The 115,343-nt window shown below is 68.5% G+C and carries 92 protein-coding genes (1 of these 92 running past the window's edge); 49 read left to right on the top strand and 43 right to left on the bottom strand.

What is annotated here, in order from left to right; genetic code table 11:
• Both E8A74_RS08005 and E8A74_RS08000 read left to right on the top strand, forming a co-directional pair.
• A protein-coding gene (locus E8A74_RS08005) for a flotillin family protein (protein WP_136928344.1) crosses the window boundary here: on the top strand, positions 1-194 show its end. Its footprint begins 1,129 nt before the window's first position; the window shows 194 of its 1,323 coding nt (coding positions 1,130-1,323); its start codon lies off the left edge, out of view; its stop codon occupies positions 192-194.
• A 416-nt stretch (positions 195-610) separates the two neighbouring features.
• Entirely contained in the window at positions 611-1,117 is a 507-nt protein-coding gene (locus E8A74_RS08000) for a hypothetical protein (protein ID WP_136928343.1), read from the top strand.
• Here the strand turns inward: E8A74_RS08000 and E8A74_RS07995 are convergent, their stop codons facing one another.
• Positions 1,118-2,053, bottom strand: coding sequence for a hypothetical protein (locus E8A74_RS07995; RefSeq protein WP_136928342.1), 936 nt, complete (start codon positions 2,051-2,053; stop codon positions 1,118-1,120).
• Positions 2,054-2,055: 2 nt separating this feature from the next.
• Complete coding sequence (locus E8A74_RS07990; protein ID WP_170228951.1) at positions 2,056-3,729, bottom strand: hypothetical protein; 1,674 nt, start codon at positions 3,727-3,729, stop codon at positions 2,056-2,058.
• A gap of 271 nt (positions 3,730-4,000) precedes the next feature.
• On the opposite strand from E8A74_RS07990, the gene E8A74_RS07985 reads away from it, so the two are divergent.
• From E8A74_RS07985 to E8A74_RS07975, 3 genes are read left to right on the top strand one after another with little or no spacing between them, the layout of a single operon-like run.
• On the top strand, positions 4,001-5,110 hold the full coding sequence (locus tag E8A74_RS07985) for a DUF444 family protein (RefSeq protein WP_136928340.1): 1,110 nt from the start codon (positions 4,001-4,003) through the stop codon (positions 5,108-5,110).
• A 19-nt stretch (positions 5,111-5,129) separates the two neighbouring features.
• A complete protein-coding gene (locus tag E8A74_RS07980; protein WP_136928339.1) occupies positions 5,130-6,692 on the top strand; it encodes a SpoVR family protein in 1,563 nt (520 codons plus the stop codon).
• Entirely contained in the window at positions 6,692-7,912 is a 1,221-nt protein-coding gene (locus E8A74_RS07975; protein ID WP_136928338.1) for a tetratricopeptide repeat protein, read from the top strand. The genes E8A74_RS07980 and E8A74_RS07975 overlap by 1 nt, the downstream gene beginning before the upstream one ends.
• Positions 7,913-7,918: 6 nt before the next feature.
• On the opposite strand, the gene E8A74_RS07970 is transcribed toward E8A74_RS07975, so the two are convergent.
• Positions 7,919-8,368 (bottom strand): SRPBCC family protein, encoded by a 450-nt coding sequence (locus E8A74_RS07970; RefSeq protein ID WP_136928337.1) that lies wholly within the window; start codon positions 8,366-8,368, stop codon positions 7,919-7,921.
• 93 nt (positions 8,369-8,461) lie between these two features.
• On the opposite strand from E8A74_RS07970, the gene aat reads away from it, so the two are divergent.
• The 8 genes from aat to E8A74_RS07930 all read left to right on the top strand — a co-directional run bounded on the left by aat (position 8,462) and on the right by E8A74_RS07930 (position 19,109).
• Positions 8,462-9,097, top strand: coding sequence for a leucyl/phenylalanyl-tRNA--protein transferase (aat, locus tag E8A74_RS07965; RefSeq protein ID WP_136928336.1), 636 nt, complete (start codon positions 8,462-8,464; stop codon positions 9,095-9,097).
• Positions 9,098-9,164: 67 nt separating this feature from the next.
• Positions 9,165-9,680, top strand: coding sequence for a MarR family winged helix-turn-helix transcriptional regulator (locus E8A74_RS07960; protein WP_136928335.1), 516 nt, complete (start codon positions 9,165-9,167; stop codon positions 9,678-9,680).
• Positions 9,677-10,576, top strand: a complete 900-nt coding sequence (locus E8A74_RS07955) for a beta-keto acid cleavage family enzyme (protein WP_136928334.1) — start codon at positions 9,677-9,679, stop codon at positions 10,574-10,576. The genes E8A74_RS07960 and E8A74_RS07955 overlap by 4 nt, the downstream gene beginning before the upstream one ends.
• Positions 10,573-11,361 carry an enoyl-CoA hydratase/isomerase family protein gene (locus E8A74_RS07950; RefSeq protein WP_136928333.1) on the top strand — a complete coding sequence of 263 codons (789 nt, stop codon included), beginning with the start codon at positions 10,573-10,575 and terminating at the stop codon, positions 11,359-11,361. Before E8A74_RS07955 ends, E8A74_RS07950 begins: the two co-directional genes overlap by 4 nt.
• Before the next feature lie 9 nt (positions 11,362-11,370).
• Positions 11,371-12,930, top strand: coding sequence for an acyl-CoA carboxylase subunit beta (locus tag E8A74_RS07945; RefSeq protein ID WP_232379431.1), 1,560 nt, complete (start codon positions 11,371-11,373; stop codon positions 12,928-12,930).
• A gap of 270 nt (positions 12,931-13,200) precedes the next feature.
• Positions 13,201-13,851: a globin family protein gene (locus tag E8A74_RS07940; RefSeq protein WP_136928331.1), complete on the top strand. Its 651-nt coding sequence runs from the start codon at positions 13,201-13,203 to the stop codon at positions 13,849-13,851.
• A gap of 50 nt (positions 13,852-13,901) precedes the next feature.
• Positions 13,902-14,855: a YdcF family protein gene (locus tag E8A74_RS07935; RefSeq protein ID WP_170228950.1), complete on the top strand. Its 954-nt coding sequence runs from the start codon at positions 13,902-13,904 to the stop codon at positions 14,853-14,855.
• A gap of 117 nt (positions 14,856-14,972) precedes the next feature.
• Positions 14,973-19,109 carry a serine/threonine-protein kinase gene (locus tag E8A74_RS07930; RefSeq protein ID WP_338089476.1) on the top strand — a complete coding sequence of 1,379 codons (4,137 nt, stop codon included), beginning with the start codon at positions 14,973-14,975 and terminating at the stop codon, positions 19,107-19,109.
• 50 nt (positions 19,110-19,159) lie between these two features.
• On the opposite strand, the gene E8A74_RS07925 is transcribed toward E8A74_RS07930, so the two are convergent.
• From E8A74_RS07925 to E8A74_RS07915, 3 genes are all read right to left on the bottom strand, one after another.
• Positions 19,160-20,629, bottom strand: coding sequence for a right-handed parallel beta-helix repeat-containing protein (locus tag E8A74_RS07925; protein ID WP_136928328.1), 1,470 nt, complete (start codon positions 20,627-20,629; stop codon positions 19,160-19,162).
• Between the two features lie 14 nt (positions 20,630-20,643).
• On the bottom strand, positions 20,644-20,823 hold the full coding sequence (locus tag E8A74_RS07920; RefSeq protein ID WP_136928327.1) for a hypothetical protein: 180 nt from the start codon (positions 20,821-20,823) through the stop codon (positions 20,644-20,646).
• 101 nt (positions 20,824-20,924) lie between these two features.
• Complete coding sequence (locus E8A74_RS07915) at positions 20,925-23,273, bottom strand: helicase-related protein (protein ID WP_136928326.1); 2,349 nt, start codon at positions 23,271-23,273, stop codon at positions 20,925-20,927.
• Positions 23,274-23,699: 426 nt separating this feature from the next.
• Between E8A74_RS07915 and E8A74_RS07910 the strand changes: the two genes are divergently transcribed.
• Together E8A74_RS07910 and E8A74_RS07905 are read left to right on the top strand one after the other, a co-directional pair.
• The gene (locus E8A74_RS07910; RefSeq protein ID WP_136928325.1) at positions 23,700-24,509 is read left to right on the top strand and encodes a hypothetical protein; all 810 of its coding nucleotides are present in this window, start codon (positions 23,700-23,702) and stop codon (positions 24,507-24,509) included.
• A gap of 45 nt (positions 24,510-24,554) precedes the next feature.
• On the top strand, positions 24,555-25,400 hold the full coding sequence (locus E8A74_RS07905) for a hypothetical protein (protein WP_136928324.1): 846 nt from the start codon (positions 24,555-24,557) through the stop codon (positions 25,398-25,400).
• Between the two features lie 79 nt (positions 25,401-25,479).
• Here E8A74_RS07905 and E8A74_RS07900 read toward each other — a convergent pair whose 3' ends face one another.
• From E8A74_RS07900 to E8A74_RS07875, 6 genes are all read right to left on the bottom strand, one after another.
• Positions 25,480-26,289 carry a hypothetical protein gene (locus E8A74_RS07900; protein ID WP_136928323.1) on the bottom strand — a complete coding sequence of 270 codons (810 nt, stop codon included), beginning with the start codon at positions 26,287-26,289 and terminating at the stop codon, positions 25,480-25,482.
• A gap of 120 nt (positions 26,290-26,409) precedes the next feature.
• Positions 26,410-27,735, bottom strand: a complete 1,326-nt coding sequence (locus tag E8A74_RS07895) for a hypothetical protein (RefSeq protein ID WP_136928322.1) — start codon at positions 27,733-27,735, stop codon at positions 26,410-26,412.
• A gap of 603 nt (positions 27,736-28,338) precedes the next feature.
• Positions 28,339-29,889, bottom strand: a complete 1,551-nt coding sequence (locus E8A74_RS07890) for a restriction endonuclease subunit S (protein WP_136928321.1) — start codon at positions 29,887-29,889, stop codon at positions 28,339-28,341.
• Positions 29,886-31,307: a class I SAM-dependent DNA methyltransferase gene (locus tag E8A74_RS07885; RefSeq protein WP_136928320.1), complete on the bottom strand. Its 1,422-nt coding sequence runs from the start codon at positions 31,305-31,307 to the stop codon at positions 29,886-29,888. Before E8A74_RS07885 ends, E8A74_RS07890 begins: the two co-directional genes overlap by 4 nt.
• An 87-nt stretch (positions 31,308-31,394) precedes the next feature.
• The gene (gene hsdR, locus E8A74_RS07880) at positions 31,395-34,808 is read right to left on the bottom strand and encodes a type I restriction-modification system endonuclease (protein WP_136928319.1); all 3,414 of its coding nucleotides are present in this window, start codon (positions 34,806-34,808) and stop codon (positions 31,395-31,397) included.
• A 117-nt stretch (positions 34,809-34,925) separates the two neighbouring features.
• Positions 34,926-35,732, bottom strand: a complete 807-nt coding sequence (locus E8A74_RS07875; protein WP_136928318.1) for a Nif3-like dinuclear metal center hexameric protein — start codon at positions 35,730-35,732, stop codon at positions 34,926-34,928.
• A gap of 60 nt (positions 35,733-35,792) precedes the next feature.
• On the opposite strand from E8A74_RS07875, the gene E8A74_RS07870 reads away from it, so the two are divergent.
• The 7 genes from E8A74_RS07870 (at position 35,793) to E8A74_RS52010 (ending at position 44,024) form a co-directional block, all read left to right on the top strand.
• A complete protein-coding gene (locus E8A74_RS07870; protein ID WP_136928317.1) occupies positions 35,793-36,893 on the top strand; it encodes a glycosyltransferase family protein in 1,101 nt (366 codons plus the stop codon).
• Between the two features lie 81 nt (positions 36,894-36,974).
• Positions 36,975-37,346, top strand: a complete 372-nt coding sequence (locus E8A74_RS07865) for an NlpC/P60 family protein (protein WP_136928316.1) — start codon at positions 36,975-36,977, stop codon at positions 37,344-37,346.
• 7 nt (positions 37,347-37,353) lie between these two features.
• The gene (locus tag E8A74_RS07860) at positions 37,354-38,043 is read left to right on the top strand and encodes an O-methyltransferase (RefSeq protein WP_136928315.1); all 690 of its coding nucleotides are present in this window, start codon (positions 37,354-37,356) and stop codon (positions 38,041-38,043) included.
• Positions 38,044-38,085: 42 nt separating this feature from the next.
• Positions 38,086-39,576, top strand: a complete 1,491-nt coding sequence (locus E8A74_RS07855) for a sensor histidine kinase (protein ID WP_136928314.1) — start codon at positions 38,086-38,088, stop codon at positions 39,574-39,576.
• Entirely contained in the window at positions 39,558-40,919 is a 1,362-nt protein-coding gene (locus E8A74_RS07850; protein ID WP_136928475.1) for a sigma-54-dependent transcriptional regulator, read from the top strand. Before E8A74_RS07855 ends, E8A74_RS07850 begins: the two co-directional genes overlap by 19 nt.
• Positions 40,920-41,045: 126 nt before the next feature.
• A complete protein-coding gene (locus E8A74_RS07845; protein WP_136928313.1) occupies positions 41,046-41,525 on the top strand; it encodes a response regulator in 480 nt (159 codons plus the stop codon).
• Positions 41,526-41,690: 165 nt separating this feature from the next.
• Entirely contained in the window at positions 41,691-44,024 is a 2,334-nt protein-coding gene (locus E8A74_RS52010; protein ID WP_170228949.1) for a lamin tail domain-containing protein, read from the top strand.
• Between the two features lie 33 nt (positions 44,025-44,057).
• Here the strand turns inward: E8A74_RS52010 and E8A74_RS07835 are convergent, their stop codons facing one another.
• The 3 genes from E8A74_RS07835 to E8A74_RS07825 all read right to left on the bottom strand — a co-directional run bounded on the left by E8A74_RS07835 (position 44,058) and on the right by E8A74_RS07825 (position 46,302).
• Positions 44,058-44,864, bottom strand: a complete 807-nt coding sequence (locus tag E8A74_RS07835) for a PAS domain-containing protein (RefSeq protein WP_170228948.1) — start codon at positions 44,862-44,864, stop codon at positions 44,058-44,060.
• A gap of 258 nt (positions 44,865-45,122) precedes the next feature.
• The gene (locus E8A74_RS07830) at positions 45,123-45,677 is read right to left on the bottom strand and encodes a sugar O-acetyltransferase (protein WP_136928311.1); all 555 of its coding nucleotides are present in this window, start codon (positions 45,675-45,677) and stop codon (positions 45,123-45,125) included.
• 124 nt (positions 45,678-45,801) lie between these two features.
• Positions 45,802-46,302 (bottom strand): VOC family protein, encoded by a 501-nt coding sequence (locus E8A74_RS07825; protein ID WP_136928310.1) that lies wholly within the window; start codon positions 46,300-46,302, stop codon positions 45,802-45,804.
• A gap of 155 nt (positions 46,303-46,457) precedes the next feature.
• On the opposite strand from E8A74_RS07825, the gene rpmG reads away from it, so the two are divergent.
• The 5 genes from rpmG to E8A74_RS52005 all read left to right on the top strand — a co-directional run bounded on the left by rpmG (position 46,458) and on the right by E8A74_RS52005 (position 51,270).
• On the top strand, positions 46,458-46,628 hold the full coding sequence (gene rpmG / locus E8A74_RS07820) for a 50S ribosomal protein L33 (RefSeq protein ID WP_136928309.1): 171 nt from the start codon (positions 46,458-46,460) through the stop codon (positions 46,626-46,628).
• Complete coding sequence (gene zigA / locus E8A74_RS07815; protein ID WP_136928308.1) at positions 46,625-47,908, top strand: zinc metallochaperone GTPase ZigA; 1,284 nt, start codon at positions 46,625-46,627, stop codon at positions 47,906-47,908. The genes rpmG and zigA overlap by 4 nt, the downstream gene beginning before the upstream one ends.
• A 269-nt stretch (positions 47,909-48,177) precedes the next feature.
• Entirely contained in the window at positions 48,178-49,197 is a 1,020-nt protein-coding gene (locus E8A74_RS07810; RefSeq protein ID WP_136928307.1) for a deoxyhypusine synthase family protein, read from the top strand.
• Between the two features lie 13 nt (positions 49,198-49,210).
• Positions 49,211-50,533 carry an FAD-binding oxidoreductase gene (locus E8A74_RS07805; protein ID WP_136928306.1) on the top strand — a complete coding sequence of 441 codons (1,323 nt, stop codon included), beginning with the start codon at positions 49,211-49,213 and terminating at the stop codon, positions 50,531-50,533.
• Positions 50,530-51,270 carry an SDR family NAD(P)-dependent oxidoreductase gene (locus tag E8A74_RS52005; protein ID WP_170228947.1) on the top strand — a complete coding sequence of 247 codons (741 nt, stop codon included), beginning with the start codon at positions 50,530-50,532 and terminating at the stop codon, positions 51,268-51,270. Before E8A74_RS07805 ends, E8A74_RS52005 begins: the two co-directional genes overlap by 4 nt.
• Before the next feature lie 9 nt (positions 51,271-51,279).
• Here the strand turns inward: E8A74_RS52005 and E8A74_RS07795 are convergent, their stop codons facing one another.
• From E8A74_RS07795 to E8A74_RS07780, 4 genes are all read right to left on the bottom strand, one after another.
• Positions 51,280-52,020: an SDR family NAD(P)-dependent oxidoreductase gene (locus tag E8A74_RS07795; RefSeq protein WP_136928304.1), complete on the bottom strand. Its 741-nt coding sequence runs from the start codon at positions 52,018-52,020 to the stop codon at positions 51,280-51,282.
• A 62-nt stretch (positions 52,021-52,082) separates the two neighbouring features.
• Positions 52,083-53,267, bottom strand: coding sequence for a methanobactin export MATE transporter MbnM (locus E8A74_RS07790; RefSeq protein WP_211365315.1), 1,185 nt, complete (start codon positions 53,265-53,267; stop codon positions 52,083-52,085).
• A complete protein-coding gene (locus E8A74_RS07785) occupies positions 53,264-54,235 on the bottom strand; it encodes an MbnP family protein (protein ID WP_170228946.1) in 972 nt (323 codons plus the stop codon). The genes E8A74_RS07790 and E8A74_RS07785 overlap by 4 nt, the downstream gene beginning before the upstream one ends.
• 20 nt (positions 54,236-54,255) lie before the next feature.
• Positions 54,256-54,990, bottom strand: coding sequence for a HoxN/HupN/NixA family nickel/cobalt transporter (locus E8A74_RS07780; protein ID WP_232379429.1), 735 nt, complete (start codon positions 54,988-54,990; stop codon positions 54,256-54,258).
• Between the two features lie 524 nt (positions 54,991-55,514).
• Between E8A74_RS07780 and E8A74_RS07775 the strand changes: the two genes are divergently transcribed.
• The 12 genes from E8A74_RS07775 to E8A74_RS07720 all read left to right on the top strand — a co-directional run bounded on the left by E8A74_RS07775 (position 55,515) and on the right by E8A74_RS07720 (position 69,337).
• The gene (locus E8A74_RS07775; protein ID WP_136928302.1) at positions 55,515-55,982 is read left to right on the top strand and encodes a hypothetical protein; all 468 of its coding nucleotides are present in this window, start codon (positions 55,515-55,517) and stop codon (positions 55,980-55,982) included.
• A 119-nt stretch (positions 55,983-56,101) separates the two neighbouring features.
• Positions 56,102-56,443 (top strand): hypothetical protein, encoded by a 342-nt coding sequence (locus tag E8A74_RS07770; protein WP_211365314.1) that lies wholly within the window; start codon positions 56,102-56,104, stop codon positions 56,441-56,443.
• Between the two features lies 1 nt (position 56,444).
• On the top strand, positions 56,445-57,836 hold the full coding sequence (locus tag E8A74_RS07765; RefSeq protein WP_136928301.1) for an efflux RND transporter periplasmic adaptor subunit: 1,392 nt from the start codon (positions 56,445-56,447) through the stop codon (positions 57,834-57,836).
• A 5-nt stretch (positions 57,837-57,841) separates the two neighbouring features.
• Positions 57,842-60,928, top strand: coding sequence for an efflux RND transporter permease subunit (locus E8A74_RS07760; RefSeq protein WP_136928300.1), 3,087 nt, complete (start codon positions 57,842-57,844; stop codon positions 60,926-60,928).
• Positions 60,929-60,995: 67 nt separating this feature from the next.
• Entirely contained in the window at positions 60,996-61,310 is a 315-nt protein-coding gene (locus E8A74_RS07755) for an ArsR/SmtB family transcription factor (RefSeq protein ID WP_136928299.1), read from the top strand.
• 49 nt (positions 61,311-61,359) lie between these two features.
• On the top strand, positions 61,360-61,866 hold the full coding sequence (locus E8A74_RS07750) for an ArsI/CadI family heavy metal resistance metalloenzyme (protein ID WP_136928298.1): 507 nt from the start codon (positions 61,360-61,362) through the stop codon (positions 61,864-61,866).
• Positions 61,856-62,569 (top strand): MIP/aquaporin family protein, encoded by a 714-nt coding sequence (locus E8A74_RS07745; RefSeq protein WP_136928297.1) that lies wholly within the window; start codon positions 61,856-61,858, stop codon positions 62,567-62,569. Before E8A74_RS07750 ends, E8A74_RS07745 begins: the two co-directional genes overlap by 11 nt.
• The gene (locus E8A74_RS07740) at positions 62,566-63,009 is read left to right on the top strand and encodes an arsenate reductase/protein-tyrosine-phosphatase family protein (RefSeq protein ID WP_136928296.1); all 444 of its coding nucleotides are present in this window, start codon (positions 62,566-62,568) and stop codon (positions 63,007-63,009) included. Before E8A74_RS07745 ends, E8A74_RS07740 begins: the two co-directional genes overlap by 4 nt.
• A 229-nt stretch (positions 63,010-63,238) precedes the next feature.
• Positions 63,239-63,586 carry a hypothetical protein gene (locus E8A74_RS07735; RefSeq protein WP_136928295.1) on the top strand — a complete coding sequence of 116 codons (348 nt, stop codon included), beginning with the start codon at positions 63,239-63,241 and terminating at the stop codon, positions 63,584-63,586.
• Positions 63,587-63,711: 125 nt separating this feature from the next.
• On the top strand, positions 63,712-64,998 hold the full coding sequence (locus E8A74_RS07730) for a TolC family protein (RefSeq protein ID WP_136928294.1): 1,287 nt from the start codon (positions 63,712-63,714) through the stop codon (positions 64,996-64,998).
• On the top strand, positions 64,995-66,239 hold the full coding sequence (locus E8A74_RS07725; protein ID WP_136928293.1) for an efflux RND transporter periplasmic adaptor subunit: 1,245 nt from the start codon (positions 64,995-64,997) through the stop codon (positions 66,237-66,239). The genes E8A74_RS07730 and E8A74_RS07725 overlap by 4 nt, the downstream gene beginning before the upstream one ends.
• A complete protein-coding gene (locus tag E8A74_RS07720) occupies positions 66,239-69,337 on the top strand; it encodes an efflux RND transporter permease subunit (protein WP_136928292.1) in 3,099 nt (1,032 codons plus the stop codon). The genes E8A74_RS07725 and E8A74_RS07720 overlap by 1 nt, the downstream gene beginning before the upstream one ends.
• A 19-nt stretch (positions 69,338-69,356) precedes the next feature.
• On the opposite strand, the gene E8A74_RS07715 is transcribed toward E8A74_RS07720, so the two are convergent.
• The 4 genes from E8A74_RS07715 to E8A74_RS07705 form a co-directional block, all read right to left on the bottom strand.
• Complete coding sequence (locus E8A74_RS07715; RefSeq protein WP_136928291.1) at positions 69,357-69,968, bottom strand: methyltransferase family protein; 612 nt, start codon at positions 69,966-69,968, stop codon at positions 69,357-69,359.
• Positions 69,969-70,082: 114 nt separating this feature from the next.
• Positions 70,083-70,226: a hypothetical protein gene (locus tag E8A74_RS52000; protein ID WP_170228945.1), complete on the bottom strand. Its 144-nt coding sequence runs from the start codon at positions 70,224-70,226 to the stop codon at positions 70,083-70,085.
• A 29-nt stretch (positions 70,227-70,255) separates the two neighbouring features.
• Complete coding sequence (locus tag E8A74_RS07710; RefSeq protein ID WP_136928290.1) at positions 70,256-71,125, bottom strand: hypothetical protein; 870 nt, start codon at positions 71,123-71,125, stop codon at positions 70,256-70,258.
• Between the two features lie 22 nt (positions 71,126-71,147).
• A complete protein-coding gene (locus E8A74_RS07705) occupies positions 71,148-74,234 on the bottom strand; it encodes a TonB-dependent receptor (protein WP_170228944.1) in 3,087 nt (1,028 codons plus the stop codon).
• Between the two features lie 1,112 nt (positions 74,235-75,346).
• On the opposite strand from E8A74_RS07705, the gene E8A74_RS07700 reads away from it, so the two are divergent.
• Both E8A74_RS07700 and E8A74_RS07695 read left to right on the top strand, forming a co-directional pair.
• Positions 75,347-76,138: an ABC transporter ATP-binding protein gene (locus E8A74_RS07700; protein ID WP_136928288.1), complete on the top strand. Its 792-nt coding sequence runs from the start codon at positions 75,347-75,349 to the stop codon at positions 76,136-76,138.
• Entirely contained in the window at positions 76,135-78,285 is a 2,151-nt protein-coding gene (locus tag E8A74_RS07695) for an ABC transporter permease subunit/CPBP intramembrane protease (RefSeq protein WP_136928287.1), read from the top strand. The genes E8A74_RS07700 and E8A74_RS07695 overlap by 4 nt, the downstream gene beginning before the upstream one ends.
• Position 78,286: 1 nt before the next feature.
• Here the strand turns inward: E8A74_RS07695 and E8A74_RS07690 are convergent, their stop codons facing one another.
• The gene (locus E8A74_RS07690; protein WP_136928286.1) at positions 78,287-79,195 is read right to left on the bottom strand and encodes a bile acid:sodium symporter family protein; all 909 of its coding nucleotides are present in this window, start codon (positions 79,193-79,195) and stop codon (positions 78,287-78,289) included.
• Between the two features lie 115 nt (positions 79,196-79,310).
• Here E8A74_RS07690 and E8A74_RS07685 point away from each other — a divergent pair, with 115 nt between their 5' ends.
• The gene (locus E8A74_RS07685) at positions 79,311-80,276 is read left to right on the top strand and encodes a PAS domain-containing protein (RefSeq protein WP_170228943.1); all 966 of its coding nucleotides are present in this window, start codon (positions 79,311-79,313) and stop codon (positions 80,274-80,276) included.
• A gap of 131 nt (positions 80,277-80,407) precedes the next feature.
• Entirely contained in the window at positions 80,408-82,288 is a 1,881-nt protein-coding gene (locus E8A74_RS07680; RefSeq protein WP_136928284.1) for a sensor histidine kinase, read from the top strand.
• A 23-nt stretch (positions 82,289-82,311) separates the two neighbouring features.
• Here E8A74_RS07680 and E8A74_RS07675 read toward each other — a convergent pair whose 3' ends face one another.
• A complete protein-coding gene (locus E8A74_RS07675) occupies positions 82,312-83,517 on the bottom strand; it encodes a cytochrome P450 family protein (RefSeq protein ID WP_136928283.1) in 1,206 nt (401 codons plus the stop codon).
• Positions 83,518-83,711: 194 nt separating this feature from the next.
• Here E8A74_RS07675 and E8A74_RS07670 point away from each other — a divergent pair, with 194 nt between their 5' ends.
• A complete protein-coding gene (locus tag E8A74_RS07670; RefSeq protein ID WP_136928282.1) occupies positions 83,712-84,842 on the top strand; it encodes a sterol desaturase family protein in 1,131 nt (376 codons plus the stop codon).
• Here the strand turns inward: E8A74_RS07670 and E8A74_RS07665 are convergent.
• The 4 genes from E8A74_RS07665 to E8A74_RS07650 form a co-directional block, all read right to left on the bottom strand.
• Positions 84,823-85,842 carry a radical SAM/SPASM domain-containing protein gene (locus E8A74_RS07665; RefSeq protein ID WP_170228942.1) on the bottom strand — a complete coding sequence of 340 codons (1,020 nt, stop codon included), beginning with the start codon at positions 85,840-85,842 and terminating at the stop codon, positions 84,823-84,825. The genes E8A74_RS07670 and E8A74_RS07665 overlap by 20 nt on opposite strands.
• Entirely contained in the window at positions 85,839-87,215 is a 1,377-nt protein-coding gene (locus E8A74_RS07660; protein WP_136928280.1) for an aspartate aminotransferase family protein, read from the bottom strand. The genes E8A74_RS07665 and E8A74_RS07660 overlap by 4 nt, the downstream gene beginning before the upstream one ends.
• 46 nt (positions 87,216-87,261) lie before the next feature.
• Complete coding sequence (locus E8A74_RS07655) at positions 87,262-88,209, bottom strand: bestrophin family protein (RefSeq protein WP_211365313.1); 948 nt, start codon at positions 88,207-88,209, stop codon at positions 87,262-87,264.
• Between the two features lie 62 nt (positions 88,210-88,271).
• Positions 88,272-88,610, bottom strand: coding sequence for a hypothetical protein (locus E8A74_RS07650; RefSeq protein WP_136928279.1), 339 nt, complete (start codon positions 88,608-88,610; stop codon positions 88,272-88,274).
• Between the two features lie 107 nt (positions 88,611-88,717).
• Between E8A74_RS07650 and E8A74_RS07645 the strand changes: the two genes are divergently transcribed.
• The gene (locus E8A74_RS07645; RefSeq protein WP_136928278.1) at positions 88,718-89,500 is read left to right on the top strand and encodes a YkgJ family cysteine cluster protein; all 783 of its coding nucleotides are present in this window, start codon (positions 88,718-88,720) and stop codon (positions 89,498-89,500) included.
• On the opposite strand, the gene E8A74_RS07640 is transcribed toward E8A74_RS07645, so the two are convergent.
• Complete coding sequence (locus E8A74_RS07640) at positions 89,480-90,550, bottom strand: alpha/beta hydrolase (protein WP_136928277.1); 1,071 nt, start codon at positions 90,548-90,550, stop codon at positions 89,480-89,482. The genes E8A74_RS07645 and E8A74_RS07640 overlap by 21 nt on opposite strands.
• Positions 90,551-90,649: 99 nt before the next feature.
• Here E8A74_RS07640 and E8A74_RS07635 point away from each other — a divergent pair, with 99 nt between their 5' ends.
• Complete coding sequence (locus tag E8A74_RS07635) at positions 90,650-92,248, top strand: thioredoxin family protein (protein WP_136928276.1); 1,599 nt, start codon at positions 90,650-90,652, stop codon at positions 92,246-92,248.
• A 19-nt stretch (positions 92,249-92,267) separates the two neighbouring features.
• Here the strand turns inward: E8A74_RS07635 and E8A74_RS07630 are convergent, their stop codons facing one another.
• The 3 genes from E8A74_RS07630 to E8A74_RS07620 form a co-directional block, all read right to left on the bottom strand.
• Complete coding sequence (locus E8A74_RS07630) at positions 92,268-93,422, bottom strand: DUF4215 domain-containing protein (protein WP_136928275.1); 1,155 nt, start codon at positions 93,420-93,422, stop codon at positions 92,268-92,270.
• Entirely contained in the window at positions 93,419-96,736 is a 3,318-nt protein-coding gene (locus E8A74_RS07625; RefSeq protein WP_170228941.1) for a vWA domain-containing protein, read from the bottom strand. Before E8A74_RS07625 ends, E8A74_RS07630 begins: the two co-directional genes overlap by 4 nt.
• Positions 96,737-96,919: 183 nt before the next feature.
• Entirely contained in the window at positions 96,920-97,786 is an 867-nt protein-coding gene (locus E8A74_RS07620) for an NAD-dependent protein deacetylase (RefSeq protein ID WP_136928273.1), read from the bottom strand.
• 71 nt (positions 97,787-97,857) lie between these two features.
• Between E8A74_RS07620 and E8A74_RS07615 the strand changes: the two genes are divergently transcribed.
• Positions 97,858-98,190 carry an ATP-dependent Clp protease adaptor ClpS gene (locus E8A74_RS07615; RefSeq protein ID WP_136928272.1) on the top strand — a complete coding sequence of 111 codons (333 nt, stop codon included), beginning with the start codon at positions 97,858-97,860 and terminating at the stop codon, positions 98,188-98,190.
• A 9-nt stretch (positions 98,191-98,199) separates the two neighbouring features.
• On the opposite strand, the gene E8A74_RS07610 is transcribed toward E8A74_RS07615, so the two are convergent.
• The 5 genes from E8A74_RS07610 to E8A74_RS07590 all read right to left on the bottom strand — a co-directional run bounded on the left by E8A74_RS07610 (position 98,200) and on the right by E8A74_RS07590 (position 105,128).
• Positions 98,200-98,991: an alpha/beta hydrolase gene (locus tag E8A74_RS07610; protein ID WP_136928271.1), complete on the bottom strand. Its 792-nt coding sequence runs from the start codon at positions 98,989-98,991 to the stop codon at positions 98,200-98,202.
• A 71-nt stretch (positions 98,992-99,062) separates the two neighbouring features.
• Positions 99,063-100,139, bottom strand: a complete 1,077-nt coding sequence (locus tag E8A74_RS07605) for a PAAR domain-containing protein (protein ID WP_136928270.1) — start codon at positions 100,137-100,139, stop codon at positions 99,063-99,065.
• Positions 100,140-100,149: 10 nt separating this feature from the next.
• Entirely contained in the window at positions 100,150-100,596 is a 447-nt protein-coding gene (locus E8A74_RS07600; RefSeq protein WP_136928269.1) for a DcrB-related protein, read from the bottom strand.
• Between the two features lie 10 nt (positions 100,597-100,606).
• On the bottom strand, positions 100,607-104,485 hold the full coding sequence (locus E8A74_RS07595) for a type VI secretion system Vgr family protein (RefSeq protein ID WP_136928268.1): 3,879 nt from the start codon (positions 104,483-104,485) through the stop codon (positions 100,607-100,609).
• Between the two features lie 187 nt (positions 104,486-104,672).
• Positions 104,673-105,128, bottom strand: a complete 456-nt coding sequence (locus E8A74_RS07590; RefSeq protein ID WP_136928267.1) for a hypothetical protein — start codon at positions 105,126-105,128, stop codon at positions 104,673-104,675.
• Between E8A74_RS07590 and E8A74_RS07585 the strand changes: the two genes are divergently transcribed.
• The gene (locus E8A74_RS07585; RefSeq protein WP_136928266.1) at positions 105,128-105,655 is read left to right on the top strand and encodes a hypothetical protein; all 528 of its coding nucleotides are present in this window, start codon (positions 105,128-105,130) and stop codon (positions 105,653-105,655) included. The two genes, E8A74_RS07590 and E8A74_RS07585, sit on opposite strands and share 1 nt — an antisense overlap.
• Before the next feature lie 401 nt (positions 105,656-106,056).
• Here E8A74_RS07585 and E8A74_RS07580 read toward each other — a convergent pair whose 3' ends face one another.
• From E8A74_RS07580 to E8A74_RS07560, 5 genes are all read right to left on the bottom strand, one after another.
• Positions 106,057-106,950 (bottom strand): hypothetical protein, encoded by an 894-nt coding sequence (locus E8A74_RS07580; RefSeq protein WP_136928265.1) that lies wholly within the window; start codon positions 106,948-106,950, stop codon positions 106,057-106,059.
• Between the two features lie 24 nt (positions 106,951-106,974).
• Positions 106,975-108,321 (bottom strand): hypothetical protein, encoded by a 1,347-nt coding sequence (locus E8A74_RS07575; protein WP_136928264.1) that lies wholly within the window; start codon positions 108,319-108,321, stop codon positions 106,975-106,977.
• Positions 108,322-108,838: 517 nt separating this feature from the next.
• Entirely contained in the window at positions 108,839-109,552 is a 714-nt protein-coding gene (locus E8A74_RS07570) for a hypothetical protein (protein WP_136928263.1), read from the bottom strand.
• Between the two features lie 136 nt (positions 109,553-109,688).
• Positions 109,689-110,390 carry a Fic family protein gene (locus tag E8A74_RS07565; RefSeq protein WP_269749865.1) on the bottom strand — a complete coding sequence of 234 codons (702 nt, stop codon included), beginning with the start codon at positions 110,388-110,390 and terminating at the stop codon, positions 109,689-109,691.
• A gap of 134 nt (positions 110,391-110,524) precedes the next feature.
• On the bottom strand, positions 110,525-113,590 hold the full coding sequence (locus E8A74_RS07560; RefSeq protein ID WP_170228938.1) for an eCIS core domain-containing protein: 3,066 nt from the start codon (positions 113,588-113,590) through the stop codon (positions 110,525-110,527).
• Positions 113,591-114,269: 679 nt separating this feature from the next.
• On the opposite strand from E8A74_RS07560, the gene E8A74_RS07550 reads away from it, so the two are divergent.
• A partial coding sequence (locus E8A74_RS07550) for a DUF2169 family type VI secretion system accessory protein (RefSeq protein WP_136928260.1) occupies positions 114,270-115,343 on the top strand: 1,074 nt, incomplete at its 3' end.

Here is a 115,343-nt window from a genome sequence, read left to right as displayed (position 1 = left end):
ACGACGCCTCGCTTGCACGCAAGGCGATCGCCGTGACCGAGCAAATCCGCGCAGCCACGGGGCTCGATCTCACGGACGTCGCGCGCCGCCTTGGCACAAGCGCGCCTGCACCCGCACTCGCGGCCCCGTCCGCGCAGCCGCCCCAGCAGGTCCCCTCGCGAAGCACACCTCCGCCCCGCCCGCCGCGCGCCTGACCTTTCGCAGCCGTTGCGCCGGGGCGCTGCCCCGGACCCCGCGGGGGGCTGTCCGCCCCCTCGACCCCGGACCAGGCACGGCCTGGACCGGGGATGGAAGAACTGCGCATCGCGCAGTTCTTCCAACGGGCCGGTGGCAAGACCATCGAGGTGGGTTCCAAGCTGGCAACGGGTACGTTGCTGGTTGAACCAGCAGCGCTGCGGTCTCTGCTGACAAGGTCGTCGCTGGTCTTGACCCTGGCTGTTCGACGAACTGCGCATCGCGCAGTTCATCGACCTGGGTCCAGCGCCTCGCTGGTCCGGGTCCCGGGGCGGACAGCCCCGGGTGGGGCCTGGGGCAAAGCCCCAGCGCAACGCCTCCACGAAGAGACCCTTCCGCGTTGCTGCGCGTTCCGAAACCATGCAACCTGCGGCGCATGCAGGCAGTGGAGCCCGGTCGCGTCGTCTCGAAGGTTCGGTCGCTCGACGAGCTCGTCGGCGCGCATCCCGAGTCGCTCCGCCGCATCTATGCGGCCGGGAGCGCCCTCGATCCCTCGTCCATCGGGGAAGGCCGCGGCCGCGTGCTCGCGCTCGTCGCGGCGCCCGGCGCGTTCCTCGCGGTTCGGAGCCTCGTTCGGCTCCTCGCGACGGATCTCTTGCCGTGGGAGGGCAAGGCCATCGAGAGCGAGATCGGGTGGAACCTCCTCAAGGGGGGCCGCCGCGTCGCGCCGTTCCGCGTCGAGCGCGCCGAGTCGTCGCTCGATGGCGGGCCGACGCTCGTGTTCCGGTATGACGATCCTGCGCAGGGGCATGCGTGGCCCGTGCGAGCGCTCCGCGACGAACTGCGCTCCATCACGCCCGGCCTCGGCATCGGCCCCGTGATCTTCGATCAGGGCGGCGCGCCGCGCGTGATCGCGTGGTGGGGCCTCTCGTTCTCCCGGTAGCTAAAAGTCCCAGTCGAAGCCCAAGCGTCCGCCGCCTTTGATTACGGTGACCGTCCCGCGCACGTCGTTCGCCGGGTAAAGCTCGGCGGAGAGGTGCAGGCCGGCCCACGGCATGATGCGGCGGATGCGCAACGTCGAGACGCCGATCGACACGCCCACGCGGCCGCCGGCGCTTGGCCTTAGATCCGACTGCGTGAGGAACGCGACGGGGGCGAGCTCCAGGTCGAACTGCCACGTCTCGCGCACGTGGCGCACGATGAGCGGCACGGCCCCGATGAACTCGAGCGGGATGTTCGTCGCCTCTTCGCTCTGCTCGATGATGGCCCAGCCGCCGAACTCCAGGCCGAAGAGCATCGACCATTGGTGGGAGAAGCCGCGCCCGAGGAGCAGCCGCCCGCCGGCGCCTGCGCCGGGGAGGAACGTGCCTTCCGTTCGTCGCAGCAGAAAGATCCCGTCGGTTTCGAGGTTCAGCGTGAAGCGATAGGCGTCCGTCTGCACGCCGCGGAACGCGGGGCTCGGCGTGATCCAGAACGGGCACTCGGCGGGCGCGCGCTGGAGCGCCTCGGTGAGCAGCGCGTGCACCCGTGTGGCCGCGAGTAGATCCGAGAGCCCGCTGAGCTTCCCGCCGTTCTTTCGATACGCCTCGGTGATCGGCCCGCCGAGGGACTCCACCGTGCGCGCCTGCCTCGCGAGCGCGGCGAGCCGCACCTTTTCCGGCGCGCCGCAGACGCTCTCCAGCGCGTCCGGCATCATCGTCTCGAACTCGTATCGATCGATCTTCCAGCCCGCGTTGGCCTTCGACTCGACGATCTTCACGAGGTCGTGGAGGAGCGCGGACTCCGCGCGGGAAGGCGGCTCGGCCGCGGCGTTTCCCGCGTGGAGAAGCGAGACGAAGAGGGAAAACGCCGCGGCGATGCGGGCAGGCAGGGCCGGCACCACTAGAAGCAGGTGCCCTGGCCGCAGTTCGAGCCGAGGCAGACGAGGAGCTGCACGGCTTGCGGGCTGTTCACGCACTGGAAGAAGCACGGGCCCGGGCTCGATCCGCCGGCCACGCACGTGAGGAAGCACTGCACGTTGTTCTGGCAGGTGGGGTTGTTGATGCAGTTCTGGAGCTGGTTGCAGCAGCTCTGGGCCACGCAGTTGCCGCACACGCTGCCGTCCGACGGGCAGGCCGGCGCGCCGCAGACGCCGTTCGTGCACTGCCCGGAGCAGCACGCGGCGCCGTTCATGCACATGCTGCCGTCGGGCTGGCACTGCGGCGGGCCGCAAACGCCGTCCGAGCAGAGGCCCGAGCAGCAATCGCTCGGCACGTTGCAGGGAACGCCGTCCATCTGGCAGACGGGTTTGCCGCAGACGCCGTTCGTGCAGACGCCCGTGCAGCAGTCGCCGGCCGTCATGCAGGCGTTGCCGTCGGGCTGGCACTTGGGCGGGCCGCAGACGCCGTCCGAGCAGAGGCCCGTGCAGCACTCGCCGGCGCCCGCGCACATCTGGCCATCGGGCTTGCAGACCGGCGGGCCGCAGACGCCGTTCGAGCACTGGTTCGTGCAGCACTCGCCGGCGATCATGCAGGGCACGCCGTCCGGCTTGCAGGCCGGCGGACCACAGACGCCGCTCGAGCATTGCCCGGAGCAGCACTCGCCGCCGGTCTGGCAGAGCTTGCCGTCGGGCGCGCAGACGAGCGGGCCGCAGGTCCCGTTCGCGTTGCAGACCTGCGAGCAGCACGAATCGCCCGACATGCACGGCAGGCCATCCTCCGTGCACTCGCCGCATTTCAGCCCGCAGACCGAGTCCACGGCGTTCACGCAGAGCCCGTCCCAGATCCCGTTGCAGCAGAACGGGTCGAGCTGGCAGATCGACGCGGCGCACGGCCCGCAGCCGGGATCGAGCGCGGTTCCGACCACGCAGACGTCGTGCGTGCAGGGCTTGCCGAGGCAAACGCCGTTCGAGCAGAGGCCGGAGCAGCACTCGTCGGGCGAGCTGCACATGAGGCCGTTGCCCGTGCACTGCCCGATGCCGCAGACCCCGTTGCTGCACGAGCCGTTGCAGCAATCGAAGCTCGACATGCAGCCCCCGCCGTCGGGCACGCACTGGTTGAACCCGCACACGCCGCCGTTGCAGACGGCGCTGCAACACTGGACGTTGTCGAAGCAGGACGAGCCGTCGGGCAGGCATGTGTCGCTGCAGAGGCCCTCGAAGCAGCCGCCGCTGCAGCACTGGCTGCCTTCGATGCAGCTCGCGTTGTTCGGCAAACACGGGCCGAACCCGCAGGCGCCGTTTTGACAGATGCCGCTGCAGCATTCGAGCCCCGAGACGCAGCCGAAGCCGTCGGGGGAACACGTGGTGAAGCCGCAGCGCTCGTTCGCGCAGATGCCGGCGCAGCACTCGCTCGGGTCCATGCAAGGCGCCTGGTCGGGCAGGCAGGTCGACGGGCCGCAAACGCCGTTCTGGCAGGTGCCGCTGCAACAGGGGCTCCCGTCCTGGCAGGGGACCCCGTCTTCGAGGCAGGGAATGCCTCCGCCCTGGCCGCCCTGGCCGCCCTGGCCGTCCTCGCCTTGTCCTGGCCCGAGCAGCTCCGCCCGCCCCCCGCATCCGAGGGCCACGAGCGACAGCACGAACCAAAGCATCCTTATGGAATAAGTGCCCCGCGACATCGCCCGAGAGCGTATCACAGGCGCTGTCCTGGACGCCCAATTCGCCGCTGGATCGCGCCGTTTACGGAGTGCTTGCATCGAGCGCGCGTGAGCGACCCGACGATCGAGCGTGCGGGCGGAGCGACGCGGGCATGCTTGGACCAGGCTGGACGTGCGGGGAACGTGCTTGGCGGCCGCGCAGTTCGTCGGGCAGAAAGAGCCTCCCTTGGATCGGATCTGCTACACTTCCGAGGTGTCGCTGAAGATCGACCAGGACCACGGCCGTTTTCGCCAGATCGTCCGCGGGAGGATCCGGCAGAACCTGCGCAAGTACATCTCGCAAGGCGAGCTCGTCGGGCGCAAGGGCAAGGATCTCGTATCGATCCCGATCCCGCATATCGACATCCCGCGGTTCCGGTACGGGGACAAGCAGCGGGGGGGCGTGGGGCAGGGGGATGGCAATCCCGGCGACCCGATCCACGGCGGGGACGAGAAGCAGCCCGGGCAAGGGCAAGCTGGCAGCGACGCGGGGGATCACATCCTCGAGGTCGACGTCACGCTCGACGAGCTGGCGGCCATCCTGGGCGAAGAGCTCGAGCTCCCGGACATCCAGGACAAGGGCAAGAACAAGATCTCGAATGCGCACGATCGGTATTCGGGGATCCGGCGCGTCGGCCCCGAGTCCTTGCGCCATTTCAAGCGCACGTACCGCGAGGCGCTGAAGCGCATGATCGCGAGCGGCACATTTCAGCACGACAAACCCGTCGTGGTGCCCGTCCCGGACGACAAACGATATCGATCGTGGAAGACGGTCACCGAGCCCGTCGCGAACGCGGTCATCATTTACATGATGGACGTCTCGGGCTCGATGGGCGACGAGCAGAAGGAGATCGTGCGTATCGAGTCGTTCTGGATCGACGCGTGGCTGACGAAGCAATACAAAGGGCTCGAATCGCGGTTCATCATTCACGACGCGGTCGCGCGCGAGGTCGATCGGGATACGTTTTTCCACACGCGCGAGTCGGGCGGCACGATGATCTCGAGCGCGTACAAGCTCTGCTCGCAGATCATCGACGCCGATTATCCGCCGGACGAGTGGAACATCTATCCGTTCCATTTCTCGGACGGGGACAACTGGTCGATGGATGACACGCTCGCGTGCGTAGACGTCCTGAAGAACAAGGTTTTGCCGCGCGCGAACATGTTCGCGTACGGCCAGGTGGAGAGCCCGTACGGCTCGGGCCAGTTCATCAAGGATCTGCGCGAGCATTTCGGGCGGGACGAGCGCGTCGTCACGAGCGAGATCCGGGACAAGGACGGGATCGTGGGGAGCATCAAGGATTTCCTGGGCAAGGGGAAGTGAGAGGGGGCGTAGAGGCGAGATGAGCAAGTTTGCGCTGAACACCGCGCTCCCCCGCTACCTGCGGGCCGAGCAGGAGCGCGTCGAGGCCGTTGCGCGCGAGTATGGCCTCGACTTCTTCCCCGTGATTTTCGAGATCCTGACGTACGACCAGATGAACGAGATCGCCGCGTACGGCGGTTTCCCGAGCCGGTATCCGCACTGGCGGTACGGCATGGAGTACGAGCAGCTTTCGAAGAGCTACGAATATGGCCTCTCGAAGATCTACGAGATGGTCATCAACAACAACCCCTCGTACGCCTATTTGCTCGAAGGGAACTCGCTCACGGATCAGAAGCTCGTGATGGCCCACGTGTACGCGCACGTGGACTTCTTCAAGAACAACTTCTGCTTCCGCTCGACCGACCTCGATCAAAAGGGAAACATCATCGATCCGGTGCGCAAGACGAGCCCCTACGATCCTGATCGGCGCTGGATCGACAAGATGGCGAACCACGGCTCGCGCGTCGCGCGGCACATCGAGCGGCACGGCATCAACAAGGTCGAGGATTTCATCGATCGATGCCTCTCGCTGGAGAACCTCATCGACCCGTGGCAGCCGTTTTCGGGCCGCGGCACGACGAAGAAGGGCGACGAGGAGGAGGACGAGAAGCCGATCGAGGTGCCGCGGCTCCGGGCGAAGGAATACATGGAATCCTTCATCAACCCGGAGGAGTACATCGAGGCCAAGAAGAAGCAGCTCGCGAGGGACAAACCCGAGCGCAAGGTCCCCGAGCGGCCGGAGCGGGACGTGCTCGGCTTTTTGCTCGATCACGCGCCTCTGGAGCGCTGGGAGCGCGACGTTCTGGAGGTCATCCGGGACGAGGCCCTTTATTTCGTGCCGCAGCGCCAGACCAAGATCATGAACGAGGGGTGGGCGGCGTACTGGCATTCGAAGATCCTCACGGAGAAGATCCTCGATGCCTCGGAGATCATCGATTACGCCGACAACAACGCGGGCGTGATGGCCACGGCGCCGGGCCGGCTGAACCCGTACAAGGTCGGGGTCGAGCTGTTCCGGTACATCGAGGAGCGCTGGAACAAGGGGCGTTTCGGCCGCGAGTGGGAGGAGTGCAACGACCTCGACGCGAAGCGGAGCTGGGACATGCGCCTCGGCCTCGGCCGCCAGAAGATCTTCCAGGTCCGCGCGCTCTACAACGACGTCACGTTCATCGACGAGTTCTTGACCCCCGATTTCGTGCTGGAGCAGAAGCTCTACACGTTCGGTTTTTCAGGGCGAAACGATCGGTTCGAGATCGAGAGCCGTCAGTTCCGCGACGTGAAGGAGAAGCTCCTCTTTTCGCTCACGAACTTCGGCGATCCCTACATCCGCGTGATCGACGCGAACCACCAGAACCGCGGCGAGCTGCTCCTTGAGCACCAGCACGGCGGCGTGGACCTCCGGGCCGATTACGCGCGCGAGACGCTCGTCTCGCTCGTCCGCTGCTGGAAGCGGCCCGTGTCCGTGGCGACGCGGCTCGACAACAAGCCCGTGCTCCTGCGTTACGACGGCAAAGAGCATTCGATGACCCCGTACAAGTTGTGATGAAGACCCGAAGATGCCGCGGCGGCGTGATCACGCTCGTGATCGTCGCCGCCTGCGGCCCCGCCACGCCGCCCCCTCTGCCGCCTCGCGAGCCGTTGCCGCCTGCCACTTACGGAAGTGCTTCCGGAGTCGCTTCCGTACCCACGTCCGCACCCACGCCCGCGCCTGCACCCACGCCCGCGCCCGCGGCGCCGCCTCCGGGCTCCGGCGTCCCGCTCGACGCGCCCATTTCCAGCGAGGAGGCCCCGCAGCCGCCGCCGGCGAAGCTCGCGCGCGGGACGGGGACGCCCGCGGACAAGGCGCTCGCCGAGGGCGACGAGGCGCACGCGCGGGGGGATTTTTCAGCGGCGGAGAAGGCGTACAAGAAGGCGAAGGCGCTCGCGCCCAAGGATCCCGCGCCGATCGTCGGCCTCGTCCGCACGCGCCTCTCCGCCGAGGACGCGCCCGTCGATTACGGCGCCGCGCCCACGCACCCCGGATTGATCCAGGCGGTGAAGGACCTCGAAGGCATCCTTCAAAAAGAGCCCTCCTACGCGCCCGCGCACCTCGAGCTCGGCCGCGCGCTCCTCGTCCTCGGCCGCGCGGAGGCCGCGCTCGCCGCCTTGCGCAAGGCCACCGAGCTTTCGCCGAACGACGCCGAGGCGCACTCCGCGCTCGGGGTCGGGCTCGTCGCCATGGGGCAACTCGACCCGGCGGTCCGCGAGCTCGAACGCGCCGCCGAAATCGAGCCCGGCGTGGCCGAACGACAGACGAACCTCGGCACCGCGCTGCTCGCGCTCGGCCGGCGGGAGCAGGCCGTCCGCGCGTACGAGCGCGCCGCGCGCCTCGCGCCGAACGACGCCCGCGTGCAGAACGACCTCGGCACCGCGCTGCTCACCCTGAACGACACGGATCGCGCGATCCGGTGTTTGGAGACGGCCGTCGCGCGGGATCCGCGCCGCGCGACGTACCGTTCGAACCTCGGGTATGCGACGGCGCAGAAGGGCGACCTCGAACGCGCGAAGGTCATCTACCGCGAGGCCCTCGCGCTCGATCCAGCGCTCGTGAGCGCGTGGGTGAACCTCGGCAATGCCCTCGCCAAGCAACGCAAGCTCGCGGAGGCGCGCGCGGCGTACGAAAAAGCCCAGGCCCTCGATCCCGAGGATCCGCGCGTCAAGGCCGTGCTCCTCGAGCTCTCGGCGATCGAAAGAGGCAGCGCCGGTTCGCCGGACAAACGCTGACGTCCCTCAACCCTCGCAGGCTTTTTTCGTCACGGCGTGGCGGTACTCGAACATCTTTTCGAGCTTCCGCCGCGCGAACGCGCCGCCGAACAGGGCGCCGAGCGGGCCGAGCGGCAGCGCGTACTCGATATGGTCGATGAGGAACGTCCCGCCTTCTCCGTCCGGCTCCATCGTGTGCGTGTGAACCCACCGGGCGAACGGTCCTTCGATCACCGTATCCTGGAACATCCGCCCTGGTTCGAATGCCGTGTGAACGGCCACGAGGCGCTGCTTCACGGGCCCGATGTACGTCTCGATCACGGTCCGTGCGCCCTTCTCCAGGCCTCCGGTCCGTTCGAGGACGCGGGCATGTTCCCACGGTGGCAGGAGGAGGTTCAGCGCGTCCGGGCGCTCGTGGAAGGCGAAGACCACCTCGGGCGGGGCTTGGATCCGGGTACGTTTCTCGAAGACGGGCACGATGCTGGCCTATAAGCTGGATTTGGCCGGTGGCAAAGGCTTGACCCGCGGGGGGTTTGGCGCTTGGATGGCCCGCGTCCTGGAAGACCGAGCATGAGCATCGACGCCGACGACATCGTGGCCGTGGGCGGCAGCTTGGAGCCGCGTGTGCTCGTCGAGGCGTACCGGCGCGGGGTTTTTCCCTGGCCGATCGACGGGCTCGAGGTCCTGCCCTGGTTTTGCCCGAAAGAACGGGCGGTCCTCGATTTCTCCTTCCTCCACCTCTCGCGCAGCCTCCGCCGCGAACTCCGGAAGACCCCGCTCCGCTGCACGGTGAACCGGGGATTCGACGCGGTCATCGAGCGCTGCGCCGAGGTCCCGCGGCCTGGGCAGGATGGCACGTGGATCACGGAGGAGCTCATGGACGCCTACAAGGAGATGCACCGGCTCGGCTTCGCGCACAGCGTCGAGGTATGGGACGCGGAGGACGTGCTCGTGGGGGGCATTTATGGCGTCTGCGTCGAGGGGTATTTCTCCGCGGAGAGCATGTTTCACCTCACGCCGAATGCGTCGAAGATCGCGCTTTTGTATCTCGTGGATCACCTCCGCGAGGCGGGCTGCGATTGGATCGACATCCAGGTGATGACGCCGCACATGAAGGCGCTCGGCGCCATCGTCCTCACCCGCAAGCAGTTCCTCGATCGGCTCGCCCGGACGCGGGCGCGGGGGCTCCGGCCGTTCGGGGCGTGAGCGCGCTTGCTAAAACTCCACCCTTGACAAGTGGCCGCTCCGCGAATATTTCGTACACGAAACATCCGTGGCGGCCTCCCTCCCTCCCGACACCAAGCCCGAGGTGGATGCGATCGTCGAGACGATCATCTACCTCTATACCGAGTCGCGCCGCCTGACGAAGGGCCTGGCGGCGCAGTTCGGGCTCACAGGCCCGCAGCTCACCGTCATCAAGCTCTTGCAGGAGCTCGGGGACCTGTCCTTGTCGTCCCTGTCCGAGCGCATCCGCGCGCAGAACAGCACGGTGACGGGGATCATCGACCGCATGGAGCGCGAGGGGCTCGTCAAGCGCGAGCGCTCGACCACGGATCGGCGCGTCGTTTACATCCGGCTGAGCGAAAAGGGCCAGAAGCTCGCGCGTGAGATTCAGGTCGAGCCCATGGAGATCTTCCGGAGCGCGCTGACGGATCTGTCACAGAGCGATCTCGAGCATTTGCTCCGGGTCCTGACCAAGCTGCAAAAGCGCGTCGTCTCGCACGTCGAGGGCCGCGTATCCGAGGCGCAAGGCGCTCCCCGCGCGGGAGAGGAGGAGGACAAGCCATGAAATCGTTCACAGGCGAGACCAAGAAGCCCGGCGTGCGTGATCCCGACATCTGTGTCGTCACCTGCGCCGTCACGGGCGTCCTCGCCAATCGCAGGCAAAACCCGGGCATCCCGTACACGCCGGCGGAGATCGCGGACGAATGCAAGCGCGCCTATGACGCGGGCGCCTCGGTCGTGCACATCCACGCCCGCAACGACGACGGCGGCCCGACGTTCTCCCCGGCCGTCTTCGCCCGCATCAAAGAGGAAGTTCGCGCCCGCTGTCCGATCATCCTCAATTTCTCGACGGGCACGATCCTCGACGACGTGACCGATCAATGCACGTACGTGCGCGAGAGCAAGCCCGAGATCGCTGCCCTCAACATGGGCACGATGAACTACGCGAAATATTCGCCCAAGCGCAAGCAATTCGATTTCGACATGGTGTTTCCGAACACCTATTCGAAGATCATCAAGCTCTTGGAGGTGATGAACGAGGTCGGCGTGAAGCCCGAGCTCGAGTGCTTCGACACGGGGCACACGAACGGGATCGCGCCGCTGCTCGACATGGGCGTGCTCCGGCCGCCGCTCCAGTTCTCGTTCATCATGAACGTGCTCGGCGGCATTCCGGGGCACGTCGAGTCGCTCCAGCTCCAGACGAAGATCATGCCCGCCGGATCGGAGTGGGAGGTCATCGGGATCAGCCACGGCGCCTGGCGTATGATCGCCGCGGCGCTCGTGCTCGGCGGCAACATCCGCTGCGGGCTCGAAGATCATCTTTATCTGCCGAACGGCGAGATGGCGACCTCGAACGGCCCGCTCGTCGAGACCGCGGTGCGCCTCGTGCGCGACGTGGGCCGGCGGCCGGCGACGGTCGAGGAGGCTCGGGAGATCCTCTCGCTCGGAGCACCCCGATGACGACGCGCGCGTATGGATTCCTGGAGGTCGCGCCGAAGGAAAACGGCGCCCTCTGGATCTCCCTGAAAAACCCGCCCAAGAAAAACGCCATTGGCCCGGCCATGGTGAACGAGCTGCTCTGGGCGCTCGAAGACGCGGCGAACGACGATTCGGTGCGCTCGATCGTCCTGACCGGCGCGGGCGACGCGTTCTGCGCGGGCGGTGATTTCACGCAGATGAGCTCGTCCGGTCCCTCGGCGGAGTTGCCGCCGAAGGGGGATTATGCCGATCTCCTGCTCGCGCTCACGCGTTCGCCGAAGCCGCTCGTCGCGCGGGTGAACGGGGTCGCGATGGGCGGCGGCGTCGGGCTCGTGGCGGCTTGCCATTTCGCGGTCGCCGCGCGCGGGGTCAAGCTCGGCACGCCCGAGATCAACCGGGGCCTCTTCCCGATGATGATCATGGCCGTGCTCGCGCGTGTCGTGCCGCAGCGGCGCCTGCTCGAAATGATGCTCTTCGGCGACAAACTCGACGCCGACGAGGCGGCGGCGATCGGCCTCGTCGGAAAGGCCGTCGACGCGGACGGGCTCGACGCCGAGGTCGCGCGGATCACGGGGCAGATCGCGCAGAAGAGCCCGATCACCGTGAAGCTCGGGCTCGAAGCGTTCGCGGCGCAGGCCGATCTCTCGCTCGAACAAGCCTTGCCGTTTCTGCGCGAGCGGCTCGGCGCCGTGCTCTCGACGGACGACGCGCGGGAAGGCCTGATGGCGTTCCTGGAAAAACGCACCCCCAAATGGACGGGTAAATGACCCATGGACATGCGTGAGCTCTTGAAGGACCTCGAGGCCCGGCGCGCCGAGGTGCGCAAGATGGGCGGCGAGGACAAGGTCGGAAAGCAACATTCGCGCGGCAAGCTGACCGCCCGCGAGAGGCTCGCCGCGTTCTTCGACGACGGCGTCCATTTCGAGGTCGGCATGCACGGCACGCAGATGGGCCTCTCTGCCGGCGACGGCAAGGATCGGCCGGCTGCCGACGCCGTCGTCTGCGCCTTCGGCAAGGTCGACGGCCGCATGGTCTGCGCCGCCGCCTACGATTTCACGGTCAAAGGCGGCAGCATCGGGCATACCGGCGAGGAGAAGGTCACGCGCCTCCGCCAGATGGCTCTGCGCGGCCGCTGGCCCATCGTGTGGTTCATCGATTCGGCCGGCGCGCGTATCGACCCGGGAGCGAGCCACCCGGACTCGATTTCGCTCTTTGCGGGCAGCGGCCACCTCTTCCGCGAGCAGGTCATCATGAGCGGCGTCGTCCCGCAGGTCGCGGCCATGGTCGGCCCCGGCGCCGCGGGCACGGCCTACATCCCGGGTCTCGCTGATTTCGTGCCGATGGTGAAGGACATCGGCTCGATGGCCCTCGGCGGCCCGCCGCTCGTCAAGGCCATGACCGGCGAGGACATCTCCGAGCAGGAGCTCGGCGGCTCGAAGGTCCATTCGACGAAGAGCGGCGTCGGCGACGGCGAATACAAGAACGACGCCGACTGCATCGCGGCCATCAAACGATACCTCTCGTTCTTCCCGTCCCATTGCGAGGAAGAGCCGCCGCGCATCGCCGCCACGGATCCCACGGATCGGCGCGAGGAATCGCTGCTCGACCTGCTCCCCGAGAACCCGCGCAAGGCGTACGATATGTACAAGCTCATCGCGGCGATCGTGGACCACGGCGAGTATTTCGACATCAAGCCCCGCTTCGCGCGGCAGATCATCACCTGCCTCGCGCGTATCGGCGGCCAGAGCGTCGGCATCGTGGCGAACCAGCCCAATCACATGGGCGGCGTGCTCGACGTCGACTCCTCGGACAAGGCCGCGCGGTTCATGCAGATCTGCGACGCCTTCAACATCCCGCTCGTGTTCCTCCAGGACGTACCCGGCTTCATGATCGGGTCGAAGGTCGAGCACGAGGGCATCATCCGGCACGGCGCGAAGATGCTGCACGTGATGAGCGCCGCGACCGTCCCCAAGGTCACGGTCGTCGTGCGCAAGGCGTATGGCGCCGGTTATTACGTGATGTGCGGTCGCGCCTACGAGCCGGATCTCATTGTCGGATGGCCGACCGGCGAGATCAGCGTGATGGGCCCCGAGGGCATGCTCGGCATCGCCGCGCGCAAGCTCTTCGGCGACGCGCCGCCGCCGCCGGAGCTCAAGCAGCAGATGGTCGACATGCTCCAGAAGAACATCGACATCATGAAGGTCGCTGGCTGGGGCCTCATCGACGACGTCATCGATCCTCGGGACACGCGGCGCGCCGTCGCGTGGGGCCTCGAGCTCGCGCGGCACAAGCGCATCGAGCGGCCCTTCAAGAAGCGCGGCATCATCCCTGTCTGAACCCCCGCGCCCCCTCGATCCTGCGCCGCGTTTCCGTCCTCGGACCGACATCCATGTCGTTCGGGTGCAAACGTTGCGGGCTTCTCGTCGGGGCGCTGCCGATGCATCACGGACACCACGCGCTTGGCGTCCCCGCAACAAATCCTGTCGGTACGCGCCCGACCCATGCTAGGGTGAAACGTCGGCGCAGATCTTGGATAGAGGTCTTCGCTGCTGGTGGTCGCCGAAGCATCTCTCCGCCCGGATAACAGGGCTGGCCGTGAGGAAACGATGAACAACGAGCAGAAGCTTCTGGTCCAGAAGACCTTCGAGATGGTCGCTCCGATCGCGGACGTGGCCGCCGGACTGTTTTATGGTCGGCTCTTCGAGGTCGATCCGTCACTCAAGCCCCTCTTCCGGGGCGACATGAAGGACCAGGGCAAGAAGCTCATGTCCACGCTGAAGGTCGCGGTTCAGGCGCTCGATCGTCTCGATGCGCTGATCCCGACCGTCCAGGCGCTCGGTCGCCGCCACCTCGCGTACGGTGTTCGCGACGATCACTACGACACGGTCGGCGCGGCGCTCCTGTGGACGCTGGAAAAGGGCCTCGGCGAGGCGTTCACGCCCGAGGTCAAGGAAGCGTGGGCCACGGTCTACGGCATCCTCGCGAAGGTCATGAAAGACGCGGCGAACGAGGTCGCGCCGCTCTCGCTCCGCACGCCGCTCTCGCGTCGCGGCAGCGCGCACCGCCTGCCCGCGGTCAAGCGCCCCTCGTACCGCCCGCCGATGGGCCGCCCGTCCATGCCGCCCGGCTCGCGCATGCCGGCCTCGATTCAGGCGCTCTACGGCGGCGCGAGCTCGCAGTCGGCGCCCTCCTCGAAGAGCGGCGCGTCGCCGAGCACCCGTCTGCCCCGCATCTCGAACCCGCCCACGATCTCCTGAGTTCGCGCGCGTCTCGTCTCCGCGCCCATGCCGCCTTTGCCTTGCGCGGCGTGGGCCTCGCCGTCGGCCTTCTCGCCCTCATGAACCTCGCGGGCGAGGCCGTGCGGCCTCCCTTCGATTCCACACACACCTGGCTCGGCGACGCGGATCTTCCGCGGCCGATCTTCCGCGCCCTGGAGCTTGTCTCGGCCGTCACGCTCCTCTGGCATGCGGCGCGGCCGATCCGCCTGGCGTGGGCGCGCCTTGGCGGGGCGATCGTCCTCGGGATCGGGGCCTTGCTCGCCGCGCTCGACGTCGCCACGTTTTACGGCGTCCTCGCGCGCGGCGCGATCCACGGCCCGGCGTTTGTCCCGGCTTCCCTGGTCGTCCTGGTTTGTCTCGGCGCGCTCGCGGCGAACGTCGCGACGGATCGCACAGAGCGTCCTCGATGGACGCTCGGGCGCGCGGCCGTGTGTGCGGCCGTGACGGCGGCGAGCTTCGTGGCCATGCCGCTCCTGCTCATGGTCACCCTAGGGCCGACGCGGTACGAGCGCCGTGCGGACTGCGCGATCGTGCTCGGGGCGCGTGTGTGGGACGACGGCACGCCTTCGCTCGCGCTCTCGGATCGTGTGGACGAGGCGATCTGGTTGCACCAGCAGGGCCTCGTGCGGGCGATCGTGATGAGCGGCGCCATCGACGAGCACAATGGGATTTCGGAGCCCGCGGTGATGCGCGCGCGTGCTGTCGCGGCGGGCGTGCCGGAGGCCTCCGTGATCCTCGACGAAGAGGGCGTCACGTCCTCGTGGACGGCGCGGAACGGGGCGCTCTTGATGCGCCGCCACGGGTTTTCGCGGGCGATCGCGGTGACGCATTATTATCACGAGCCGCGCGTGAAGATGCTCTTCGAGCGCGCGGGCGTGGCGGTGTACACGGTGCCCGCGCGCATGAGCCGGCGCCTCTTGAAAGAGCCGTGGTTCATCGTCCGCGAGGTCCTCGCGTACTGGCATTCGTTTCTCTTTCAGTGAGCCGCTCGCCCTCGCGCGAAAGGACCCGCGTGACGCCGCGCGCACCGGTATGGTACGACGAGCGGCAACAGCCCACGGGGATCGGGGGATGGTCTCGCGGGGCTCGCGAGGGGCGTCATCGACACGGCAAAACTCACCCCCGGCACGGTCCTCGGGCAGAAGTACCAGATCATCAAGCGCCTCGGCGCCGGTGGGATGGGGGAGGTCCTGCTCGCGAGTGATCTCGCCCTCGACCGGTTCGTCGCGATCAAGATCCTGCGCCCCGAGCTCTCCACGCTCCTCGAGACCGACGCGCGCTTCCGCCGCGAAGCGCGCCTGCTCGCCCGCCTGAGCCACCCGAACGTCGTCGTCGTCCACGCCTTCGGCAGCGCCTCGGCCGAGCTCCACTACATCGTCATGGAGTACGTGCGCGGCGAGTCGCTCGACGAGCGTCTGCGCCGCGTGGGACGCCTCGAACCCTCGCTCGTCGGCCACGTGATGGCCCAGGTCGGCAGCGCCGTCGCCGAGGCCCACCGCAGCGGGATCGTCCATCGGGATCTCAAGCCTGGCAACGTCCTGCTCACGACCCTCGCGGGCGACGCGTGTTTCGTGAAGGTCGTCGACTTCGGCGTGGCCAAGGCGTTTGGCCTCGAGGGCGGCCCGGAGCTCGCGGTCGACGGCCAGGTGAGCGGCACGCCCGCGTACATGGCGCCCGAGCAGATCGAGGCGAACGACATCGACGGGCGCGCCGACATCTATGCGCTCGGCATCATGGCTTGCGAGCTGCTCACGGGCGCGCGGCCCTTCGACGAGTCCGGCGGCCTCGCCCGCCTCTTCGCCGTGCGCCTCGAAGGCACTCTCTCCTTGCCTTCGCGCCTCCGCCCCGACCTCGGCCTCTCCGCGGGCATCGACGCCGTCATCGGCCGTGCGCTCCGGAATCACCCCGGCGAGCGTTACCAGACCGTCGAGCATTTCACGCACGAGCTCCTCCGCGAGCTCCGAGCCTTCGGCGCGGGCGCGGCGACCCTCGCCGATCGCGCCCCGAGCGCGCCGTCGCCTGCGCCGATCGAGCTCTCCGAGACGATCGTCGTCGGCGCCGACGGGACCCTCGGGCCCCTGCCGGGCGTGACCTCGCTCCTCTCTGACGCGTCGCGGCCGTTCCCCACGGCCGTAGGCTCGGGCGCGTGGGCGCCTCGCGAGGCCAAGGACGCGCGCTCGGTCCGCAGCGCCACGGTCCTCTACGTCGACCTCTCGCTCGGCGCGCTCGACGCCTCGGTTGATCTGGAAGAGCACCTCGATTGCCTCGCCGTCGTCGGCGCGCGCCTCGAACAGGTCCTCGCGCGTCACGGCGGCGAGCCCATCGGCCCTTTTACCGATCGCGCGCTTTGCCTCTTCGGGCCCGAGGGCGCCGCCGAGAACGACGCCGAGCGCGCCCTCGACGCTGCCCTCTCGCTGCGCGCGGCCCTCGGCGCGCTCTCCTCCGACCCCACGTTCCCGCCCTCGTTTCGTCTCGGCGTGCGCCTCGGCATCGACGCCGGCCGTGTCGTCTCCACGCAGCCGCGTGGCAGCGGCGTGCCCTTCGTCTCGGGCGCGCCCGTCTTCGAAGCGCGTAGCCTCGCGCGCGCGGCATCATCCGGCGAGATTGTCGCGACGCACGCCGTCTTGCGCCGCGTCCGTGGCCTCTACGAAACCACGAGCGCGGGCGCCGAGGTCCCCGGCCGTCGCGTCGTGTCGAAGAAATCAACCGCGTACCTCGGCACGAACGAGATCCACGGCGTCCGCATCTCGCTCATCGGGCGCGACGAAGAGCTCTCCGTCTTGCGCGCCGTCCTCGCGCGGGCCCGCATGGAGCGGCAGCCCGAGGTCCTCGTCGTCACGGGGCCCGCGGGCGTCGGCAAGAGCCGGCTCTGCATGGCCCTCGTCGAAGAGCTCGAAGAGCGCGAGGGCGAGACGTACTACTTCGAGATGGGCCGCTCGACCCCGGCGGGGCAAGGCGTCCCGTACGAGCCGTTTCTCCAGGCCATCCGCCACCGCGCGCGTGTCGTCGACGACGACGGCCCCGAGCAGGTCCGCGCCAAGCTCGACCATTACCTCCGCCGCTACTGCGCTGTCGATCCCACGACGCTCGGCGAGGCCGAGATCGAGCTCGGCCGCAGGCTCGGCGAGCTCCTCGGCGTGGGCGGCGGCGGCGACGCGAGCGCCGAGCGGGACGCCGTCGCCGGCGACGAGGCCCAGAAAAAAGTCCTCTTCGACGCCGTCGCCGAGGCCTACCGCAGGCTCGCGACGCGCACGCCGCTGCTCTTCTTGCTCGAAGATTTCGAGTGGGCCACGGCCACCACGAAGGCGCTCCTCGGCCACGTCATCGAGCGCCTCGCGGGCGCGCCCGCGCTCTTCATTCTCGTGAGCCGCGCCGAGGGCGCCGCCGCGCCGGATCTCTCGTTTTTGCGGGATGCCTCGGGTGTCGTCACGATCCCCGTCGAGCCGCTCGAACACGAGGCGTGCGAGGCCCTCCTCCGGCACGTCCTCCGCGCGCTCATCGACGTGCCTGCGGGGCTCGTGCGGCAGATCGCGGCGCTCGCGGGCGGCGTGCCGCTGATCGTCGAGGAGACCGTGCACCAGCTCGTCGACGAGGGCGTGCTCGTCGTCGGCGAGGGCACGTGGCGGCTCTCCTCGTCGCGGGCGGCGAGCGTGCGCCTGCCCGAGACGCTCGAACAGCTCCTCCTCGGCCGCCTCGATCGGCTCGAACCGCGGCTCAGCGAGGCCGTCGAGGCCGCGGCCGTCGCGGGCCGGAGGTTCTGGCCCTCCCTCCTCGGCGAGCTGCTCGAAGGGCGCTTCGAGCCGCGCGCGCTCGCCGATCTCGTGCGCCGCGGCATCTTCGCACAGCGACGCGACGCGATGCTGGCCGGCGAGCTCGATTATGCGTTCACGCAGGCGGCCTTGCAGGAGGTCGCGCAGCGGCGTGTGCCCAAGGCGCGGCGCCGCGCGCTCCACCGGGCCGCGGCGCTCTGGCTCGAACGCGCCACGGGCGGCTCCCCCGGCCCGCACGACGACCTCATCGGCCACCATTTTCGCGAGGCCGGCGAGCTCGCCCTCGCCCTGCCGTACAAGCGTCGCGCCGCCGAGCGCGCCATGCGCACCCACGCGATCGAGGAGGCCGTGCGGATGCTCGAAGCGTCCCGCGAGATCCTCCTCGAAATGCCCGCCTCGGCCATGGACGCGCCCGCGCGGCTCGGCGAGCTGCTCTCCCTCGCGGGTTGCCTTGCGCACGAGCTCGTGCTCGCGGGCAGCCTCGCGCGCGCCATCGAGGTCGCCGACGACGCGCTCGCCCGCGCCGGAGGCCTCGGCGACTGCGCCGACGAAAAGGCCCGCGTCGCCATCGAAAAGGGCTGGGCGCTCCAGCACCTCAGCCGGTATGCCGACGCGCGGGAATCGTTTGTCCTCGCCGAACAATGGCTCGGCGAGGACGAGAGCTTGCTCGCGCTCCGCGCGCTCACGGGCGCGATGGGGGCGAGCGTCCACCTCGGTGATCATCGTGATTGCGCCGAGCGCCTCCGCCGCGTGCTCGAATCCCACGAAAAAGGCGACGCCGCCGCGCGCACGCAGGAATGGGAGCGCGCCCTCTCCTCGGCCTACCGCGTCCTCGGCAACGGATATCTGCACACGGGCCGGTATGACGAGGGCGAACCGACCTACCAGCGGGCCATCGATCGCGCCATCGCGGCGAACGCGCCCGTCGAGGCCGTCGACGCCTACAATGGGCTCGCGGCGCTCCATTACTTCCGCGGCCGCCTCGACCTGGCCGAGTCCACCTGGCGGGAGGCGCTCGAACAAACCGAGCGCTGGGACCTCGTCCAGCACCGCTCGATCCTCCTGAGCAACGTCGGCGAGCTCGAGCTCGCGCGCGGCGACGCCCGCGCGGCCATTCGCACGCTCTCGCGGGCCGAGGTGCTGCACGAGCGCCTCGGCTCCTTGCGCGGCCTCGCCGAGGCACACCGCGGGCTCGCCGAATGCCACCTCGTCACGGGCGAGCTCGACGCGGCGAAGGGGCACGCCGAGCGCTGCATCGAGCTCGCCGACCGCGTCAGCTCGCCTTACATGCGGGGAACGGCGCGCCGCACGATGGCGCGTGTGCTCCACGCGCGCGCGAAGGGCGACGAAGCCGCGCGCGCCGAGGCGAGCCGCTTCCTCGACGAGAGCATTTCGATTTTCGAATCGGCGAACATGAACAAGCTCGCCGAGGAGACGCGGGCGCTCGCCACGTCGTTATCGGGTTGATCGCGAGGGGAGGCGGGCGCGCGTCGTCGACGGCGCCCGCCGGGGTGGGCTCAAAGCTCGGAGGGGTCGCTGAGGATGGGGGCCACCGGAGGGTCGACCGAAATATCGCCCTTGTTGTCCCCGTAATCGAACGCCCCGTTCACGTTCTGCACGATGATGGCGCCGGCGGTGTTCTTCTCGAACGTGTTGTTCGTCAAGACGCAGGTCGACGCGGACCCGTCGAAGAGCGCGCCCACGCGCGCGTTGCCCGCGAACGTGTTGAGGTCGACGTGCGCGCTCGCGCCGGCGTACACGCCGAGCCCGTCGCCGATCTTGACGGGGAGCCCGTTCACCTTGATGTCCCCCGCGATCGTCCCGTTGATGCTCTGGTTCTGCACGATGATCGCGCGGGCCCCGGACGTCACGCCAATCCCGAGGAAATGGTTCGCCTCGATCCGGTTCTGCTCGATCCGGATGCCCACGCTCTGGTCGTCGTTCGGCGCGGTGCCGGCCTTCGATTGCACCCAGATCCCCGCGCCGCGCGTGGTGTCGTCGGCATTGCCGATCACCTCGTTTTGCACGATGATCCCGCGCGCGCGCTCGCCCGAGAACACGATCCCGGCCCGGTCGTTGCCCTCGATCATGTTCGTGCTCTCGGGAAGGTCGCCGCCGATCTCCACGTAGGATTCGCCCATCACGCCGTCGCCGAGCACCCGGATGCCGTCCGCCACCCCGCCGGGGGCGCGGCTCTTCGTGTGTTTCACCTGGTTCTGCACGATGATGGCGCGCGAGCCGAGGATCGAGATGCCCGCCGAGACATTCTCGCGGATCTCGTTTCCGACGAGCGACACCTCGTCGAGCGCGTTTTGCACCCAGATCCCCGCGAGGGCGCCGCTCTGCACGATGATGCTGCGCTCGACCTGCGCCGACGCCGCATTGACGTGTACACCCGCGCCCTCGGATTGCACGATGATCGTCCGCTGGACGATGATGCTGGCGTTGTCCGACGCCATCACCCCGTGGCCGTCCTCGTTCACCGCGATCGCGCCCTCGATGCGGGATCCCTCGATCACGGCTCTGCCGCTCTTCTGCACCCGGATCCCCGCGCCCTCGGGCTTCTGCACGATGATCCCGCGCAGGAGCACGTCCGACGCGCCCTCCACCGTGATCGCGTACGCCGACGGCGCCTGCACGATGATGCTCGCGTTGTTCGGGTCGCCGGCCTTGTCCGCGCCGAGGACCTGCACCGGCTTCGTGATGCTCAGGTTCTCGGCATACGTCCCGGCGTCGACGAGCACCGCGCCGCCCCCGACCGAGGCGTCGATGCCTTGCTGAATCGACGCGAAGGGCCGCTCGACCGAGCCGTCCCCGTCCCGCGCGCCGCAGGACGCGGACACGTACACCACGCCGGACGCCTTCTCGGGCGCCTCGGCGTACGTGCCGCAGTCCGGCGTGGCCAGCGCGTCCGAACCCCCGCAGCCCGCGATCGGCAGCGCGGCGAGCAAGGCAGCCAGAGATGCGAAATGCAATCGATTCGTCATGGTCGTTCTCCCTTTCACGGCGTATCGAAGGTCTCGTGGGGCACGGGGTGACCGGCCTGGCCGCCGCCGGAGCCGCCCACGTCGACGAACGTGGTATCGCCCGTGGCCGTGGCGCGGTCCTCCTGGGAGCAGCCCACGGCCATCCCCACGACGCCGCACCAAAGCAAATCCGTACGCATCCACGCGTCACGCATGCGCCGAACCTCAACGAAGGAAATAAGCAGGCACCGGACTATAAATGCGAACGCCCCGTACCACAAGGCGGCTTCCCGGTCCTCGGCACGTTTTCGATGAATTACACTTTCGCCGCATCCGCGGGCGCCGGGGCCGCCTGCGGCTCGCCGCGCGTGTCGCCCAGGATCGCCGCGCCCACCTTCGCCGCTTCTTTCGCCGGGCACCCGAGCCATCCCGCGAGCTTTCCCGCCGGCGGAAGGCCCCCCTCCGCCTCGATCGCCGCGAGCACCTTTTCGACCACGTCTGCCCGCACCGCGCGAGGCCCGAAGACCGGATATCCCAGGGCCGTATGGAGCGGCGCGTCCGCGGGGCGCGTGACCGGCACCGACACCACGCTCGGCCCCGGCGCTCGTGGCGCCTTCGCCCCTGCGAATGCCGAAACGAGCGCGCTGCGCCGCAAAAGTGCCCCGCCCTTGAGCATCGCCGGCACATAGAGCACCCGCGCGCCCACCACGATGCCCGCCGCCGCGAGTTTGTCTCGGTCCTCCAGCGCGAGCTCGGCGATCTGCGCCGCTGCGTCCTCGGCCCGCGCCGTCCCGAGCCCCTGTTCGAGCTGATAAAGGATCCCGCGCGCCGCGGCCCCGAGCCCGCGCGGCGCGTGCGCCCGCAGCGGCGCACAGAGCTCCTCCACGAGGTCGCGCGCGAACGCCACGAGCCGCCGCGTGATGCGCGTCTGCGCCCCCGCGCCGAACTCCAGCACGGGCGCGAGCTTCACGTCCGGCAAAAGCAAGCTTGATCCCCGTACGAGCCGCCCGAGCTCGCGCCCGTCCTCGAACGTGATGCGCCCCGACGCATCCACCTCCATCGACACGTGCCGCGCCGCGACGACCGCCTCCACCCAGCGCGCCTCGTCCGAGGACGCCCCGCCCGCCTCGCGCGCCTGCGGCGCCTTCAATGCCGCGAGTTTTCCAAATGGATTCGCCTTATCCATCGCGCGAAGCTCCGCCCGTGTCGGCGCCGCTTTGCGCGAATTTCCTTGCGGCCGCGCCTTGCTCCCGCCGCCGCTCTTTTCGACGAACCGCTGCACCAATCGCTCGTGCAGCGCGTCGCTCAGCCGATCCTCGATCGCCGCGGTCCGCTCCTGCCACGCCGCCGGATCCTTCACCCAGCGGCCTTGGTGCGACACGTACGTCCACGTCCGGATGGCCGAGATACGCGCGATGAGCGTATCGATGTCCCCGGCCGGCTCGTCGATCTCCCGCACGCGCTCATCCATCCACGCCTCGTCGAGCCACGCCCGTGGCCCCGCGAGGTGGGCAAAAATCTCCGCGAGCAGCGCGACGTGGGATTCGAAGAGCAGCTTGCGGTAATCGGGGATCCGACAGACCTCCCAGAGCAACTCGACCGCCTCCCGCCCCTGCGCCCGCGCCCGGATCGCCGGGTCCTGTGCCATTCGCGCGAGCGCCGCCGCGTCCTCGGCGCTCTCCTGGAGCAAGAGCGAGCGCCGCCCCGGCGAGCGCCGAAGCGAAGCGAGCAGGCCTTCGATCGAGCCCGTATCGAGATCGGCGTTCCGCCAGACGAGCCGCCGCACCGCGGGGAACCGATGCCCCTCCACGGCGTTCGCGAGGCCCTGCGGCAGCGTGAGGGGCGCGAGGGTGCCGAACGATCCATCACTCGTATAGCGCCCGGCGCGCCCGGCGATTTGCCCGATCTCCGCCGCTTCGAGGTCCCGCACGTCGCGGCCGTCGAACTTGCGCAGCGCGGCGAACGCCACGTGTTTCACGTCGAGGTTCAGCCCCATCCCGATGGCGTCGGTCGCGACGATGTACTCGACCTCGCCCGACTGAAACATGGCCACCTGCGCATTGCGCGTGCGCGGCGAGAGCGCCCCGAGCACCACGGCCGCGCCGCCGCGCGTGGCCCGCAGCCGCTCGGCCACCTCGTACACCTCCTGCATGGAAAACGCGACGATCGCGCTCCTCTGCGGCAGCCGCGCGAGCTTCTCGGCCCCCGCGAACGCGAGCCGGCTGAGCCGCGGGAACGTTTGAATGCGCGCCGCGGGCAGGAGCTCGGCGATCAGGGGCTGCATCGACGCGGCCCCCATGAACCAGGTCTCCTTCGTGCCGCGGGCATCGAGCAGGCGCTCGGTGAACACGTGCCCGCGCTGCGGATGCGCGGCGATCTGGATCTCGTCGACCGCGACGAACTCGACGTCGAGGTTCCGCGGCATGGCCTCGACCGTGCAGACCCAGTATTGCGCGCCGCGCGGGATGCGCTTCTCCTCGCCCGTCACGAGCGCGACGCGCTGCTCGCCGAGGCGCGCGGTGATGCGGTCGTAGACCTCGCGCGCGAGGAGCCGGAGCGGCAGGCCGATCATCCCGGACGCATGCTCCAGCATGCGCTCGACGGCCCGGTGCGTTTTGCCGGTGTTCGTCGGGCCGAGCACGGCTGTGACCGCGGAGCCGATCATGGCGGGAGCGAGCGTAGCGCGGACGGCGGAAGGCGCACGCGAGGGAGCGGAGGCGGAGGCGGGAGCGGGAGCGGCAAGCGGAAGCGACAAGAGAGATCTGATTGTGTACCGCTCCCGCGGCTCCCGCCGGATCCCGCCGACCCGGTTACCATCATGGGACGCCCGGTTCACGGGCGCATCGTGAGCCCCTGGCTGGTTTTCCGTTGCCCCCCAGCCGATGGCCCTGCGATTCACTACACCATGCAAGCAAGGACGAGACTCCGCTCGGCTATGCTGGGCGTCCTGGTGTCGGGCTTCGGTGGGGCAGCGATGACGGGCGCGTGCGGGCCGCCTCTCGATCCGGGGCCTCTCAAGTCATGCCCGGCTCTACCCGACACCTCGACTGACACGAAGGCCGAATGTACGGCGACGATGCCCGATCCGTGCATGCGTTACCGCATCCCGCTCGATGGAAACCCGACCATGGACCTCGAGCTGCGCAAGAAGTACATCGGAGCGTTCCGCGACGCTTGTTACATGTCCGACACAACCCCGAGTACGTTCAACTGCCTCTACAAGACGTGGGAGAAAGCGTGTGAAGATGCGGCGAAGATCGGCGAGGTATCGGGGAATGCGCCGTACGCCCAGGGGTACGAGTGCCAGCCCGTCGGCAACGGTGACTACACGCTGCAGATCGGCTCGGATCCCGCAAACAAGCTCTTCGTCACGTTCGAGCCAGCGCCCAGGCAGACGCCGCTCGTCGAGGTCGACGGGGTGCTGGTGGAGGTGAGCGGGCCGTATCGCGACTTGCCCGAGCCGCCAACGGTCGGGCCGGGGCATAAGTTCAACAACTGCTTCAGCGGCGTGTTCGCCGCCGACGGCACGCCGCTCTACCAGCACAAGTATATCCTCCAGGTCAACCGCAAAGCGCATGGCGGCCAGATCCACTCCGATCTCGCGGGCTTCAAGTGGCCTTGCGATGTGTACAACGCGAACTGCGAAAAAGTGCCCGCAGAGTGCGAGGAGCCGCTCGTGCTCTACGAGCAGGAGATCGACCCCCCGCCCTTCGACCCTGGTCAGTTCGCGGAGGTGAACCACGTCGTGCCCATGAAGGACCAGCGCAGTTGCGACTGGGGCACGAACTCGAACAAGAACGCCGCCGTTATTTCGAACCAGCTCAACCGGTATCTCTCGAACACCAACCCGCCGGTCGAGGAAGTAAAACGGGTCAACGCCGCGAAATCCTACGCGCCGTGACGCGCCCACGTTGACGCTCGGACAAACGTGGTCTAGGCGAGGCCCATGGTCCTGCGCAACCATCCCCGCGGACGCCTCGCCTTCGACCGTGATGCCATCGTGCGCGCCGCGCTGCGCGCCTACGTGGAAGCCCGCGTGGCAAGAATGGGGAGCGGTCTGTGGTTGCCCGTCTGCGACTACTCGACCTGGACGGGAGACGTGCATCGAGGAGCCTTGCGGACCGACAGCGGATGTGGCGACTACGAGGTCGTGGCCTGGACCGAGGCGGGCGTCGTCGGTCTCGCGTACGAGCTCGGGTGGGGTCCGGTCGAGCAGTTCAAGCTGCCACTCGACGCGATAACCCATGGCCCTGACGACGTGCGCGGGGCCGTGCCGGGCCTTCCCGCCGAGCTGGAGCCCGCGCTCGTGATAGCCACCAGCGTGCTCAGCGATGGAAACCATTTGGAGAAGATAGCGAGCGTCGGCTTTTGGCTGCACGGCGATCGTGTCGGGGGCACGCTCTTCGACGACCCGAAAGGCCCCGGCGTCAAGCGACTCATCCCCTGGGGCATGCTCCAAAACGGTCGACTCCCCTTCTCCTTACTGGGGGAGCTTGCCGCCATGGGAGCCGAGCGCGCCCGAACGAAAGACGCACCGATCCACGCCATCATCGACGCCGTGGTCGATCGGCGGTTGCAGGGCCCCACCGAATTCACGCCCGACGAGCTCGCGACGCTCCTCGCCAAGCCGCCCGAGCCGAAGCAACTGCTCGCCATTCAACGGCGCCTGCAACATGTGGGCATCACCTGGCCCGGCTCGCCCGAGCTTCCCCCCGAGCCGCCGCTGCCGGATCCGCTCATCAACCCCTTCACGGGAACACCCATGCCGAAGCCGAAGCGTCCCGATAAGTGACGGCGCAAGCTCCGCGGATCAACAACCCTCGACGCACGGAAGCGGAAGCGGAAGCGGAAGCGCCCGACATTCGGCCGCGTCAGTCCTCGACGACGCGGATGGGCAGCCACTGGAACCCGGTCACGCCTGCGTCCTTGAAGATGCGCCAGACCTTGGGGGTGACGACGAAGTACGGTTGCCACAAGACGGCCGTCTTCAGGTCACCGTTCCATCGAACGTACCCGAAATGCTCCCACATCCGGTTCACGTCCTTTGCCCCTTCGAGGTCCCGGGCGCGGTAGACGAAACGCTCGGGGCTCGTCGTGTCGATCTTGCCGCGCTTGCAGGTCTTGCACGCGCTCTCGAAGTCGATCCCGGTCGAGCGCGGCGACAATGGGGGCAGGGTGTGCGACGCCCACATCTGCTTCCAGATCAGCTCGATCAGCGCCTCGTTCGGCTGGTACGCGTGCACGCTCCGGAGGGAGAGCCCGGTGAGATGGGCGCGCGCGAGCGCCTCGGCGAGCGGCGGATCGACGATGATCTCGCTGTAGCTGGACACGGCGCGATACTGGCCGAGCCCCACCATGCTTGGACCTGCGCCGTCGAGCATGTACACACCGGTCTGCCGCATCCCCGCGCCGCACGCCGGGCAGGCATTGGAGAGATCATACTCGGTGTAGAAGCGGGGGCCTCCGATGACGTGGTTGTCCGCAAGCGCCTGCATGACGATCAAGGGCGCGGCATCATATTCCTCGTCCGTGTATTCGTCCCAGCGCTGATCCAGCCAGTCGACTTTGTACGCGACGAGGAGCTTCTGCAAGAGGGCCAGGCGAGGGTCCTCGACGTCGAGGGTGACAAATACAGTCACCGAGCGCTTGCCGTTCAAATGAAAGTCGCTGACGACAGCCACATCGGCATCACAGCGTGCTGCTGAAAGAATGGGCTGCTCTCGACCCGGAATACCGTGCGCGTTGAATATGATTTTGCTTTTGGTTCGCATCGTGGTCCTGCTGGCGCAACGAACAACCACTCATTCCCCGAAATAGTGAGCAATCGCCTTGAGCCATTCGGGGTTCAGCTCGTAGACTTTCTTGTATGCTTCCCAGAGTTCCTTCGGCCTTGTACCAGGGATTTTACCCGTAGCCTCGCGCAGCCTGTTCGTCATCACCGTGTGCGCCTCCTCCGAAAGGATCACCGCCGGCCCATCCAGCGCATCGAGGCCGATCTCCATCATCTTCTTGACCTCGTAGACATGGTGCGCTTGCCACTTCCGCTCATGCCCCAGCGTGAACTTCTGCATCACCCGAAACGGCCCGATCACCCCCGCCTCCGCGAGCGCCTGCGTCAGCTCCTCTCCATACTCCTTCGCCAGGTACTCCGCCGCCTCCTCCGACAGCTCACGCACGTCCTTGAGAACAAGCTTCTCCCCCGCCTTGCTCGCCTCGGCGGCCGCCTTCATGAACTTGTTCCCCAGCGCCATCGCCACCGGCGAGAACATCACGGCCGCGGCCGCCGCCTGAAGCCGCGGGTCGTTTGGCCCGCCTTCATTCATCCCGCCGACGATCCCGTATTCCTTGCCGTCGGCCCGATGGAGATCCTCGTTCATTTGCAGGTTGAAGATCGCCCCCGCGATCACCACCTGCTCCAGGATCGCCCCCGCCCGCGTCTTCTTCGGCCGCGCCGGGCAACCTTCCTCCGTCTGCTCGCACGACGTGACGCTGAGCGGCTTCCGGTCCGCCGTGTCCACGAGCTGCGGGAGCGCGCCGCCTCGATCGACGAGCCCGTGCTCCTTGTCCGCCCATTTCGCCTCTCGCTGCGGGAGGATCGGCTCGCTCGATAAGACGCCTTCCCGCGGCAAGACCGGATCCTTCTGCTTGGCCGGGGCCGAAGCACGCGGCGGCGGCGGGCCCTCCTTTGGCTGCGGAACGCGATGCTCCTCGACGCGCTTCTCGACGCTGTCCTCGTCCCCGCCGCGCTCGCCAGGCGTTTTGCTCGCGCTCCCGTCGTCCGCTTTTTTCTCCTTCGGCGGCTCCTTCGCCGGCGCCGGCTTCGGTCGCGGCGGCGGCGGCGGGCATTTCAGCAAGTTGTACGGGATCGGTAGGACACGGACGCTCTCTGGCGGCGCATGAGGGTCGTAAAGATAGGTGGCGCGCCCCTCGACCTTGCGCGTGAACTCCACCCGGCTGCGCGTCGTCCACACCTGTGCCGACCCATTCTCATAGGCCCACACCGTCATGCCGGGCGGGACGTCCGGCGGCTTGACGCAGACACGGAACTCCAGCGCGTGCGCGGGCGAGGCGCAGAAGAGGAGAAGGGGCAGCGGTAGCAGGAACGAGGTGAAGACACCACGGCGCATGGGAACTCCCGCGCGGAGGGTATCGGCCCCTCCGGCCTGACGGGAAGCTTCCTCCTACGAATGCCGAGGAATGCCCCGATCCGCTCGCCAGGGGATGTCTGCCCTCTCCGTCGCCTGAATTCTCCCATCTGCGGTGGACGAGCAGGTTTCGGGCGTGCGAGGGTGCCCGAACGTTCGAAGGGTCGCGGGAGAGCGTGACGCGAGGGTGTTCGAACGTCCGAACAAGGCACGCGTCACCGTGACGCGAGGGTGTTCGAACGTGGGGAGACCCGCTGGAGACGGTGACGCGAGGGGGATCGGTCGTTCCAACGGGCGCAGGGAAACGTGACGCGTGGGTGTTCGAAGCTTCGGAGACCCGGGAGGAGAGCGTGACGCGAGGGTGTTCGAAGACGCGAACGGGCACGCGTCACGGTGACGCGCGGCGGTCGGGACGTTCGGAGACGCGAGAGCAACGGTGGAGGCGGGGGGCGGAGGCGAATCGGGAGCGGCGAGCGGCAGCGGGCGCAGCCGGCGGCGGGTCGTGAGGTGGACCGGTGGAATCTTGCCTCCGGCCGCGCGCAGTGGGTGTCCTGGCGCGCATGCCTCGCCGTGGGCACGCGGGTGTCAATCGGACACGCGCGCCGCCGTGCCCTTGCGCCCCTCGGCGCCGCGCCGTTTGCCGCCCTTGGGCTTCTTGCCGGTCGGATCGGTGGCTTCGGCGCGGAGGCGTTCGAGGAGGGCCGAGGCGGGTTCGTCGGTGGGGTCTTGGGGGACGAGCTCGCCGCGGAAGGCTTTGGAGAGGATGGCGCGGTCGACGGATGCTGCCGCGCGGAGGATTTCGGACATGTGATCCCGCAGTGCTCGCTCACGCGATTTGAACTTCAGCAGCACGGCAGCCAGCACTTCCTGTTCAGCAAGTGGAATTACCGGTACTGGCAGACGGCGCACATCGCGCAAGTTCAGTCCTGGCATGTCAATACCACGGTACATCGCGTGCAGTGACTCTTGCGCAAGTGGACTCTCAAGCCATCCGGCCAGAACTTCCGTCAATATCCCGGCTGCAGGCCGGAACCGGGCAGTACCCTGTGTGATATTCGCTCCGTCCAACGTGGGGGGAACGATGGCAACCTTTGTCGCACGAATGATCCCAAGAAGAACATCTCCACCTCGTAGCGCCGCGCGGTCATAACGAGCCGCTATCTCAGGAGCTGTGCGTAGGAGCTGATGCTCGAGTATTACGCCATCTTCGATATCCATCCCCCTTACGTAGGGGATACCATCTTCCACTACAGGGCCAGGCTGGACTATGCCATAAACGATATCGGCGTCACCGGCGACAATCGCAGCAGCTGGCGCCCAACACCACCCCTCCGGCAACTCCGGCAGCTCACTCGCATCGACCGGCTCCGGCTCCTCGTACTTCGCCTTCCACCGATCATCCCCCGGCACCTTCCCCTTCGCCCGCATCTTCGCGAACTCCGCCTCCTCCCACCGCCGCCGCCGCTCGGCGCGGATGCGCTGGAGGAGCACCTCGGCCGGCTCCACGTCGGGGTTCTTCTCGCGCCACGCGGCGGTCAGATCCCCGCGGAACGCGGCGGCGAGCACGGACTGGCGGAACTGTTCGAGGAGATCGGGGACGGCGTCGAGCGCTTCCTTGGCGCGGCGGCTCCGGGTGGTGAGGGATTCGATTTTGGAGACGATGCGGCGTTGTTCGGCTACGGGCGCAAGTGGGACGTCCAGTTCCCCAAGAAGGGAGGCATTGGCGCCTGGTTGCGCCGTACCCTTGCTGACCGTCGTAATCTGCTCCCAATACGCGGGGGTTCTCATAAACCAGCCAAGGTATTCCGGTTGCACGGCGCGCCCTGGCTGTATGCGGATGAGATACGAAGCAAAAATGGCCTGCTCAGGTAGGGTCTTGATCAGGAAGCTTTTTCCTGTCGTCGCCCCCGTCCTCGCCACGACGATGTCACCCGAAGCGAGCTGGTACTTCTCGACGTCGTCACAGCCACAGAACGGAACGGTTGCCCATTCAACATGGTCGTCCTGGATATCCGTAATTCTTAGGAAGCGTGGACCTATCCTCTGTTCCGTGGCCGATGCGGTATGGCCATAAGTAATGCTCGGAGCGACATCCCGCAGTTTGACTGCACTCCAGCCAGACGGAAGTTCACTCATGCCCCAACCTCCAACTCCGCCCGCAACCCCTCAATCTCCGCCACCGCCACCCGCAACCTCTCCAAAATCTCGTCCGCAATCTCCTCCGGCTCCGGCAGATCATCCGCGCCCCGGACACTCTCATCCTTCAGCCACGCAATATCGAGGTTGTCCCCCCGCCCCCGAATCTCCTCCCGCGTGAACTTCCGGAACCGCCCCGCCTCCCCCTGATCCTTCCGCTTGCTCTTCCCCAGCGGATCCTTCCCGAACGCCGCCTCGAACTCGGCAAAATGATCCCGCCCGAGCGGCGTCCGCTTCCCGAACGAAGGCATGTTCGCCCGCATGTCGAACACCCACACCGCCTTCGTGTGGCCCTTGTCCGTCGCCCCGCGCGTGAAGAACAGGACGTTCGTCTTCACCCCCTGCGCATAAAAAATCCCCGTCGGCAGCCGCAGGATCGTGTGCAGATCACACTTCTCCATCAGGTCCCGCCGGATCTCCGTCCCCGTATTCTCCTCGAACAACACGTTGTCCGGCAGCACCACCGCCGCCCGACCACCCGGCCGCAGCCCTCGATAGATGTGCTGCAAAAACGCGAGCTGCTTGTTCGACGTCGGAAAGGTAAAATCGTCCCGCGTCGGCAGCCCGCCGCCCTTCTTCGTGCCGAAGGGCGGGTTCGTCAGGATCACGTCCGCCTTGTCGAGCTGCGTGCCGAGCGACGAGAGCGTATCCCCGAGCGAAAGCTCGCCCTCGATGTCGTGCAGCATCAGGTTCATCAGCGCGAGCCGATGCGCGTCCGGCACGAGCTCCACGCCGTAAAACGCCTTCTTCTTCTGGAACGCCTGCTCCTTCGCGTCGAGCGTGAAGAGCTGGTCCGTCTCGCCCTTGATGTACCGGTCGGCCGCGATCAAAAACCCCGCCGTCCCCGCCGCCGGGTCCTGCACCTTCTCCCCCGGCTGCGGCTTCACGAGGTGCACCATCGAATCGATGAGCGGCCGCGGCGTGAAGTATTGCCCCGCCCCCGACTTCTTCTCCGCCGCGTTCTTTTCGAGCAGCCCCTCGTAAAGATCCCCGAGCCCCTCGGTCCGCGCCGAATACCAGTCGAGCCCGTCGATCGCGTCCACGAGCTTCTTCAGGTTCCGCGGCACCTTGAGCGACGTCGTCGCATTCGCGAAGATGGCCTGCACCCGCCCCGAGCCCTCCGTGCCGAGGTGCAGCAGCAGCGCCCGATAGAAATGGAGCTGCTCGATGCCGTCCTTCGTTTCGAGATCCCCCCACCGATAGCCCTTTGGCAGGTGTTTCTCCTGGTCCGTCTCCTTCATCATCTTGAGAAAGAGAAGGTAGGTCAGCTCGGTGACGTACTGGTGGTAAGTGATGCCGTCGTCGCGCAGGACGTGGCAGAGGTTCCAGAGCTTCTGGACGATGTCGGTGGTGGACATGGCGGGGGGGTTCCGGCGGAAGAACTACGCGAGTCCGGCGCGGAGGTAAAGGGCGCTTGCAGCGCACGCCCGTCGTCGGGTTCCCCTTCACCCCGCGTCCTTCCAGACCTCTTCCCGCAGATCCCCGAGGATCGCGTCGAGCTTGCCGGAGAACACCTTGTCGAGGTGCTTGAACCCGCCGTTCGACTTGAATGCCTCGCTCTCGTCGATCGTGGCGGGATCCACGACCCGCTCCCGTTCGAGCTGCTTGCCGATCCGCTGGAGCCATTGCCGCTGGATCGACGTCCAGCCCGGCCGCGCGAGGATCTTGTTCACAGCCCGCGCCACCCGCTCCTCGTACGGGACGAGCGGATCGCCGAGCGCGGCCTTGCGGATGTAGCCGATGATCGACGCCGCGATGTCCGCGTTCGACGCCTGCCGCCACGCCGCCTGCAAGGCCGCCTCGGTGTACCCCTTCGCGTCGAGCGCGAGGAGCAGCTCGCGCAGCGCCGCGCGCGTGAGGTCCCGCGGGCGCTGCGTGATCACCACGAGCGCCGGGATTTTGTTCATGTTCTCCCGCAGGAACGCGGAAAAACTGTCGAGATAATCCTCCGGGCGTGTCCCCTTGCCATAACCGACCTCGACGGCCACGACCCGATCGGCGTGGTCGGAGACGAGCAGCGGCCGCGTCTCGCCGAACCGCCCGTCGAGCACCGGCACGAGATACCCATGCTGCCCGAACCACGCCGCGGCCTCCTCGGGGCTCTGCCGGCGGAGCATCGCGGCGAGCGAAGGCGGGGACATCGAGGCAATGCCCTCGAAGCGCGAGAGGTCTTCGCCCTTCAGGGCCGGTGCCCTGCGCCGGAGCTTGGCGACGAGCTGGTCGAGCGCGAGCTTGCGCGCCTCGGGGTCCGCGTGCCCGAGCTCCGCGACGAGCTGCGCGAAGGTGACCGTCGGCGAGGGCGCGACGGGCTTCATCTCCGTGTATTGCGAAAGAGCGTCGTAGAGCTCCACGGCGTCGAAGACGCGGAAGACGGTCTTTCCGATCTCGGGGCATAACCGCGTCGCGCGGCCGAGCATCTGCTCGTAAAGAATGCGGCTCTTGACGCGGCGGAGGAAGACGAGGTTCGAGATACGCGGGACGTCGATGCCCGTCGTGAGCAGGTCGACCGTGATCGCCACATTCGGCAGGCGTTCGTTCTTGTACTCGCGGATGCGCTGGAGTGGCTTGTCGCTGCTGCCCGTGATCTTTTTGACCGCGTCGTTGTCGAGCGCGCCGTATTTCGTGGTGAACGCTTCACGGAGCAGGCGCTCGACGAGCTGGGCGTGGTCGTCGTTCACCGCGAACACCAGCGTCTTCGCGTCGCCCATCGGGTCGATGTGGTTCGCGAGCTCCTCGCAGACGGCGCGGTTGAAGTTCTCCGTGATGACGGCGCGGTTGAAGCCCTCGATCTCGATCTTCACCTCGTCTGCGAGGTGAATCAGGTCGAGCTGCGCCTTGCCCGGATCGTAGACCTTGACGTCCTCGCCCTTGGCCCACTGGATCCCCTTCTGCGCGAGCTCCGTCACGATGCGGATCGGCGGCTCGTGGTCGACGAGCATCCCGTCGATCACGGCCTCGCGGTACGAGTAACGGAACGCAGGCGCGCCGAAGATCTCGGTCGTATGCAGCGCGGGCGTGGCCGTGAGGCCGATCTTCACCGCGTCGAAATGGTCGAGGACACGCCGATACTTGGAGATGTAGTCGTCGAAGTCACGGAAGCCGAGCTCGGTCTCCGAGAGCTCCCGATCGAGCGTGTAGCCGCGGTGGCATTCGTCGACGACGAGGCAGTCGTATTGATCGACCGGCGGGACGTCGGCGGGATCCGTGGCATTGAGGACCCGCTTCACGAGGCTCTGCACCGTGGCGATGTGGAGCTTCGTGTCTCCCTCGGGCTTGATGTCCCCGAGCTCCTTCATGTCGAAGATCTGATGAAACGCTTGCAGGTTCTCGAGCTTCGTCTCTTTGAACGCATCACGCGTCTGCTCGCCGAGCGCGCTTCGATCGACGAGGAAAAGCACGCGGCGGAAGCGCTTGGCCTTGATGAGCCGATACACGAGCCCGATGGCGGTCTTCGTCTTGCCGGTGCCCGTGGCCATCGCGACGAGGCAGCTCGGGTTTCCTGCCTCGATCGAGGCCTCGACGGCCTGGATCGCACGGATCTGATACGCGCGTAGGCCGAGGTAGCCCGTCGGCTCGTGGCGGAGCTTGTCGTGCGCCGCGCCGATGTCCTGCTTCAGCAGGGCTTCGAGGCCCTCCGGCGAATACCAGCCCTGGAGCGGCTTGCCCGCATGTTCGTCCCGGCGCGCGTCGCGGAACCAGATGCCGCTCTTTTCCCGGAGCTGTTCGAGGTAGGGCCGGCCGTTCGTGGCGAAGTGGAACGGCACCCGGTGTTTCCCTTTCCCCCACGGCCCGCCGGCAAACGCCACGCCGTCCTTCGCGAGAATGCCGACGCTGTACCGCGCCGATTGATCGAGCTTGCCGGCGACGTCCTTGTGGAACCGCTTCGCCTCGACGACACCGAGGGCCACGGTGCCGACGAAGAGCACGTAATCGGCCCGGCCATTCTCCGTGGGCCACTCGGCGATCGCGCGATTCTTCCCCTTCTCGGGCCGCGCGCCACGCTTGTACGAGAGCCGCTCGGAGTCGACCTCCCACCCGACGGCGCGGAGCTGCTCGTCGATGAGCCGGCGCGTCGCGGCCTCGTCGAGGTAGACATCGCGCGACGCCTCGGCCGCGCGCGTGAGGAACTGCATCGTCTCGGCCGGAGCAGCGGCGGCCTTGGCCTGGAGCGCAGCCAGCTCCGTCTCGATCGCGGCCTTCTGCTTCGCGACGGCCTCCACGTCCTTCGCGCGCCGCTCGGCCTCCTCGGTGGCGAGCGCCTCCCAGAGGGCCCGCTCGTCGGCCTCCTTCTGCGCGATCTGCTCCGCCGTGAGCCGCTTGCGCGCCTCCGCCTCGGCCGCGGCGCGCATGGCCTCGACGTCGACCTTGCTCTTCGCGAGCTCCTCGCGGAGCGCGGCGAGCTCCTTCGCGAGCTCGGCGTCATCATTCGGCCCCGGAGGCGGGACGAAGGGGCCCGGGTCGAACTTGCGATGGTTGCCGAACGAGCGCTGGAACCAGACGCCGAGCTCGCGGGCCATCTTGAGCTGGTGCAGCGCCTCGTGGTGCGAGCCCTGGACCTCGTGCGCGGCCTTGTTCCCGAGGAGGCGCAGATCGTGGAAGAGCTGCTTCGTGCGGACGTCGAGCGCGCCGCGATCGTGGAGCCGGTTGATCAGGATGGCCTGCGTGTCCTCGGCCGGTGACGTGTAGAGCCCGAGGCGCGCGGCCGCGTGCTTCGCGAGGCGCTCGCCGAACTGCCGGAGCTTGATGAGACAGGTATTCGGATCGTCAGCGAAGTACCGCTCGGCCTGGGTGCCGAGGATGCCGAGGAGCGGGTCGTGGTGCGCGAGGTAGGCGAAGTTCGGCGATAGGGTAGGGGGCACGGGCGAGCCTCGGCAGACAGAAGTGATGTCGTTCGTTTATGGAACAACACACCTTGGCGACGAGGGGAAGCCACTTGGAGCCCTCCGTACGAAAAGAAAAGCCGGCGGCTTTCCTCGTCACCGCACGACGAACGGATCCCGATCCGCCCCGCTCACGAACACCGAGAGCCCCGGCAGCGCGCCGGCGATCCGCTCCCGGATCCGCGGCAGCACGGCCCGCTCGCTGTTCGAATGCAGCGCGCACACGACCGTCATGCCGAGCTTCGCGGCCCGCAGCGCGTCGTGGTGCCGCATCTCGCCCGTCAGGTAAAGCTCCGCCCCCTGGGAGAGCGCGTCCTCGACCATGGCGCCCGCGGCGCCTGCGCTCGCCGCCACCGTGCGCACCTTCCCCGTCGTCGGCCCTGCCACGAGCAGCGCCTCGATTCCGAGGCCCCGCTTGATGCGCTCCAAAAGCTCGTCGCGCGGCACCTCCGCTTCGAGCTCGCCGATACGCCCGAGCCCGAGCGATTCGCCCTCCGGCGCCGGCCCGCTTTTCGCGCCCGGCGCGCGCATCGGGCGGCGCGCGGGCAGGCTGCGGCCGAGGCCGAGGAGGTCGGCCAGGAAATCGTTCGTCCCGCCCTCGGCGACGTCGAGCGCCGTGTGCGGCGAATAAATGGCGATCCCGTCGCGGATCGCCTCGAAGATCGGCCCCGGCGAGACCACCCGCTTCATCGCCTCGAAGATCGGCGGGTGGTACGAATACACGAACTCGACGCCCTTCTCCCGCGCCTCGGCCGCCACGCCGGGCGTGTAATCGATGCAGAGCAGCGCCGCGCGGACCTCCGCGGCCGGATCCCCGACGAGCAAGCCCACGTTGTCCCAGCCCTCGGCGAACCGGAGAGGGGCGATCGATTCCAGCACGGGGAGGACGTCGGAGAGGCGCATGAGGTCTGCTCTTATCACAAAGCCCGTCCCCGCCGCGCCGATTTGCGCTACCAGAGGGCCATGCCCGCGGCGCCTCCCGCTCGTATCGTCGTCTACGCCTCCGATCATGGCTTCGGTCATGCCGCCCGCATGCTCGCGCTCGCGTCGCGCCTCGCCGAGGACGGCGCCTCCGTCACGCTCTGCGTCGGCGCCGCGGCGCCCATGATCCGCGCCGCCTTGCCCTTGCTCCCGGCGCCCGTCGACGTCGTGGTCGCCTCGCTCGATCCCGGCCTCGCGCCGCGCGCCGGCGCCCTCGACTTCGACCTCGACCGCTCCCGCGAGGCCCTCGCCGCGTGGCGCGCGGATCTGCCCCGCCTCGTCGCGATCGAGGCCGAGCGCCTCGTGTCCCTCGGCGCCGCGCTCGTCGTCGCCGACGTCCCTGCCGCCGCGATCCTCGCGGCCGAGCGCGTGGGCGTGCCCGCCGTCGTTTGCTCGAACTTCACCTGGCTCGACATGTACGCCGGTCGATTCGGCAGCGAGCTCGACGAGATTCTCGCGGACGCCTATGCCCGCGCGCGCGTCGGGTATCGCCTTCGCCTCGGCGCAATGCCGCTCGCCGGCCTTTCGACCCTGCACGACATCGACGGCGTCCTCGCGCGCCGTCCGCGCCGGGATCGCGCGATGGTTCGCCGCGAGCTCGGCGTCGCCGAAGGGGACCTTCTCCTCGGCTTCGGCCTCGGCGGCAGCCTCGACGCCGTCCTTTACGACGTCCTCTCCGCCGCCGCGCCTGCCTCGGGCGTTCGGCTCCTCGCTCCCTCCCACGCCGATTCGCCGCCGCGTGGCCCGCTCGTCCATTTCCCTGCCATCACGCCCGACCCGCAGAGTTATTTCGGTGCTTGTGATCTCGTCCTCGCGAAGGCCGGGTATTCGACGCTCGCCGAGGCCGCGCTCGCCGGCGTGCCGCTCGCCGTCTTTCCGCTGCACGAGAGCCCCGAGTCGGTGCGCCTCGCCCTCGACGTCGAGGCGCTCGGCCTCGGCGTTCGGCTCGCGGACGAGGCGGACGCGCGCGCCGCGTTATCGCGCCCCGAGGCCCTCTTCGACGCCGCGCGTCGTGCGTGCCGCGGGCCCTTGCCCGACGCGGCCCCGGGCCTTGCCGCGCTGCTCCGTGCGCGTTTGCCCTGAGAATTCACCAAAAGGGGGTTTTCATCTCGGCGAGGCGCGTGTAAACTCCCGCCATTCTTCGCGAAGCGGGAGGACTCTTCCATGGGATACGACATTGCGCAGGTGGCCCGGAACTACGAGCAGATGCAAGGCCGGGAGATTTCCTACTCCGAGATGAAGTGCAACCAGTTCGTCGTCGCGGTGCTGCGGGCTTCGGTGAACCCGAAGTTCCCTTACATGCTGGCGAACGACTTCGGCAGTTCGCCCTACTTCCAGAAGGTGACCGAGCCCCAGGCCGGTGATCTCGTCCACTGGCCGGGGCACATCGGTATCGTGCTCGACCCGGATCAGGGCACGTTCATCGGCTCGCAGACCTCGACGGGTGTGGCCGAGGCGAACTACAAGAAGGGCTACTGGAACGGCTCGTACGGCGGCAAGAAGCCGGACGCGTTCCTGCGGTATACCGGCTTCTGACCCTCGCATGACGCGCCCCCGACTCGACGCCGATCTCCACAAGATGGTAGGCGATGTCCGCGCGGGGCACCCCGTCTCCGATCGCGCCTTCGATCAGCTCTTCCCCGAGCCCATCCGGCGCGTCTCGTCGCGCTTCTGGACCCCCCTCGTCGTCGCGCGCAAGGTGAGCCGCCTCCTCGCCGAGGCAGGCGGCCCCGTGCTCGACGTCGGCGCGGGCGTGGGCAAGCTCTGCATTGCGGGCGCGCTCACGACCGACGCGGTGTTCCATGGAATCGAGCACCGCGCGGCCCTCGTCGAGACCGCGAGGGAGGTGATCGACGCGCTCGGGCTCGCAGGCCGCGCCGAGGTGCGGCCGGGCACGCTCGCCGATATCGATTGGGATGCGTATCGGGCGTACTATTTCTGCAACCCCTTCGAGGAAAACATCTTCCCCGAGGCGAGGCGGCTCGACGACGCGATTCCGCTGACCGAGGCGCGCTTTCGCGAGGACACGGCGCGGGTGGAGGCGGCGCTCGACGTTTTGCCGGTGGGCACGCGGATCGTGACGTTCCACGGGCTCGGGGCGCGGGTGCCGGCGACGTACCGGAAATACCCCGAAAGGACGGCGGGGACGGCGTTCCTCAATCTGTGGATCAAGGTCGACGCAGGGAGCGCGGGCGGGGAGGGGACGTTCGACGGCTGGATCGCGGGGCGGTGAGAGGGACGCGGGCGCGGGGCCACGCCATGGTACGATCCCGCGGTGAAGCTCGCCCGCAAGCTCGCCATCGCCCTCATCCTGGGCGTCTTCGCGGTCGTCGCCGTGCACGCCTACACCCGCGTGCGGCGGCTCGTCGCGCTCTTCGAGACGGACATTCGCCACGACTCGCACGTCTATGGCCGTGTCCTCGCCGCGGCCGTCGCCGAGATGGTTCACGCCGACGGGCGCGAGCGCGCTCGGGCCGTCGTGCAGCTCGCCAACCAGCGCGAGAACCATGTCCGCATTCGCTGGGTCTCGCTCGACGTGCCCGCGGACAGCGCCGACGCCCCCGCCGCGCCCCGTGCCGAGCTCGACCCCGTCGCGCGGGGCGAGGAGGTCGTGCTCAGGCTCCCGCGCCTCGACGACGTGCACGAGGAGCACCTCGTCACGTTCGTGCCCGTGGTCGCGGAGGGTGGAGGATCCCTCGGCGCCATCGAGCTCGCGGAGTCGCTCGCGGGCGAGAAGCAATACGTGCGGACGGCGCTGTTCAACACGTTCCTCGCGAACCTCGCGGTCGCGCTCGTGTGCGGGCTCATCGCCACGGGGCTCGGCGTATGGTTCGTCGGCCGGCCGATGCAGAGCCTCATCGCGCAGGCGCGCCGCGTCGGCGCGGGTGACCTCTCCGCGCGCCTCGCGCTCTCCCAGCGCGACGAGATTGGCCAGCTCGCGCACGAGATGAACCTCATGTGCGACCGCCTCGCGGAGGCCAACGCGCGCGCGGCGCGGGAGACGGACGCGCGGATCAGCGCGCTCGAGCAGCTCCGCCACGCCGATCGCCTCGCGACGGTGGGCAAGCTCGGCGCGGGCATCGCGCACGAGCTCGGGGCGCCGCTCCAGGTCATTTCGGGCCGCGCGCGTATGCTCTGCGAGGACGGGACGAGCCCCGAGGAGGTCGAGAGGAACGCGCGCACCATCGCCGAGCAAGCCGATCGCATCATCCGCATCGTGCGCCAGCTCCTCGATTTCGCGCGCCGGCGAGGCGCCGAGAAGTCGCGCCTCGACCTCCGCGCCATCACGCGGCGCACCGTGTCCCTCCTCAAGCCGCTCGCCGACAAGCGGACGGTGTCGATCGAGATCGAGACCGGCGAAGCGCCCATCGAGGCGGACGCCGACGCCGAGCAGATCCAGCAGGCGCTGACGAACCTGGTGGTCAACGGCATCCAGGCCATGAAAGCGGGCGGGCGGCTCTGCGTGAAGGTCCATGAAGAATGCGCGGCGCCCCCCGGCGACATCGGCGGGGACGAGGCCACGTACGCTTGTATCGAGGTCGTCGACGAGGGCGAGGGGATGCCGCCCGACGTCGTGGCCCATATTTTCGAGCCCTTTTTCACGACCAAGGACGTGGGCGAGGGGACCGGGCTCGGGCTCTCGGTCTCCTATGGCATCGTGCGGGAGCACGAGGGGTTTATCCGCGTCGACAGCGAGGCGGGCCAAGGCAGCCGGTTTCGCGTATACCTGCCCTTGTGCCGCCGAGCATCCCCGGGCGTGTCCTGATCATCGACGACGAGCCCGACGTCTGCGATCTGCTGGACGCAGGGCTCAAGAAGCGCGGGTTTTCCACGTCGTACCGGACGAGCGGCGAGGAGGGGCTCGACCTGCTCGCGACCGAGGATTTCGACGTGGTCGTGGCCGACCTGCAAATGAAGGGAATGACCGGCCTCACCTTGTGCGAGCGGATCGTCGGGACGCGGCCCGACGTGCCCGTCATCGTGATCACCGCGTTCGGCAGCCTCGACACGGCGATCGCGGCCATCCGCGCGGGCGCGTACGATTTCCTCCCCAAACCCTTCGAGCTCGAAGTGCTGCGCATCGCGGTGGAGCGGGCGGTGCGGCACCGGGCGCTGCGCGACGAGGTGAGGCGGCTCAGGCGCGCGGCGGCGGAGGCGCGCGAGTTCGAGGAGATGGTCGGGGCGAGCGCGGCGATGAAGCGGGCGACCGATCTGCTGGATCGGGTGGCCGATCTCGATACCTCGGTGCTGATCACGGGCGAGAGTGGTACGGGCAAGGAGCTCGCGGCGCGCGCCCTGCATCGGCGCAGCGCGCGGCGCAGCGGGCCGTTCGTCGCGATCAACTGCGCGGCGATGCCCGAGGCGTTGCTCGAAAGTGAGCTCTTTGGCCACGTCCGCGGCGCCTTCACCGACGCGCGCGCGGCGCGCACGGGCCTCTTTCAAAAGGCACACGGGGGGACCCTCTTCCTCGACGAGATCGGCGACATGCCGATCGGCCTGCAGCCGAAGCTCCTGCGGGCCCTGCAGGAGCGGACCGTGCGTCCCATCGGCGGCGATGACGAGGTGGCCGTGGACGTGCGCATCGTGTCGGCCACGAACCGGGATCTCGAAGCCGCCGTGGAGGAGCGCCGATTCCGGGAGGACCTCTATTATCGGATCCACGTCGTCCAGGTGGAGATGCCGCCGCTGCGCTCGCGCGGCACGGACATCTTGCTGCTCGCGCAGCGGTTCGTGGAGAAGTTCGCCGCGACGACCGGGCGCCCCGTCACGGGGCTGTCCCCCGCGGCGGCCGACAAGCTCATGGGGTATGCGTGGCCGGGCAACGTCCGGGAGCTCTCCAATTGCATCGAGCGCGCCGTCGCCCTCGCCACGTACGAGCAGATCGGCGCGGAGGATCTGCCCGAGAAGATCCGCGCCCACGAGGCCAAGCACGTGGTGGTGGCCACGGACGATCCCGCCGAGCTTTTGCCGCTCGAAGACGTGGAGCGCCGGTACATCCTGCGGGTCCTCGAAGCGGTGCGCGGCAACAAGACGCGGGCGGCGGAGCTCCTGAAGCTCGATCGCGCCACGTTGTACCGCAAGCTGGCGCGGTACGGCACGAGCGACTGAGGCGCCTCCGTCGCAGAATGCAACAGCGCCGCGAAACACGGCGCACGTGGGCGCGCGGTCGGCCCCCGATCCCGGTCGATTTCGGCGCGGATCCGCCTGGCGCGCCCCTTGCAATTCCCGGGCGCAATGGCGCGACGTACATCGAGCGCGGCGTGGGACCTCGCGGCTGGCGGAGACGATCCGCGACGTCGAGAGCCCTTGCGCGTGGTCCTCGCCGAGGACGACCTGGAGGTGCGCTTCTTCCTCGCGCAGGCCCTGCGCAAGGACGGGCATACGGTGATCGAGATCGAGAATGGGACGCAGCTCCTCGATTTTTTGCGCGCGGTCGCGCAGGGCGCGCCCGACGAGAGCCCGCCCGACGTGATCGTCTCGGATATCCGCATGCCCGGCAAGAGCGGGCTCGACGTGCTCGCATCCTTGCGCGAGGTCGGGTGGCGCACGCCTTTCGTGCTGACGACGGCGTTCGGCGACGCGGCGACGCACGCGCGCGCGCGGGCCGCGGGTGCCTTCGCGGTGTTCGACAAACCTTTTGATGTCGACGACCTGCGCACGGTCGTGCTCAACGCCGGCCGGCGTCCGGGCGCGGTCGGCTCGACATCCGGATGAATTCCTGCCCCAGGAGGTATGCTCATGCGAGATCTTCTTGTCGTTTCGATCGCGGCGGCGCCAGCACCGGATCTCGACGCTCGTCGGCGATTCGTTGCGATGGGAGTCGCTGCCACCCGGGCGAGCGATCGAGGTCGACGCGAAGGTTCCATGAAAGACGAGGGTATGAAGAAGAGGATTGTCAGGGCGATGGTCTTGGGAGCGCTCGCCGCCTTCGGCAGCGCGTGCGCGGAGGGTTCGCCTCCCGACGGCGACGGGGGAGCGGGCCAAGGCGGCCAGGGCGGCAGCGCGTCCTGCCGGAAGGCCGACGATTGCTCGCCCCCGGCGAACCCGTGCGAGACGGCGATCTGCGAGGACGGCGCGTGCGCAGCCGCGCCCGTACCGGCCGGCGCGCCCACGCCCGAGCAGAAGGCGGGCGATTGCGTGGTCCAGCAATGCGACGGGGCAGGGGAGGTGATCCCGGTCGCCGAGAACAGCGATGTGCCGGTCGACGGCAACCCGTGTACGAGTGACGTCTGCACCAGCGGCATCGGCTCGAACCCGCCCGTCGCGACGGGTACGGCCTGCGGCGACGCCGGATCGATCTGCGATGGCAACGGCGCTTGCGTCGAGTGCCTCACCGCGGCCGATTGCCCGGGGTCGGACACCACGTGCCAGTCCCGCACCTGCGTGATGGGGGTGTGCGGCGTCGACAATGCGGCCGCGGGGACGCCCCTTCCCTCGCAGATGCCCGGCGATTGCACGCAGACGGTCTGCGACGGCTCCGGCGGCACCTCGCCCGAGGTCGACGACAGCGACGTGCCCGTCGACGGGAATGCATGCACGGCCGACGTCTGCGCCGCCGGCGCGCCTTCCAACCCGCCGCTCGCCCTCGACGCGGCGTGCAACCAGAGCGGCGGCAAGGTCTGCAACGGCGCTGGCCTGTGCGTCCAGTGCAATGCCGGCGCGCAATGCCCGAGCGGCGTTTGCGCGGCCGGGGTCTGCAAGGCCGCGAGCTGCGCCGACGGCGTCGAGAACGGGTCCGAGACGGACGTCGATTGCGGCGGCGCCGGGTGTCCGCCCTGCGGGGTGGGCGAGAGCTGCCTCGTGCCGGCCGATTGCCACAGCGGCCTCTGCACCGCCGGCCTCTGCCAGCCGCCCGCCGTGGTGGCAACGTCGCCCGCCGACGCGACGACCGGCGCGCCGGTGACCTCCACGGTGGCGGTCACGTTCAGCGGGGCCATGGATCCGGCCACGCTCGCCGCGCAGACCACGGTCGGACCCTGCACCGGCGCGGTCCAGGTCTCGACCGATGGATTCGCCACCTGCCTCGGCTTCGCCGCGGCGCTGCCCGTGATGTCCGGCAATGGCGCCGTGGCCACGTGGACCCCGTCTCCGGCGCTCTCCTATGGCACGACCTACCGCGTTCGTGTCGCCGCGACGGCCAAGGGGACCGACGGAACGGCGCTCGCGATGGCGTATACCTCGAGCGTCGGCTTCGGCACCGCCACGCCGCCGACCTCCGCTCCCTGCGCGAGTTCGGTGGTGATAAGCCAGATCTATGGCGGCGGCGGCAACTCCGGCGCCACGTACAAGAATGATTTCATCGAGCTGCACAACCGCGGCGGCACCGCGGTGAACCTCGCCGGTTGGTCGGTGCAATATGCGAGCGCGACAGGGACGACGTGGCTCGTGACGAACCTGAGCGGCACCCTCGCGCCGGGCGGTTATTTCCTGGTGCAGCAGGCCGGCGGGTCGAGCGGCATGGCCTTGCCGGCGTCCGACGCGACGGGCACCACGAACATGAGCGCCTCGGCGGGCAAGATTGCCCTCGTCAACGCCACCGCCGCGCTCAGCGGCGGCTGCCCCAGCGGCGCGAAGATCCTGGATTTCGTGGGGTATGGGACCACGGCGACCTGCTTCAAAGGGAGCGGCGTGGCGCCGGGGGCGTCGAGCGCCGCGCAGTCGACCCAGCGCCTCGCCGCCGCGTGCACCGACACCGGCGACAACAAGGCCGACTTCGCGACGGCCTCGGTCGCGCCGCGAAATTCGGCGACCATGGCGAGCGCCTGCGCCTGCGCGGGCGACATCACGGGCAATGAATCGGACCAGCCGTACGAGCTCGATTTCTGCAACGTACAGAGCCCGGTCTCGTTGACGGTCTCCGCATCGGCGATGACGCCCGTGATCTACGGTCGGGCATACGAGGCGGGCGTGACCGAGGCCGCCGACGCGAGCGTGACGTTGAAGGTCGAGGTGGGCTTCGGCCCGGCCAACATCAACCCCACCACGCAGAGCGGCTGGCAGTTCTTCCCGGCCACCTACAATGCGCAGATGGGGAACGACGACGAATACAAGGGCTCGTTCCTCGCGCCCGCCCTTCCAGGCGCGTACCGGTATGCCTACCGCATGACCCTCGACGGGACGCGGTGGACCTATTGTGATCTGAACGGCGCAGGCTCGGGCGCGGGGCTCTCCTTCGAGGTCACCCAACTGCCGGCGCTGACCGTCGTGCCGTGACGCGGCTCGGCCGGCGGAGATCGCCGGCCAACCTCATCCGCGCCGCGCGAGCGCCCACGCGACACCTGCCTGCATCGTCGACAGCGTCACGATTCCTTCCAGGCGGGCATCCATTTCGATCATGGCCTGCGCCATCGCCGCTTTCACGCCGGTGAGCACCACACGCGCGCCGAGCAGCCGCACGGCCCCGGCGGCGTCGACGAGCAGGCGCACCACGTCGTCGTCGATGGCGGTGACACCCGTCACGTCGAGCAGCACCACGGCGGCCTGGCGCTCGGAGACGCCATGGAGCAACGAATCGAGCGCTTGTGCGGCGCGGGCTCCGTCGATGCGGCCGATGAGGGGCATCGCGAGGACCCGCTCGGCGAGCGGGAGGAGCGGCGCGCCGAGCTCGCGTAATGTCGCGGCTTGGGCTTGTCGTTCCTCCTCCAGGCGTTCGGCGCGGCGCACGCCGGTGACGTCCCAGTAGATGCCCATCGAGCCGGTGACCGCGCCCTCCGCGTCCCGCACGGCGACCTTTTTGACCTCCACATAACGCGATCCCTCGGAGGTAGGCGCCTTGTGCTCCTCGACGTCCTTGAGGGTCACGCCCGTTTCGACCACACGCCGGTCGTCGGCGTCGTATTTCTCCGCGAGCGCGCGCGGGTAATAATCGAATACCGTCTTGCCGAGCGCCTCGTCGAGCCCGGATCCGACGCTCGCGAGCAGGGCCGCGTTGGCCCATACGCAACGCCCTTCACGGTCCTTGTGGTAAAGGCTGAGCGGCAGCTCGTCGGCGAGCGTGCGGAAAAAACGCAGCTCCGCCTCGAGCGCCCGCACCTTCTCTTCGAGCGTCCGCACCAGCGCGCGGTCCTCTTCCGATCCCCCTCCAGGTCCTCCGGCCGCGTCAACCATCTCTTCAGAACCACTCATAGAACTGCCACCCGTAGCCCCTGTCGCACGCATCCGTCCGGATTGGAAGAGGAAACGACGGGGCGTGCGCGGTCCGAGGCGCGCGTCGCGCAGGGTTTTCCCGGGTTGGGGCAAAGAGGGAGACGGCTCGACGCGGGCGTCCGTCTCGCCGGAGGGGATGTTCGGCTTGCTCCGCGTGCGGAATCGTTACTCGGTGCGCTTGACGAGCCGGGCCGGGTTTCCCGCCACGACCCAGCCCGGCGGCACGTCTTTCGTGACGACGCTGCCCGCGCCGACCACGACCCTGTCGCCGAGGGTCACGCCCGGCAGGACAATGGCGCCGCCGCCGAGCCAGACGTCGTCGCCGATCCGCACGGGCCGCGCGAGCTCGCGCCCCGACGATCGCAGCGCCGCGTCGAGCGGGTGCGTCGCGGCATAGATGTGCACGCCCGGCCCGAAGAGGACGCGGTGGCCGATGTCGATGCGGTTGCAATCGAGCAGCACGCAGCCGAAGTTCATGTAGAGCCCGTCGCCGGCGTGGATATGCGCGCCGTAATCGCAGCGGAAGGGCGGCTCGAGGAACGCGCCGCCGCCGAGCGTGCCGAAGAGCGCCTCCAGGATCTCGCGCCTGCGCGCGGGCTCGTCCTCGGGCACCTCGTCGTAGGCGCGGCAGAGGCGGCGCGCGCGGGTGCGGGCGCTCGTGAGTTCGGGGTCGTCGGGTCGGTAGAGCTCCCCGGCCAGCATTCGGTCGCGCTCGGACATGGGGGGATTCCTTGGCGCCGCGCTCGAAAGCCGTCAAGCGGCGGCGTCGCCACGCGAGGGCAGGGTTTTTTCGGCCCGTCCGGCCTCCTTATCGAAATCGAATCGAAGGGGGCGGGGCGCGCGCTCAGCCCGCCGCGGCTTTTTGCAGCGCGGCGATGTCGAGCTTCTTCATGCCGAGCATGGCCATCGTGGCGCGGCGCGCTCGGTTCGGATCGGGATCGGCGAGCAGCTCGACGAGCTGCGTGGGCACCACCTGCCAGGACACGCCGAAGCGGTCCCGAAGCCAGCCGCATTGCTGGGCCTTCGGATCGCCGCCCTCGCCGAGGTGATTCCAGTAATGGTCCACCTCCTCCTGCGTCTGGCAATGGATGACGAACGAAATCGCCCCGCTGAACGTGAACTGCGGGCCGCCGTTGATGGCGGTGAAATCCTGCCCGTCGAGCTGGAAGGCCATCGTCATGACCGACCCTTCCGCCCGGCCGGAGACCTGCGCGCTTTCCTTGTTGTAGCGGGTGGTCGTCACGATCCGGGAGTTCGGGAAGATCGAGGTGTAAACCGCGACGGCCTCCTCGGCCTGCGTGTCGAACCAGAGAAACGGCGTGATGCGCTGAAACCTGTTCTGCATGGTCCTTAGACCCGAGGCCGAGCACAAACTCATCGGTCCCTCGCGTCGAAATTGTGCGGCATGAAGCTGTTGCCCAGAGCACGGTCGAGGCTGCCGGAGCGGATAAAGATGCAACACTGTTGCATCTGATAAGTTGGTGATGTAGGAAGTGCGCCATGCGCGACACGATCAAGCTCGTCTCGTCGGCGGGCACCGGGTATTGCTACTACACGACGAAGAACAAGCGGACGACGACCGAGAAGCTCCAGATCAAGAAGTACGATCCGATCGCCCGCAAGCACGTCGTGTTCGTCGAGGGGAAGATCTCCAAGGGCGGCGCGAAATGAATGGCGTTGCCCCGTTGGGATCCGATCGCCGTCTCCCCGTCACGGTGCTCTCCGGCTTCCTCGGCGCCGGAAAGACGACGCTCCTCAATCACGTGCTCGAGAACCGCGAAGGCAAGCGGGTCGCGGTGATCGTGAACGACATGAGCGAGGTCAACATCGACGCCGAGCTCGTGCGGGGCGGCAGCGCCGCGCTCAGCCGCACCGAAGAGCGCCTCGTCGAGATGACAAACGGTTGCATCTGCTGCACGCTGCGCGAGGACCTCCTGATCGAAGTGCAGAAGCTCGCGCGCGAGGGCCGCTTCGAGTACCTGCTCATCGAGTCGACGGGGATCAGCGAGCCCTTGCCCGTGGCCGAGACGTTTGGCTTCGAGGACGACACCGGCGCGCGCCTCGCGGACGTGGCGCGGCTCGACACGATGGTGACTGTGGTCGACGCTTACAATTTCTCGAAGGATTTCGCCGCGGCCGAGGACCTCGTGGACCGGGGCGTCGCGGCGTCCGCGGAGGACGATCGCAGCGTCGTCGACCTGCTCGTGGATCAGGTGGAGTTCTGCGATGTGATCGTGCTGAACAAGGCGGATCTCGTCGCCGAAGTGGAGCTCGGGAAGCTCGAAGCCACGCTGCACCGATTGAACCCGCGGGCGCGAATCGTGCGGGCGAGGTTCGGGGACGTGCCGATCGATACGATCATGGGCACGGGCCTGTTCGACCTCGAAAAGGCGAGGGAGGCCCCGGGCTGGATGGCGGAGCTGCGCGGCGAGCACATCCCGGAGACGGAGGAATATGGGCTCGGCAGCTTCGTGTTTCGCGCGCGGCGCCCCTTGCATCCGGCGCGGTTTTTCAAGCTCCTCCACGAGGTGTGGCCGGGCGTGATCCGATCGAAGGGGTTTTTCTGGCTCGCGTCGCGGCCCGATTGGGTGGCGGAGTGGTCCCAAGCGGGAGGCGCGTGCCGGTTCGGCGTCGTGGGGAAATGGTGGGCCGCGCAAGCGAAGGAGGAATGGCCGGAGGAGGACGACGCGCGGCAAAGGATCGAGGCGGATTGGGATCCTGCGTTCGGCGATCGCCGGCAGGAGATCGTGATCATCGGGACCGAGGAGCGCGAGGGAATGCGGGCGCGGCTCGAAGCGTGCCTGCTCTCGGACGAGGAAATGGCGCTCGGCCCCGAGGGCGTTTTGCGATGCGAGGACCCGTTCCCGCCCTGGGATCTGACCGAGGGCGACGAGGACGAGGACACGCCACCCGGTGATCCGCGCGTCGCGTCGATGTGGACACGCCATTGACCTCGCGCCCCGTCCTTTGCCCTCACGACGCGGAGACCGCGAACCTCATGCTCGTCTCCTGCGACCGCCCGTCGGGCCCGTGACCGTCCGACCCGCCGCGAGCAGCGCGCTCGGGGGTGAGGTGGGCCACGTCTTGGCCCTCCGGAACGGGTGACGGACCGTCAGCGGGATGTGGCAGGTCATGGCCAGCGCGTGCTACGCCTCGGGCGGCACGCAGCCGACCTCGATGGCCCGGCCCTCACGCGACCGACGGAACGGAAAGACTTCTCATGACGCCCCCCACGCTGCCGATTTTCGAGTTCATCCTGAAGAACTACAAGAACTTCAATGCGCGCGCGACGCGTGACGCGTTGATCGCCTACGTTCGGCACATCGAGAGCGGCGGGAGGATGTTCTGGGCCCTCGCGGGGGCCATGTCGTCGGCGCAGCTCGGCATCACGCTCGCGCCTGCCATCCGCGCGGGGCTCATCCACGGCTTGTCCGTGACGGGGGCGAACCTCGAAGAGTCGCTCTTCCGGCTCGTCGCGCACGCGAGCTACAAGGATTTCCCGGACTACCGCTACTTCACGAAAGAGGACGACACGAAGATCCTCGAAGACCGCATGCGCCGGGTCACCGACACGAGCATCCCCGAGGACGAGGCGTTCCGCGCCGTCGAGAAGTACCTCGTGCCCATGTGGAAAAACGCGAGCACGGCCGGCGAGCGGCGCTTCTGGCACGAATACTTCTACGACCTCATCCAGCGCATCGACCCGTCGCTCCACGAAGGCGACCCGGACGCGTGCTGGCTGCTCGCCGCCGCGAAACACAAGCTCCCGATCGTGGTCCCGGGCTACGAGGATTCGACGTTCGGCAACATCTTCGCCTCCCACGTCAAGTTCGGCGAGTGCAACGCGAGCATCGTCAAATCCGGCATCGAGTACATGGCCGCGTTCTACGACCAGTATCGTGAGCTCTCGGCCGGGGCAGGCGTGGGCTTCTTCCAGATCGGCGGCGGCATCGCCGGGGACTTCCCCATCTGCGTCGTGCCGTCGATCAAGTACGACCTCGAAGAGCCCGTGAAGCCCTGGGCGTACTTCTGCCAGATCTCGGATTCGACGACGTCGTACGGCTCGTACTCGGGGGCGACGCCGAACGAGAAGATCACCTGGGACAAGCTCACGAAGGAGACGCCCATGTTCGTGATCGAGTCGGACGCGACGATCGTGGCGCCGCTGCTCCTCAGCGCGCTCCTCGAATACAAGCAGCACCCGGAGGCGGCGAACGCGCTCCTGTCGAAGCTCTCGTAGGAGACAGCGCGCCATGTCCGAAGCGACCCTCTCGGCGTGGGGGCGACTTGCCCTGCCGGGCGTCGAGCTCCTCGGGGAAGACCTCGAATCCCTCTCGCGCGGCACCACGCTTTCCAGGGGCATGGGTCGCTCGTACGGCGACTCGTCGCTGCCTGCCCTTGGCACCGACAGGGTCGTGTCCACGCGGCTCGCGAACCGGATTCTTGCCTTCGACGCGCAGACGGGCGTCGTGCGCGCGGAGGCGGGGCTCAGCCTCGTCGAGCTCAATCGATTGTTCATGCCGCGCGGCTTTTTCCCGCCCGTCACGCCGGGCACCAAATTCGTCACGCTCGGCGGGATGGTCGCGAGCGACGTGCACGGCAAGAACCATCATTGCGAAGGCTGCTTCGGCGCGCATGTTCGCTCCTTGCGCATGCGCCTCGCCGACGACAGCATCGTCACGTGCTCGCGCACGGAGCTGCCTGATCTCTTCCACGCGACCGTCGGCGGCATGGGCTTGCTCGGGCATATCCTCGAGGTCGAGTTCACGCTGCACCGCATTGCGAGTCCGTGGATCTTCATGGAAAGCGAGCGCGTGCGCGACATCGACGAGTTCCTCGCCGCCCTCGGCCGCGCCGCGCCCCGGTGGCCCATGACCATGGGCTGGATCGATTGCCTCCAGCGAGGGCGATCGATGGGCCGTGGCATCCTCATGGCCGGCCGCTGGGCCGAGCCACACGAGGCCCCCAAGGAGCCGCCGCGCGCGGGCCCCGAGCTGACGTTCCCGGTCGAGCTGCCCAACTGGGCGCTCAACCCGACGACGGCGAGCCTCTTCAACATGGCTTATTATTGGCGACACACGCAGCAACGCGTGGAGACGCTCGTCGCGCCGGAGCCGTTTTTCTACCCGCTCGACGCGATCCTGCAATGGAACCTCGCGTATGGCCCGCGGGGGTTTACGCAGTATCAATGCGTCCTGCCGCGCGCGGGCGGGCCGGCGGCCGTGCGTGCGTTCATGGAGCTCTTGACGCGGCTCGGCGGCGCGTCGCCGCTTTGCGTGATCAAGGACTGCGGGCCCGAAGGCGAGGGGCTGCTCTCGTTCCCGCTCGAAGGGACGTCGATCGCCGTGGACATGGCGGTCTCGCCGGACATCCAGCGGATCGTCGATCAACTGAACGAGTTCGTCATCGAGGTGGGCGGGCGGATCTACCTGACGAAGGATCGTTTCACGCGGCCGGAGCATTTTCGCGCGATGGAGCCGCGGCTCGAACGTTTCCTCGCGGCGCGCGAGAAATGGGATCCGCACAGGCGCCTGCGGAGCGCGCAGTCCGTGCGGCTATTTGGAGATCGGGCATGAAGGCGGTCGTTCTCGGTGGCACGGCAGGCATGGGGCGCGCGGTCGCGCGCAGGCTCGTGGAGCGGGGGGACGAGGTCTTCCTGATGGGGCGCGACGCGGGCGACCTCGCCCGGAGCGCGGCCGATCTCGAAGCGCGGCAATCGAAGAGCGCCCGCGTGGGGTACGCCTTGTGCGACCTGGAAAAACCCGAAGGCTTCGCGGCGGCGCTCGACGAGGCCGACCGGGCCCTCGGCGGGTTCGATACGGTCGTGGTCACGGCAGGCATGTTCGCGACCCAGGATGCGCTGGAGGCGGACGTCGAGCTCACGCGCCGCGTCCTCACGGTCAACTACACGAATACCGTCGTCTTCTGCGAGCACGCGCGCAAACGGCTCCTCGCACGGGGCGGCGGCCAGCTCACCGTGTTCTCGTCCGTGGCGGGGGATCGGGGACGCAAGCCGGTCGCGCTCTATGGATCGAGCAAGGCCGGCCTCTCGCATTACCTCGAATCGCTCGATCACAAGTTTCACGCGAAGGGGCTCTCCGTCCTTTGCGTCAAACCCGGATTCGTCAAGACCGGCATGACGGCGGGGCTCAAGCCGCCGCCGTTCGCCGGGGAGCCGGACGCGGTCGCGAAGCACGTCGTGGGCGCGATGGTCGCGCGCAAGCCGCTCGTGTACGCGCCCTCGATATGGGCGCTCGTGATGCTCGTGATTCGCTTTTTGCCGCGCTTCGTGATGCGCAAGATCGGCTTCTGAGCCGCGTCCTCAGCGCCCGGAGAGGAACGGGAGCTTCTGGAACAGGGCCTCGGGCGTGCGCCGCACGAGGGGCATGATGAGCCCCCAGCGCGCGGGGATGTACGCCTCGGCCGTCCCGTCGTCCATCACGCGCACGATGTCCTTCGCCACGGCGGCGGGTTTGCTGAAGAGAAGCGTCTTTTCGTGGTCCCGCGTCATCGGCGTGTCGACCGGGCCGAGCTTCAGCGTCGTCACGGTCACGCCGGAAGCATAAAGCCGCGTGCGGAGCCCTTGCAGGTACACGTGGAGCGCTCCTTTGGCCGCGCCATAGGTGTAGTTGCGGGGGCGCCCGCGGTCGCCGGCGACCGAGGTGATGACGCCGATCCGCCCCTTCCGGCCGGCCTCCATGTGATTCGCCAGCGGGATGAGCAGCGAGACGACGCTCGTGAAGTTCGTCCGGAGGATGGCCTCTGCTTCGTCGAAGGAGCGCTCGCTGGCGAGCTGATCGCCGAGGTCGCCGTGCGCGATGAGCGCGACATCCACCTGGCCGAGCGTCGTGATCGCCTCCGTGAGGACACGCTCGTTCGCGCCGAGCACCCCGAAATCGGCGGTCGCCGTGGAGACGGTCGCGCCCGCGCATCGCGCCGCCACCGCGGCGAGTTTTTCGGGGTTGCGCCCCACGAGATGAAGACGATCGCCGCGGCTCGCGTGAATCTGCGCGACCTCCGCGGCGACCGCGGACGTGGCACCGAGGATCAAGACACGTGTCATGGGGCTTCTCTCTAGAGCATCCACCGGCTCGATGCTCGGAAGATCGCGCAGCGCGGTTCCCCTCATTCCCCGAAATGCGGGTCTTCCGGGTGCGGGTTCGAGAAACGCGCGTCGACGAGAAACGCCTCGTCCGTGAGCGCGCCGAGGAACGCGAGGACATCCTGCCGCTGCTCGGCGCTCAAGGGGGTCCCACTCAGCCCCGCTGATTTGTGCGGATTTTTGCGACCATCCCCCGCGTAGGGTCCCGCCTCGATCACGCGCCCTCCCTCCACGTACACGGTGAGCACGTCCTCCAGCGTCGCGACGCTGCCGTCGTGCATGTACGGGCCGGTCACGGCGATGTTGCGGAGCGTGGGCGTGCGGAACTTCCCGCGGTCCGAGAGGTTTTTCGTGTGCTCGTAGAGGCCCTGGTTGCCCTCGGGATACGCGCCCGTGCCCCCCACGTTGTAGAGGCCGATGTTCACGAACACGACCTCGTCGAAGGGCGCGTCCACGTGCTTGACGGGGCCGGACAGGTTGAAACCATCGTGGCAATGGTGGCAAAGGGCGCCGCCGACGTGATCCCGCGTGATGTACATGCCCCGGCGCTCCGCCGGGCCGAGCGCGGCGTCGTCGCCTGCGCGATAGCGGTCCCACGCGGACATGCCCGAGACGAGCGTGCGCTCGAAGCTCGCGAGGGCCTTCCCGACATGCACGAACGTGTACGTCGCCGTGTCCGGGAAGGCCCGCGCGAAGGCCTCGCGATACCGCGCGTCCGCGAGCAGCCGCGCGAGGGCCGCCTCGCGGCGTGGCTCGTCCACGAGCCCCATCTCGACGATGGGCGCGCCGTGCCCGAACAGGGGCCCCTCCATCTGTGCCTCCAGCGCCTTCGTCCCCGGATCGGCCCAGTTGAGCCGCGGAGCGTACACGACATTGGCGAGCGTCGGCGCATTCCGCGGATGCGCGTCCCCTTCCAGGCCGACCGGCGTCGTGCGCCCATCGCTGAAGGCCAGCGCTTGCTGGTGGCATGTCGCGCACGAAAGGCTCTCCTTGGCGGAGAGTCGTTTGTCGTAAAACAACATACGACCGAGCGCGACCTTGGCCGCGCTCATCGGGTTGTCCGCGGGCACGAGCGGCGCCGGGAAACCTGGTGGAAGATCCCACACCCAGGGCTCCTCGGCGGGGCGATCGGCGGAGGGCTTGCACCCGAGCGCGCTCGCGCTGAGGAGGAGCGCCATCGACGCGCGCCACGCCGCTCGCAGGCTCACCTCGCCTTGCTCTTTTCGATGCGGAACACGCCCTGCGTCCCTTGCGGCCTGCCGGTCGTGTAATCGAGGCCGACGTTCGGGTAGAACGTCCCGCAACGCTCGGCGCCGATTTGTGGCCCCAGGTCTCCCGCGTTCAGTGGGCCATAACAGTCGATGCGGCCCCCGTCGCTCAGATCGGCGTGCGCGCCCGGCGTCCCCGGCGTCGTGTAGCCGCGGAACATCGCGTCGACATCCACGACGATCCGATCCTTCGTGGGATCGAACCCTCCCGCCTGCGCGAGGCGAATCGTCGGTCGATTGGGCTTGTCGCATGCGTCCGCGGACGCGGGGATCTCGCCCCCGTTCGTCACGTTGTTGCAGACGCTGCGGAAGACGAGGAGGTTGTGGTCCTTGTCCCCCGTCGCCCCCGTCGTGTCGGAATAGAAGCTCACGCGCACGAACTGCCGCCCGTCCGCCGCGCCGTGGTCCATGCCCGTCGTGTTCAGCGGGCTCTTCGAATCGGCGGTCTCCAGGTGGTTCAGGGCGACGGGCACGCCGAGGGTGAACTCGACGCCGTCGTACGGGCCCGCCTCGGCCGGCAATCCGCGCAAGACGTGGTTCGTATCGGGGGTCTTGCTCTTGCCGAAGATGACGTACGAGCACGCCGCCGTCGCATCCTCGAAATCGAGCAGCGCGACATTCTGGAATTGCCAGGCGTGGTCCTGATCGAGGGTCACCGGGATCGCCCGGTCGCCCTTCAACAGGCGCACCTCGTGCACATACAAGCGGAGATCCCCGGGGGTGACGTCGGTGAGGCCTGCGATGTGGAGGCCCTTCGCGCCGCAGACGTAGGGCGTCCCCGCCGCGTCGACGGCCTCGAACTGGAGCGTCACCGGGCTGGGACCGGGGGTGCTCGGCGGCGCCGGGTCGGACGAGGAGCAGCCGACGGCGAGGCAAAGAACGACGAGGGGACGGAATTCGAGGGACATCGGCGCGCCTCTTGCCGCGATCATCCTGGAACCCATTGGGGATTGCCGGTGAAGAGACCTTGCACGAAGCCGATCTCGTAGGCGAGCAATGCGCCGAAGGCCAGGCTCGACACACCCGCGGCGAGCCCGAGGCCGCGGTGCAGCCGCTCGAAGCGCCGCGCCATGTACGCGAAGGGGATCGCCAGGGCGGTCGTGATGAGCAACATGCCGGCGACGGTCCCGGCGCCGAAGACGACGAGGTAGACGAGCGCCCACCCCGGATCGTGAATCGTCCCCACCACGAGCAAGGCCACGGCGGCCGAGCCGGCCATTCCATGCACCACGCCCACGACGAGCGGCCGGACGAACCGATAGGCGCCGAAGCGCCCGAGCCGGCGATCGAGGCCGAAGAGCACGGCATGGGCGCGCTCGTGCCCGGAATCCGGGGCGGCGGCGTCGTGGGCGCGCGTCTGCCGCACGATCCGCGCGAGGCTCAGGCCGCCGAGCAACATCAGCATCAGCGCGACGGAGAACTCCATCGTCAGGCCCACGCGGGGCGGGACCACGATGCCGAAGAGGACGATGGCGCCTCCGACGAGGAGGATCGTCAGGGTATGGCCGAGGCCCCAGATCGCGCCGAGCGGGGCGGCGGCGCGCAACGTGCGCTCCCGGCTGACGATCGTGGTCACCGCCACGACATGGTCCGGATCGGTTGCGTGCCGCATGCCGAGGAAAAAACCCAGCAAGAGGAGCGAGAGGACGGAGACCACGGACACACCCACAGAGCGACCGGGGAGGGGTTCCCAGCGGTCTCGGGTCGATCGTGGCCGCCGGGGACGCTCTTTCGAACCGGCGAGCGCCGGACCGCCATCGAGGCGTCAGAGCGGCTTGCCACACGGGTGTAGCACGAAGAACCGCGTTCGTGTCAAGGAGCGTTGGGTCTGCGATGCTCCGCGAGGGTCGCCACGCGTCGACCCCCTCGGCGCATGATGACGTGCGAGGGTCGCCACGCGTCGACCCCCTCGGCGCATGATGACCGATGAGGGTCGCCATGCGTCGACCCCCTCGGCGCATGATGACCGATGAGGGTCGCCATGCGTCGACCCCCTCGGCGCATGATGTCCGACGAGGGGCGCCACGCGTCGACCCCCTCGGAGCATGATGTCCGACGAGGGTCGCCACGCGTCGACCCCCTCGGAGCATGATGACGTGCGAGGGTCGCCACGCGTCGCCCCCCTCGGTACACGTGGCTCGGGTGACCCTGGACGCCCCCGACCCGTTCCGGCTAGGCTCACGCCCCGTGACGGCACGCCGCGCACCCGCGAGCTCCATGCAGGCCCTCGGGCCTCGCCGTGTGTTCGTGTTGCTCCTCGTCGCCGTCGTCGCGCTCGCCGTGTTCTTCTCGGGCCGGAGCTACTACTTCTGTGTCGCGGTCCAGGAGGTCGTCGAGCACGCCTGTGCGTCCGACGACTGCGACGCCGCCGGGCACGGCGAGGACGCGCAGGGGCCGAGCTTCGGCGAAGGGTGCTGCGAGGAACATCAGGTCGGCGAGCTTCCGCGCGCGGACACGCGCCTCGAACTCCCGCATGTCCCTCCAGCGCCGTTCACGACCCTCCCGGACGAGGTAGCGCCGGTCGGGTTCGTCGCCCGGCGCGCCCCCCCGTTCCTTGTGTCAGCGCCGCGGATCGTCGCTCATCCCGTGCTCCCTCGCGCGGGGCCATGCTCCTCGGCGGAGCGTTGCATCGCCCTTCAAGTCTTCCGCTGCTGATCGGAGCCCCGGCCCCGCCGGAGATGGCTCCATTGATCGTCCCCGCGCGTGAACCGCGTTCTCGCGGCGCGTGGCGACGTGTCCGCAGTTGGCAAAGACGACCCTGAAGAGGCTCCTCGATGATGCATCGTTCCCTGATCGTTTCGCTCCTCGCCGTCCTCTCCCTCGCCGCCCCCGCGTGCTCCAAGGACGCCGGGGAGGCGGCCAAGCCCGAGCCGGCCGCGGCGCAATCCGCGAAGCAAGACGGCGCCCACGCGCCGAGCACCGTGAAGCCCGGCTCGCACGAGGACTGGTGCGGCGAGCACGCGGTCCCCGAGTCGCAGTGCACCCGGTGCAATCCCGAGCTCGTCCCCGCCTTCAAGGCCACGGGGGATTGGTGCCCCGAGCACGGCCTGCCCGAGTCGCAGTGCTTGAAGTGCAACCCGGGCCTGAAGATCGTTCGACCGCCCAAGGGGAGCTGAGGTGCGCGCCTTCATCGTCGCCGCCCTGGCGCTCCTCTTGGGGCTCGCCGGGTGCGGCCGAGAGCCGAAGGGGTCGCCGGCGGGTCCGGCGAGCTCCGCGCAGCCGGCGTCCGCGAAGGCGGACGGCGAAGGGAAGCTCTGCGAGCACGGCGTGCTCGACGTGGTTTGCCCCCAATGCCACCCGAAGCTCGCGGCCGTGTTTCAGGCGAAAGGGGATTGGTGCGCCGAGCACGGCTTTCCAGCGTCCTTTTGCCCCACCTGCCACCCAGAGCGCGGCGGGCGCCCCGGCGTCGACGTGAGCGGCAAGGGCGGCGGGAAAAACGCCCCCGAGAAGGACGCGCCGGCCGACGGGACGAGGGTGCGGTTCAAGACGAAGGAGACGGCGCGGCTCGCCGGGATCCAGACGGTGAAGGCCGAAGAACGGAAGAACGCGGGTGGCCTCGTCGTCACGGCGCGGCTCGCCTACGACGGCACGCGGCTCGCGCATATCAATGCGCGGGCGCCCGGCGTCGTGCGGGCGACGAAGGTCGACATCGGCGCGCAGGTCAAAACGAAGGACCCGCTCGCCGTCCTCGAGAGCGCGGAGGTCGGGGCAGACCGCTCCAAGCTCCAGGCCGCGCGGGCGCGCGTCGGCATTGCGAAGAAGAACCACGAGCGGGTCGCGGCGCTCCGGACGTCGGGCTTCAGCTCCGACAAGGACGTGCTCGCTGCTTCGCTGGAGCTCGAAGTGGCCAAGGCCGAGCAGGCGGGGCTCGCCACGGCGCTCTCCATCCTCGGAGCCGGCGGCGGTTCGGGCGGTTCGTACACGCTCACCTCGCCGATCGACGGCGTCGTGACCCAACGAAGCGCGACCGTGGGCAAGCTCGTCGGCCTGGAGGAGATGCTCTTCGAGGTCGTCGACACCTCCGCGATGTGGGCGGAGCTCGACGTCCCCGAGGCCGAGCTCTCGGCGGTCTCCGTCGGGCAATCCGTGACGCTCGACGTCGACGGGCTCGCGGGGCGCGCGTTCCGCGGGAAGATCACGTACCTGAGCCCGCAGATCGATCTCGCGACGCGCACCGTGCGGGCCCGTGTTCCGCTGGAGAACGCCGACGGCGCCCTGCGGGCCAACATGTTCGGGCGGGCGCGGATCGAGCTCGGCGCGGCGCGCGCGAGCGTCACGGTCCCCGACGCGGCCGTGCAGCGAGCGAAGGACGTGCACCTCGTCTTCGTGAGGCTCGCGGAGGACGAATACGAGGCGCGGCGCGTCGAGCTGGGGGTTCGTGAGGGCAACCTCGTCGAGATTCGCAAAGGCGCGCGTCCCGGCGAGGACGTCGTCACGACGGGCAGCTTCCTGCTCAAGACCGAGACGTTGAAGGAGAGCATCGGCGCCGGCTGCTGCGCCGCCGATTGAGCGCGATGCTGAGCCGCATCATCACGTGGTCGCTCGGCCACCGCCTCCTCGTCCTCCTCGCGACGCTCGCCGTCGCGATCCTCGGGGCGATCTCCTTCCGCCGCCTGCCGCTCGACGCGTTCCCCGACACGACGCCGGTGCAGGTGCAGATCAATTCTGTGGCGCCCGCGCTCGCGCCGCTCGAAATCGAGCGGCAGATCACGGCGCCGATCGAGCAGGCCCTCGCGGGGCTCCCCGGGCTCGACGAGGTGCGCTCGATCTCGCGGTTCGGTCTGTCGCAGGTGACCGTCGTCTTCGAGGACGGGACGGACATTTATCTCGCGCGGCAGGTCGCCATGGAGCGCCTGCAAAGTGTCTCGCTGCCGCCGCAGATCGAGCGGCCGACGCTCGGGCCTGTCGCGACGGGGCTCGGCGAGGTCTTCCATTACATCGTATCGGGCGAGGGCAAGAGCCTGAGCGAGCTGCGCACCGCGCACGACTGGATCGTCAAGCCGCAGCTCCGCTCGGTCCGCGGCGTCGCCGAGGTGAACGCCTGGGGCGGCGACGAGCGGCAGATCCACGTGGTCGTTGATCCGAAGGACCTCCAGCGGCGGGGCCTCACGCTCCTCGATCTCGCCGAGGCCATCGAGCACAACAACACGAACGTCGGCGGCGGCAGCCTCGATCGCGCCGGCGAAGCGACACTCGTCCAGGGAATCGCGATTGCGACGCGCCCGAGCGACATCGAGGACATGGTGATCACGGCGCACGAGGGCGTGCCCGTGCGCGTCCGCGACGTGGCGAGGGTCGTCGAAGGGCGCGAGATCCGGCGCGGCGCGGTGACGGCGGACGGCGAAGGCGAGGTCGTCCTCGGCCTCGGCTTCATGCGCATGGGCGAGAACAGCCATGACGTGACGAGCCGGCTGAAGGTGCGGCTCGACGAGATCAAGAAGAGCCTGCCGCCGGGGATCGAGGTCGCCACGGTCTACGACCGCACGGATCTCGTCGATCACGTGCTGCGCACGGTCCGCACGAACCTGCTCGAAGGCGCGATCCTGGTCCTCGCGGTCCTCTTCGTGTTTCTGGGCAACCTGCGCGCGGGGCTCGTCGTCGCGTCGGCGATCCCGCTCTCGATGCTCTTCGCGTCGAGCCTGATGCTTCGTTTCGGCATCGCGGGCAGCCTGATGAGCCTCGGCGCGATCGACTTCGGCCTCGTCGTCGACAGCTCCGTGATCATGGTGGAGAACGCGACGCAGCGGCTCGCGGAGGACAAGGGCGCGCGAAAGACGATCGACGTCGTGCGCGACGCGGCGCTCGAGGTGCGCAAACCGACGATGTTCGGCGAGCTCATCCTCATGATCGTCTATCTGCCGATCCTTTTCCTCGAAGGCGTCGAGGGAAAGCTCTTCCGGCCGATGGCGCTGACCGTGATCTTCGCGCTCGCGGGCTCGATGTTGCTCTCGCTCACGCTGATGCCGGTGCTGGCGAGCTTGCTCCTGCCGCGCCGAACGGAGGCGCGGGAGGGCCTCGTGGTGCGAGCGCTCGCGCGCGTCTATCGCCCCGCGCTGCATGTTGCGCTGCGCCGTCGCAGGCTCGTCGTGGCCATCGCCGTGGCGATGCTGGGCGGGGCCGTCGGGGTCGCCACGCAGCTCGGCTCGGCGTTCGTCCCGCGTTTGAACGAAGGCGCCATCGTGATCAACACGATCCGGCTCGCGGGCGTCTCCGTGGAGGAATCGACGCGTTACGGCCTCCAGATCGAGAAGACGTTGCGCGAAAAATTCCCCGCCGAGATCACGCGCGTCTGGACGCGCACGGGCACGGCGGAGGTGGCCACGGATCCGATGGGGATCGAGCTCTCGGACGTGTTCGTCACGCTCACGCCGCGGGAGCAATGGAAGCGCGGCGCGACGCAGGACGAGCTCGTGCGCGCCATGCAAGGCGAACTCGAACACCTGCCCGGCATGCGCATGGTGTTCACGCAGCCCATCGAAATGCGGGTGAACGAGATGGTCGCCGGGGTCCGGTCGGACGTCGGGGTCAAGCTCTTCGGGGAGGACTTCGAACTCCTGAAGGAGAAGGCGCGCGAGATCGAGGCGATCCTGAAGGCCATTCCGGGCGCCGCCGACGTCGTGACGGAGCAGGTCACGGGGCAACCGCTGCTCCAGATCGAGGTGGATCGCGCGGCCATTGCGCGCCATGGGATCCCGGCGCACGAGGTGCTCGACGTCGTCGCGTCGCTCGGGACGCGCGAGGTTGGAGCGATGCAGGAGGGCGAGAAGCGGTTTCCGATCACGCTGCGGCTCGACGATCGTTATCGGACCGACGTCGAAGCCGTCGGACGTATCCTGATCACGGCTGCCCATGGCACGCAGCTCCCTCTTTCGAGCGTGGCGCACCTGCGCCTCGTCGAGGGGCCTTCCACGATCCACAGGGAATGGGCCAAGCGGCGGATCGTGGTGCAGGCGAACGTGCGAGGCCGGGACGTCGGCTCGTTCGTGGCGGAGGCGAGCGCGCGCATCGACGAGAAGGTCGTCCTGCCCGCGGGCCATTACGTGCGTTATGGAGGCCAGTTCGAGCACCTCGAACGGGCGCAGGAGCGGCTGCGCCTCGTCGTGCCGGCCGCGCTCGTGCTGATCTTCGTGCTCCTCTATTTCACCTACGGGCGTGTCCTCGACGCGGCGCGGGTGTTCACGGGGGTTCCGTTCGCGGCCATCGGCGGGATCGTCGCGTTGTGGCTGCGCGGGCTGCCGTTCAGCATCTCGGCCGGCGTGGGATTCGTGGCCCTGTCCGGGGTCTCGGTCCTCGCGGACATGGTGCTCGTCTCGACCGTGCGGCAGCTCCTCGGCACCGGAATGCCAATACGCGACGCGGTCGAGCAGGCCGCAGAGCGCAGGCTTCGTCCGGTCCTCATGACCGCCCTCGTCGCGAGCCTCGGGTTCTTGCCGATGGCGCTCAATACCGGCGTCGGCGCCGAGGTGCAGCGCCCGCTCGCGACGGTCGTCATCGGCGGGGTCGTCTCCTCGACGCTCCTCACGCTCCTGGTCCTGCCGGCGCTTTACCTCATGTTCGGCGCGGGCAAACCCCTGGCCGCCGAGGCGTCCACGTCGACGTGAGCCCTGCCGCTCGGGGCCTTCCTCGGGGCCCTTGCGTGGCTACTTCGAGGATGTTAGAAGTAGCCGCGTGACCTCGAAGCTCGAACGTCACGCGCAGCAGCTCAGCGCGCTCGGTCATCCCGTTCGCCTCCAGATCCTGCGCTTCGTGGTGCAGGGGGGCGACGGGGGCACGGCAGCGGGGGAGATCCAGGGGCACGTCGATGTGCCCGCATCGACGCTGAGCCATCACCTGAAGCGGCTCGTCGAGGCGGGCCTTTTGACGACCCGCCTCGAGAGCACGTTCCACTATTACGCCGCCGACTATGCCGTGCTCCGCGACCTCACGGACTACGTATGGGAGGATTGCTGCAAGCGCGGGAAAGGCGCGAAGGGCTGCTGCTGAGCGGCCCCTTTTTTGCGCCCTTGTTCGAGTATTTTGGAAGGAGAATGCGATGAACGTCGTCAAGCCCCACGTTTCCCTCAACGTCACCAACATCGATCGGTCCGTCGCCTTCTACGAGAAGGCGTTCGGCGTCGCCGCGACGAAGCGGCGTCCGGGGTATGCGAAGTTCGACCTGGAGACGCCGTCGTTGAACCTGACGATGCAGGAGGCCCCGCGCACGGGCGTGAACGCCAGCCATTTCGGCGTCCAGGTCGCGATGACCGAGGACGTCATCGAGGCAAAGACGCGCTTCGAGGCCCTGGGGCTCGCGACCTTCACGGAGGAGGACACGTCCTGCTGTTACGCGGTGCAGGACAAGGTCTGGATCGAGGATCCGGACGGCAACTCGTGGGAGGTCTTCGTCGTGAAGGGCGACGCCGCGGTGATGGGCGATTCGCCTGCCCTGAAGTCGGACGCGAGCGCGTGCTGCACGCCCGTCGCGCTCTCGCGAAAACCAGCGGCGGCCGAGGCGTCGGCGTCACCGTGTTGCTCCCCGAAGTCGGCCGATGAGGGTTGACCTGCCCCGCCGCGCCGCTGCGGAAGGGCTCGGGACGGCGCTCCTGCTGGCCACCGTGGTCGGCTCGGGCATCATGGGTGAGAGGTTGGCAGGAGGGAACGTCGCCATGGCCCTGCTCGCCAATACGATCGCCACAGGGGCCGGGCTCGTCGCGTTGATCCTGACGTTCGGCCCCACTTCGGGCGCGCACTTCAACCCGGCGGTCACGCTGGCGGACGCGACCCAGGGGGGCCTTCCGTGGCGCGAGGTCCCGGCGTACATCCTCGCGCAGGTCGGGGGCGCGTTTGTCGGGGTGATCGTCGCCCACGTCATGTTCGGCGAGGCGGTGCTCTCGGCGTCGGAGCACGCCCGCGGGGGGCTCGCACAACTCGTGAGCGAGTTCGTGGCGACCTTCGGGCTGATGGCGGTGATATGGGGATGCGCCCGGCGACGAACAGCAGCCGTGCCGTTCGCCGTCGGCGCGTACATCACGGCCGCCTACTGGTTCACATCGTCCACGTCGTTCGCGAACCCAGCCGTGACGATGGCGAGGGCCGCCAGCAACACGTTTGCAGGGATTCGCCCCGTGGACGTGCCCGGGTTTGTTATCGCTCAACTCCTCGGGGCTGCGGCTGCCACGGTCGCGTTCCGGTGGCTCGTGCCAGCGCTCCCTGCCGTCGCCGATCGTGTGATCGATCGGCGCGAGGAAGACGTGACCCCTTGAAGACCGTCCTTTTTGCGTGCGTGCACAACGCCGGCCGCTCCCAGATGGCCGCGGCCTGGCTCGACGTCCTGGCAGACCCGTCGAAGGTGCGCGCCATCTCGGCGGGCACGGCGCCGGCCGCGCGTGTCCACCCGGAGGTCGTCGAGGCCCTGGCCGAGGTGGGCATCGATGTCTCGCAGGGAAAACCCAGGTTCCTTTCGGAAGAGCTCGCCAGCACGGCCTCGATGTTGATCACGATGGGCTGCGGCGAGGCGTGCCCCGTCGTGCCTGGGCTGCGTCGTGACGACTGGCCCGTCGAAGACCCGAAGGGCAAGCCCGCCCCGCGCGTGCGAGAGATCCGCGACGACATCCGCCGGCGTGTCGAGGCCCTGATCGCCGAGGAGGGGTGGGAGCGCTCCTCGGGGGTCGCCCTCCCGCCCTCGAGCGGATCACGGAGATGAGGGGGCGTCCTTCGCGCGGCAGATCGGGCCTCCTCGTCGAGGAGGGGCCGGGGGGCAGACGCCGCGGTGTCATGCTTCGGGGGCACGCTCGTCGCCGCGGAAACGGCGCGGACGGTCGTGGCCCCTCGCGCGTCCTCGTTGCAGCCCGTCACGCCAAGGAGTAACGTCGGGCAGGCGAGTGAAGACGGCCACCCGGAGTCGCAGACGGTTCCCCAGGGGATCCCGCGCCATGCGGATCCTCCTCGTGGCCGTCCGTCTGTTCGTGGCCCTCACCGCCTTCCAGATGACCGGGTTGCCGCACTTCGCCGTGGACGCGGTGGCCGCGATCCAGGACGGCGACACCCCGGTCCACAGGGACGACGACTGTCCGAACGAGAAGGACGGTCGCGAGTGCCCCCCGGGCTGCCCCGACTGCCACTGCGCGCACCTGATGGGCGCGCTCCCGCCGCTCGTTTCGCCCTACCTGCTGGAGCTCCCGAGCGGCGCGGACCTCATGCTCGCGCCCTACGAAGCGACGGCGCCCCCGCGGCCCGACCCCTCCGCCATCTACCGACCCCCCAGACCGATCCGCGCCTGATTCGGTGAACCCGTAAACGCGGGGTGGCTGCGCGCGCCTGCCTTGGGAGGCATGCCGCCTGCCCACCCTTCTCCCGGGAACCGCTTCGCGCGCCGTCTTGCGCGCGCGGCGGAGGAGTTTGGGTCGTGAAACGGACGCGATGTATCGCGGTGGCCGCCGTGGCCATGGCCTGTTTGTCTCTTTCCGTAGAAGCACGCGCGGGCTCGTCGACATGCTCGACGACCCTCACCCGCGCCAACCTGATCCGGTGCGCGCTCGACGCGAGCCTCGCCTCGAAGGCCGAGCGCCAGGGCCTCGAAGCGGCGAAGGGCCGGCAAGAAGCCGCGAGCCCGGTGCTCCCCTCGAACCCCGTGCTGGCCTTGTCGGGCGCGCGGCGCGAGGCCGCCGGTCAGGGGCCTGTTTTCAACTGGTACGCCACGCTCTCGCAGGAGATCGAGATCGCAGGGCAACGCGGCGCGCGGAGGCGAGCCGCAGACGCCGAGAGGGAAGCGCAAGAGAAGGCTATCGCGGTGACGGACCGCGAGGTCGCGGCTGCGGCATGGCGGGCCTATTTCGAGGTGATCGCCGCCCGCGAGGAGGTGCGCCTCGGCGAGATGCTCGAAGCGCTCACGGGGAAGGTGGCGGTCGCGACGCGCGCCGCGGCGGACAAGGGCCTCGTGTCCGGGATCGACGCGGACGTGGCCGACGTCGCGCACGCGCTCCGCGTCCAGGAGCGGCTCCGCGCGGCTCGACGCGAAGAGCAGGCGAAGGCCGCGCTCCTCTCCTCGATGGGCTTCGAGCCACGGCGCGAGCTGTCCGTCGAGGGCGAGCTCGTCCCGATCGCGGGCGTCGAGGCGTTCGCGGCGAAACAAGACCCGCGCGCCGTCGACGATCGACCCGAGGTCCAGGCCCTCGAAGCTTCGGGGCGGGCCTACGAGGCGCGGGCGTCGATGTACCGGCGCGCCCGCGTCCCGAACGCGACGGTCTCGGTGTTCGCGCAGAACGACGGCTTCAACGAGCGCGTGTTCGGCGTGGGCTTGTCCCTGCCGATCCCGCTGCCGCAGCCCGTGGGCCGCACCTTCGCGGGCGAGATCGCCGAGTCCGAGGCGCTGTCGAGGCGCTCCCAGACCGAAGCGGATCGAACTCGCCGCGCGCTCCGGCTCGATCTCACGAACGCCCTCGCGGCGTACGCCTCCCTGCGCGCGCAAAACGAGCTCTTCGCCGCGGACCGGCTCGGCCGCGCCGAGCAAAGCCTCCGCGCGATCGCGTCGGAGATCGAGGCCGGCCGCCTCGGGGCCCGCGACGCCCTCGTCTCGCAGCAAGCCCTCGTGGACCTGCTGCGCGCGGGCTTCGAGACCCGGAAAAACCTGGCGCTCGGCTCGGTCGATCTCGCGCTGGCCTCCGGCTTCCCGCTCGAGCGAGGTGCACCGTGACGAAGAGAGCACATGTCCTCGGTCTCTCGCTCGTGCTGGCCGCGTTCGGCTGCGGAAAGCGCGGGCCGGACGAGGACCAGAAGAAGGACGATCACGCGCAGGAGGCTCCCTCGGCGGCCGCCTCCGCGCACGGAGCCAAGGAAGGCGAGCACGGCGAGCACGGCGAGCACGGCGAGCACGAGGAGCTGCCTCGACGGGTGAACCTGTCGCCCGCGGTGATCACCGACGCCCGCATTCGCACCGCGCCCGTCCGCACGGGGACCTTGGCCATCACGATCGCATTGCCCGGCGCGATCGCCGCGGATCCCGATCGGTCGGCCCGCATTTCTTCTCCTGCGGAGGGAAAGATCGAAGAGGTCCATTTCAAGGAAGGCGCGGCCGTCAAGAAGGGGGACGTCCTCGCGGTGGTGCGTGTCCCCGAGCTCGGCAAGGTGCGCGGCGCGCAAGCTGCGGCGCAGGCCAAGGCCAAGGCGGCGCGCGAGAACGTGGCGCGGCTGAAGGCGCTCCTCGACAAGCGCCTCACCTCCGAGCAGGCGGTCGTCGACGCGGAGGCCGATGCCCGCGCGCTCTCGGCCGAGGCCGCGGCGCTCGGCGCAGAGCTCGCGGCCCTGGGCGCGGGGACTCCGCGAGGGGCGCCTTTCCTGCTCACGCTGCGCGCGCCACTCGACGGCACCATCCTCTCGCGCGACGCCGTCGTGGGCCAGCCGGTGTCCGCCGAGCACGTCCTCGGCAGCATCGCGGATCTGCGGGAAGTATGGTTCCTCGGCCGCGTCTTCGAAAAAGACCTCGGGCGGCTGCGCGTCGGGGCCGGGGCCGAGGTGGAGCTCAATGCGTACCCGACCACGCGGTTTTCGGGCTCGCTCGAATACATCGGCCAGCAAATCGATCCCGTCGCCCGGACCGTGACGGCGCGTATTCACCTGCAAAACCGCGACGACATGCTGCGGATCGGGCTCTTCGGCACGGCCTACGTGGCGACGGGGGGCGAGCAGGCCCGCGCGCCGCGCCTGCTCGTGCCGCGCTCGGCGGTCACCGAGATCGGCCAAACGTCCGTGGTCTTCGTGAAGCTCCCCGAGGAAGGCGCGTTCGAGATGCACGACGTCGTGCTCGGGGACTCCGCGCTCGGCACGGTCGAAGTGCTCTCCGGCCTCGGCGAAGGCGAAGAGGTCGTCGTCGAGGGGGTGTTCACGCTGAAGAGCATGGTCCTCAAGGGGACGATCGACGAGGAGGGACATCACTGATGGCCTTCCTCTCTGCGATGGTCGCCTGGTCCCTGCGCAATCGGGGGATCGTCCTCGTCGCGACCCTCCTGTTCGCCCTGTTCGGCATCCGCTCGGCCACACAACTCCCGATCGACGCCGTTCCCGACGTCACCAACATCCAGGTGCAGGTGATCACGACGGCGCCTGCGCTCTCGCCGGTCGAGGTCGAGCAATACGTGTCGGTCCCGGTCGAGCGGGCCATGGCCGGCATTCCGAACACGACCGAGATCCGCTCGATCTCCAAGTATGGTTTGTCCGTCGTGACGATCGTCTTCCGCGACGGCACGGACATCTACTTCGCGCGGCAGCTCGTGAACGAGCGCATGCGCGAGGCGCAGGAGGCTGTCCCCGAGGCATACGGCATGCCCGAGATGGGGCCCATCAGCAGCGGCCTCGGCGAGATCTATCAATTCACCGTCCGCAACGACAAGCTCACGCTCATGCAGCTCGAAGAGCTGCTCGACTGGCAGATCGCCCCCGCGCTCCGCACCGTCCCCGGGATCGTCGAGGTGAACAGCTTCGGCGGCGAGGACAAGCAGTACCAGATCGTCCTCGACCCGAAGCGGCTCCAGGCGGCCGGGATCTCGGTCGCGCAGGTGATCGAGGCGCTCGAGAAATCGAACGCCAACGCGGGCGGCGGGTACATCGAGCACAACCGCGAGCAGTTCGTCATCGGCTCCGATGGGCTCGTGAAGGACCTCGACGATCTGCGTCGCGTCGTCATCGGCGCGACGTCGGACGGCGTGCCGATCACGATGGATACGGTCGCCGACGTGCAATTCGGCCCGCGCCTGCGCAGGGGCGCGGCGTCGAAGAACGGCGAGGGCGAGGTGGTCGTCGGCGTGACGATGATGTTGCTCGGGGAAAACTCCCGCACCGTCACGCAGGCCGTCAAGGAGCGGCTCGCGGCGATCCAGCCGTCGCTCCCCGAAGGCACGCGGATCGAGCCGTTTTACGACCGCTCCGTGCTCGTGAGCCGCACGATCAAGACCGTCGCGACGAACCTCGTCGAGGGCGCGCTCCTGGTCATCGGGATCCTGTTTCTCCTCCTCGGGGATCTGCGCGCGGGCCTCGTCGTCGCCCTCGTCATCCCCTTGTCGATGCTCTTCGCGATCACCGTCATGAACGCGGCCGGGTTGTCCGGGAACCTGATGAGCCTCGGCGCGATCGATTTCGGGCTCATCGTCGACGGCGCCGTGATCATCGTGGAGAACGCCGTCCGGCGATTGTCGGATCGGCAAATGGAGATCGGGCGCGCGCTCACCGAGGACGAGCGCGTGGACACGGTCCGCGAGGCCACGCTCGAAGTGCGATCGGCCAGCGTCTTCGGGGAAGCGATCATCGCCATCGTGTACCTGCCGATCCTCGCGCTCACGGGGATCGAGGGAAAACTCTTCCACCCGATGGCGCTCACCGTGCTGCTCGCCTTGCTCGGGGCGTTCCTCCTCTCGCTCACGTTCGTCCCCGTCCTCGCGAGCTTCTTGATTCGCCCGACGCAGGGCGAGCACGAGACATGGCTCTTGCGGAAAGCGCACGCGCTTTACGTCCCGCTGCTGCGGCGGGCGATGCGGCGGCGCTGGGTCCCGCTCACGGCCGGCGTGCTCTCGCTCGCGGCGGCGGCCGCCGTCTTCACGCGGGTCGGCGCCGAGTTCGTGCCGCAGCTCGACGAGGGGGATCTGCTCGTCGAGGCGAGGCGTTTGCCCGGGATCGCGCTCAGCGAGTCCGTCGCGACGGACCTCCGTTTGCAGAAGGCGGTCAAAGAGGTCCCGGAGGTCGATTACGTCGTCAGCCGCACGGGGGCGCCGGAGCTCGCCGTCGATCCGATGGGCGTCGAGCAATCCGACGTCTACGTCGGCCTCAAGCCCCGGGACACGTGGAGGCCGGGCATCACGAAGGAGGAGATCGCCAAGGAGATCTCGGAGGCTGTCGAGCACAAAGTGCCCGAGGTGGCGGGCGGCGTCTCGCAGCCCATTCAAATGCGCACGAACGAGCTCGTCGCGGGCGTGCGCTCGGACGTGGCCGTGCTGCTCTATGGGCCGGATCTCGACGAGCTCCGCACCCAGGGCGACCGCGTGGCCGAGATCGTTCGAAAGATCCCGGGCGCGGAGGACGTCCGGGTGGAGCAGGTCGCGGGGCTCTCGTACCTGCGCGTCATTCCCGATCGCGCGAAGCTCGCGCGGTATGGCCTGACGGTCGCCGACGTCAACCAGATCGTCGAGACGTTGTCCGTGGGGCACTCGACGGGCGAGGTGATGGAGGGCGAGCGCCGCTTCGGAATCGTGGTGAAGTCCGGCCACGGCTTCAACGGGGAGCTCGACGCGCTGCGCGCCTTGCCTTTGCGATCGGTCAGCGGGCAGATCGTGCCGCTCGGAGACGTCGCCGAGCTGAAGTTCCTCACGGGCCCGGCGCAGGTCAGCCGCGAGAATCAATCACGCCGCCTGACCGTGGAGTTCAACGTCCGAGGCCGGGACCTGCTCTCCGTCGTGGCGGAGGCGCAGGCGGCGGTGGGGAAAGGCGTGCGGCTGCCGACGGGGTACCGCGCGGTCTGGGGCGGTCAGTTCGAGCATTACGAGGAAGCAAAGGCGCGCCTCTCCCTCGTCGTGCCGCTCGCGCTCGCGCTCATCCTGTTCTTGCTCTGGTTCGCGTTCCGCTCCACGCGGGCCGCAGGGCTGATCTTCCTCGGCGTGCCGTTCGCGATCGTCGGCGGCATCTTCGCGCTCTGGCTCCGCGGGATCCCGTTTTCGATCTCGGCGGGGGTCGGCTTCATCGCGCTGTTCGGCGTGGCGGTGCTGAATGGCCTCGTCCTCGTGTCGTTCGCGCGGCATCTGGAAGAGCAGGGCATGGGCCACGCGGAGGCCATCGAGCATGCGGCGGAGCTCCGCCTCCGGCCGGTCCTCATGACGGCCCTCGTCGCGTCGCTCGGATTCGTGCCGATGGCGATATCGACGGCGCCGGGCAGCGAGGTGCAGCGGCCCCTCGCGACGGTGGTGATCGGCGGGCTCATTACGGCGACGCTGCTCACGCTGCTCGTGTTGCCCGTCGTGTATGCGTGGCTCGGAAAGGAATCACCGAATTGACAACGGGTTGCATCGGCCGTCAGAAGCGCCTCCGCCCGAGGCCCGGGACGAATCGACCCACCTGTAGACAGTATTCGGCGTATCGAGGGCCGTGCGTGCGGTGCAGATAGGGCTCCTCGACGACACGCACCTGCAATTCCACCGCCACGAACAGGCAAAGCAGGGACACGAGCGCGAGCACGTTGGGGAGGACCAGCGCGATTTCGGTGCCCGTGACCAGCATGCACGAGAAGATCGGGTTCCGGACGATCCGAAACGGGCCTTCGATCACGAGCTCCGTGCGCTCGGTATCCCGGACGCCGATACGCCAGGACTTGCCCATCGCGACCTGGGAGCCGTACGTGGCGACGGTTCCGACGACGGCCAGGCCGGCGGCGCTCCAGGTGGCCCAGCGCGGGAGCTCGACGAGGCTCTTCACGAGCCCGGCGAGCTCCAGGACCGGCGCGAGCGCGGCCAGCCCGAGGGCGAGCGCGAAGAGCACGCCGCCAAACCAGGACGCCGATCCGGGGGGCCCGGAAATGCCTTGGAAACCCGTCGTCCCGGTGGCGCGCAGGTGCTGCACGGTCCGGATCCCGAAAGCGACCGCCATATAGACGACGAAAATGACCAGGGCGACGAGCGCAGGTTGCATGATTGCCCCTAGGGTCGACGCTCCTTTGGGCGAGCGTCAAGGGGAATCAAGGAGCCGCCGCTCGTGCGCCACCCCGCAACCTGTCGAGCGGCACGCGTGCAGGTCGGCGCGCTTCTATCGCGAACGATACGTCGAAAGAAACGTGGTCAACCGCTCGATCGTGTCTGCTTTCGGCGAATCGATGCGGAAGACCTCGCGATCCTCCCACACGACCGGGTCCCTCGTGCTCGGCGAACCCACGCCGCCGAGCTGTCTCATGGGACCGCCTCCTCCTGCGAGGCGAGCGCTCAGCCCCCCGCGCCGCAGAAGGAGCTCTTCCCGAGCGGCGGGAACGACTCCCCGGGCTTCCAGTCGAGCACGCAGAGCAAAAGCTCGGGATCACACTTCACCTTGAAATTCGGGTGAATGCCGGAGCCAAAGGGCCGCCCCTGGGAAGGATCGGCGTTCGCGCAGCAGCGCGTGTCGTCGGGCATCCCCGTCGCTTGGCCCATGGCGTCCACCGCTTCGCAGCCGGCGATGGGGAACAGGGCGCTCGCGACGTACGTCGTCGTGCACGTCTCGTGATCACCCGTCGCCGGATCCTCGGTGTCCCGGGTGATGGTCACCTCGCCCGTCGCGGCGTTCCCCGACGTCGCGAACGTCATGTACACGCGCACGTCCCGCCATTCGTAGGCGAGGCGCGTCTCGGGGTAGATGGCCGGATGGCCGTCCGCGTCCGTGTAGGCCGTCTCCGGGATGTGCTGCTCGGCGACCGAGAGGCCCGAGGTCGCGCAGAGATCGTCTGCGTCCGGTCGTGCGGCGTAATCACCCAGGGAATACTGCTTGTGATTCGAATCGGGATCCGTCGCGCCGGCCTTGTTCTTCGCGTCGTCTGCGAGCACGCCCATCGCATGCGCCTGGATCGCGACCGTCGCCTGGGTGGCGTCGATCTCCCGGTCGTCTCCCTTCGGCGGGTTGTACACGGACATGCCGACCCGCTCCCCGGGGAGCTTGAGGCAATCGCTGCCGGCGTCCTTGGGGTAGTATTTCACGATATAGGCGCTGCTCGCGACCTCGCAGAGGATCGGCGGCTGCTCGCAGGACGTGCCGAACGCGGCCGTGAACAGGAGCGCAGAGGCCCCGAGGGCGATCGTCTTGGGGGGGGTGTGGCGAATCATGCTTCGTCTCCTCGTTCCGCGGTCAGAAGGTCAACCGGACGCCCATCCGGATCGTCCTCGGGGCCTGGTACGAAGTGGGGCTGCCGTAGTTGGGGTTCCGATTCGCGGGATCGAAGGGCGAGCCGTCCTCGAAATTCACGAGCTTGTACCCACAACCCGCGCTCGTCGCGCAGGCCGATTCGCCCTTCTCGGGCAGATCCTCCGTCGATCCGCCGTCGATGGGCCGCACGTTCGCGTAGGTGAAGGACTCGTCGCGGCTGGTCTCGGCCTGGAAGTTGAACAGGTTGAACACGTCCACGTTCACGGAGAGCGTGCTGTCCTTGCTGATCTTGTAGCCGACGGCGAGGTTCGAATCGACGCTGTGGACCCAGGGCAGGTTGCCGCCCGCGCCCCGCGGCAAAATGAACGCGGCGCCCCGTCCATAAAAGGGATGCGCGCCGAGGACATCGAGCGGCTCCCCCGACGTGCCGGTGTAGCTCACCCCGAGGTTGACGCGGATGTTCTTCGGGAGCGCGAACTCCTTGGCGCCGTAGAGCTTGACGGAATGGCGCCGATCGCCAGGGAGCGGGCCATCCCGGTTCGGCAGGAGCGAGAGCAGGTCGAAGTCGCTGAGGGTATGCGGGGACGGCCAGGACCCCGAGGCGAGCCCGGGGTAGTTGCCGCGGAGATACGACGCCGTGTAGCTCGCCAGCGCGAGCCACCCCTGGGAAAACGACTTCTGGAAGAACACGGTCACGGCGTCGTAATCGCGCCGCGCCTCGGGGAAGTCGGACGCGGCGCCGTGCCCGGGGTTGCCCACGAAGAACGACGTCCCTTCGTCGCGGCTCATGTTCTCGATGACGCGGTGGATCGACCGGTGCGTGTAGGTCGCGCCCACACGCGCATCGTCGAAGACCTGGTACTCGCCGCCTGCCGTGATCTCGTCCATCGATTGCGCCTCGAGCTCCGGATCCACCGGCGCACGGTCGCCGTAATAAAAGCCCCATTGCCGGTTGGGCGAGGAGGGCGCCCCGAACGTGAGCCGGTTCTTCGGGTCGAGGCACGCCTCGACCTTGGCGGGATCGGTGGGGTCACAGACGGAGTTCGGCACGACGGACAGGGTGAAGGGCCGCTGGACGAACAGGCCCTCGGCCATGCCGAGGGGCACGTTCTCGTAATACCGCGCGTAGCTCGCGAAGATCTTCGACCGCCCCTGGCCGGTGGGGTCGTAAATGGCTCCCACGCGGGGCGACCATTGGTTGGGGAGCACCATGCCCACCCCCTCGCTGCTCGACATCATCTGCGCGTCGTAGCGCAAGCCTGCATTCAGCGTGAACCGGTCGAGGAACGTGAAGCTATCCTGCACGAACCCGCCGACGATGGTCGAATGCGTCGTGGGGGATTGCAGCTTCGGGACGTACACGTTGTCCGGGCTCGTCAGGGTTCCGATGCGCCACACCTGCCACGCGGAGCCATCGTACGTCTCGGAGAACCACACGTCCCCGGTGTTCGCCCGCGCGAACAGGCTGTTCGACACCTCGACGTCGATCCCCGCCTTGATGACGTGTTGCCCGAACGCGTTCAGCAGGTACGTGACGACCGAGCGCCCCTGGAAACGGTTCGTGATGGATTCGTTGACGTTCCCGGGCCCCCCCGTCAGGTAGGCGCGCACCGGGCAGTAGATGACGTTCGTCGAGCCCTTGGGCTCGCAACCACTGCCCGCCGGGAGATTCTCGAAATCCGCGATGGTATGCGGCGCGCCCCGCGTCCACGAGACGCCGGGGACGTTGTCGAGCCCCTGGCCGCTCCCGATTCCCGCCCCGTCGACCGGCAGGCGGTTGGAGTACGCGTGATGGTATCCGACCGTCGTATCGACCAGGAGCCTCTTGTTCAGGAAGGCCGACGAGAGCTTGAGCGAGACCGTATTGATTCGCTGCTCTTCCCGCCGCCCGAAGGCCGCGTATTCGCCTTCCAGCAAGTTCGTGTTGATCGTCGTCATCTGGCCCGAGACCCCATTGAGCGAGATCCGACCGTCCCCCCCCGACCACGTGGGCGAGCCGAACACGGACAACGTCAACGTGTGCGACGGGTTGATGAGCCACGTCAGCTTGCCGATGTACTGCAACGTCTCTTTCGACGCGACGTAGTTGCGCGTCCCGCCCTCGATGGGGTCGGTGACCTGAAAGCCGTATTCGTCGCGAAGGCTGATGGGTTTGCCGGCCGCGTCGAGCTTCAAGGATCCGTCGGCGTTCGTCTCGTACCGCAAGCGGTTCAGCGAACGCACGACGTCGAGGTCCTGGAGGGCCACGTTCAAGCCCGCGTAGAACCAGAGGCGATCCTTCATGAGGGGCCCACCGAGCTCGAACCCGAAGTCGCGCATCGCGCCGAGCTTTTGATCGACGCCGACCACCGTGCCCTCCGCGCGTACGGGCTTTCGGCGCCCCTCGAACGCGCCCGGCGTGAAGCTGCCGAAGATCGATCCATGGAATTCGTTGCCGCCCGACTTCGTGACGACGTCGAACACGCCGCCGGTCGTGCGGCCGTATTCCGGCATGTATCCGCCCGTGGCGACGTTGACTTCCCGGACGAATTCGAGCGAGAGCGGCGTGTCGTTGATGCCGTCGGAGGCGCTGCCCACGGAGACGCCGTCGATCTGGAATCGGTTCTCGGGGGCCGACGAGCCGTTGATGGAAAAGCCGAGGGGGGTCGGCTGCGCGCCGGGCGCGAGCGCTGCGAGGCTTTCGAACGATCGCACGGCCGAGGCGCGACCTCCCGGCGGGGCCACCGCGAGGCGATGCGAAAGATTCGAATCGACGATCACGCCGGTCGTCGTCGACCCGATGTCGATCACCGGGGGCCTCGCGAGGAGCAAGATCTCCTCGTGTAGCTCGCCCGGCATGAGCTCCAGATTGGCGCGGAGCGTGGTGTTCGTGCGGAGCGTGATTCCGCCGCGCCCGAGGGGCTTGTAGTTCGCCCCGTCGAGCCGGATCGTGTAGTCGCCCGGCGGGAGCTGCGGGACGCGATAGTTTCCAGCCGCGTCGGTCACGACGATCTGCTCGCCTTGCAGCGCGGGGGAGGTCACGGTGACGACGACGTCGGCGAGGGGCTTTCGCGTCTCTGCATCGATCACCGTGCCGGTCAGAACCGAGTTTCCGGCGGCGAAGGCGGAAGAGGCCAGCAGACCCAAGGAACAGGCTGCGGCCAGGGAGAACCATCGGATTCTAGAGGTCAAGCGCATGATCATTCGATGTCCGCTGCTCGGCGTTTCCAAGACGATCCTCCAGACGCAAGGCAACCCTCGTACCACGCCCGATTCTCCTTGAAGTGCCGTTGGGTGAGGCGAGCCGGTGGGCGTGGGGTGTCGCAGCCGTGTCACACGCGCGTGACACTGGTACGACACCGTGACAGGCCCGCCATGACGACCGTCGCGCGTGTGTGACAGGTCGAGCCGATGCCGTGCGTGATGCGCAGCTCCGCTCCCAGGCCAAAACGAGAGCGCCAACGACCTTGCCGGCCAAGGCAGCGACGTTGACATCACGGCCGGCAACGCTGTCCGTGCGTGGGCGGACCTCGAACACGTGTCCTCGGCCGTCGACGGCGCGTGTTCGGCGGCGCGACATAGGTTTCCCGCGGGCGACCTCCCGAGGGGCGCGGCCCGCCTCCTGACCTTGGCCTCGACCTTGGCGTGTCGTCCTCCGTTGACAAGGACCCTCGAGGGTTCCCGGGGGATGTCCGGCGGCTCGCCAAGGACCCTGGGCTGCCTCCCACCTGTGTCCCGAGGCTCGACCTTCCCCCGGGAACACGCCACGCCCCTTGTTCGGCGGCGAGACACGCGCCCTGTCGCGCCGATGCCCCTGGATCCGCTCCGTGCCCGATTGCCTTGTTGCATGCACGTGGTTGTCGCGGCGCCGAACAGACGAGGACGAGGGCCGATGTCCCCTGTCGAGCATGCGCGGGGGCAAGGGCTGCGGCTCGCCGCTCGGGTGTAGGCCGGCGACAGGCACCGCCAGCACTCGAACCCCCCCGCGCAGCGGCCTTGACGAGCAGGCTCCTCTCCGGTCTTCCCCTGTCCCTTCGATGAACTGCGCATCGCGCAGTTCATCGACCCCGGGTCCAGCGCCTCGCTGGTCCGGGTCCAGGGGTGGACAACCCCTGGTGGGGCCTGGGGCAACGCCCCAGCGCGGCGCCTCTGACCCCCAAACCCCGTTGAACCCCCCTGCTGCCGCTGCCAGAGTCCCTGCGATGCCCCCGGAAGCCACCGCCCCTGATGCCGCCCTCGCGGCGGAGGGCCTCGTCAAGCATTATGGCCCCACGATCGCCGTTGCTGGCCTCGACCTCCAGGTTCGTCCTGGGGAGGTCGTCGGCTTGCTCGGCCCGAACGGGGCGGGCAAGACGACGGCGCTGCGCATGCTTGCCGGCATCCTCCGGCCTACGCAGGGGCGCGTCCGGATTGGCGGCATCGACATGGCCGAGCGGCCGCTCGAAGCCAAGGCCCTCATCGGCTTCCTCTCCGGCGACACGCAGCTCTACCAGCGCCTCTCGCCGCGCGAGACCTTGCAGTATTTTGGCCGCCTCCATGGCTTGCCCGAGGCGGCGTTGACCACGCGTATCGACGAGCTCGTGCGGGATCTCGAAATGGCCTCGTTTGCCGATCGCCCCTCGGCCACGCTCTCGGCGGGGCAAAAGCAGCGCGCCAACATCGCGCGTGCCTTCCTCCACGCGCCCTCCGTCCTCATCCTCGACGAGCCTACGAATGCGCTCGACGTCCTCTCCGGCCGCTTCATCGTCGAATCCATCCGCAAGGAGCGCGCGAAGGGCCGCGCCATTCTCTTCTCCACCCACATCATGAGCGAAGCCGAATACCTCTGCGATCGGATCGCCCTCATTCACGAAGGCCGTATCGTCGACGAGGGCGAGGTCCCGGACCTCTGCGCGCGCGCCGGCGACGCGAAGAACCTCACGGATGCCTTCCTTTACCACGTCGAGCGCGGCGCTCCCCGCGTGGACGGCGCCTCGTCCGGAGGTGCGGCGTGAGGCTCTCCATCGTCCTCGTCATTCTGCGCAAGGAGCTGCTCGAAACGCTCCGGGATCGCCGCACGTTCGTGAGCCTCGTCCTCTTGCCGATGATGCTCTACCCGCTCTTCGCGCTCCTCATGAGCCGGATGGCGGGCGCCGAAATGGATGCGCTCGAAGCGCGCCCCTCGAAGATCGCCGTCTGGGGCGAGCTCTCGCCCGACGTCTCCGCCGCGCTCGCGGCGGGCGAGAACAAACTCGACATCATGCCGTGGCACGGCGTCCCCGCGCCGCTCCGCCGGGACCTCGAAGCCGGCGCCATTGCGCCGCCCGCGCCCGCGCCCCCGCGCCCGCCCGGCCCGCCCCGCAAGGGCTCGAATGCCGAGGCCGCGGGCGCCGAGGCGAAGGCCGACACGAAACCACGCGACGCGGACCGGCCCGACGCGGCGGTCGCGCTCGCCGCCCGCGCGCTCGTCGGCGCCCGCGAGGTGCACGCCGTGCTCGTCCCCTGGCGGGGGTTTTCCGAGGACGTCCGCGCCGGCAAGGCCGCCCGTGTCACCCTTTATTACGACTCCGTGTGGGGCGACTCCGATTTCGCGGCCGATCGCCTCGATTATGCGCTTGCCCGCGCCCGCGACGGCTTGCTCGTCGCCCGCGAGGGCGAAAAGGCTTTGCCCAAGGGGTTTACCTCCGGCCTCGAGGTCGTCTCGCGCAACGTCGCGCCTGACGAGCGGCGGGTCGGCAAGGTCCTCGGCACGATCATGCCGATGATGCTGATCCTCATGTCGCTCCTCGGCGGGTTTCTCCGCGCGGCCGACATGACGGCCGGCGAAAAGGAGCGCGGCACCATGCAGACGCTCCTCTGCGCGCCGCTCCTGCCCATCGAGATCATTACCGGCAAGTTCCTCGCCGTCTCCGTCGTCTCCCTCTTCACGGCCCTCGTCAACGTCGCGAGCCTCGGCCTCACGCTGCGCCGCATCCTGCCGGGCGAGATGGACGTGCCGTTCTCGGCGCACGTGCTCACGTTTGCGCTCCTCGTCCCGGTCACGCTCCTCTTTTCGGCGCTCTTTCTGGCCGTCGCGGCCTTCGCCCGTGATTTCAAGGACGCGCAGAACCTGCTCACGCCCGTCTATCTGCCCGTCATGCTCCTCTCGATGGTCACGTCCTTGCCCGGGATGGAGCTCTCCGTCGCGACCTCGTTCGTCCCGGTCCTCAACGTCGCGCTGCTCATCAAGGCGATTTACCTCGGCGACGTCGCGCCCGACCTCGTCCTCTTCACGATCGGCTCGTCCACCTTGTTCGCCGCGCTCACGCTCGTCTTCGCCGCGCGTGTCTTCGAGCGCGAGGACGTCCTGCTCGGCGGCCGCGGCTCCTTCCGCGCCGTCTTCTCGTTCGAGCGGCAAAAGGGCGGGATCCCGAGCCTCGGCTTCTCCCTCGGCGCCTTCGCCGTCGTCCTCGTCGTGATGTTTTACGCGAGCTTCCTCGTCGAGAAGACGACGAACAAAACCGCGCAGCTCGCCGCCACCCAGCTCGGCCTGTTTTTCCTGCCTGCGCTCGCCGCCATCGCCGCGTCGGGCGCCTCGATGCGCGAGACGCTTGGCCTTCGTATGCCGCGCCCGCGCGCCCTCGTCGGCGCTGTCCTCGCGGGCCTCTCCGGGGGCGCCGCCGTCGCGGCGATCGCGACCCGCCTCGTGCCTGTCCCCCCGGAGTTCGCGGAGAAGCTCGGCGACGCCCTCCTGCTCGACGGGCAGCCCCTCTGGGTGCTGCTGATCGTCATCGCCGTCCTGCCCGCGCTTTGCGAGGAGACGCTCTTCCGCGGCCTGCTCTTTTCAGGCCTCACGCGCGCCGGGTTCGGCGTCGCGCTCGTCGCCTCGTCGCTCCTCTTTGGCCTCGCGCACGGCTCGATCTATCGGCTGCTCCCCACGTTCTCGCTCGGCCTCTTGCTCGGTTATGCCCGGCACGAGACGCGCTCGCTCCTGCCCGGCATCCTCGTGCACGGGATCAACAATGCCCTCGCGATCACGATCCTCGCCGTGCGGCCGCCGTGGCTGGAGAAGCTCCTGCAAAACGATCAGGTGCCCGTCGGGCTCGGCGTCGGCGCGGCGCTCGTGCTCGCGCTCGGCGTGGTTCTCATGCGTGAGCCACGCAAAGCCGACGCGCGCGGCTGATTCACGCGCCCGGGGCCACCTTCGGCGGCTCGGCCGGGGCGGCTTCCTCGTTGTTTCCGCGCGCGACGAAGCTCCCGAAGGCGGCGGCCGTGAAGAACATGATCAGGCTGTAGATGGCCGGCGGAACGGCCATCGTCGAATTGTTGAGCAGCGTGGGCGCCGAGGCGATCGCGATCGCCAGGGTCCCGTTGTGGATCCCGATCTCCATGCCGATCGCGGTCGCTTGCCGCTTCGGCAGCCGCGCGAGCAAGGGGACGAGGTAGCCGAGGCCCATGCTGGCCAGGTTGAACACGAGCGCCGCGAGGCCGACCTGCTTGAAATACGTCACCAGGTTCGCCCGCTCTTTCAGCACGGTCGCGGCGATGATGAGCAGGAGGAACACGGCCGAGGTGATCTTCACCGGCGACTGGAGCCGATCCGAGACCACCGGGCGTTTCGCGCGGACGAGCATCCCGATCCCCACGGGGATGAGCACCACGGCGAAGACCTGGATCACCTTGTCGAACTGGAGCGGAATGCTCTTTTCGGTCCCGAGGAACGCTGCGAGCGAGAGGTTCACGATGAACGGGAGCGTGAACAGGCTGAGGAGGGAGTTCGTCGCGGTGAGCGTGATGTTCAGCGCGACATCGCCTTTCGCGAGGTGGCTGAAGAGGTTCGCCGTCGCGCCGCCCGGCGAGGCGGCGAGGAGCATGAGCCCGACGGCGAGCTCGGGCGGGAGGCCGAAGCCCTTCGCGATGCCGTAGCAGGCGAGCGGCAAGAGCACCGTCTGGCAGACGAGCCCCACGAAGACGGCCCGCGGATAGACCAGCACGCGGCGGAAATCCTCGGGTGTGAGCCCGAGCCCGAGCCCGAGCATGATGACGCCGAGCGCGAGCGGCATGAACACGGCCGTGAAGACATTCGATTGCATGGCGGTTCATGAGCGTCGCACGAACGCCGTCATCGACTCAACGGTGAGCAGGCCTGCCACGGACGCGTCGGCTTGCGTTTCGGCCTGGATTGTAGGAGTACATGAAGGCGGAACCATGGCAGAGGAACGAACGGCTGTGGGGGGAGATGTCGCTGCGCTGGAAGCGGAGATCGCGGCGCTGCGACGCGAGAATGCTTCGCTGAAGGCGCAGGTGGTCGCGCTCGAGGGCGCGCTCATGGACGTGCGCGTCGATGCGCCGCCCCGGATGGCCACGATGCGCGCGGCCGTGATCGAGCGCGTCGACAACGAGCGGAGGCGCCTGCTCCACGCGGTCCTCGACCATTCGCCGAGCGTCATCTTCGTGAAGGACCCGGAGGGCCGATACCTGCTCGTGAATCGTCAAGCCGAGCATCGCTTCGGCCGGACACGCAAGGAGCTGCTCGGCCGGAGCGACGCCGATTTCTTCCCGCCGGAGGCCGCGCAGGCCATGCGCGAGAAGGACGTGGAGGCCGTTCGCCGGGGCGAGCCCCTTCAATTCGAGGAAGAGATCGTGTTCGCCGGGGAGCTCCGGCATTTCCACACGATCAAATTCCCCATCCTGAACAACTTCGGCGCGCTCATGGGCGTCTGCGGCATCGCCACGGACATCACCGAGCAAAAGCGCAAGGAGGAGGAGCGCCTGCTCCTGCGCGAGCAGGTGATCGCCGCGCAACAAGAGGCGCTACGCGAGCTCTCCACGCCCCTCGTCCCGATCGCCGAGGGCGTCGTGGCCATGCCGATCGTCGGCAGCGTCGACCAGGCGCGCGCCGAGCGGATCATGGGCACGCTGCTCGAAGGCATCGGCCATCACGGCGCGCACGCGGTGATCCTCGACATCACAGGCGTGCGCACCGTCGACACGAACGTCGCGAGCGCCATCGTCTCGGCGGCCCGCGCGGTGCGGCTCCTCGGCGCGCGCGTGATCGTCACGGGCGTGCGGCCCGAGGTCGCGCGGACCCTGATCGAGATCGGCACCGATCTCGATGGAATCGTCATGCGGGGCAATCTGCAGAGCGGCATTGCGTTCGCGCTCCGCCGGTAGCACGTAGGTACGGCCGCGGCGGCTCGCGCTCGCAGCGGCCGGCGGCTCGCTCCTTTGCCAGGGCAGAATCCACACGGGACGGCAATGGCATCCTTCTTGGTTGCCTCTCGCCCGCGCCGGCGGCAAGCCCCGTGAAATTCCCGACGAAACGTGCGGACTGGCTGCTCTTCCTGGTCATGCTCCTACCGATCGGGCTGAGCATCTGGCTAGGTTTGTCCCAGATCGACACGATTCACCGCCGCCAGGCCGCGGCGACCCTCCAGACGGTGCTCGCAGCGACCCGCGAGGCTCTGGTGACGTGGGAGCGGCACACGGTGACCACCGCGAGGAGCTGGGCGAGCGAGGTGGGCATCCGGCGCGCCATCCTCGCGCAAGGGAAGGTCCGGAGCGAAGGCGGGTCCCTCCACGAGAGCCCGCACCTCGGGGAGCTGCGGCGCTTGCTGCGGGACGTCGTCCAGCAAAAACAATTCATGGGCTTCGACGTCATCGCCACGGACGGCATTGAAATCGCCTCCGATCACGGAGACGTCGTCGGGACGAACACGCTGAGCCGCCTGGACCCGCTCAGCGTCACCACGGCGCTTCGTGGCTCGACCGTCATCGGAGCGCCGTTCGTCATGCACAACAAGGCCCTCGACATCGACGTCCCGACGATGCTGGCCGTGACGCCCGTGCGCGACGAGGAGGGGACGATCGTGGCGGCGCTCGCCTTCCGCCTCGATCCCACCGGAGAGTTCTCGCGCATCACGAGGTCGGGCCGGGTCGGCGAGACGGGCGAGACCTATGCATTCGACCGTCACGGGCGCCTCATCACGGAGAGCCGGTTCGAGCCGACGCTCCGCGACATTGGCTTGCTCGCGGTCGGCGAGCGCTCGAGCCACGCCATCGAGCTGCGTGATCCGGGCGGCGACATGCTCCGCGGCTTCCGCCCCGGCGTGCCCCGGTCGGAGCAGCCCTTGACGAAAATGGCCCATAGCGCCATCGCCGGAAAGTCCGGGCTCGACATCGACGGCTACCGCGATTATCGCGGCGTGGAGGTGATCGGGGCCTGGGTATGGGATTCGGAGCTCCGGCTCGGCATCGCGACCGAGGTCGACAAGGCAGAAGCCTACAGCGCCCTCGCCGCGACGCGCAGGGTCGTCCTTCGCACGTTCCTCGTCGGGCTCTGCATCACGTTCGTATTGACCCTCCTTTTGCAGCACCGCGCGAGGGCCCTCGTCCGCGGATTGGCGCGGGAACGAGAGCTTCGGAGCGAGCTCGAGGAGCGCGTCGGCCGTCTCCAGCGGGTGGAGGGGGAGCTCAAGAGCGCGGTGCACGTGCGGGAAGACTTCCTGCGGTTCGCGTCGCACGAGCTGCGCACGCCGCTCACGAGCCTGCGGCTCCTGTACGAATACATGCTTCGATCCCGCCCCGAGGACGCGACGCCCGTGATGAGCCCGGCGGACGTCAACCGATTCTTGAAGGTCTCGACGCGCGAGCTGTACCGGATGACGCAGGTCATCAACAACATGTTCGTCCTGTCGAGCGTCGCCGCGGGCAACGCGGTGCTGAACCTCGAGCACGTGGATCTCGAGGAGCTCGTGCGGAACGTCGCTCGGAAGATGCAGGCGGAGGTCTCGGCCGAGGGGTGCACCGTGGAGATCCAGAGCGAGGGCCCCGTGGTGGGCCACTGGGACCGCGCGCACCTGGAGCAGGTCTTCGTGAACCTGCTGTCGAATGCGGCGCGGTTCGGCAGCAGGCAGCCGATCACGATATCGATCGGCAAAGAAACGGGCTTTGCGGTCGTCACGGTGCGGGATCGCGGCGTCGGCATCATGAAGGAGGACCAGGAGAGGATGTTCGAGCCGTTCCGGCGGAGGCAGGACGCGCACGCCGGGCTCGGCGCGGGGCTCTTCGTTTGCCGCGCGATCGCCGAAGCGCACAAGGGCACGATCTCCGTCTCGAGCGAGAAGGGCCAAGGCGCGACCTTCCGCGTGCAGCTCCCGCTGCCACCGGGGACCTTTCAGGCGTGACGCGCCGAGCGGCGCTCGAAGCGCTAGAACTGGACGGGCAATCGCTTCTTCGCGTGCAGGAGGAGCAGCATCGAGCTCGGCTCGAGGTCCCCGCGCGGGACGGCCAATTTCATCCGCGGCAGGCGCCGGAGCAGCGTCTCCACGGCGATCACCGCCTCCAGACGCGCGAGCGGGGCGCCGAGGCAGAAATGGATCCCGTAGCCGAAGGCGATGTGTTTGTTCGGCTTTCGCCCCACGTCGAAGCGGTCCGCGTCCGGGAACCGTGATTCGTCGCGATCGGCCGAGAGCAGCGACGCCAGCACGAGCTCGTTTTTCCGGATCGTCACCCCGCCGATCTCCACGTCCTCCAGGGCGAAGCGGTACGTCGTCGTCTCCACCGGCCCGCAATACCGCAGCATCTCCTCCACGGCCGATTCGAGGAGCGAGGGATCGGCGACGAGGCGCTCGCGCTCTTCGGGGTGATCCATCAACGCGAGCATGCCGTTCGTGATGAGATTGACCGTGGTCTCGTGGCCCGCGACGAGCAGGAGGAAGAGCATGCCCACGAGCTCCTGCGTGCTCAGCCGATCGCCGCCTTCCTCGGCCGCCACGAGCCCGCTCACGAGATCGTCCCTCGGCTCGGCCCGCCGGCGCTCGATGAGCGCCATGAAGTACTGGAAGAATTCGAAGCCGGTGGCGCGCAGGTGCGCGAGCTGCTCGTCGGTGTCCGCGGGCGTGAAGAGCGTCGTGGTCCAGCGCCGGAAATCGTCCTGATCCGAGGCGGGCACGCCGAGCAGCTCGGCGATGACCGTGACGGGCAGGGGATACGAGAACTGGGAGACGAGGTCCATCCCGCTCGCATCCCGCGCGACGGCATCCGAGACGAGGTTTTCCGCGATCGTGGAGATGCGGCCCCGGAGGCCCTCGACGATCTGCGGCGTGAAGGCCTTGGCCACGAGGGATCGCAGCCGGGAATGGTCCGGCGGATCGGCGCTCAGCATGTGCTTGCCGAGAACCTCGAATTCGCCCGACATGCGCAGGCGATTTCGCTCCTCGGGAGGCAATTTCGTGAAATCCTTGCCGAAGCGCGGATCCCGCAGCATGTCGGAGCAATCCGTGTACCGCGTGAGCAGCCAGAAAGGCACCTTGCGATAAGGTTCGAGGATCTGCACGGCGGGCTCTTCGGCCCGGAGGCGCTTGTAGATGGGATGAGGGTCCTTGCGGCCCTCCAGGGTGAACAAAGGGTGCATGGTCGAAGCATGGTCGGGGGGCGTGAAAGGGGCAAGCAAGGGCACATGTTATGCGCGCTTCCCGACGTGTGACGTTTGGTACGCTTGGCTTTCCGAGCGACCGCGCTCATGGCCGGCGGCGCGAAAAAGGTGCTCTCATGGTACGTGCCCCGCCCGCGCTTTACGCCCCTGTCTCGTTTCCGTAGTCTCGGCGCATGGGCCGCCTCGAGACGAATGGGTACTACGCGCTCGGGGTCCCCTTGTACCTCGCGATCGTCGCCCTGGAGATCGCGCTGTCGCGGCGGAAGGGGAGGCAGGTCTACGGGTTCGCCGACACGCTCGGGAGCTTCTCGGCGGGGCTCGGCGAGATCGTCCTCGGCCTCTTCCTCGGCCCCTTGCTGCTCGGCCTCTACGATTTCGCGTACGACGATCTCGCGCTCGTGCGCTGGCCCGAGGGCTCGATCGTCCCCTGGATCCTCGCGTTCGCGCTCGGCGACCTCGGGTATTACTGGTACCACCGCGCCGGCCATTCCGTGGCCGCGTTGTGGGCGATTCACGGCGTCCACCACCAGTCCGAGCATTTCAACGTCTCGGTCGCCACGCGCCACCCCTGGTTCTCCGACACCTACGCGTTCCTTTTTTACGCGCCGATCCCGATGCTCGGCGTGCCGCCAAAGCATTTCTTCGTGGCGATCTCGATCATCTCGTTTTACGCGCTCACCGTCCATTCCCGCGTCTTCCACCGGCCGGGTCTCTGGTTTTTGGTCACGCCGGCGACGCACATCGTGCATCATTCGAAGAACCGGCGGTATCTGAACAAGAACTTCGGCGCGATGTTCACGGTGTGGGACCGGATGTTCGGCACGCACGTGGAGGTCGATCCGGCCGATCCGCCGGTCCTCGGCACGCCGTTCGGCTACCAGACGCACGACGGCGCGCGGGCGCAAGGGGTGTTTTTCCGCGACCTCGTCGCCGTCGCGCGGCAGGCGAAGACGTTCGGCGACAAGGTGCGGACCTTCGTCCGCCACCCCGGCTGGACCCCCGCGGGCATCGTCTTTCCGCGCCACGCGCCCGCGCGGGCCGACGCGGACATTCCCACGCGCACGAAGGTGTATGCCGCGCTCGCGTTCGCCGCGACGCTCGTGTTCGCGTTGCACCTGCTCTGGCTGCGCGAGCGGCATCCGTTCTGGCAGCTCGCGGCCGGGGCGCTCGTCGTCCTGTGGGGCCTGTCCACGATCGGAGGGCTGCTCGACGGGCGCGACGGCGCGGCCAAGCGGGAGGGCGTGCGTGTGGCTGCGACGGCCGCGCTCGGCCTCGTCATCGCGTTCAGCTCGTCCGCATCCTAGTGCCGAGATCGAAGAGGCTGCGCGCCGAGCCGCCCTGGCCGAGCGCCTGGTTGATGCCCCGGCACGCGGTCCAGCATTGCTGGCATCGCGTGATCTCGGCCTGCTTGTCCTGCAGACGCCGATAAAGATCGCCGAGGCTCGCCTCGCGCACGTTGCCCACGCTCTCGTGAATGCGCTCGATGCAGGGCGAGACGTTGCCCACGTGATCGATGTTGAACCCGGTCTTGCCCGCGCTGCACGTGGGCATCGCGCCCTGCGCGAGGAAGGCGTCGATGCGCGCGAAATACTCGCGGAAGTACCGGAGGTGGGGGTACCGCTCCCATAACGCGAGCACGTGCTCGGACACGCCCACGGGCGGCATCTTGTCGGGGCCCTCCTTGCCGCGGCGATACCCCGCGATGCTGAGGAGCGTGAGCTGATGGCCGACCCCGCGCGCCTCGCTTTGCCGGAGCAAGCTTTCCAGGTCGCGCCAGTTGTCCTCCATCAGCACCGTCATCACGTGCACCTGCTTGCCCCCGCGCGGCGCCGTGTCGCGCAGGAGGTCGACCGCCTTCCAGGCGCGATCCGTGGTGCCCGCGAGCCTGCGTTTCCCGTCGTGCCGGCTCGCCTCGGGGTAATCGATGGACACGTTGCCGTGCACGAGCCCCGCGTCCCAGAGCGCCTTCGCCTTGTCCTCCGTCACGAACCAGCCGTTCGTGAAGAGCGCGGTGATGTGTTTCTCCGAGAGGATTCGCACGATCTCCACGATGTCCGGCCGCGCGAGCGGCTCGCCGCCCTCGACCGAGATCACGAACGTGCCGAGCTCCGCGAGCTCGTCCGCGACGCGGCGGTATTCGGCGAGCGAGAGCTCTTGCTTCGGCGGCGCGGGGTTCGGCCAGAAATCGCAGAAGCTGCATTCCATGTTGCAGCGGTTCGTGACCTGGATCAGGCACGAAAACGGGCGCCTGCGGAGGAGCGTCGTGGTGAACGCGGCCTCTTTTTTCCACGTGGCGAAGCTCATCCGAACCTCCATCCGCCCGCGAACTGCTTGCCGAGACGCTCCGTCGCGTCGCGCACGATCGGGGCCACGTCGCGGTATTCGTCGAGGAGGGCGCCGATCCGATCCACGACGCGGTCGATCTCCGCGTCCGTCACCGTGAGCGGCGGTTCGAGCTTGAGCACGTTCCATTGCTGGCTCGCGGGCTGCGCCACGATGCCGTGTTCGAGCAGCCGGACGCTCAGCCATTGCCCGAAGATGCGGCGCGAGACCGCCTCCACGAGGCCTGGCAAGGCCCGGTGCAAGAGCCCGCCTTTTTCGGTCGGCCCGAGCTCGATCCCCGCGAAGAGCCCGCGGCCCCGCACCTCGCGCACGAGCGGGTGCTTGCCGATGCGATCCCGCAAGGCATGGAGCATCCGCTCGCCTTTCTCCCGGCTCGCGCGGACGAGCCCTTCCTCGTTGAGGATCGCGAGGATCGCCCCGGCCGTGCGGCAAGCGAAGGCATTGCCCGCGTACGTCGAACCGTGCAGATCGAAGCGCTCCGCGGTGCCGAATGCGCGCTGGCACAGGTCCTTCGTCGTGAGCGTCGCGGAGATGGGCACCATGCCGCCGCCGAGGGCCTTGCCGAGCACGAGGACGTCCGGGAAAAACCCTTCGGCCTCGCAAGCGAAGAGCGAGCCGGTGCGGCCGAGGCCGGTCTGCACCTCGTCGAGGAGGAGCAGCGCGCCGCGCTTTCGGCAAAGCTCCTGCGCGGCGCGCAGGTACCCCTTCGGCGGCACGATCATGCCGCCCTCGGCCTGGATCGGCTCGACGAGGAAGGCTGCGGCGCGGGTCTTGCCGAGGGCCTCGTCGAGCGCGTCGAGATCCCCGAACGGCACCTCCTGGCAGGCGGGCAAGAGCGGTTCGAAGAGCTCACGCATGCGCGGGATGCCGGACGTCGACAGCGTGCCGAGGTTCAGCCCGTGATAGCCATTCTTGCAATACACGAGCGTCTTTCTCCCGGTCGCGGCGCGCGCGAGCTTGAGCGCGGCCTCCACGGCCTCGGCGCCGGTGCACGAGAAGAGGCACATCGTGAGCGGGCCGGCGCGGCGCGCGAGCTCGGCCGCGAGCTCGGCCGCGTGGACGGGCGGGCCGACGTGCACGAGGTTCGGCACGTCGTCCGCGAGGAACGTGGCCATGTGCGCCCGGAGCTTCGGGTGGTTGTGCCCGAGGTTGTGGGCGCCGAAGCCCGCGAGGAAATCGAGGTATTCGCGCCCCTCGTGGTCCCACAACGTCGTGCCCTTCGCGCGGACGAACACGCGGCCGTAGCCAAAGGCGCCGAGGAGCTTTACGAAGGCGGGATTGATGTGCTCCGCGTACTTGGCGACCGCGGGGTGGGAGGAGGGGGAGGGGGGCATCCGCGGGCGATTGTCGCTCCCGGACGCGGCGCGACGCAAGCGCCGATCAGGTCAGGTGGCCAGCCTTCGGCTTGAGCAGGGGCGGCAGATCCGTCTCGCCGAGCCGCTGCCGCAGGTTCACCTCGATCAAACGCGAGAGGCCCGAGAGCGGCAGGTCGTTCGCGTCCATGCCGAAGGGGTTTTCGATCTCGTCGCCGATCGCGTCGAGGCCGTAGAACGCATACGCCACGATCCCGACGACGACCGGCGTGAACACCCCGACCGTCTTCACGATCCCGAACGGGAGCGCGAAGCAATAAATGGCGACGAGCTGGTGAATGAGCGAGGTGTACGAGAGCGGGATCGGCGTGCTCTTGATGCGCTCGCAGCCGCCCTGGAGGTCCGTGAGGACGGTGAGGCTCTGCTCCAGCACGGGCAGGTGGTAGGAGTGAATCCAGCCGCGCTGCCAGGCGTCGCGCAGGCGGTAGGCGGCCGATTGGAGGATCGCCGTGGGCCGGTTCAGCTCGGGCCGCAATGCCTCGATCTCGGCCGCCGCGAGGAAGGGCTCGAGCTCCTCCAGCCGATCCTGATCCCGGAGGTGCAGCCGGAGCGCGTGCGTGTAGCCGATGATGCGATAGACCATCTCCCGGCGGAACGCGGCGACGGCCTCGCTCTCGTCGGCGCGATCGGCCGGCGCGTTCACGAGCGTGAGGATCTGGCGCGTGATCGTGCGGGTCGTGTTGACGAGGCCGCCCCAGAGCTTTCGGCCCTCCCAGAAACGGTCGTAACTCGTGTTGTTTCGGAAGCCGAGGAAGATGCTGAGCGCGAGGCCGATGAGCGTGAACGGGATCGTCGTGAGGTCCGGGTGGAAAAACCGGACGTTCAAGTCGATCACGGTCACCACGACGGCGAGCAGCGTGGTGAGGGCCATGCGGCCACGGATGCGCTGCAACGCCGTCCCGCGGTACTTGAGGAGCAGGCGCAGCCAGGAGTAGCGTTTTTCCGTCACCATCATGGGGCACGATCCCGCGAGGAGCGGCCGCCCTTAGCACGGTGCCGTTGGTGCACCAACGGCAATCAGGCGTGGCCGAGCGGCCGGGCGGCGGCGGCGAGCACAGCGTCGATGAGCCGCTTTTCGGAGGCGTCGAGGACGCGGCGCAACGTCGCGATACGCCCCGGGAGCTCGCCGAGCACGGCCGGGAGCTTCTCCACGGGGCCAAGCTCGCGCAGGGAGGCCTCCGCCGCGTCGAGCCGCGCCCGCGCCGCGGCGTGCGCCCCCTCCGCGGCGCCGAAGAGCGGCATCTGCCACGTCGATCCGGCCGCCTTCTCCGCGCGGCCGAGCCAGAGCTTGGCGGCTTCGAGGTGCTGCCCGGCGTCCCGGATCGCCGAGATGATCGCGTCGAGGTAATGGGTCATGGCAGCCGCACCTCGGCCAGTCTACACGGGAACGAGGGCCCGCGCTCGCCCGCCGGGGGCACGCCTCGACGTGGCGTGGTCCGCGCGGCGCTGATATCCCCTGCTTCATGACGGACGAACGGCGCTCCTTGCCGCTCGCGCGCCCGAGCCGGTATTCGACCGAGGTCTTCGTCGGCATCGCGGAGGGCGAGAGCCAGGCGCTCGCGCCGCTCGTCGCAGAGGGCCCGGCACGCGCCATCGAAGCCGCGCGGATCGCGAGCGAGCGGGCCGAGGTGCTCACGGCGGCCGCGCACGCGCACGAGCCGCCCGACGCGCCGATCGCGTGCCGTCGCGGCTGCTCGACGTGTTGCCAGGCCAAGGTGCTCGTCGTGGCGCCCGAGGTTCTCCGTCTCGTCGCGCACCTCCGCGCCACGTGTTCGCCCGAGGATCTCGCGGCCCTGCTCGGTCGTGTGCAGGAGGCCGACGCCCGGACGCGGGGGCTCTCGCGCGCCGCGCGGGCCGAGGCGCACGTGCCTTGCCCGCTGCTCGACGCGGACGGCGGCTGCGGCGTGCACGTGGTGCGGCCGCTCGTGTGCCGGAGCTGGTCGTCGTACGACGCGGGCGCGTGCGAGCGGTACTGGGAGGCGCCCGCGGGGAAACAGACGCCGCCGCAATGGGCGATCGGCTACGAGCTCGCGCAGGCCGTGCTCGCAGGGCTCGGCAAGGCGTGCTTCGACGTGGGCCGGGACGGGACGCCGCTGGAGCTCATCGCGGCGCTGCGGATCTCGCTCGAAAGGCCCACGGCGGGCGAGCGCTGGCACAAGCGGCTGCCCGTGTTCTCGGCGGCGAGGGACGCCGAATGGATCGAGGCGAACGTTCGCCCCGGTTCCTCAGGAAAGACCGTCCCGTAACGCCGAGGAGGACGCGCGGATGATACGCGAGGTCTCCTCGCGGCAGGCGCGCGCGAAGCCTCCGGTGAGCACGAAGCCGTGGATCATCGATTCGTGGCAGACGTGCCGCGCCGGGACGCCCGCGGCCGTGAGGCGCTCGACGTACGCGGCGCCCTCGTCCCGCAGCGGATCAAAGCCCGCCGTGAACACGAGCGCCGGCGGCGCGCCCTCGACGCTCGGCGCGAGGAGCGGCGAGGCGTCGGGGTGGCGGCGCAGCGCCAGATCGGCGCCGAAATAATGATCATAATACCAGTCGATCATCCCCTTCGTGAGCATCCAGCCGTTCGCATACACCGCGTGCGAGCGGTGCGCGCAGGTCGCGTCGAGCGCGGGATAGAGGAGCACCTGGAGCGCGGGCCGATGGGCCTCGCCGCGCGTCTTCAGCGAGACGACGGCGGAGAGGTTGCCGCCCGCGCTGTCGCCCATGACCGCGATCCGCGCCGGATCGACGCCGAAATCGGCCGCGCGCGCGGCGACGTCGCGGAAGGCAGCGGCGGCGTCGTCCACGGCCGCGGGGAAGCGATGTTCGGGCGCGAGGCGATAGTCGACGGCGAGGACGCGCACGCGGCCCTCGACGGCGAGCTGCCGGCAAAACGTGTCGTGCGTGTCGAGGTCGCCCGTGACGAACCCGCCGCCGTGGAAGAAGAGCACGCACGGCGAAGGCGCGGCGAGGCCCTCCGGCACGTACCTGCGGGCCGGGATCAGGCCGGCGTCGCCGCGCAGGTGCGTGGGCGCCACGGAGACGCCTTCGAGGCGCGGGATCTCCACCATGCTGACCGACTCGGCGAGGCGCGCGCGCGCCTCGGCCGGCGCGAAGCGGCGAAGGTCGCTCGATTTCAGGAGGTCGTCGAGCGCGAGCATCAGCGCGACGTCCGGATCGACGGTGCAGCCCTCGACCGGCCGCGCCCGAAAGCCGAGGAGGCGCGCGGAAAACCCTTTCGAGCTGCGAACGGCGTCCGCGAGGGTACGGGCGACCCGGACGCGGGCGCGGGCCAGCGGAGAGAGCATCATCGCGGTCGATGGTAGCGGCGGCCGCGGCGGCTGTCATCACGGGCCGGACGCGTGGACGCCCTTTCCAGCCCGCGATACGCTCGGGATTGGACGAGGGTCATGCGAGACGGCCGCGCTGCGCTTCGAGGTTCTCTGTTCGTCGCGCTCGCGCTCGCGCTCGCGTCCGCGTGCAGCAAGCGCGCGCCTGCGCCGGAAGAGCGTCCCGCGGCTGGAACGACAGCGTCTGCGACGGCGACGGCGCCGCATTCGCTTGCAGGCCCTTGGATCGACCTCACCCCCGATCGCGCGTTCGTCCGGGCGCGCGCCGAGGGCAAGCTCGTGTTCCTGTACTGGGGCGCGGCCTGGTGCCCGCCGTGCAACGATCTGAAAGCGGAGGTGTTTTCGAAGCCCCGTTTCGCCGAGATGATGCGCGATTTCGTGCCCGTTCACCTCGACGGCGACACGGAGGACGCGCAACACGCGGGCGAGGCGCTCTCCGTGTCCGCCTATCCGACGATCCTGGTCCTCGGCCCCGAGCGCGAGGAGCTCTTGCGCTTGAACGGGAGCGTCGACATCGACGAGCTCGATCGCGCGCTCGGCGCGGTGCGCGGCAAGGCGCAGAGCTTCCGGGCGGCGGCCGCGCGCCTCGACGAGGGCAAGCCGAGCGCGGAGGATTGCAGCACGCTCGCCCACGCCGCGTGGGAGCTCCTGCCCGAGGCGACGTGGAGCCGGGCGCGGATCCTCGCGGCGTTGCGCAAGGCGATCGAGGTTTGTCCCTCCACCATGAACCGCGAGCGCGCCCTGCTCGCAGGCACGCTCCTCGGGCTCGCCGCGTCGCTCCGCCACGACCCGACGCTCGCCGAGGCGACACGCGCCGCCCAAGCGAGCGCCGTTTCGTACCTCGATCTCATTTTTTCGAACGCCGAGACCACGTGGGCCGCGCGCGCGCTCGTCAATCACCGCGCCGAAGCGCTCGCGGTCTGGCTCGCCCCCGATCCCAAGGACGCGGCCTATCTCGCGTGGAAAACAAAATGGCTCGCGGCCGCGGCGTCGCTCCGATCCCGCGAGGGCGCCTCCGTCGACGTGCGGCTCGCGGCCGTGGCGCCCGCGATCGATTTTTTCCGGCACGAAAACCCGAGCAGCCCCGTGCCCGAGCCGCTCCGGGCCGACGTCCTCGCCGCCGCGCAGCGCGCCGATCACGAGGCGAAGACCGCAGACGAGCGGTATTCGGTCGTCTCGACGGCGTCGTACCTCCTGCGGCGCGTGGGCGCGCACGACGAAGCGCGGAAGATGCTGAAAGCGGAGGCCGAGCGCTCGGACACGCCGCATTACTGGTACTCGATGATCTCGGCGCTGGAGAAGGAGCTCGGGCGCATCGAGGAGGCGCGGGCCTCTTCGCAGAAGGCCCGCGAGGGCGCGGGCGGGCGCGCGACGCGGCTCCAGTGGATCACGAACGACATCGTCTTTCACGCACAGCTCGAAGGCCCGCCGCCGCGCGCCTACCTCGTGGCCCAGGCCGAGGCGTTCTATGAGCTCGCGTTCTCGCTCCCGGACGGGTTTCAGGGGAGAAACCGGACGCGCGCCGAGCAAGTCGCATCCGCGCTCGCCGTGCTGAAGGACGACCCCGATTCCGTGAAGCTCGTGTCGCGTCTCCACGAGCGGTGCTCGTCGCTCCCCGCAGACGCCGCCGAGCGCTGCCGGAGCTGCCTGCCGCGCTGAGGTTCGCGCGGGAAGAGCCTCACTGGATGACGATCTGAATGCCGTACGGGCTCGGGTCTCCGGCGAGGGAGCCGCCGCGCATGCGCACGAAGTACGTGCCCGCGGTGAGGTTTTGGGCGAGCGCGGATCCGCAGTTGCCGATGATGTCATCGCCCGTGGCGAGCACGGTCGTGCCATCGGGCGCGAGGATGTCGACGATCGTGTCGAGCGTCTTCGCCGCGCAGGCATTCGTGCCTTGATCGGTCGTGGTCGCCGTGAGGCTCGAAGCGGGGCCGGAGAGGACCACGGACACCACGTCGACGTCCCCGTGCGGCGTGAGCACCCCGTTCCACGGCGCCACGAAGGCGTTGGCCGTCGCGGGGGTGTCGTTCGGCTCGGTCTCCGTGATTTCGATCGAGCAGGTCGGGCTGCACCCGTCGCCCGCATCCGTATTGCCATCGTCGCAGGCCTCGGCGGGCGTCTTCTGCCCGTCGCCGCAGACGTCGGCGACCTGGTCGATGCGCAATCGATACAAGAACGTGGGGCTCGGCGCGGCGCCCGAGGCCACGACGCGCGCGAAATAAGATCCGGGCGCGAGGCTCGGCAGGACGGCGCGCGAGCAAGCGCCCTCCCCGGCGTCGTCGTCGCTCGCGAGGACGGTCACCCCGTCCGCCCCGCGGACTTCGAGGATCGTGTCGATCACGCCCGTGGCGCAGCCGCCGTCGCCGACGTCGAGGATCCGCGCGATCACGCTCGTGTTCGTGGCCGCGACGGTGAAGGAGACGAAATCGACGTCCCCTTCGGGCGCGATTTTCGCCGGGAAGGGGTCTTTGTACGGGCTCGCCTGGTCCGGGGTGTCATTCGGCTCGATCTCGCCGAGCTCCACGGTGCATTCCGGCGAGCAACCATCCCCGGCCTCGGTATTCCCGTCGTCGCACTCCTCGCCGGAATCGAGCGCGTCATCGCCGCAGACGGGCGTGGGCTTGCCGCCCGCTCCGCCTTGCCCGCCTGCGCCGCCTTGCCCGCCGATTCCACCGCCGCCGCCCTCTCCGCCTTGCCCGCCTGCGCCCCCGGGCCCTGCGCTGGAGGACGTGCTGCTCGACGAGCCATTGCTGCGCGGCGGGAGCCCCGCGCCCTCGCCGCACGCGGCGAGGGCCGTCCCGAGGAGACCCAATACGAGGATCGATCGTTTCATTCGGAGTCCGGGCAGGAGTAACTGAGATCCCAGCTCTTCACGATGGCCGCCGCGCTCTTGTTCGACGCGGGATTCAACGTGATCGAGAGCTCGAGGTGGCGCTGCCGGGCGTCGCCCGCGCCCAGTTTGTCGAAGAGGGAGAGCGGGCACGGCGCCGGGCCGCTCATCAGACAGACCTGCGTGTTGGGCGAGGCCTGCGCGGTCGCGAGGTTCTTGTACGCCGCGGCGGCGAGGCCCGCTTGGGTGGTCGCCGTGCGCGCCTTGAACACCACGTTCGTATCGGCGGCCGTGAGCGTGTCGTACGCGAGGAAGCCCCATTGCACCGTGGAGCCCTGCGGGCAAACCGCCTCGTACTTGTACGTGAACGTCGCGGGATCGTAGCCGCCGGGGCAGCCGAGATCGACGGAGAGCTTGGCGCCCGCGTCGTTCAGGACCGTCTGGCAGGTCGAGGGGCAGAGCTTGAGCTGGGCCGGGTTCGCCGGGTCGTCGTAATACCAGCCCGCCCCGCAGCCCGCCGCGGAGGCCAGGTTGGCGAGGACGACCGGCGCGCCGGCGCTCGGCGTGAACGTGACCTTCGCGGCGCTCGGATCGTAGACGCCGCCGTTCGGCACGACGAAATCACACGAGAGGGTGTCGCCCTTGATCTGGATCAGCGCCGAGAGCAGCTCGTTTTCGACGTTCCCGCCGGGCGCGACGAAAAAGCCTTTTTTCGTGCCGCCCTTCGTCGCGATCAGGTTCATGAACGTCTGGGCCGCGCCCTGGATGCCGATCGCGTACGTCTTGATGCCCTTCGTCGAGAATGCCGTGCCCGCGAGGTCGGAGATGTCCGTCTCGCTTTCGTTGCAGCCGACCGGATCTCCATCGGTCGCGAAGACCACGATGGCGTCCTCGTTGGGGTTCGCATTCTTGTAATTGATGGCCCATTGCGTCGCGCCCGAGAGCGCGGGGTACATGGGCGTGTTGCCGTTCGGCGATTTCGCGTCCAGCGCGTCGACGAGCTTCTTCTCCTGGGTGTCCGTCGGCGCGGATTGGAGCGTCAGGACGCCGACGTCGACGAGCGGCGATCGGCAGGCCGTGGCGCTGCACGTGGTGTCGTTGCAGCCCGAGACCGGCGCGTTGTCGGGCCAGAACCGGAGCGCGACGCCGAGACCCGCCGAGCCGGGATCCTTGACGAACTTCTTCAGCGCCTTCACGGTCGCCGACCAGCGCGTCTCGCCGCCGCCGATGTTCGTGGTCATCGAGCCGGAGCGGTCGAGGGCGATGAACATGTTCACGCGCTTGACCGTCGCGGTCGTCGTGTTCGAGCAGCTCGGCGAGCCGCAGGCGACGTTCGGCGCGAACGACGCCCAGTTGTCGAGGCACTGGCATTCGTCGAGCTGCGTGTAGCCGCCGTAGCTCGGCGGATTCACCATGATCTCGCGCTTCGTGGCGCTGAGGCCGCAGCTCGCCGCCGGCACGTTGATGCACTTGCCGGGGGGAATGGGGCTCGGCGTCACGCAGCTCTGGACACCGGCGAGCGCCTGGTTCGGGCTGCACTTGCCGAACTGGCCGGAGCCCGCGGCGTAATGGATGAGCTTCACGCCCGCGGGGGCCGTGGCGTTTCCGTGGTTGCACACAGGCACCGAGCCGCTGCAGGGGACGCCGATCGAAAGATCGTAGCCGGCGCAGTCCGGATCGGTTTGGCCAGGCAACCAGGGCACGCAGTCGCCCTTGACCGGACAACCCTGGCCGCAGAGCGTCTTCACGCGGTCGACGCAGAGGTTCGTCCAGGCGACGTTGCAGCAATCGGGCAGCTCCTGGCAGATCGTGGCGACGCACGAGTCGCACGCTGCGTCGAGCTTCTCGCCCGAGTCGCACTTGTTGTGGGAGCAAGGCGGATCCTGGTAGCACTTCGCGCCGCAAACGGTGTCGACCATGCCCACGCAGGCAGCGTCCCACTCGAACGGCCCGCACGATTTGCCGCACACGCTGCCGACCTTGTCCACGCAGGACGCGGTCCAGGTCGACGGATCGCAGGTTTTGCCGCACAAGGCGGGGACCTTGTCGACGCACCGCTGCGTCCAGCCCGCGGTGCACGAGTTCCCGCAGACGGTCGCGACCTTGTCCACGCAGGACGACGTCCATTTCGGCGAAGGACACCTGTCGTTCTGCTGGCAGACCGACCCGACGAGGTTCACGCAGGCCGCGCTCCACGTGCCGGTGCAGCAGCTCGGCTGTGCGGCGCACACCGCGGCCACGCAAGGATCGCAGGCCGTGTTGAGCTTGCTGCCGGTGACGCAGTAATCGTGCGTGCAGGCGACCGTGCCGGGCGTGAAATCGCAACACTTCGGCTCGGCGGCGCAGATCTGCGCCACGCACGAATGGCAGCCCGGGACGAGCGGATTGCCCGTCGAGCAATACCCGTGCGCGCACGTGCCGGTCGTGCCCAGGTTGCAGCACTTCGGATCGTCGGCGCAGACGCTCGCCGCGCACGGATCACACGCCGTCGTGAGCGAGCCCCCCGTCTTGCAATAGTCGTGGCTGCAGGAGCCCCACGCCGGCAGGCCGCAGCACCTCGGATCGACGTCGCAGATTGAGCTGACGCACGGATCGCAGCCGTCCGTGAGCTTCGCGCCGACTTCGCAATAATCGTGCGCGCACGTCCCGCCGTACGTCGTCTCGCAGCAGGTCGGGTCGATGGCGCAGATGTCGTCCACGCAGGGATCGCAGCCAACCCCGAGCGGAGCGCCGACGGCGCATTTGTTGTGGTTGCACGTGCCGAACACCGGCGCCGAGCAGTATTGGTTGAACTGGCAATCCACGCCCTCGGCACAAGGCTGGGCCACGCCTTGCGCGGCGAGGTCGGCCGGATAATTGCCGAGATCCCCGGTCTGCCACGTGAAGATGGGCGTCTGTGCGAACGGCTTGAGGCCGCCGGGCGGGTCCTCGTCGAAGACCTGGCACGAGGGATCACAGGGATTGTTCGCGCAATCGGCGAGGACGTTGTTGCTGCCCGGAGGAGCGGGTTTTTCGCTGGAAGCGCCGCCCGGGGCGAAGGGAGCCTTGTCCTCCTGGCACGGGCTCCACGCGCCATTCTGGCAGACGTGGACGCCTTTAAAGCACGACTTCACACCATTGTGCTCGCCGAGCTGCACGGTGCACGTCTTCTTCTGTCCCTCCTGACAGACGGCAGGCGCGCCCCCCGATCCCCCGCCGCTTCCGCCCTGGCCGCTGCCGCCCTCTCCTGCGCCCCCGGCGCCATTGTCCGACCCCCGCGGTGGCAAATCGTCAATTCCCTGACTGCAACCCACGAGCAGGAAAAGAAAAGGCACCACGAAGAGGGAGAGAAGCCCCCGGGATGATGAGGTTCTCGTCGGTCCGGAACCATAAGCCATGAGTGAGCGCCTCCAGTCCAACCTTCCATGATGCATGAAGGCAGTCTGAGATCAAGGCGTTTTGGTCACTGGAGTTATCGGCCTGGTTTCTGACGTTACCAGGGCGCCCCAGCGCGCGGGCCCTCACGCGCCGAGCGTCGTGACGAGCTGCGGCAAAAGCTCGCCGAGGCGCGCATCCACGCACAAGGCGGCGTGTTCGTCGCCGCGCGTCGGGCCGAGGTTCACAATGGCCACGGGCACGCCGCGCTCGCTCGCCCGACGCACGAACCGATACCCCGAGAACACCGTGAGCGACGAGCCCACGACGAGCAGCGCTTCGGCCTCGTCGAAGAGCGCCCATGCGGCGTCGGTGACGCGCGCCGGCACGTTCTCCCCAAAAAAGACGACGTCGGGCTTGAGCGTGCCGCCGCAGCCGAGACAAACGGGGACGTGGAAATCGACGAAGGCCTCGTGCTCGAGGTCGGCGTCGCCGTCGGGCGCGAGGGCCGTGCCCCACCTGTAATACGAAGGGTTTTCCGCGATGAGGCGCTCCTGCAAAGCGGCGCGTGGCTCCATCTCGCCGCAGCCGAGGCAACGCACGCGGGCGAGCGCGCCGTGCAGCTCGACCACGCGCTCGCTGCCCGCGGCCTGGTGCAGCCCGTCGACGTTCTGCGTGATCGTGCCCGCGAGCCGCCCTGCCCGTTCGAGCGCGGCGAGCGCTTCGTGCGCCGGGTTCGGCCGGGCCGCGGCGATCCTCGGCCAGCCGTTCATGCTGCGCGCCCAGTACCGCGCCCGCGACGCAGGCTCGTGCAAGAACTGGCGCGCCTGCATCGGATTGCGGGCGCGGCGCGCCGTCTCGGGGCCCCGATAATCGGGGATGCCCGACTCCGTGCTCATGCCCGCGCCGGCGAGCGCGACGATACGCCGGCCTTCGAGCAGCCGAGCGAGGCGCGAGGCGGGGGCGAGGTCTTCCGCTTCGGCGCTGGAAGAGGCGGAGAGCGACGAGGTCACGCCCGAGCGTAGCGCACGCGCCTTTGCGAGGCTTGTGGAGGGCGGGCGCGCGGATAAGATCCCGCTTGGCCATGGCGAACGACCCGAAGCGAAGGCGAGACGACACGGACTCCGATCTCGCCGTGGAGCAAAAGCGCAAGGTCGAGAAGGCGAAGCGCTGGCAGGTCGTCTTCCACAACGACAACTACACGACGAAATGGTTCGTGGTCGACGTCCTCGTCCGCTTCTTCCACATGGATGAGACGTCGGCGCTGAGCTTCATGCTCGTCGTGCACAGCACGGGCCGCGGCGTGGCCGGCGTCTACACGAAGGACGTGGCCGAGACGAAGGCGAAGCTCGTCCTGGAGCACGCGCGCGAGTACGGGATGCCGCTCCGGCTCACGGTCGAGCCGGACGACGATTGAAGCACCCGCTCAGGGCGCGTCGTCGCGTTTCCCGAGCACGAACGGGACGACCTCCGCCTCGACCTCGTCGAAGTGCCAGAGATCGTTGTGGTGCGCGCCTGCGACGGCGATGAATCGGCTGCGCGGCAGGCGCGCCGCGAGCTTCTTGCCGAGCTCCACGGGGATGAGCTCGTCGTCGGTGCCGTGCACGACGAGGACGGGCACCTTCACGCCAGCGGCCCGCGTGGCCGAGTCGAATCGATCCTGCAGGAGGAGCCGCACCGGCAAGAACGGGAAGATGCGCGCGCCCACGTCGGGCAAGGACGTGAACGGGCAGAGCAAGAGGACCCGCGCGCCGTGGCCCCGCGCGGCCATCTCCATCGCCACGCCCGTGCCGAGCGATTGTCCCGCGAGCACGAGGTCGCCCCGCGGGATCCCCCGATGCTCCACGAGGTGCCCGATCCCGCGCTCGGCCGCGTCGAAGAGCGCTTTCTCGCTCGGCTCGCCGAGGCCGCGCGCGAGCCCGTAGCCGGGATACTCGATCGCCGCGAACCCCGCCCCCGCGCGCGCGAAGAGATCCGCGAGCCACGCGCTGTCGGCGATCTGCTCGCCGTTTCCGTGGAAATACACGACCACGGGTCCACGCGCCGGCGGCGGCCGGAAGAGCATGGGCGTGCCGCCGTCGATCCGGAGGAGCTCAAAGGTGCCAGCGGGCGTGCGGCCCACCGCGGGCGCGGGGAAGACGATGCGGCGCTGGGCCGCGTAGAGCAGCCAGCAGAGCAGCAGGTAGAGCGCGACGATCGCTCCGAGGACGATGGCCATCACGCGACGCGCCCGGCGGGGTTTGGGGCCTTTCCGAGCGACATCGGTCCCCTCGGCCACGGCAGGCGCGCCTATTTTCCGCCGCCGAAGAGGAGCGCGCCGCCGAGGATCGATTCGAGCGCGCCGCCCACGGACCCCACGAGGTCCCCGACCTTGCCGAGCGCCGCGCCCGCCGCGCCCGCGACCTTGTCCACCGCGGCGCCCGCCTTGTCGGCGGCCTTCTCCGCGGCGCCGAGGGTTTTTCCGAGCGTCTTGTCGACCGCGCCCGTGAGCTTGTCGAGCGTGCCCGTCACGGCGCCCGTCGCCTTGTCGATCGTGCCCGTGACCGCGCCCGTCGCCTTGTCGAGCGCCTTTTCGTACTTTGCTTCCGCCTTGTCGAGCGTCTTGTCGATCGCGCCCGTGACCTTGTCGAGCGCCGCGTTCACCTTCGTGTCGACCTTGTCGAGCGTCGCGTTCGCCTTGCCCTGGGCTTTGTCGAGCGCCTTGTCGACCTTCGCCTGGGCCTTATCGAGCGTCTTCGACACCACGCCCGTGACCTTGTCGACCGCCGCCGAGACCTTCTCCGCGCCCTCGACGAGCGCCGCGCCGAGCTCGTTCATCCGCTCGATCGCGCCCGTCTTCGTCAGCACCGCGCCGAGCACGACCGCGCCGAGCGACCCCGCGAGATCGTTCAGCGACACCGGCTTCGGCGCCGCGGCCGCGCCGCCCACGACGACGGTCTTCACTCCGTCGCACACGGTCGCCCCGCAGCTCGTCTTGTCGCCGACCCGCACGAGCTGCATCCCGTGCACGAGCACGCTCGGGCTCCCTGCGACGATGGGCTGCGCCACGTGCGGCCCGCACGGCTGGGGCAGGGAAGGGGCGAGCACCGCCATCTGGCCCGGCCCGAGCATCACGTCCGCCGCGCCCGTGGCCACGACGCCCGTCGTCAGGATCGGGACCATGTCCACGATCGAGATCCTCGTCCCAGCCGGCGCCGCGCCGATGCCTGCGCCGAGGCTCGCCGCGCCCGCGCCGCCGAGCCCCGCGGGCCCCACGACCTCGCTGCCGAGCGTCGCCGCGACCATCGCCTGGCTCGGCGTCACGAGCGGCATCGCCGCGTGCGCGAGCCTCGAACCGACCTTCGCCGCGAGATGACCCGTGGTCATGGTGTCCTCCTCAGGCCTCCTCCCCCGGCCGGGGGAAACGCACCGTGGACAGGATCCGATCGAAGAGCGGGTTCATCTGATCCGCGTCGACCTTGGCCGCGGTCGCATTGAAGCAAAAGACCGTACGCCGCCGCCCGAGCGCCATCGCGAGCCGCTGCTCCAGCTCGCCCGCTTGCGCGCGCCACGTGAAATGCAGCTCGATCCCCGGCTGACCCCCGAGCGTGCGCTCCTTCCGCTCCACGAGCTCGAACCCTTCGAGGCGCTTGCCCAGCTCGGTGAGCTGCTTGTCCGCGTAGGAAGCGAGCGTCTCCTCGGGGGCGAGCACGTCGCGGGTCATGACCACGTTCGGCGCCGTGGATTGTCCGGGCCGCGGCGTGGCGGCGAACGCCACCATCGTCCGGTCTTCCCAGTGGCGGGGTACGTCGAAGGAGACGTCTCGGCTCTCGTATCGCGACATTCGCTTCTCCTCAGATAACCGCAGCGCGCTTCACGAACGCCTCGGCCAGCTCGCCCCAGGGCCGCTCGTAGACCACGTAGCCCTTCTTCGTCAGCGTGTGGACGAACGCGTCGCTCGACGAAAACCCGTTCATCTGCGCCTCGACGAGGTTTGCTTCGAGCTCGGCGCCCGAGACCGGCATCGCGCCCTGCGTCTTCATCACGAAGAGCTGCCCCTCGCCGGGGCTTTGCAAGATCGTGGCGCCCTTTGAACCGCCGTTGACCGCGGACGCGACGTCGTCGCCCGTGAACCCGCCGGCGCGCGAGAGGAGCTGCCCGAGCGATCCGCCGTCCGGCGTGGCGCCCTGGCCGAGGTGGATCTGCGGGCCCGAAAGCGCATGCGAGCCGCTCCCGCCGAGCGCGTTTTGCAGCGCGCTCTTCGCGTCGCCGAGCGCGCCCTGGCCTTGCTCCTGGGCCGCGCCGAGCGCGTCCGTCGTGCCCTCGGCCGCGTCTTTGCCCTGCCCCTTGAGGTCACCCCAGAAGTCCTCGGCCTCGTTCTTGATATCGCCCCAGGCGTCCTTCGCGTCGCCCTTGATGTCCTTCCAGGCGTCCTTCGCGTCCTCGACCGTCTGCTTGGCGTCAGCCTTCGTCTGGTTCCAGGTCTCCTTCGCCTCGGTCTTCGTCTGCTTCCAGGCGTCCTTCGCGTCCTCGACCGTCTGCTTGGCGTCAGCTTTCGTCTGGTTCCAGGTCTCCTTCGCCTCGGCCTTGGTCTGCTTCCAGGTCTCCTTGGCCTCTTCCCAGGTCTCTTTCGCCTCGGCCTTGGTCTGGTTCCAGGTCTCCTTCGCGTCGGTCTTGATCTCGTTCCACGCGGCCTTCGTCTCGGCGACGAACTCCTTCGGGATCGCCTTCACGTCCGCGATCATCTCCTTCGCGTCCGCGATGGTTTGCTTGACCGTCTCCTTCGCGCTCTCGATCTGGCCCTTCACCTCATCGACGACGGCCTTCGCCTGGCCCTTGATCTCCTCGACCTTGGCCTTCGCCTGGGCCTTCCACTCCTCGACCTTGCCCTTCCACTCCTGGACCTTCTGCTTGACCTCTTCCTTGGCGCCCTCGATCCGCGCCTTGAGCTCCTGCACGCGGGCCTTCGCGGCTTCGACCTGCGTCTTGGCCATCTCGAGGATCTCGCCCGCCTGCTTCTTCATCTCCTGGAAGCGCTCGACGGCCTGATCCTTGAGCGCGATCACGCGCTCCTTGATCTCCTGCACCTTGGCCTTGGCCTGCTCCTTGAGGTCGTTGATGCGGCCCTTGATCTCCTCGATCTTGGCCTTGGCCTGCTCCTTCACGGCCTCGATGCGGCCCTTGATCTCGTCGATCTTGGCCGTCACTCGCGCCTTGGCCTCGGCGAACTTCTCCTTCACCTCGGTCACCTTGCCGAGCACCGCCGCCTTCGCCGCTTCGAGCTTGCCCTTGAACTCCTCGACGATCGCCACCGCGCGCGCCTTGGCCTCTTCGAGCTTGCCGCGCAGCTCCTGGATCTTGGCCTGCACCTGCGCCTTCGCGGCTTCGAGCTTGGCACGGACCTCCTGGAACTTCGCGATGGCCATCTGCTTCGCGGCCTCGGCCCGCGCGCGCAGATCCTCGACCGCGCCGCGGATCTTCTCCTGCACGTCGCCCGCGATCTCGCCGGCCCGCGCGCGGATCTGATCGATGCGCTCCTGGAGTTTTTTCTGTTCGAGCGCCACGCGATCGAGGATGTCGTCCACGATCACGCCCGGCACGCCGAGCACCTTGTCGATCGCCGCCTGGAGCTGCTCGTTGATGGCCTCGGGCACCATCAAATACCCCGGCGCGTCCGCGATCGAGGCCGGCGGCTCTTCGAGCAGACGCCGCAGCGCGCCCTCGACGGCCTGTTCGTCGAAGCCGCCCGGGATCTCGTCGAAAATCTTCGCCTGGAGCGCCTTCGCCGCGTTGTTCACGGCCTCGGGGAACGAGAGATCGGCGAGGTTGATCTCGGCCGCGCCGAGGGACATCGGCATGGGCGAGCTCGCGCCCGCCGTGTTCAGCAGGACGTTCGGCGCGCCGTCGATGTGCACCTCGCGCCCCGCGAGCCCCGCGAGCCCGCCGGCGCTCACCTTGATGCTGCCGCTCGCGTCGAGGAAAATGTCGCCGCCCGCGAGCGTGAGTGATGCCTTGCCCGTCGAGAGCACGACCCTGTCGTTCGACAGCGAAGCGCCCGTCTCGCCGACCTGGATATGGCACTCGCCCCCGACGACGAGCACGTCACTCTGCTCGACGCGCGTCGTGCGGCTTCCGACGACGTGCAGCGTCTGATCCTTGCCGACCTTCCGCGTCTCGCGCTCGCCCACCTGCACGTCGAGATCCGTGCCGACCTGGAGCGTGTGTTTCTCCCGGACGACCTCCTCGCGGTCCTTTTGCGCGTGCATGAACACCTTCTCGCGCCCCTTGGCGTCCTCGAAGGTGATCTCGTTGAAGCCGCCGGATCCGGGCGAGCTGTCGCTCTTCCACGACGTCTTCGTCTTGTGATCGGGAAGCTTGTACGGGTGCGGCGACGTCCCGTTGAAGACGCGGCCGACGAGGATCGGCTGGTCGGGATCCCCTTCGAGGAAATCGACGAGCACCTCCTGCCCGACCCGCGGAATCGCGACGTTTCCATACCCGCGCCCGGCCCATACCTGGCTCACGCGGATCCAGCACGAGCTCTCGTCGGTGTATTTGCCTTCGCGATCCCAGTGGAACTGCACGCGCACGCGGCCGTACTCGTCCACGTGGATCTCCTCGCCGGGAGGACCGACGACGACCGCGCTCTGCAAGCCGCCCATGCGCGGCTTCGGCGTGACGGGCACGGGCCTGTACGGATCGTCGGCGAACACGGCCGTGCCGGTGCTCGACCAATCACCCTCGCTCGTCCCTTCGAGCGTGCGTTGCACGAGCAGCAGGCGATTCTCCTTGGCGAGATCGTCGCGCGGATGCGCCTCCATGCAGAACACGTCGCCGGGCGAGAGGCCAAGCGCGGTCGTCTGGAACAGGACCTTGCGGCGCCCTTGCCGCGCGCCGTCGAGCCTGCGCGCCGCGAGCGCCTTGGCCTCGCGCTCGTCGACGCGCCCCGGATCCACGACGAACGCGCCGGGCACGTAGCTGTAACTCTCGTATCGATCCTCTTGATCGAACGTCGACTTCGCCTCGGCGATGAGCTGGAAGTCGGGCCGCCTGCGGAAATCGTGATCCCGCAGCGTCATCCGGCCCTGCCGCACCTGGTGCGAGACCTTTACGTGCGTGATCGCGTCGCGGGACTTCGCGTGCTCCAGGTTGTTCACGTAGAGCAGCGGCGCGCCGGCCTCGCGCACCGTGGGATCGGTGATGAGCACGAGCTTGCTCGGCATCTCGCTGCCCGGATCCGGCGGGCGGAAGTGGTAGCTGATGCCTGCTTCTTCGAGCAGCCGCGAGAGGAACGCGAAGTCGGTCTCGCCGTACTGCACGCGGTACTCGAGCTTGGGGAACGTCCCCGCGTCGAGCTCGAGCACGGGCTCGATCTCCCAATCCGCGAGCAACTTCTTGGCGATGTCGGGGATCGAGAGGTGCTGAAAGATGCGCTGGTTGCGGCGTTGCGAGGTCCGCCAGAGCGCCGGCACGATCCGCAGGAAGTACGTCGAGAGCCCGTCCGGCTCGACCTCGATCTGCTCGGCGAACTGCACGACGCCGGTCCAGGCGAGGCCCCCCGCGACCTTGAACCCCGCGCCGTTGCCGACGAGGGCGTCGAGGTCGATGTCCTCATCCACCGAGCGCGCGACGAGCGAGACGTCGAAGAGCGTCGACATCTCCTCGACGACCGAAAAGCTCCGCACGGAGAGGTGGATGTCCTTCGCGGCGAAACGAAGCTCTAGGTTTTCCATGGGACAGCGTGCAAAAGGATACGCGAGCCCAAGGCAGGCGGGAAGACGGAAGCTTCGTGTAGGATGGCCCCGTGCGAAGGCCAGGACCCCCGTGGCTCCTCCCCCTCCTTTTGCCGTGTGCAGCACGCGTTGCGGCGAAATACGCGTGCGTGGCCTCGCACCGGCGGGCCGGATCTCGCTCGCCCCTTCACCTGCGCAAACCGTGCAGGCCCCATTGCAGGCGCCCGCGGGCCCTGACGGGGATGTCGGCTCGCCGGATCCGCTGGTCCTCGAGGCGCATGATCCCGCGGGCCGGTGGGTGATCCTTTGCCAGCCGCGCGAGGACACGAATGGGGACGGCCAGGTCGAGGCGCACCGGGGTAACCACGGCGGGCCGTCCGGCGACGACGTCGACCCCTATCTGATCCTCGGATCGGGCGCGGGACAGCCGATCGACCAGTACGTGGCATATGCGGGCTCCCACGTCGCCGTGATTCGCGACGGCAAGCTCGTGGTCGTCGACGTCGAGGGGCGGACCGAGACCGTATTGCCGCGCGCCGACGTGACCGACGACAACGACCCCTTCAGCCCGCACCGAACCGCCGTCTTCGACGCCACGGGCAGGACGCTCGCCTACCTCGCGACCCACGGCGAGGATGTTCATTGGCCGCTCGGCGTATTCGTCCAGGATTCGGGCTTTTCTACGAAAAAGGTGGGGACGGGGAGCGTGGTGTTGCTCCGGACCGTGACCCCGAGGAGGGCAACGCGGACCCGCCGGACGTGCTCGTCGACATGGAGCACCACGGCGTGCTCCACCCCTTTCCCGAGGGAGCGCGCGCGCTTTCGGCCTACGACAGGTATGCGCTGTACGTGTCTGCAGAGAACAAACTCATGCTGCGTGAGAGGAGGCTCGGCGAGGATTTCGTCCTTCGTCCTTCCGAGCGCAACGTGCTCATGGATCAGGTCGGGCGGTTTGCCCATGGGGGCTCCGAGGTCTTCGACCTCGAGCGCGGCGTCGTCGGCGAGGTGTCCCTCTTTTATGCGATGGTCCTGACGACGGACGGATGGGCCCTCGGCGTTCCGCACACGCCCGAGGACAAAATCCCGGAGCGAAACGAGCTGTGGAGGGGGCCTTTGCGCTGGGCGAAGCCGAAGCCGGAGCCGTATTACGGCCGCTTCGGTTCGTGGTAACTTTCGCCTCGATGCTCCGCCTCCACACCTTTCCTCCGTCCCCCCACGCACTCAACGTTCGCCTCGGATCGAATTCGCGCCCGTGACGCCTGGCGGAAAGGCCATCGAGCTGTGACGAGAACTGCACCGTGACGACAAAAGCCACCAGCAAAAAAACAACGAAACGGTCCGCGCCCGCGCCCGACGACGTCGAAGCGTTCCTCGTGTCGCTCGCGCATCCCTTCGAGAAGGAGATCCGCGAGATCCGGCAAATGACCCTCGGCGCCGACGCCCGTATCGGCGAAGGCATCAAGTGGAACGCGCCGAGCTTTCGCACGACAGAGTTTTTCGCGACGTTCCATTTGCGCGCGAAGGACGGCGTGCAGATCATCCTGGCGGACGACCTCGGCCGCGAGAAGCGGCTAGCCCTCTTCCACCCGAATCGGGAGCCAATCGAACCCAGTCACGCCGGCGTCGCGGTAGATACGCCAGACCTTGGGGGTGACGAGGAACCAGGGGTACGGGAAGAGCGCGTCGCTCACGTCGCCGTTGAACCTCGGCTCGCCGAACCATTCCCATGTGAGGTTGACATCCTGCATGTCGGCGAGGTCCGCGGCGTGGTAGACGAGCCGGGTGGGCTGCTCGGCCGTGCCGGTCACGCCGCTTCGTCCGCATGCACAATGCGTGTCTCGGATGATGCCGGTCGATCGGGGTGACATGGGAGGCAAAGTCTTGTTGGCGCACAATTGCCTCCAGGGAAGCTGGAAACGCACCTGGTTCTCGAACGCTGCGAAGACGCCTCGAAACGAGAGTCCGGTGACGCCGCTCGACGCGAGTTGCCCCGCCAGCCGATCCTCGACGATGAGGTCACTGTAGTACGTGGACGCGGCGCGGCGCCCTTCGAGCGCGTTCAGCTCCTCTCCATTGATGAGCAGCGCGGAGGTTTGCCGCGCACCGGCTCCGCAGACCTTGCAGGCGTCCGTGACGTCATACGTCGTGCCGATCCGGGGGCCGCCGAATATCTCCAGTTCGGGTTTCGGATCGATGAGGAGCAGCGGCGCTGCATCGAGTTCGGCGTCGGTGAAGAGGTCTCTTTTCCAGACCACGCGCCTCTCGCCGTGTTGCTCCAGAAGCCGGAGCAGAATGGGCAGACGCTCGTCGGTTTCGTCGAGCGTGACCCATACGTCGACGGCTTGTGGACCGAAGCCTTCCCTCACGTCCGCCACGTCGGGACCACATCGGGCGGGCACCAGCACGGCCTCGGCCCCGCCGGGGATGCGGTGGCCATAGAAGAACACACGAACTTCGGTATTCATGTCCTTGTCTCGCTGTGTCTCGATTTACTTCACGAAGTAGGGCTTGATGGCATCGAGCCAGTGCGGATTGTCCACATACGCATCCTGGTAATGCTTCCAGAGTTCCTTCAGGTCGCGGGCACTGGGGGTCAGCTCCTTCAGCTTCTTCGTGATGTTCTTGTGTTTCGCCTCGGTCAAAATCACCGACGGTATCTTGTCAAGTTCCTTCGTAAGGCCCCACCTGCCGGCCATCGCCTTCTCCAGGAGGTGATGCGCCTGGTACGACCCGCCGAGGTTGTCCGTGAACTTCTTCATCACCTCGTACGCGCCGATCGCCCCATTCTGCTCCAGCGCGGCCGCGATGTCCGCCCCGTACTGCTTGGCCAAGAACTCCGCCGTCTCCTTCGACAGCTCCTCCGTCCCCTGAAGGAGGAGCGGCGCCTTTTTCGCGCACGCCTCCTCCAGCTTCTTCACGAACTTGTCGGCCTGCCCGAGGACCACACCCGAGGCGATCGCCGCGGTGGCCACCGCTGCCTGGACGATGGGGTTGTCGACCCCGTCCTCGTTCGTCCCCCCGATGACGCCGAACTGCTTGCCGTCCTTCCGCGAAAGGTCGGCGTTCATCTCGCCATTTGCAATGGCAGACGCAATCGCGAGCTCCCGCGCGATCTCTTCGAGCCGCGTCTTCGGCTTTCCCTTGCCGTTCCCTTTGCCTTGGCACCCGTCCTTCGTCTGCTCGCACGGGACAGCGCTCACGAGTGGTCGCCCTTGCCGATGCTGAAGCTCCGGCAGCGCGCCGCCCCGATCCACCAGCGTGCAATGCTCGTCGACGCATTTCGGCGGGTGCACCTCGTCCCGCTTTGGCAAGACGCCCTGCGATGGCAAGAGCGGCTCGTTCGAAAGCACGCCCTCGGGTGGAGGCGGCGAGGACTTCGGTTTTTCCGGCGGACGCTCCGGCATCTTCTTCACGCCGGGTGGGAGGACGTTGGCTTGCTCGTCTTTTTGAATTGGCGGAGTCTTCGGGCCCTCGGATTCCTTGGCCGGCGCCGCCTCCTTTTTCTCTTCGGCCGGCACCTTCGCTGGTTCCGGACGCGGCGGCGGCGGGGGGCACTTCAGCTTGTTGTACGGGATCGGCAAAAGCCGGACGCTCTTGGGCGCCGCGTAAGGATCGTAGATGTAAATGGCGTGCCCCTGGGCCCTCTGCGTGAACTGCGCCCGATCGCGGGTGGTCCACACGCTCGCCGAGCCCAGCTCATAACTCCACTGGTTCACGCCGGGCGGGACGTCCGGCGGGATGACGCAGACGCGGAACGTGAGCGCATGCACGACGCTCGGCGCGCACAAGATGAAGAGGAGCAGCGGCAAACACCAGGCGAAGACACGACGAAGCATCGGCGGACCCCTCGGGAAGCACGCGCCCTCCCAGTGACTCCCGCGGCGGTGAGCGGGCCTGCGTTCTTCCCGTCGAGCCTTTTGCCATGGGCCCCGGAAGGAACACAACCCTTCCGCCGCCTGCACCCGCTCGCGTCGGATTTCGCCCTCGGAGGCCGGCAAATCACGGCATGAAAGCAGGTTCGAGCCTTCGGACCTGCACAACCCCCGCGACGGTCTCCCGGCGCCTCGTTCGGACATGCTCGAACGATGCACAGGAAGTGGCGTGGTTCACATTTGAAAATGTCCGAACGATGCACAGGAGCCCCGGCGGGGCGTTCGGACCTGCGCGAGGGCGCTGGCGGCGTCGGGCGCGACGGTTTTCGGATCCCGAACGGCGTCGCGCTCGCCCCGTGCGGAGGGCGGAGGTGGCAGAATGCGTGGTTTCGGGGCTCCTGTGCATCGTTCGCGCAAACGCGAAGACGGGATCCCGATCTCGGGGCAGAATTTGCCAGCGACAAAAGCGAGGTTTCGGCGTTTAGCCCTCGTTCCCCGCGCCTCCGCTCTCGCCGGCGCCCTTCTTGGTGTTGCGCTCGCGCCGCAAGAAAAACGACTCGACGAGCTTGCGTTGGCCCGGGAACGCGGCGCGGAGCATGCCGTAGGCCTTTTCGAGCGCCGTGCGGACCGCGAGCCGGCCCTGGATCTCGGCATCGCCGGCTTTGTTCTGCGCCATTTCGGTGGCGTCGAGCGCGTCGCGGATCGTGAAGCTCTTTTCGAGCGCTTCCTTCAGGCTGGCCTGGGCGGCGGCCTTGCCCGAGAAATCCTCGACGCCCGCGAGGCGCGAAAGGATGCGCTCGGCGAGCTCGGGCTCCTCGCGGAGCTTCGCCTCGGTGATCTCCCCGGCGGTGCCCTCCTGAAAGACGTGCTTGTACACGGGATTGTCACGGCTGCGCATGGCGGGGCCATTCAAGAGGGCGTCACTCACGCCCATGATACGCAGGTCGAGGATGACGTCCCGAATGCCGAACTGCGCGCGGAGCTTCGTCGCGGCCCTGCGCGCGGCTCGCTCCGTCACGACAGCGAGGCCGAGCCCATCCGCGGCCGCCGTGACGATGGCGTCCGCCTCGACGATGGCCGCGCGTTGCGCCGCCGTCAGCGTCTCCGCGTCGGCCCACCCCTCCGCCGCGCCGCGGAAATGGTCGGTGTGCTTTTCGTAGACCTCGCTCGATGCGTTTACGTCGGGTGCTTGCATATCGTGGATCCTCTCGGCCCGGGTGGGGGGGAACGGGGTGGAAGGTTGGCAGGGGAAGTTACGGGCTGTTGTGTGGGGGCGTCAAGGGCGGAAGTGGGGGGCCGGTGGGGCAAGCGCCTCCCCTGAGAGGGCGTCGTCATTCACGCTCTTCGGCTTGCCAGCGTTCGAGCGCATCGAGCACTTCGTGGTGCTCCACCAGCACCACGTCACCACTGGCAGTCTCGCACACGTCCGTTGCGCCCATCGAGCTCTGGCGCAACGCAATCTCGCCGTAGTCGAAGTACCACGCGCGGAAGGTCTCGTCGGTGATCTCCCCCTTGGGGGCGGGAATGCGCTCCCACGGTACGTAGAAGCACGCCTCGCGGAGCTTCTCGGCGATGAAGGCGCGCATGGCGCGCTCGCTGCGATGGGCCGCGTAAAACGCTTGGCGCTCGGCCTCGCGAAAAAGGATGAGCGGCACGGGCGCTTGCAGCGCGACCCAGTTCGCGACGAGGCGGCCGATACGGCCGTTGCCGTCGGCGAACGGGCGAATCACCTCGAAACGCTGGAGCGTGTCGGCGATGGCTTGCACGATGCACGACTCTTCCGAAAATGCCGTGCGAGCGTGCTGGTTCACGTCCTCGAGCCATTGGCGCAGCAGCGGCTCGACCTGGTCGTAGGCGGGCGGGACATGTCCGCCGACGCGTACCTCGACGGGGTCGCTGGGGCCGCGCAGGTGGCCCATGGAGGCCGCCGGTCGTGGGTGGCCATGGTGGGTTTGCTCTTCGGTGATCAAGGCGTGCCATGAGCAGAGCTCCTCGAGCGAGAGCGGCCGCCGCTCTCGGGCGAGGGACTGCATGCGCAGGAGCGCGCCAAAATGCCCGGCGTATGGGACCTGGTTCGCGGGCGAGGCGTAGTCGATGGTGGTGATGTCCGCCATCGCGCTGCTCTCATGGAGGAACGCGATCGCCCGAGCGTGGACGGAGGAGTGGGTCATGGCTGTACCTTCGGCTTGATCGGCCCGCGGATGGCCTCTGGTATCTTTGCGACCGCGCGCTCGATGGCATCCATCACCCGCAGCGTCATCGCGTCGGGCGTGAGCACCTTTGCGGGATGGAGCATGGCGTCTCTCGGGAAGATGGCGACCATTTCCTCCGGGTGGAGGAAAACGCCCTCGGGGATGCCGTTGGATCGCAGGATGTAATCCATGACCAGGCGCGTGGTTCGACCATTGCCATCGATGAACGGGTGAATGGTGACGAGGCGCTGGTACGACAGCGCGGCGAGCTGCACCGGGTTCATCTTGCCACGGTTGGCTTCATACCACTTCAGGAAATCCTGCATCTCCTGAGACACGGCAGCCCCGGGAAAGTAGCGGTTTGTGCCGCCGGTAGCCACATCCACGGTGCGGAGCTTTCCGCCCATGGTCTGCTTTTCGGTCTCCGCCAGCAGGATACGGTTGATCTCGCGAATACGGTCGAGCGTCAGCGGCTCGCCGGCATCCGCCCAGCGCTGCACCTGCTCCGCCGCTCGTTGCCAGCGAGCCACGGCTTCCGGGCTTGCTTTCGAGGTCCGGGAGGAGGCGGCGCGCATGGCGTCGAGGTCGGCCTCGGCCTGCGCCAAGGCGGCTCGCTGGTCGGGGGGCAGCAGCTCGGGGTTGCGACGTGCCTTCGTGATGCGCTCGAAGTTGGGGCGCAGGCGCTCCTGGAAAGCGTCGACGGCGGCGCGCGTCTCGGCTGTGGCCTCGCGCGCGAGCAGCTTGCGCACGGGCTCCGCCATGTAGGCGGTGCTGGCTTCTTCCGCGGCGGCGATGGAGGATGAGGATTGCGCTGTGGCCTCCGCGTTCGAGCGCGTGGCCGCCGCCTGGGGCTGGGGGTTGGCCTCCAGCGGCTTGCCCTTGACCGGCGCCGGGGCGGCGCCTGCGGGTGGGGCGACGACAGGCGTGAGGCGACCCGTGGCGAGCGCTTGGCGCGCCGCCTCGACGTCGCCCTTCGCAGCGTGCAGCGCTTCGATCGCGAGCGCTCCATGCTCGCGCACCAGAATCTGCGCTTCGGAGCTCGCCTGGATCCATTTCGCGACTTGATCGATACCCCCCTTGCCGATGCGTGTCTGGAGCCGGGCGTAAAGCTGCGCGCCCTCGGGGGTGAGCTCGAGCATCGCGGCGACGCGCCGAAAGCGCCGGAACGCGCGTATTCCGAGCACGGCGCCGAGGACGAAAATGGCGGCGCCGGTCAACTGCTCGACGCCGCCCGCGACGTGCCCCTTCGACAGCTCCTTGACCCCCGAAACGACACCTGTCGGTAGGTCGTAGACGACGCCTTTGGCCATCGAGAGCAGGCCCATCGTCATGTAGTCCGCGCCCGCGAATACCAGCTTGCCCGGCGTCAACTGGGCTTGGAGGGCCTGCCAATCATGGGCCATCACGAGCCCCCTGTACGGCTCCGGCAGCTCTACGCCCATCCGGAACGCCTCCCTACCCTTGCTCTCCTGGGCGACCCGTGTCGAATCGAGGAGGTTCATCGTCCCCCGACCGATGGCGCGCGGTACGTCCATGACCTCGGCGCTCCGATCGTGGAACTTGCTTCGGTCCACGCCCAGCTCGTCGAGCAGCTTCGCGACCTCCGGCATCTCGTTGATGGTCTGGTACAGGTGCTGTCCCGCCGCGAGCAGCCCGAGCACGGCCTCGGCGTCGTCGCCCGGCATCGACACAAACATAGAATGGGCGAAGATTTGAGCGCGTTCCACGCCCCACGAGCGCGTGATCTCGACCAAGAACTCGGCGCGTGCCTCGTTCACGGCTTGTCGCTGCGGCGCGAGGATGGGCCCGAGCGCGCCGAACCGGACGATGTTCCACCCGGTCGGATCGTCGAGTTTGCCGAGGACACGATCCATGTCGACGCTGCGCTGGAGTTCGATGAACTCCGAGGGGGTGGCTGCCTGAAACACCGACAGGATGTCGCGCCCGGTCCACCAGTCGTCGAGCAGCTCGTTGATCTTTGCAACCTTCTCGTCGAGGCTGAGCGCCTTGTAAGGATTCGCAGGTGCCTCCGGCTCGGGGCCGGGCGCCTCCTCCTCGGCCACGGGCGCGGGGGGCTCGGCGACGGGCGCGAGGGGCGGCGATGAGACGGTGGAAGCCGACACCGGGGGCACGGCAGGCGCCTGCTCGAGGGACGCCTCGTCGAGTGGCTCCATCACGGAGAGCTCCGAGCCGAGCGGCTCCGCTTCCGCTTCCGACGGGCGCAAAGACGCCCCTTCCGCCGGCGAGAGTCGAAGCTTGGGCAGCGCGGGCGCGATCTCGACGACGTTGACCGTGACGCCCGCCGGCAAGCGCGGATTCAGCCTGACGCTCGTACCTGGAGTGACGGAAATGACGATCCAGAGGTTCTTGCCGTCGGTGGTCGACGCGTTGACGCCGACCTTGATGTTGCCGCGTTTCGGCGTAGTGATCTCCGCGATCCCGGTGTTCGGCTTGAGCATCACGCGAGCCGCCCCCGCAGCCGGGTCGGGTATCAGAAGCACCCGATGGATAGCCGAGCTCGGCTCCGGGCCGGCGGCTTGACGCTGCAAGAGAGGCCGGTGTGCATCGGCGGAGCGGGCTTGTTGCGCGACATGGGCCAGCTCGTGAGCAAGCAACCGCTGTCCCTCGTTCGAATCCGGCCGAAACGCGCCGGCTGAGAACACCACGTGACGGCCCGTGGTGAAGGCCTTGGCGTGGAGCTGCTCGGCCAGCGCTGCTGCTTGCCCGCCGGTGTGGATGAGCGCGTCACCGAGGTCATGCCCCAGCTGTGGCTCGTAGAACGCGCGCAGTGGAGCCACGAGAGGCGCGCCACCGCTACCGCAGACCTCCGACACCCGTGCTGCGAGCGCGGGGGGCAGAGAGGGGTCGGCTCCCTCCGGTCCCGCCGTGAGGGCCGTCATCACGGGTGGCGCGGGCCCGGCGGGATGTGACGCGTTTTCGGCGACCCGGTCCGCCTCGCGTTCGTGGCGATCGGCCGCGGCTCGAACCATGAATCGTGGCTGCATTTCCAGCGCCGCCACGCTTGATGGGCTCGGCGTCACGTTCGCGCTCGTCCGCGGCGCTGCAGCGCCACGCACGTCTTCCGGGCGGTCAGGGGCACTCCGAGCACTTCGTGGGAAGAGAGGTATCTCCAGGAGGGACCGTCGCCAGGGAGCGACGGGCAGCGGAGCAACCCGCCCACGACGATCCGAGTCTTCGGGCTCGAGCCGAGACCGTGCAGCCCCGTCCGAAGGCCCTGGATTGAACCTCGACCGCAGAAGGGACCGCTGCTGCGTGGGCTTCGAGGTCGGATGAAGCGGCTTGGAAGCGTGTTGCGTGCGATCGAACATGGCCGAGAAAGCCTCCTCTCGGAAAGTGATTCCAGTTTATATCGAAGTCGCGCGTGATGTGTGTTTTTAGGACCGTTGCTCACGTCAGGTGGAATCGTCCTGCGAAATTGGAGATTTCTGCGCAACATCGCCGATCCGCAATACCTGCTACGTCCCCTGCCATCATCAAAACATCATAAATCTCGAGCATCACGACCCCTCTGCCGACGACCCCATCGCCGGGACCCCCGTCCCCGAGCGGGATCCCCTGCATACCGCCCCCGCTTGCGCTCCCGCTCCCGCTCCCGCTTCCGCCCCCGCTCCCGCTCCCGCTTGCGCTCCCGCTCCCGCTCCCGCTCCCGCTCCCGCTCCCGCTTCCGCCCCTTCCCCCCGTTGTGGTAGCGTCCCGCCGATGGAGGTCGTCGCGCTCGGCCCCTTCTACGTGGCCTCTCTCCCTTGGCAAAGGCAGAGCCGCGAGTGGGTGCTCACCGTCGTCTGCAAAGCCACATTCGATCTCGCCCCGGGAGAGCTCCGCCTCTCCTCGGGCCAGGAGCCGATCAACGACGCCGACAACCACTGGGACGACGATCCCCGCCGCAGCGTCTACTCCCCGAGCGACCTCGTCCCGTTCCGCAAAGGCGCCGACGTCACCCTCGTCGGCCACGCCTTTGCTGCGCACCACCAGCCTTGCCGCTCTCTCCTTGCGCGTTTGGTCGTCGGCTCCCTCGACAAGGCCATCGAGGTCCACGCCGACCGCACGTGGTCCGGCGAGGCGCAGATCACCGACGGCCCTGCCTTCACCCACATGCCCTTGCGCTACGAACGCGCGCAGGGCGGGGCCGGCACGATGAACCCGGTCGGGATCCCCGTCGTCCCCGGCCCCTTGCCGAACCTCCACCCCGCGCGCCGACAACACACGCTGAAGGATGACGGATCCCCCGTCGGTTTTGGCCCGATCGCCGCGGGCTGGCCCCAGCGCGAGACCCGCCTCCGGCGCCATCGCGGCAGCTTTTCCCACGCGGAATGGCACACGCGGCCCCTGCCCGACGACATCGAGATCGAGTACTTCAACGCCGCGCCGGCCGATCAGCGCCTCCCCGAGATCACGCCTGATCTCGAGATGGTCCTCGAACACCTCCACCCCGATCATCCCCGCCTCACGACGCGCTTGCCGGGCCTCCGCCCGCAGGCGTTCGTCGAGCGCCCGCGCGGCGGCGCGCAGGAGCTCAACCTCGTCGGGGATGCCCTCTGGATCGACACGGATCGGGCGATCTGCACCGTCACGTGGCGTGGCCAGATGCCGCTGCTCTCGCGCGACGAGCGCGGGCGTGTCCTCGTCGCGATGGGCGCGGCCCGCCAGAAGCTCGGCTGGGACGACGTGCAGATGCTCGTCCGCGCGCTCGCCCCGCAAAAATCGTCCACGCCCGCGCAGCCCGCGCAGCCCGCGCAGCCCGCCGCGCCGGCCCCCGCGCCCCCCGCGCCCCCC

Origin of the sequence: Polyangium fumosum (genome assembly GCF_005144585.1) — a bacterium.
GTDB lineage: Bacteria > Myxococcota_A > Polyangia > Polyangiales > Polyangiaceae > Polyangium > Polyangium fumosum.
This window is presented reverse-complemented; position numbering and strand designations above follow the sequence as displayed.

Coding starts and splice junctions, on each gene's coding strand:
- E8A74_RS08000 (WP_136928343.1), top strand. CDS start 611: ATGCAGGCAGTGGAGCCCGGTCGCGTCGTCTCGAAGGTTCGGTCGCTC.
- E8A74_RS07980 (WP_136928339.1), top strand. CDS start 5,130: ATGAGCAAGTTTGCGCTGAACACCGCGCTCCCCCGCTACCTGCGGGCC.
- E8A74_RS07975 (WP_136928338.1), top strand. CDS start 6,692: ATGAAGACCCGAAGATGCCGCGGCGGCGTGATCACGCTCGTGATCGTC.
- aat (WP_136928336.1), top strand. CDS start 8,462: ATGAGCATCGACGCCGACGACATCGTGGCCGTGGGCGGCAGCTTGGAG.
- E8A74_RS07955 (WP_136928334.1), top strand. CDS start 9,677: ATGAAATCGTTCACAGGCGAGACCAAGAAGCCCGGCGTGCGTGATCCC.
- E8A74_RS07950 (WP_136928333.1), top strand. CDS start 10,573: ATGACGACGCGCGCGTATGGATTCCTGGAGGTCGCGCCGAAGGAAAAC.
- E8A74_RS07945 (WP_232379431.1), top strand. CDS start 11,371: ATGCGTGAGCTCTTGAAGGACCTCGAGGCCCGGCGCGCCGAGGTGCGC.
- E8A74_RS07940 (WP_136928331.1), top strand. CDS start 13,201: ATGAACAACGAGCAGAAGCTTCTGGTCCAGAAGACCTTCGAGATGGTC.
- E8A74_RS07925 (WP_136928328.1), bottom strand. CDS start 20,629: ATGACGAATCGATTGCATTTCGCATCTCTGGCTGCCTTGCTCGCCGCG.
- E8A74_RS07920 (WP_136928327.1), bottom strand. CDS start 20,823: ATGCGTGACGCGTGGATGCGTACGGATTTGCTTTGGTGCGGCGTCGTG.
- E8A74_RS07915 (WP_136928326.1), bottom strand. CDS start 23,273: ATGATCGGCTCCGCGGTCACAGCCGTGCTCGGCCCGACGAACACCGGC.
- E8A74_RS07910 (WP_136928325.1), top strand. CDS start 23,700: ATGCGTTACCGCATCCCGCTCGATGGAAACCCGACCATGGACCTCGAG.
- E8A74_RS07905 (WP_136928324.1), top strand. CDS start 24,555: ATGGTCCTGCGCAACCATCCCCGCGGACGCCTCGCCTTCGACCGTGAT.
- E8A74_RS07895 (WP_136928322.1), bottom strand. CDS start 27,735: ATGCGCCGTGGTGTCTTCACCTCGTTCCTGCTACCGCTGCCCCTTCTC.
- E8A74_RS07890 (WP_136928321.1), bottom strand. CDS start 29,889: ATGAGTGAACTTCCGTCTGGCTGGAGTGCAGTCAAACTGCGGGATGTC.
- E8A74_RS07885 (WP_136928320.1), bottom strand. CDS start 31,307: ATGTCCACCACCGACATCGTCCAGAAGCTCTGGAACCTCTGCCACGTC.
- E8A74_RS07875 (WP_136928318.1), bottom strand. CDS start 35,732: ATGCGCCTCTCCGACGTCCTCCCCGTGCTGGAATCGATCGCCCCTCTC.
- E8A74_RS07870 (WP_136928317.1), top strand. CDS start 35,793: ATGCCCGCGGCGCCTCCCGCTCGTATCGTCGTCTACGCCTCCGATCAT.
- E8A74_RS07865 (WP_136928316.1), top strand. CDS start 36,975: ATGGGATACGACATTGCGCAGGTGGCCCGGAACTACGAGCAGATGCAA.
- E8A74_RS07860 (WP_136928315.1), top strand. CDS start 37,354: ATGACGCGCCCCCGACTCGACGCCGATCTCCACAAGATGGTAGGCGAT.
- E8A74_RS07845 (WP_136928313.1), top strand. CDS start 41,046: ATGGCGCGACGTACATCGAGCGCGGCGTGGGACCTCGCGGCTGGCGGA.
- E8A74_RS52010 (WP_170228949.1), top strand. CDS start 41,691: ATGAAGAAGAGGATTGTCAGGGCGATGGTCTTGGGAGCGCTCGCCGCC.
- E8A74_RS07830 (WP_136928311.1), bottom strand. CDS start 45,677: ATGTCCGAGCGCGACCGAATGCTGGCCGGGGAGCTCTACCGACCCGAC.
- E8A74_RS07825 (WP_136928310.1), bottom strand. CDS start 46,302: ATGCAGAACAGGTTTCAGCGCATCACGCCGTTTCTCTGGTTCGACACG.
- rpmG (WP_136928309.1), top strand. CDS start 46,458: ATGCGCGACACGATCAAGCTCGTCTCGTCGGCGGGCACCGGGTATTGC.
- zigA (WP_136928308.1), top strand. CDS start 46,625: ATGAATGGCGTTGCCCCGTTGGGATCCGATCGCCGTCTCCCCGTCACG.
- E8A74_RS07810 (WP_136928307.1), top strand. CDS start 48,178: ATGACGCCCCCCACGCTGCCGATTTTCGAGTTCATCCTGAAGAACTAC.
- E8A74_RS07805 (WP_136928306.1), top strand. CDS start 49,211: ATGTCCGAAGCGACCCTCTCGGCGTGGGGGCGACTTGCCCTGCCGGGC.
- E8A74_RS52005 (WP_170228947.1), top strand. CDS start 50,530: ATGAAGGCGGTCGTTCTCGGTGGCACGGCAGGCATGGGGCGCGCGGTC.
- E8A74_RS07795 (WP_136928304.1), bottom strand. CDS start 52,020: ATGACACGTGTCTTGATCCTCGGTGCCACGTCCGCGGTCGCCGCGGAG.
- E8A74_RS07785 (WP_170228946.1), bottom strand. CDS start 54,235: ATGTCCCTCGAATTCCGTCCCCTCGTCGTTCTTTGCCTCGCCGTCGGC.
- E8A74_RS07770 (WP_211365314.1), top strand. CDS start 56,102: ATGATGCATCGTTCCCTGATCGTTTCGCTCCTCGCCGTCCTCTCCCTC.
- E8A74_RS07760 (WP_136928300.1), top strand. CDS start 57,842: ATGCTGAGCCGCATCATCACGTGGTCGCTCGGCCACCGCCTCCTCGTC.
- E8A74_RS07750 (WP_136928298.1), top strand. CDS start 61,360: ATGAACGTCGTCAAGCCCCACGTTTCCCTCAACGTCACCAACATCGAT.
- E8A74_RS07745 (WP_136928297.1), top strand. CDS start 61,856: ATGAGGGTTGACCTGCCCCGCCGCGCCGCTGCGGAAGGGCTCGGGACG.
- E8A74_RS07735 (WP_136928295.1), top strand. CDS start 63,239: ATGCGGATCCTCCTCGTGGCCGTCCGTCTGTTCGTGGCCCTCACCGCC.
- E8A74_RS07720 (WP_136928292.1), top strand. CDS start 66,239: ATGGCCTTCCTCTCTGCGATGGTCGCCTGGTCCCTGCGCAATCGGGGG.
- E8A74_RS07715 (WP_136928291.1), bottom strand. CDS start 69,968: ATGCAACCTGCGCTCGTCGCCCTGGTCATTTTCGTCGTCTATATGGCG.
- E8A74_RS52000 (WP_170228945.1), bottom strand. CDS start 70,226: ATGAGACAGCTCGGCGGCGTGGGTTCGCCGAGCACGAGGGACCCGGTC.
- E8A74_RS07710 (WP_136928290.1), bottom strand. CDS start 71,125: ATGATTCGCCACACCCCCCCCAAGACGATCGCCCTCGGGGCCTCTGCG.
- E8A74_RS07700 (WP_136928288.1), top strand. CDS start 75,347: ATGCCCCCGGAAGCCACCGCCCCTGATGCCGCCCTCGCGGCGGAGGGC.
- E8A74_RS07690 (WP_136928286.1), bottom strand. CDS start 79,195: ATGCAATCGAATGTCTTCACGGCCGTGTTCATGCCGCTCGCGCTCGGC.
- E8A74_RS07685 (WP_170228943.1), top strand. CDS start 79,311: ATGGCAGAGGAACGAACGGCTGTGGGGGGAGATGTCGCTGCGCTGGAA.
- E8A74_RS07675 (WP_136928283.1), bottom strand. CDS start 83,517: ATGCACCCTTTGTTCACCCTGGAGGGCCGCAAGGACCCTCATCCCATC.
- E8A74_RS07670 (WP_136928282.1), top strand. CDS start 83,712: ATGGGCCGCCTCGAGACGAATGGGTACTACGCGCTCGGGGTCCCCTTG.
- E8A74_RS07665 (WP_170228942.1), bottom strand. CDS start 85,842: ATGAGCTTCGCCACGTGGAAAAAAGAGGCCGCGTTCACCACGACGCTC.
- E8A74_RS07660 (WP_136928280.1), bottom strand. CDS start 87,215: ATGCCCCCCTCCCCCTCCTCCCACCCCGCGGTCGCCAAGTACGCGGAG.
- E8A74_RS07655 (WP_211365313.1), bottom strand. CDS start 88,209: ATGATGGTGACGGAAAAACGCTACTCCTGGCTGCGCCTGCTCCTCAAG.
- E8A74_RS07650 (WP_136928279.1), bottom strand. CDS start 88,610: ATGACCCATTACCTCGACGCGATCATCTCGGCGATCCGGGACGCCGGG.
- E8A74_RS07645 (WP_136928278.1), top strand. CDS start 88,718: ATGACGGACGAACGGCGCTCCTTGCCGCTCGCGCGCCCGAGCCGGTAT.
- E8A74_RS07640 (WP_136928277.1), bottom strand. CDS start 90,550: ATGATGCTCTCTCCGCTGGCCCGCGCCCGCGTCCGGGTCGCCCGTACC.
- E8A74_RS07635 (WP_136928276.1), top strand. CDS start 90,650: ATGCGAGACGGCCGCGCTGCGCTTCGAGGTTCTCTGTTCGTCGCGCTC.
- E8A74_RS07630 (WP_136928275.1), bottom strand. CDS start 93,422: ATGAAACGATCGATCCTCGTATTGGGTCTCCTCGGGACGGCCCTCGCC.
- E8A74_RS07615 (WP_136928272.1), top strand. CDS start 97,858: ATGGCGAACGACCCGAAGCGAAGGCGAGACGACACGGACTCCGATCTC.
- E8A74_RS07610 (WP_136928271.1), bottom strand. CDS start 98,991: ATGGCCATCGTCCTCGGAGCGATCGTCGCGCTCTACCTGCTGCTCTGC.
- E8A74_RS07605 (WP_136928270.1), bottom strand. CDS start 100,139: ATGACCACGGGTCATCTCGCGGCGAAGGTCGGTTCGAGGCTCGCGCAC.
- E8A74_RS07600 (WP_136928269.1), bottom strand. CDS start 100,596: ATGTCGCGATACGAGAGCCGAGACGTCTCCTTCGACGTACCCCGCCAC.
- E8A74_RS07595 (WP_136928268.1), bottom strand. CDS start 104,485: ATGGAAAACCTAGAGCTTCGTTTCGCCGCGAAGGACATCCACCTCTCC.
- E8A74_RS07590 (WP_136928267.1), bottom strand. CDS start 105,128: ATGAACATCCTCGCCGTGGGTCGCGAGGTAGGCGAGCGTCCTGCCCGT.
- E8A74_RS07580 (WP_136928265.1), bottom strand. CDS start 106,950: ATGAATACCGAAGTTCGTGTGTTCTTCTATGGCCACCGCATCCCCGGC.
- E8A74_RS07575 (WP_136928264.1), bottom strand. CDS start 108,321: ATGCTTCGTCGTGTCTTCGCCTGGTGTTTGCCGCTGCTCCTCTTCATC.
- E8A74_RS07570 (WP_136928263.1), bottom strand. CDS start 109,552: ATGCAAGCACCCGACGTAAACGCATCGAGCGAGGTCTACGAAAAGCAC.
- E8A74_RS07565 (WP_269749865.1), bottom strand. CDS start 110,390: ATGCAGTCCCTCGCCCGAGAGCGGCGGCCGCTCTCGCTCGAGGAGCTC.